At 42.6% G+C, this 115,343-nt stretch carries 117 protein-coding genes (2 of these 117 cut by a window edge); 79 read left to right on the top strand and 38 right to left on the bottom strand.

The annotated features are described in order from the left end of the window. The 9 genes from TV75_RS06625 to TV75_RS06580 form a co-directional block, all read left to right on the top strand. Window positions 1–251: the 3' portion of a YxlC family protein gene (locus TV75_RS06625; RefSeq protein ID WP_044337826.1), read on the top strand. It extends 70 nt beyond the left edge of the window; the window shows 251 of its 321 coding nt (coding positions 71–321); its start codon lies beyond the left edge, outside the window; it ends in the stop codon at window positions 249–251. Continuing rightward, window positions 248–460: a hypothetical protein gene (locus tag TV75_RS06620; protein WP_044337825.1), complete on the top strand. Its 213-nt coding sequence runs from the start codon at window positions 248–250 to the stop codon at window positions 458–460. Before TV75_RS06625 ends, TV75_RS06620 begins: the two co-directional genes overlap by 4 nt. Next, complete coding sequence (locus TV75_RS06615) at window positions 457–771, top strand: YbjQ family protein (RefSeq protein WP_044337824.1); 315 nt, start codon at window positions 457–459, stop codon at window positions 769–771. The genes TV75_RS06620 and TV75_RS06615 overlap by 4 nt, the downstream gene beginning before the upstream one ends. Window positions 772–1,331: 560 nt before the next feature. Further along, a complete protein-coding gene (locus TV75_RS06605) occupies window positions 1,332–3,089 on the top strand; it encodes an ABC transporter ATP-binding protein (protein ID WP_044337822.1) in 1,758 nt (585 codons plus the stop codon). Next, window positions 3,086–5,104 carry an ABC transporter ATP-binding protein gene (locus TV75_RS06600; RefSeq protein WP_044337821.1) on the top strand — a complete coding sequence of 673 codons (2,019 nt, stop codon included), beginning with the start codon at window positions 3,086–3,088 and terminating at the stop codon, window positions 5,102–5,104. The genes TV75_RS06605 and TV75_RS06600 overlap by 4 nt, the downstream gene beginning before the upstream one ends. Before the next feature lie 125 nt (window positions 5,105–5,229). Next, complete coding sequence (locus TV75_RS06595; RefSeq protein ID WP_172655627.1) at window positions 5,230–6,132, top strand: ABC transporter permease subunit; 903 nt, start codon at window positions 5,230–5,232, stop codon at window positions 6,130–6,132. Continuing rightward, the gene (locus TV75_RS06590) at window positions 6,125–7,150 is read left to right on the top strand and encodes an ABC transporter permease subunit (protein ID WP_044337819.1); all 1,026 of its coding nucleotides are present in this window, start codon (window positions 6,125–6,127) and stop codon (window positions 7,148–7,150) included. Before TV75_RS06595 ends, TV75_RS06590 begins: the two co-directional genes overlap by 8 nt. Before the next feature lie 326 nt (window positions 7,151–7,476). Next, window positions 7,477–7,857: a hypothetical protein gene (locus TV75_RS06585; RefSeq protein WP_253275474.1), complete on the top strand. Its 381-nt coding sequence runs from the start codon at window positions 7,477–7,479 to the stop codon at window positions 7,855–7,857. Further along, window positions 7,854–8,348 (top strand): endolytic transglycosylase MltG, encoded by a 495-nt coding sequence (locus TV75_RS06580; RefSeq protein WP_253275473.1) that lies wholly within the window; start codon window positions 7,854–7,856, stop codon window positions 8,346–8,348. Before TV75_RS06585 ends, TV75_RS06580 begins: the two co-directional genes overlap by 4 nt. 56 nt (window positions 8,349–8,404) lie before the next feature. Here the strand turns inward: TV75_RS06580 and TV75_RS06575 are convergent, their stop codons facing one another. Further along, window positions 8,405–9,013 carry an NAD(P)-dependent oxidoreductase gene (locus TV75_RS06575; protein WP_044337817.1) on the bottom strand — a complete coding sequence of 203 codons (609 nt, stop codon included), beginning with the start codon at window positions 9,011–9,013 and terminating at the stop codon, window positions 8,405–8,407. A 201-nt stretch (window positions 9,014–9,214) separates the two neighbouring features. Here TV75_RS06575 and TV75_RS06570 point away from each other — a divergent pair, with 201 nt between their 5' ends. The 4 genes from TV75_RS06570 to fumC all read left to right on the top strand — a co-directional run bounded on the left by TV75_RS06570 (window position 9,215) and on the right by fumC (window position 13,054). After that, window positions 9,215–10,039 carry an amino acid ABC transporter substrate-binding protein gene (locus TV75_RS06570; protein WP_044338049.1) on the top strand — a complete coding sequence of 275 codons (825 nt, stop codon included), beginning with the start codon at window positions 9,215–9,217 and terminating at the stop codon, window positions 10,037–10,039. After that, on the top strand, window positions 10,023–10,718 hold the full coding sequence (locus TV75_RS06565; RefSeq protein WP_044337816.1) for an amino acid ABC transporter permease: 696 nt from the start codon (window positions 10,023–10,025) through the stop codon (window positions 10,716–10,718). Before TV75_RS06570 ends, TV75_RS06565 begins: the two co-directional genes overlap by 17 nt. 33 nt (window positions 10,719–10,751) lie before the next feature. Then, a complete protein-coding gene (locus TV75_RS06560) occupies window positions 10,752–11,486 on the top strand; it encodes an amino acid ABC transporter ATP-binding protein (RefSeq protein WP_044337815.1) in 735 nt (244 codons plus the stop codon). A 182-nt stretch (window positions 11,487–11,668) separates the two neighbouring features. After that, window positions 11,669–13,054, top strand: a complete 1,386-nt coding sequence (gene fumC, locus TV75_RS06555) for a class II fumarate hydratase (RefSeq protein WP_044337814.1) — start codon at window positions 11,669–11,671, stop codon at window positions 13,052–13,054. 107 nt (window positions 13,055–13,161) lie between these two features. On the opposite strand, the gene TV75_RS06550 is transcribed toward fumC, so the two are convergent. From TV75_RS06550 to TV75_RS06535, 3 genes are all read right to left on the bottom strand, one after another. Continuing rightward, on the bottom strand, window positions 13,162–13,380 hold the full coding sequence (locus TV75_RS06550) for an alpha/beta-type small acid-soluble spore protein (RefSeq protein WP_034763234.1): 219 nt from the start codon (window positions 13,378–13,380) through the stop codon (window positions 13,162–13,164). Window positions 13,381–13,972: 592 nt separating this feature from the next. Further along, window positions 13,973–15,070: an ABC transporter ATP-binding protein gene (locus TV75_RS06540; RefSeq protein WP_044337812.1), complete on the bottom strand. Its 1,098-nt coding sequence runs from the start codon at window positions 15,068–15,070 to the stop codon at window positions 13,973–13,975. 96 nt (window positions 15,071–15,166) lie between these two features. Next, window positions 15,167–16,084 carry a PucR family transcriptional regulator gene (locus TV75_RS06535; protein WP_044337811.1) on the bottom strand — a complete coding sequence of 306 codons (918 nt, stop codon included), beginning with the start codon at window positions 16,082–16,084 and terminating at the stop codon, window positions 15,167–15,169. A 148-nt stretch (window positions 16,085–16,232) separates the two neighbouring features. On the opposite strand from TV75_RS06535, the gene TV75_RS06530 reads away from it, so the two are divergent. Further along, window positions 16,233–16,493: a metal-sensitive transcriptional regulator gene (locus TV75_RS06530; protein ID WP_044337810.1), complete on the top strand. Its 261-nt coding sequence runs from the start codon at window positions 16,233–16,235 to the stop codon at window positions 16,491–16,493. Between the two features lie 298 nt (window positions 16,494–16,791). Here TV75_RS06530 and TV75_RS06525 read toward each other — a convergent pair whose 3' ends face one another. Next, window positions 16,792–16,980, bottom strand: a complete 189-nt coding sequence (locus TV75_RS06525; RefSeq protein WP_044337809.1) for a hypothetical protein — start codon at window positions 16,978–16,980, stop codon at window positions 16,792–16,794. Window positions 16,981–17,077: 97 nt separating this feature from the next. After that, window positions 17,078–17,287: a YheE family protein gene (locus TV75_RS06520; RefSeq protein WP_044337808.1), complete on the bottom strand. Its 210-nt coding sequence runs from the start codon at window positions 17,285–17,287 to the stop codon at window positions 17,078–17,080. Between the two features lie 126 nt (window positions 17,288–17,413). Between TV75_RS06520 and TV75_RS06515 the strand changes: the two genes are divergently transcribed. Continuing rightward, window positions 17,414–17,812 (top strand): ferritin-like domain-containing protein, encoded by a 399-nt coding sequence (locus TV75_RS06515; RefSeq protein WP_044337807.1) that lies wholly within the window; start codon window positions 17,414–17,416, stop codon window positions 17,810–17,812. 39 nt (window positions 17,813–17,851) lie between these two features. On the opposite strand, the gene TV75_RS06510 is transcribed toward TV75_RS06515, so the two are convergent. From TV75_RS06510 to TV75_RS21100, 4 genes are read right to left on the bottom strand one after another with little or no spacing between them, the layout of a single operon-like run. After that, window positions 17,852–19,039: a YheC/YheD family endospore coat-associated protein gene (locus tag TV75_RS06510; protein ID WP_044337806.1), complete on the bottom strand. Its 1,188-nt coding sequence runs from the start codon at window positions 19,037–19,039 to the stop codon at window positions 17,852–17,854. Beyond that, window positions 19,036–20,409 carry a YheC/YheD family endospore coat-associated protein gene (locus TV75_RS06505; protein ID WP_044337805.1) on the bottom strand — a complete coding sequence of 458 codons (1,374 nt, stop codon included), beginning with the start codon at window positions 20,407–20,409 and terminating at the stop codon, window positions 19,036–19,038. The genes TV75_RS06510 and TV75_RS06505 overlap by 4 nt, the downstream gene beginning before the upstream one ends. Then, the gene (locus TV75_RS06500; protein WP_044337804.1) at window positions 20,409–21,497 is read right to left on the bottom strand and encodes a YheC/YheD family endospore coat-associated protein; all 1,089 of its coding nucleotides are present in this window, start codon (window positions 21,495–21,497) and stop codon (window positions 20,409–20,411) included. Before TV75_RS06500 ends, TV75_RS06505 begins: the two co-directional genes overlap by 1 nt. Before the next feature lie 4 nt (window positions 21,498–21,501). Beyond that, on the bottom strand, window positions 21,502–22,839 hold the full coding sequence (locus tag TV75_RS21100) for a YheC/YheD family endospore coat-associated protein (protein ID WP_082051159.1): 1,338 nt from the start codon (window positions 22,837–22,839) through the stop codon (window positions 21,502–21,504). Between the two features lie 131 nt (window positions 22,840–22,970). On the opposite strand from TV75_RS21100, the gene TV75_RS06490 reads away from it, so the two are divergent. From TV75_RS06490 to TV75_RS06465, 6 genes are all read left to right on the top strand, one after another. Beyond that, the gene (locus tag TV75_RS06490; protein WP_052504438.1) at window positions 22,971–24,110 is read left to right on the top strand and encodes a DUF445 domain-containing protein; all 1,140 of its coding nucleotides are present in this window, start codon (window positions 22,971–22,973) and stop codon (window positions 24,108–24,110) included. A gap of 95 nt (window positions 24,111–24,205) precedes the next feature. Further along, window positions 24,206–24,559: a YlbF family regulator gene (locus tag TV75_RS06485; RefSeq protein ID WP_044337803.1), complete on the top strand. Its 354-nt coding sequence runs from the start codon at window positions 24,206–24,208 to the stop codon at window positions 24,557–24,559. A gap of 190 nt (window positions 24,560–24,749) precedes the next feature. Continuing rightward, window positions 24,750–25,622 (top strand): HAD-IIB family hydrolase, encoded by an 873-nt coding sequence (locus tag TV75_RS06480; RefSeq protein WP_367379300.1) that lies wholly within the window; start codon window positions 24,750–24,752, stop codon window positions 25,620–25,622. Window positions 25,623–25,761: 139 nt separating this feature from the next. Next, window positions 25,762–27,258: a coproporphyrinogen III oxidase gene (locus TV75_RS06475; RefSeq protein WP_044337802.1), complete on the top strand. Its 1,497-nt coding sequence runs from the start codon at window positions 25,762–25,764 to the stop codon at window positions 27,256–27,258. Between the two features lie 256 nt (window positions 27,259–27,514). Then, window positions 27,515–29,128, top strand: coding sequence for a long-chain fatty acid--CoA ligase (locus TV75_RS06470; RefSeq protein ID WP_044337801.1), 1,614 nt, complete (start codon window positions 27,515–27,517; stop codon window positions 29,126–29,128). Between the two features lie 118 nt (window positions 29,129–29,246). Further along, a complete protein-coding gene (locus TV75_RS06465; RefSeq protein WP_044338045.1) occupies window positions 29,247–30,041 on the top strand; it encodes an enoyl-CoA hydratase in 795 nt (264 codons plus the stop codon). A gap of 118 nt (window positions 30,042–30,159) precedes the next feature. On the opposite strand, the gene TV75_RS06460 is transcribed toward TV75_RS06465, so the two are convergent. After that, entirely contained in the window at window positions 30,160–30,345 is a 186-nt protein-coding gene (locus TV75_RS06460; protein ID WP_044337800.1) for a YhzD family protein, read from the bottom strand. Window positions 30,346–30,531: 186 nt separating this feature from the next. Between TV75_RS06460 and TV75_RS06455 the strand changes: the two genes are divergently transcribed. From TV75_RS06455 to TV75_RS06425, 7 genes are all read left to right on the top strand, one after another. Then, window positions 30,532–31,431 (top strand): ABC transporter ATP-binding protein, encoded by a 900-nt coding sequence (locus TV75_RS06455; protein WP_044337799.1) that lies wholly within the window; start codon window positions 30,532–30,534, stop codon window positions 31,429–31,431. Then, window positions 31,424–32,674: an ABC transporter permease gene (locus tag TV75_RS06450; RefSeq protein ID WP_044337798.1), complete on the top strand. Its 1,251-nt coding sequence runs from the start codon at window positions 31,424–31,426 to the stop codon at window positions 32,672–32,674. Before TV75_RS06455 ends, TV75_RS06450 begins: the two co-directional genes overlap by 8 nt. Before the next feature lie 146 nt (window positions 32,675–32,820). Then, window positions 32,821–34,029 carry a metallophosphoesterase family protein gene (locus TV75_RS06445; protein WP_044337797.1) on the top strand — a complete coding sequence of 403 codons (1,209 nt, stop codon included), beginning with the start codon at window positions 32,821–32,823 and terminating at the stop codon, window positions 34,027–34,029. Window positions 34,030–34,046: 17 nt separating this feature from the next. After that, on the top strand, window positions 34,047–37,022 hold the full coding sequence (locus tag TV75_RS06440; RefSeq protein ID WP_172655626.1) for an ATP-binding protein: 2,976 nt from the start codon (window positions 34,047–34,049) through the stop codon (window positions 37,020–37,022). Window positions 37,023–37,162: 140 nt separating this feature from the next. Next, window positions 37,163–38,368, top strand: coding sequence for a tetracycline resistance MFS efflux pump (locus TV75_RS06435; protein ID WP_044337795.1), 1,206 nt, complete (start codon window positions 37,163–37,165; stop codon window positions 38,366–38,368). Between the two features lie 216 nt (window positions 38,369–38,584). Next, window positions 38,585–39,526, top strand: coding sequence for a 3'-5' exoribonuclease YhaM (gene yhaM, locus TV75_RS06430; protein WP_044337794.1), 942 nt, complete (start codon window positions 38,585–38,587; stop codon window positions 39,524–39,526). A gap of 123 nt (window positions 39,527–39,649) precedes the next feature. After that, on the top strand, window positions 39,650–39,829 hold the full coding sequence (locus TV75_RS06425; RefSeq protein WP_044337793.1) for a sporulation YhaL family protein: 180 nt from the start codon (window positions 39,650–39,652) through the stop codon (window positions 39,827–39,829). A gap of 59 nt (window positions 39,830–39,888) precedes the next feature. Here the strand turns inward: TV75_RS06425 and TV75_RS06420 are convergent, their stop codons facing one another. Beyond that, window positions 39,889–40,845 (bottom strand): peptidylprolyl isomerase, encoded by a 957-nt coding sequence (locus tag TV75_RS06420; RefSeq protein WP_044337792.1) that lies wholly within the window; start codon window positions 40,843–40,845, stop codon window positions 39,889–39,891. Window positions 40,846–41,032: 187 nt separating this feature from the next. On the opposite strand from TV75_RS06420, the gene TV75_RS21410 reads away from it, so the two are divergent. The 3 genes from TV75_RS21410 to TV75_RS21400 all read left to right on the top strand — a co-directional run bounded on the left by TV75_RS21410 (window position 41,033) and on the right by TV75_RS21400 (window position 41,503). Beyond that, window positions 41,033–41,119: a YjcZ family sporulation protein gene (locus tag TV75_RS21410; protein ID WP_044337791.1), complete on the top strand. Its 87-nt coding sequence runs from the start codon at window positions 41,033–41,035 to the stop codon at window positions 41,117–41,119. 87 nt (window positions 41,120–41,206) lie between these two features. After that, window positions 41,207–41,290 carry a YjcZ family sporulation protein gene (locus TV75_RS21405; RefSeq protein WP_060670486.1) on the top strand — a complete coding sequence of 28 codons (84 nt, stop codon included), beginning with the start codon at window positions 41,207–41,209 and terminating at the stop codon, window positions 41,288–41,290. A 126-nt stretch (window positions 41,291–41,416) separates the two neighbouring features. Further along, window positions 41,417–41,503, top strand: coding sequence for a YjcZ family sporulation protein (locus TV75_RS21400; protein ID WP_082051156.1), 87 nt, complete (start codon window positions 41,417–41,419; stop codon window positions 41,501–41,503). 67 nt (window positions 41,504–41,570) lie between these two features. Here TV75_RS21400 and TV75_RS22275 read toward each other — a convergent pair whose 3' ends face one another. After that, window positions 41,571–41,750, bottom strand: a complete 180-nt coding sequence (locus TV75_RS22275) for a hypothetical protein (RefSeq protein ID WP_034763303.1) — start codon at window positions 41,748–41,750, stop codon at window positions 41,571–41,573. Window positions 41,751–41,991: 241 nt separating this feature from the next. Beyond that, the gene (locus TV75_RS06405; RefSeq protein WP_044337790.1) at window positions 41,992–42,528 is read right to left on the bottom strand and encodes a DUF3267 domain-containing protein; all 537 of its coding nucleotides are present in this window, start codon (window positions 42,526–42,528) and stop codon (window positions 41,992–41,994) included. Window positions 42,529–42,721: 193 nt separating this feature from the next. Here TV75_RS06405 and TV75_RS06400 point away from each other — a divergent pair, with 193 nt between their 5' ends. Next, entirely contained in the window at window positions 42,722–43,051 is a 330-nt protein-coding gene (locus TV75_RS06400) for a DUF1878 family protein (protein WP_044337789.1), read from the top strand. A 1-nt stretch (window position 43,052) separates the two neighbouring features. On the opposite strand, the gene TV75_RS06395 is transcribed toward TV75_RS06400, so the two are convergent. Both TV75_RS06395 and TV75_RS06390 read right to left on the bottom strand, forming a co-directional pair. Then, window positions 43,053–43,628, bottom strand: coding sequence for an HTH-type transcriptional regulator Hpr (locus tag TV75_RS06395; protein WP_044337788.1), 576 nt, complete (start codon window positions 43,626–43,628; stop codon window positions 43,053–43,055). A gap of 392 nt (window positions 43,629–44,020) precedes the next feature. Further along, window positions 44,021–44,392 carry a YtxH domain-containing protein gene (locus TV75_RS06390; RefSeq protein WP_044337787.1) on the bottom strand — a complete coding sequence of 124 codons (372 nt, stop codon included), beginning with the start codon at window positions 44,390–44,392 and terminating at the stop codon, window positions 44,021–44,023. A gap of 164 nt (window positions 44,393–44,556) precedes the next feature. Here TV75_RS06390 and TV75_RS06385 point away from each other — a divergent pair, with 164 nt between their 5' ends. Then, on the top strand, window positions 44,557–44,751 hold the full coding sequence (locus tag TV75_RS06385; protein WP_044337786.1) for a hypothetical protein: 195 nt from the start codon (window positions 44,557–44,559) through the stop codon (window positions 44,749–44,751). A gap of 59 nt (window positions 44,752–44,810) precedes the next feature. Here the strand turns inward: TV75_RS06385 and TV75_RS06380 are convergent, their stop codons facing one another. Together TV75_RS06380 and TV75_RS06375 are read right to left on the bottom strand one after the other, a co-directional pair. Then, complete coding sequence (locus tag TV75_RS06380) at window positions 44,811–45,347, bottom strand: tryptophan transporter (RefSeq protein ID WP_044337785.1); 537 nt, start codon at window positions 45,345–45,347, stop codon at window positions 44,811–44,813. A 169-nt stretch (window positions 45,348–45,516) separates the two neighbouring features. After that, window positions 45,517–45,939, bottom strand: coding sequence for an HIT family protein (locus TV75_RS06375; RefSeq protein WP_044337784.1), 423 nt, complete (start codon window positions 45,937–45,939; stop codon window positions 45,517–45,519). A 709-nt stretch (window positions 45,940–46,648) separates the two neighbouring features. Between TV75_RS06375 and TV75_RS06370 the strand changes: the two genes are divergently transcribed. The 4 genes from TV75_RS06370 (at window position 46,649) to TV75_RS06355 (ending at window position 49,933) form a co-directional block, all read left to right on the top strand. Then, window positions 46,649–47,392, top strand: a complete 744-nt coding sequence (locus tag TV75_RS06370; RefSeq protein ID WP_044338044.1) for an ABC transporter ATP-binding protein — start codon at window positions 46,649–46,651, stop codon at window positions 47,390–47,392. Further along, the gene (locus TV75_RS06365) at window positions 47,382–48,611 is read left to right on the top strand and encodes an ABC transporter permease (protein WP_253275472.1); all 1,230 of its coding nucleotides are present in this window, start codon (window positions 47,382–47,384) and stop codon (window positions 48,609–48,611) included. The genes TV75_RS06370 and TV75_RS06365 overlap by 11 nt, the downstream gene beginning before the upstream one ends. Window positions 48,612–48,677: 66 nt before the next feature. Further along, complete coding sequence (locus TV75_RS06360) at window positions 48,678–49,382, top strand: EcsC family protein (protein ID WP_044337783.1); 705 nt, start codon at window positions 48,678–48,680, stop codon at window positions 49,380–49,382. 143 nt (window positions 49,383–49,525) lie between these two features. Continuing rightward, entirely contained in the window at window positions 49,526–49,933 is a 408-nt protein-coding gene (locus tag TV75_RS06355; RefSeq protein WP_044337782.1) for a DoxX family protein, read from the top strand. A gap of 44 nt (window positions 49,934–49,977) precedes the next feature. Here the strand turns inward: TV75_RS06355 and TV75_RS06350 are convergent, their stop codons facing one another. After that, a complete protein-coding gene (locus tag TV75_RS06350; RefSeq protein WP_044337781.1) occupies window positions 49,978–51,183 on the bottom strand; it encodes a M20 family metallopeptidase in 1,206 nt (401 codons plus the stop codon). 99 nt (window positions 51,184–51,282) lie between these two features. On the opposite strand from TV75_RS06350, the gene TV75_RS06345 reads away from it, so the two are divergent. Next, entirely contained in the window at window positions 51,283–51,882 is a 600-nt protein-coding gene (locus TV75_RS06345; protein ID WP_052504437.1) for a phosphatase PAP2 family protein, read from the top strand. Between the two features lie 38 nt (window positions 51,883–51,920). On the opposite strand, the gene TV75_RS06340 is transcribed toward TV75_RS06345, so the two are convergent. Beyond that, a complete protein-coding gene (locus TV75_RS06340; protein WP_044337780.1) occupies window positions 51,921–53,318 on the bottom strand; it encodes a hypothetical protein in 1,398 nt (465 codons plus the stop codon). A gap of 241 nt (window positions 53,319–53,559) precedes the next feature. On the opposite strand from TV75_RS06340, the gene liaF reads away from it, so the two are divergent. The 3 genes from liaF to TV75_RS06325 are packed head-to-tail and all read left to right on the top strand — an operon-like array spanning window position 53,560 to window position 56,112. Next, a complete protein-coding gene (liaF, locus tag TV75_RS06335) occupies window positions 53,560–54,375 on the top strand; it encodes a cell wall-active antibiotics response protein LiaF (protein WP_044337779.1) in 816 nt (271 codons plus the stop codon). A gap of 37 nt (window positions 54,376–54,412) precedes the next feature. Next, entirely contained in the window at window positions 54,413–55,441 is a 1,029-nt protein-coding gene (locus TV75_RS06330; protein ID WP_052504436.1) for a sensor histidine kinase, read from the top strand. Window positions 55,442–55,458: 17 nt separating this feature from the next. After that, window positions 55,459–56,112, top strand: coding sequence for a response regulator transcription factor (locus tag TV75_RS06325; RefSeq protein WP_301280417.1), 654 nt, complete (start codon window positions 55,459–55,461; stop codon window positions 56,110–56,112). Window positions 56,113–56,220: 108 nt separating this feature from the next. Here TV75_RS06325 and TV75_RS06320 read toward each other — a convergent pair whose 3' ends face one another. Together TV75_RS06320 and TV75_RS06315 are read right to left on the bottom strand one after the other, a co-directional pair. Next, window positions 56,221–56,796: a cysteine hydrolase family protein gene (locus tag TV75_RS06320; RefSeq protein WP_044337778.1), complete on the bottom strand. Its 576-nt coding sequence runs from the start codon at window positions 56,794–56,796 to the stop codon at window positions 56,221–56,223. A gap of 188 nt (window positions 56,797–56,984) precedes the next feature. Continuing rightward, window positions 56,985–57,491 (bottom strand): antibiotic biosynthesis monooxygenase family protein, encoded by a 507-nt coding sequence (locus tag TV75_RS06315; protein WP_044337777.1) that lies wholly within the window; start codon window positions 57,489–57,491, stop codon window positions 56,985–56,987. Between the two features lie 276 nt (window positions 57,492–57,767). Here TV75_RS06315 and hemE point away from each other — a divergent pair, with 276 nt between their 5' ends. The 3 genes from hemE to hemY all read left to right on the top strand — a co-directional run bounded on the left by hemE (window position 57,768) and on the right by hemY (window position 61,329). Continuing rightward, the gene (hemE, locus tag TV75_RS06310) at window positions 57,768–58,799 is read left to right on the top strand and encodes a uroporphyrinogen decarboxylase (RefSeq protein ID WP_044337776.1); all 1,032 of its coding nucleotides are present in this window, start codon (window positions 57,768–57,770) and stop codon (window positions 58,797–58,799) included. Window positions 58,800–58,889: 90 nt separating this feature from the next. Continuing rightward, on the top strand, window positions 58,890–59,819 hold the full coding sequence (hemH, locus tag TV75_RS06305) for a ferrochelatase (protein WP_044337775.1): 930 nt from the start codon (window positions 58,890–58,892) through the stop codon (window positions 59,817–59,819). A gap of 112 nt (window positions 59,820–59,931) precedes the next feature. Next, window positions 59,932–61,329 carry a protoporphyrinogen oxidase gene (gene hemY, locus TV75_RS06300; RefSeq protein WP_156142328.1) on the top strand — a complete coding sequence of 466 codons (1,398 nt, stop codon included), beginning with the start codon at window positions 59,932–59,934 and terminating at the stop codon, window positions 61,327–61,329. A 119-nt stretch (window positions 61,330–61,448) separates the two neighbouring features. On the opposite strand, the gene TV75_RS06295 is transcribed toward hemY, so the two are convergent. Then, window positions 61,449–62,855, bottom strand: a complete 1,407-nt coding sequence (locus TV75_RS06295; protein WP_044337773.1) for a LysM peptidoglycan-binding domain-containing protein — start codon at window positions 62,853–62,855, stop codon at window positions 61,449–61,451. A gap of 186 nt (window positions 62,856–63,041) precedes the next feature. Here TV75_RS06295 and TV75_RS06290 point away from each other — a divergent pair, with 186 nt between their 5' ends. The 3 genes from TV75_RS06290 (at window position 63,042) to TV75_RS06280 (ending at window position 66,849) form a co-directional block, all read left to right on the top strand. Further along, a complete protein-coding gene (locus TV75_RS06290) occupies window positions 63,042–63,617 on the top strand; it encodes a TetR/AcrR family transcriptional regulator (RefSeq protein WP_044337772.1) in 576 nt (191 codons plus the stop codon). A gap of 123 nt (window positions 63,618–63,740) precedes the next feature. Continuing rightward, window positions 63,741–65,948 carry a YhgE/Pip family protein gene (locus tag TV75_RS06285; protein ID WP_044337771.1) on the top strand — a complete coding sequence of 736 codons (2,208 nt, stop codon included), beginning with the start codon at window positions 63,741–63,743 and terminating at the stop codon, window positions 65,946–65,948. Between the two features lie 148 nt (window positions 65,949–66,096). Then, a complete protein-coding gene (locus TV75_RS06280) occupies window positions 66,097–66,849 on the top strand; it encodes a FixH family protein (RefSeq protein ID WP_044337770.1) in 753 nt (250 codons plus the stop codon). A 64-nt stretch (window positions 66,850–66,913) separates the two neighbouring features. On the opposite strand, the gene yhfH is transcribed toward TV75_RS06280, so the two are convergent. Continuing rightward, the gene (yhfH, locus tag TV75_RS21395) at window positions 66,914–67,048 is read right to left on the bottom strand and encodes a protein YhfH (protein ID WP_079533738.1); all 135 of its coding nucleotides are present in this window, start codon (window positions 67,046–67,048) and stop codon (window positions 66,914–66,916) included. A 195-nt stretch (window positions 67,049–67,243) separates the two neighbouring features. On the opposite strand from yhfH, the gene TV75_RS06275 reads away from it, so the two are divergent. The 4 genes from TV75_RS06275 (at window position 67,244) to TV75_RS06260 (ending at window position 73,236) form a co-directional block, all read left to right on the top strand. Then, the gene (locus tag TV75_RS06275; protein ID WP_044337769.1) at window positions 67,244–67,978 is read left to right on the top strand and encodes an MBL fold metallo-hydrolase; all 735 of its coding nucleotides are present in this window, start codon (window positions 67,244–67,246) and stop codon (window positions 67,976–67,978) included. Between the two features lie 11 nt (window positions 67,979–67,989). Next, entirely contained in the window at window positions 67,990–68,976 is a 987-nt protein-coding gene (locus TV75_RS06270; protein ID WP_044337768.1) for a lipoate--protein ligase, read from the top strand. A 152-nt stretch (window positions 68,977–69,128) separates the two neighbouring features. Then, window positions 69,129–71,531 carry a M14 family zinc carboxypeptidase gene (locus tag TV75_RS06265; protein ID WP_044337767.1) on the top strand — a complete coding sequence of 801 codons (2,403 nt, stop codon included), beginning with the start codon at window positions 69,129–69,131 and terminating at the stop codon, window positions 71,529–71,531. A 148-nt stretch (window positions 71,532–71,679) separates the two neighbouring features. Next, the gene (locus TV75_RS06260) at window positions 71,680–73,236 is read left to right on the top strand and encodes a fatty acid--CoA ligase family protein (RefSeq protein WP_044337766.1); all 1,557 of its coding nucleotides are present in this window, start codon (window positions 71,680–71,682) and stop codon (window positions 73,234–73,236) included. Window positions 73,237–73,277: 41 nt separating this feature from the next. Here TV75_RS06260 and TV75_RS22175 read toward each other — a convergent pair whose 3' ends face one another. Then, window positions 73,278–73,610: a hypothetical protein gene (locus TV75_RS22175; RefSeq protein WP_052504435.1), complete on the bottom strand. Its 333-nt coding sequence runs from the start codon at window positions 73,608–73,610 to the stop codon at window positions 73,278–73,280. A 152-nt stretch (window positions 73,611–73,762) separates the two neighbouring features. Between TV75_RS22175 and TV75_RS06250 the strand changes: the two genes are divergently transcribed. The 8 genes from TV75_RS06250 (at window position 73,763) to TV75_RS06215 (ending at window position 83,715) form a co-directional block, all read left to right on the top strand. Then, window positions 73,763–74,539 carry an enoyl-CoA hydratase-related protein gene (locus TV75_RS06250; protein ID WP_044337765.1) on the top strand — a complete coding sequence of 259 codons (777 nt, stop codon included), beginning with the start codon at window positions 73,763–73,765 and terminating at the stop codon, window positions 74,537–74,539. Between the two features lie 232 nt (window positions 74,540–74,771). Further along, complete coding sequence (locus tag TV75_RS06245; protein WP_052504434.1) at window positions 74,772–76,208, top strand: serine hydrolase domain-containing protein; 1,437 nt, start codon at window positions 74,772–74,774, stop codon at window positions 76,206–76,208. Window positions 76,209–76,378: 170 nt separating this feature from the next. Continuing rightward, the gene (gene dcuS / locus TV75_RS06240) at window positions 76,379–77,977 is read left to right on the top strand and encodes a DcuS/MalK family sensor histidine kinase (RefSeq protein WP_044337764.1); all 1,599 of its coding nucleotides are present in this window, start codon (window positions 76,379–76,381) and stop codon (window positions 77,975–77,977) included. Then, on the top strand, window positions 77,970–78,677 hold the full coding sequence (locus TV75_RS06235; protein ID WP_044337763.1) for a response regulator: 708 nt from the start codon (window positions 77,970–77,972) through the stop codon (window positions 78,675–78,677). Before dcuS ends, TV75_RS06235 begins: the two co-directional genes overlap by 8 nt. Window positions 78,678–78,800: 123 nt before the next feature. Next, window positions 78,801–79,991 carry an NAD(P)-dependent malic enzyme gene (locus tag TV75_RS06230; protein WP_044337762.1) on the top strand — a complete coding sequence of 397 codons (1,191 nt, stop codon included), beginning with the start codon at window positions 78,801–78,803 and terminating at the stop codon, window positions 79,989–79,991. 29 nt (window positions 79,992–80,020) lie between these two features. After that, entirely contained in the window at window positions 80,021–81,343 is a 1,323-nt protein-coding gene (locus TV75_RS06225; protein ID WP_044337761.1) for a 2-hydroxycarboxylate transporter family protein, read from the top strand. Between the two features lie 70 nt (window positions 81,344–81,413). Further along, a complete protein-coding gene (locus tag TV75_RS06220) occupies window positions 81,414–82,319 on the top strand; it encodes an AEC family transporter (RefSeq protein ID WP_044337760.1) in 906 nt (301 codons plus the stop codon). A gap of 145 nt (window positions 82,320–82,464) precedes the next feature. Then, a complete protein-coding gene (locus tag TV75_RS06215) occupies window positions 82,465–83,715 on the top strand; it encodes a YeeE/YedE family protein (protein WP_044337759.1) in 1,251 nt (416 codons plus the stop codon). 52 nt (window positions 83,716–83,767) lie between these two features. On the opposite strand, the gene TV75_RS06210 is transcribed toward TV75_RS06215, so the two are convergent. Then, the gene (locus tag TV75_RS06210; RefSeq protein WP_044337758.1) at window positions 83,768–84,325 is read right to left on the bottom strand and encodes a helix-turn-helix domain-containing protein; all 558 of its coding nucleotides are present in this window, start codon (window positions 84,323–84,325) and stop codon (window positions 83,768–83,770) included. Between the two features lie 102 nt (window positions 84,326–84,427). Here TV75_RS06210 and TV75_RS06205 point away from each other — a divergent pair, with 102 nt between their 5' ends. The 3 genes from TV75_RS06205 to TV75_RS06195 all read left to right on the top strand — a co-directional run bounded on the left by TV75_RS06205 (window position 84,428) and on the right by TV75_RS06195 (window position 86,856). Next, a complete protein-coding gene (locus tag TV75_RS06205) occupies window positions 84,428–85,150 on the top strand; it encodes an AzlC family ABC transporter permease (protein WP_044337757.1) in 723 nt (240 codons plus the stop codon). Further along, the gene (locus tag TV75_RS06200; RefSeq protein ID WP_044337756.1) at window positions 85,143–85,454 is read left to right on the top strand and encodes an AzlD domain-containing protein; all 312 of its coding nucleotides are present in this window, start codon (window positions 85,143–85,145) and stop codon (window positions 85,452–85,454) included. The genes TV75_RS06205 and TV75_RS06200 overlap by 8 nt, the downstream gene beginning before the upstream one ends. A 130-nt stretch (window positions 85,455–85,584) precedes the next feature. Then, window positions 85,585–86,856, top strand: coding sequence for a M48 family metallopeptidase (locus TV75_RS06195; RefSeq protein WP_044337755.1), 1,272 nt, complete (start codon window positions 85,585–85,587; stop codon window positions 86,854–86,856). 24 nt (window positions 86,857–86,880) lie between these two features. Here TV75_RS06195 and TV75_RS06190 read toward each other — a convergent pair whose 3' ends face one another. Further along, window positions 86,881–87,546, bottom strand: coding sequence for a DUF421 domain-containing protein (locus TV75_RS06190; protein ID WP_044337754.1), 666 nt, complete (start codon window positions 87,544–87,546; stop codon window positions 86,881–86,883). 135 nt (window positions 87,547–87,681) lie between these two features. Further along, window positions 87,682–87,918 (bottom strand): IDEAL domain-containing protein, encoded by a 237-nt coding sequence (locus tag TV75_RS06185; protein ID WP_044337753.1) that lies wholly within the window; start codon window positions 87,916–87,918, stop codon window positions 87,682–87,684. A 197-nt stretch (window positions 87,919–88,115) separates the two neighbouring features. Between TV75_RS06185 and TV75_RS06180 the strand changes: the two genes are divergently transcribed. Beyond that, window positions 88,116–88,685 (top strand): competence protein ComK, encoded by a 570-nt coding sequence (locus TV75_RS06180; protein ID WP_044337752.1) that lies wholly within the window; start codon window positions 88,116–88,118, stop codon window positions 88,683–88,685. Between the two features lie 6 nt (window positions 88,686–88,691). Here the strand turns inward: TV75_RS06180 and TV75_RS06175 are convergent, their stop codons facing one another. Continuing rightward, the gene (locus tag TV75_RS06175; protein WP_044337751.1) at window positions 88,692–89,081 is read right to left on the bottom strand and encodes a hypothetical protein; all 390 of its coding nucleotides are present in this window, start codon (window positions 89,079–89,081) and stop codon (window positions 88,692–88,694) included. 204 nt (window positions 89,082–89,285) lie between these two features. On the opposite strand from TV75_RS06175, the gene TV75_RS06170 reads away from it, so the two are divergent. From TV75_RS06170 to lepB, 3 genes are all read left to right on the top strand, one after another. Further along, complete coding sequence (locus TV75_RS06170) at window positions 89,286–91,253, top strand: S9 family peptidase (RefSeq protein ID WP_044337750.1); 1,968 nt, start codon at window positions 89,286–89,288, stop codon at window positions 91,251–91,253. A 637-nt stretch (window positions 91,254–91,890) separates the two neighbouring features. Further along, a complete protein-coding gene (locus TV75_RS06165) occupies window positions 91,891–92,532 on the top strand; it encodes a TVP38/TMEM64 family protein (RefSeq protein ID WP_044337749.1) in 642 nt (213 codons plus the stop codon). Then, window positions 92,529–93,089, top strand: coding sequence for a signal peptidase I (lepB, locus tag TV75_RS06160; RefSeq protein WP_044337748.1), 561 nt, complete (start codon window positions 92,529–92,531; stop codon window positions 93,087–93,089). The genes TV75_RS06165 and lepB overlap by 4 nt, the downstream gene beginning before the upstream one ends. 103 nt (window positions 93,090–93,192) lie before the next feature. On the opposite strand, the gene TV75_RS06155 is transcribed toward lepB, so the two are convergent. Next, window positions 93,193–94,716, bottom strand: coding sequence for an HD-GYP domain-containing protein (locus TV75_RS06155; RefSeq protein WP_156142326.1), 1,524 nt, complete (start codon window positions 94,714–94,716; stop codon window positions 93,193–93,195). Between the two features lie 239 nt (window positions 94,717–94,955). Between TV75_RS06155 and TV75_RS06150 the strand changes: the two genes are divergently transcribed. The 6 genes from TV75_RS06150 to TV75_RS06125 all read left to right on the top strand — a co-directional run bounded on the left by TV75_RS06150 (window position 94,956) and on the right by TV75_RS06125 (window position 100,314). Beyond that, window positions 94,956–95,171 carry an alpha/beta fold hydrolase gene (locus tag TV75_RS06150; protein WP_044337746.1) on the top strand — a complete coding sequence of 72 codons (216 nt, stop codon included), beginning with the start codon at window positions 94,956–94,958 and terminating at the stop codon, window positions 95,169–95,171. Continuing rightward, entirely contained in the window at window positions 95,168–95,911 is a 744-nt protein-coding gene (gene fabG, locus TV75_RS06145; RefSeq protein WP_044337745.1) for a 3-oxoacyl-ACP reductase FabG, read from the top strand. Before TV75_RS06150 ends, fabG begins: the two co-directional genes overlap by 4 nt. Window positions 95,912–95,935: 24 nt before the next feature. Next, entirely contained in the window at window positions 95,936–97,114 is a 1,179-nt protein-coding gene (locus tag TV75_RS06140) for a thiolase family protein (protein WP_044337744.1), read from the top strand. Between the two features lie 722 nt (window positions 97,115–97,836). Continuing rightward, window positions 97,837–98,931, top strand: coding sequence for an endonuclease (locus TV75_RS06135; protein WP_437176701.1), 1,095 nt, complete (start codon window positions 97,837–97,839; stop codon window positions 98,929–98,931). 138 nt (window positions 98,932–99,069) lie between these two features. Then, on the top strand, window positions 99,070–99,618 hold the full coding sequence (locus tag TV75_RS06130) for a GNAT family N-acetyltransferase (protein ID WP_044337742.1): 549 nt from the start codon (window positions 99,070–99,072) through the stop codon (window positions 99,616–99,618). A 309-nt stretch (window positions 99,619–99,927) separates the two neighbouring features. Continuing rightward, window positions 99,928–100,314, top strand: coding sequence for a VOC family protein (locus tag TV75_RS06125; RefSeq protein ID WP_044337741.1), 387 nt, complete (start codon window positions 99,928–99,930; stop codon window positions 100,312–100,314). Here the strand turns inward: TV75_RS06125 and TV75_RS06120 are convergent. Beyond that, on the bottom strand, window positions 100,311–101,471 hold the full coding sequence (locus TV75_RS06120) for an MFS transporter (protein WP_044337740.1): 1,161 nt from the start codon (window positions 101,469–101,471) through the stop codon (window positions 100,311–100,313). The two genes, TV75_RS06125 and TV75_RS06120, sit on opposite strands and share 4 nt — an antisense overlap. A 159-nt stretch (window positions 101,472–101,630) precedes the next feature. Between TV75_RS06120 and addB the strand changes: the two genes are divergently transcribed. The 3 genes from addB (at window position 101,631) to TV75_RS06105 (ending at window position 109,266) form a co-directional block, all read left to right on the top strand. Continuing rightward, window positions 101,631–105,116: a helicase-exonuclease AddAB subunit AddB gene (gene addB, locus TV75_RS06115; RefSeq protein ID WP_044337739.1), complete on the top strand. Its 3,486-nt coding sequence runs from the start codon at window positions 101,631–101,633 to the stop codon at window positions 105,114–105,116. Next, on the top strand, window positions 105,109–108,870 hold the full coding sequence (gene addA / locus TV75_RS06110) for a helicase-exonuclease AddAB subunit AddA (RefSeq protein ID WP_044337738.1): 3,762 nt from the start codon (window positions 105,109–105,111) through the stop codon (window positions 108,868–108,870). The genes addB and addA overlap by 8 nt, the downstream gene beginning before the upstream one ends. A 93-nt stretch (window positions 108,871–108,963) precedes the next feature. Then, complete coding sequence (locus tag TV75_RS06105) at window positions 108,964–109,266, top strand: hypothetical protein (protein ID WP_044337737.1); 303 nt, start codon at window positions 108,964–108,966, stop codon at window positions 109,264–109,266. A gap of 43 nt (window positions 109,267–109,309) precedes the next feature. On the opposite strand, the gene TV75_RS06100 is transcribed toward TV75_RS06105, so the two are convergent. The 6 genes from TV75_RS06100 to TV75_RS06075 all read right to left on the bottom strand — a co-directional run bounded on the left by TV75_RS06100 (window position 109,310) and on the right by TV75_RS06075 (window position 111,271). Continuing rightward, complete coding sequence (locus TV75_RS06100) at window positions 109,310–109,528, bottom strand: spore germination protein (RefSeq protein WP_044337736.1); 219 nt, start codon at window positions 109,526–109,528, stop codon at window positions 109,310–109,312. 67 nt (window positions 109,529–109,595) lie between these two features. After that, complete coding sequence (locus tag TV75_RS06095) at window positions 109,596–109,997, bottom strand: spore germination protein GerPE (protein WP_044337735.1); 402 nt, start codon at window positions 109,995–109,997, stop codon at window positions 109,596–109,598. Beyond that, window positions 109,997–110,173: a hypothetical protein gene (locus TV75_RS06090; protein WP_044337734.1), complete on the bottom strand. Its 177-nt coding sequence runs from the start codon at window positions 110,171–110,173 to the stop codon at window positions 109,997–109,999. The genes TV75_RS06095 and TV75_RS06090 overlap by 1 nt, the downstream gene beginning before the upstream one ends. Beyond that, window positions 110,148–110,777 (bottom strand): spore germination protein GerPC, encoded by a 630-nt coding sequence (gerPC, locus tag TV75_RS06085; protein ID WP_044337733.1) that lies wholly within the window; start codon window positions 110,775–110,777, stop codon window positions 110,148–110,150. Before gerPC ends, TV75_RS06090 begins: the two co-directional genes overlap by 26 nt. Before the next feature lie 32 nt (window positions 110,778–110,809). Then, window positions 110,810–111,037, bottom strand: a complete 228-nt coding sequence (locus tag TV75_RS06080; protein ID WP_044337732.1) for a spore germination protein GerPB — start codon at window positions 111,035–111,037, stop codon at window positions 110,810–110,812. A 12-nt stretch (window positions 111,038–111,049) separates the two neighbouring features. Continuing rightward, window positions 111,050–111,271, bottom strand: a complete 222-nt coding sequence (locus tag TV75_RS06075; RefSeq protein ID WP_044337731.1) for a spore germination protein — start codon at window positions 111,269–111,271, stop codon at window positions 111,050–111,052. Window positions 111,272–111,402: 131 nt separating this feature from the next. On the opposite strand from TV75_RS06075, the gene TV75_RS06070 reads away from it, so the two are divergent. The 3 genes from TV75_RS06070 to TV75_RS06060 all read left to right on the top strand — a co-directional run bounded on the left by TV75_RS06070 (window position 111,403) and on the right by TV75_RS06060 (window position 113,937). Continuing rightward, the gene (locus TV75_RS06070; protein WP_044337730.1) at window positions 111,403–112,590 is read left to right on the top strand and encodes a DUF418 domain-containing protein; all 1,188 of its coding nucleotides are present in this window, start codon (window positions 111,403–111,405) and stop codon (window positions 112,588–112,590) included. Between the two features lie 33 nt (window positions 112,591–112,623). Next, entirely contained in the window at window positions 112,624–113,493 is an 870-nt protein-coding gene (locus TV75_RS06065) for a fumarylacetoacetate hydrolase family protein (RefSeq protein ID WP_044337729.1), read from the top strand. A gap of 72 nt (window positions 113,494–113,565) precedes the next feature. Then, window positions 113,566–113,937 (top strand): YisL family protein, encoded by a 372-nt coding sequence (locus TV75_RS06060; RefSeq protein ID WP_044337728.1) that lies wholly within the window; start codon window positions 113,566–113,568, stop codon window positions 113,935–113,937. A gap of 78 nt (window positions 113,938–114,015) precedes the next feature. On the opposite strand, the gene TV75_RS06055 is transcribed toward TV75_RS06060, so the two are convergent. Next, window positions 114,016–114,579, bottom strand: a complete 564-nt coding sequence (locus tag TV75_RS06055; RefSeq protein WP_044337727.1) for a DUF2777 family protein — start codon at window positions 114,577–114,579, stop codon at window positions 114,016–114,018. 148 nt (window positions 114,580–114,727) lie between these two features. Between TV75_RS06055 and asnB the strand changes: the two genes are divergently transcribed. Further along, window positions 114,728–115,343: the 5' end (the start) of an asparagine synthase (glutamine-hydrolyzing) gene (gene asnB / locus TV75_RS06050; protein WP_172655624.1), read on the top strand. It continues 1,241 nt past the right edge of the window; 616 of the gene's 1,857 nt are visible here — the first part of the coding sequence; it begins with the start codon at window positions 114,728–114,730; its stop codon lies off the right edge, out of view.

Below are 115,343 nucleotides of genomic sequence, written 5' to 3'. Positions count from 1 at the left end.
AAGACATAAATGAAAGCACCCCATCCCTGCAGTGGTTTGAGCAATTAGTAGAGGATCAGCAAGCACAGCTGAAAGCCAGGTTTAAACGAGATCTCATCATCTTTCTTCTTCTGGCCTGTTGTATCTTGACTGTGTTTTCCTTTACGTTATTTCAAATGCCCATTCTATTTCTTCTCCTTCAAGTGGCCATCTTTTTGGGAGCATCGATTTTTATCGGCATAACGCATACGAAAAAGGTGAAAAGGATATGACAAAAGAAGAACTCTATATTTTACCCCTTGTCATCCCGATCCTTTTGACTCAAAGTATTTACCTGTTTATCGATGCCCGGAAGAACGGGCATAACTATTGGTTCTGGGGAATCTGGGGATTGATACAGTGCCCATTTCCACTTATCTTTTATTTCATATTTGCAAAGAAGATGTTGAGAAAATTCAAGGCAGGGGAGAGAGAATCATGATTATAGTGACAACCGATTTTGTACCAGGTAAAGAAGTAAAAGAATTACGAGGATTTGTAAGGGGAAGTACCGTACAAGCCAAGCATATTGGTAAAGACATTATTGCCGGTCTTAAAACCATTATTGGTGGAGAGATAAGCGAGTACAGTGAGTTGATGGAGGAAGCAAGAAAACAAGCGATTGATCGTATGATGGAAGAAGCTTCACGAAAAGGTGCAAATGCCGTTATTGCCGTTCGTTTAGAAACCTCCGCCGTCATGCAGAACGCTTCAGAGATTATTGCTTACGGAACGGCTGTCGTCGTTGAATAAATGACAAAAGCATGGAACAACGTTGGTTAACTAATGTAGTGTTATCACATATAGTATATAGAAAATTAATAATAAAAATAATATTGACACAATTTCAAGCATATAGTATGGTTATTAATGGAATAAATAATAAAAATGAATGGAGGGTTTGTGATGATGAAAGTGTATACAATTCATGGAGTACCGGCAGTCTTCAATACCAATTTCATATCATCACATAACCAGTTACATTAACCATTCTGAATTACGAATATTAATGGCACAGGTTATGCATATAATCTGTGCTTTTCTATGTCCTAAAATAAAGACGGACGTTTTTAAGGCGCAACAGATTGGTAGGTATTTAATGGAATCCCTATCAGATCTGGTGTTAAAAGCCTTAGGCGTCGGTCTTTTTTTTTCGTTTAGGTGTACCCAAGGACCATCCTTGATCACATATAAGAACCTAATTTCAGAAGGAGGAAAAGATTATGTCAATTGTTCAAATGAAGAAGATGATGTCTGCTGTGGAGACAGAAGGCGGATAGTTGGGAAAGTTCAACAAGAGGAGGTAATGTGGAATGTTTAGTATTTTTAAGAAATTATCGTGGTTTTTTATTGAAAATTGGAAGAGATATACGGTGGCGATCGTTCTATTGACGATTGTCGGAATCCTAGATGTGATTCCCCCTAAGCTTGTAGGAAATGCCATTGATGACATTCACCTGGGTGCGATGACGTGGGATGTCGTAGGGGAATATCTGTGGCTGATCGCCGGGATCGCTTTCATTTCGTACGCAATGACGTATGTATGGATGTATCAATTATTTGGGGGGGCTTTTCTGGTTGAACGGAAGCTCCGCAGTAAATTTATGGGACATTTGTTAAAGATGACACCGACGTTTTTTGAGAAAAATCGTACGGGAGATTTAATGGCAAGGGCAACGAATGACCTGAAGGCCATCTCGGTCACAGCCGGTTTCGGAGTATTGACCCTAATCGATTCCAGTGTCTTTATGTTAACGATCCTTTTTACAATGGGGTTCCTTATCAGTTGGAAACTGACCATAGCGGCTATACTGCCTTTGCCGATCATGGCCATGTTGATGAAGGTTTACGGTGCGAGAATTCATAAGCGATTCACGGAAGCTCAGGATTCGTTCGGTGACTTGAATGATAAAGTGCTCGAGTCGATTGCAGGTGTACGTGTCATTCGTGCGTATGTACAGGAAAGAGCGGATGAGAAGCGTTTCGCTGATATGACTGAAGACGTCTATAACAAGAATATCGGTGTGGCAAAGATCGATTCCCTCTTTGAACCAACAATCAAAGTCCTTGTAGGGTTGAGCTATTTAATCGGACTTGGTTATGGAGCATATCTTGTGTTCCACCAATCGATCACATTGGGAGAGCTTGTTTCCTTTAATGTGTATCTCGGGATGCTGATTTGGCCGATGTTTGCGATTGGGGAGTTGATCAATATCATGCAGCGCGGGAATGCCTCACTTGACCGGGTTCAGGAGACTCTCGATTATGTACAGGACGTCCAGGATTCTGATAACCCTCGATGGATAGATTCTCCTGATCGTATAGGATTTAAGGAAGTTGACTTTCAATATCCCTCCTCACAGGTGTTGAATCTGTCCAATATCAACGTGAATATCCATCAAGGAGGAACTCTTGGAATCGTCGGGAAGACCGGAAGTGGGAAAACAACCTTTATCAAGCAGCTCCTCCGTGAATACCCTTCCGGAAAAGGAGATTTGTCCTTGGGAGGGGTCCCAATCAGTGAATTGACTATCCAGCAAGTTAGGGATTGGATCGGTTACGTGCCCCAGGATCATGTCCTTTTTTCAAGGACCGTTAGAGAAAATATTCTGTTCGGCAGACATGATGCGACCGAGCAAGATCTTGAAAAAGCCATTGAACTTGCTGATTTTAAAAAAGACCTTGAAATGCTTCCAGATGGATTGACCACTCTTGTAGGCGAAAAAGGTGTGGCCCTTTCAGGCGGTCAGAAGCAGCGGATTTCGATTGCCAGGGCACTGATCAAGAATCCCGAAATCTTGATCCTGGATGATTCGTTGTCGGCAGTGGATGCGAAAACAGAAGCGAAGATCATTGACAATATAAGAAAAGAACGTGAAGGAAAAACAACGATTATTACGACTCATCGTCTTTCGGCGGTCCAGCATGCAGATTGGATCATCGTATTTGAAGATGGAAAAGTGGTAGAAGAAGGGGTACATGAACGACTCCTTGAAAACGGTGGTTGGTATAAAGAACAATTCGACCGTCAACAAGTTGAAGATTCCTCACTGGAGGAGGTGGGCGCATGAACGTCGGAAGAAAACTAGTCGATTATGCCCTTGTTTACAAAAAAATCATTATTGCTGCCCTCCTGATGCTTAGTGTGTCAGTAGCGGCGGAACTTGCAGGACCTTTCATTGCAAAAAAACTGATCGATGATCATATTCTTGGAATAGAATCAACCTGGTATGAAACAGTGGAGGGAAAAGAAGCTGTTTCCTATGAGGGCAAATGGTATAAGCGTGATCAGTATTTCTCTGGCGGGGAGACCAAAGGGGAAGACATCCGTATTCTCCAAGTGGGAAGAGCATTTTATTTCGTTCCTTCTGCCGTCTCCTTTGATGGAGAACGATCTGTCACTGCAGGGGAAATGACCATTACAAAAGGGGATGAGTCAGCAACCTATCCCGCCCAAAAACTGACGGGGAACGAGCTGCTGCGTTTTTATAATCCGGAAATCCCGAAGATTATCAAATTGATTGCTTTTTATTTCGGTTTATTGGTGATCGCCGCCTTTTTCCAATACGGTCAGCGATTCTACCTTCAGAAGGCTGCTAACCGTGTGATTCAGAAAATGCGTAATGATGTGTTTCAGCATATCCAGAAGCTGCCGATCCGTTATTTTGACAATCTGCCGGCAGGGAAGGTCGTAGCGAGGATCACAAACGACACAGAAGCGATCAGAGACCTGTATGTAACAGTTCTATCTACTTTCTTCTCCAGTACGATTTACATTATTGGAATTTACATCGCACTCTTTATACTGGATGCAAAACTGGCGGCCATCTGCTTGATCCTGATCCCGATTCTGGTTGTGTGGACGTACCTGTATCGTATTTATGCGTCTAAATACAATCACATCATCAGATCGAAAGTGAGCGATATCAATGCCATGATCAATGAATCGATACAGGGCATGAACATCATTCAGGCTTTCAGCAGAGAGAAGAAAACAAACGAAGAATTCGAAGACTTGAACGAAACACACTTCAAGTATCAAAACAAACTTTTAAGTTTGAATTCTATGACCTCCCATAACCTTGTAGGGGTGTTAAGAAATATCACCTTCGTGGCATTCATATGGTATTTCGGAGGTGCATCCATCGGGGTGGGATCGGTGGTGACATTGGGCGTACTCTATGCCTTTGTCGATTACATCAACCGTTTGTTCCAGCCGGTGACGGGAATCGTGAATCAGCTTGCAAACCTTGAACAGGCACTAGTGGCAGGTGAGCGGGTTTTCCGACTGTTAGAGGAGACGGGAACTCCTGTTGAAGATGAGAAAATGAACCGATATGACGGGAATGTCAGCTTTGAGAATGTATTCTTTGGATACAAGGAAAATGAATATGTGCTGAAGGATATCACGTTTACCGCAAACAAAGGCGAAACGGTTGCCCTGGTAGGACATACAGGTTCGGGGAAAAGCTCCATCATGAATCTATTATTCCGTTTCTACGATACCAATGAAGGGAAAATCCTGATTGACGGAAAAGACATTGTGGATATTCCCTATCAAACGATTCGCGAGCATATGGGAATAGTCTTACAGGATCCTTATTTGTTTACAGGAACAATCGCATCCAACGTAAGTCTTGATGACCCAAGGATTTCAAGGGAACAGGTGGAAGAGGCACTCAAAGCCGTTGGTGCGGAAAAGGTGTTCAAAAACCTTGAGAAAGGCTATGACGAACCCGTGATCGAGAAAGGAAGCACTCTTTCTTCAGGGCAGCGTCAATTGATTTCCTTTGCAAGGGCCCTTGCCTTTAATCCGGCCATTCTGATTTTGGATGAAGCGACGTCGAGTATTGATACAGAGACGGAAGCCATCATTCAGGAAGCGATGGAAGTGCTGAAGAAGGGAAGAACGACCTTCATCATCGCTCATCGGCTTTCTACGATTAAGAATGCCGATCAAATACTTGTTTTAGATCGAGGGCAAATCGTCGAACGGGGCAATCATGACGAATTGATGAAGCGGATGGGACGGTATTATCAAATGTACCAGCTTCAGCAGGGGGCAAAAGGTGATATGGCAGGATAAGAGGGAGGCATCTGACGATCGCAGTCGGATGCCTTTTCTTTTTGGGTTTTTTTATCCAGAAAAAGGATTTTTGTCGTCCTGACAAGAAGAGTTAGTAGATGCTCAGATATAAAAAGGAGGAAATCATGAAAGCAATTCGTCAATTACTGCTGATTATTATAGGTTTTATCCTGATTAGCGTGCTGCCCGTTTTATTTTATGGAGGAGGAAACGCTGAATTATATTATTTGATGATGAATGATGAGGGGAATTCATTTGGCTTTTATCCGAAAGAGTATTTCCTAGGAATTTATTACATAATCACACAGATCTTCCAACAAGATCAGTGGATGTTGTTTGTATTAGGTAAAGAGTATCCACTTCAGGATATTCTGGCGGAACGTTATTTCTACTCCATGAAGGTATTCTTATTTTCACTGGGGTTGTCGGTGGTCATCTCATTTTTTGTAAGTCTATTCATCTCTCTTTCTTCTAAATGGGTGCAACGTGCATTCTTAAGTCTGGTGAATATCCTCGAATCGCTTCCCGATGTATTCATCATCATAGGAATACAACTGGCTGTAGTGATGTATTTTCGTCATACCGGTGTGTTAATAGGGGATATCGCCATGACGGATGAAGAATTATACCTGTTGCCGGTGACCTGTTTAACGATTGTGCCGACCGTATTTTTAATTAAAACCATCGTCCTCCTTTTGAAAGAGGAAGACCAGAAACCGTACATAGAGCTCGCCAGGGGAAAAGGTCTCAATGCGTTTCAAGTGTCAGTGACCCACGGTTTCAGAAACGTAGTCTACAGCTTATTCTACCGATCCAAAATCATTTTCTCCTTTATGTTATCCAATCTGTTTATTTTAGAAAGATTGTTCAATATGAGGGGAATCATGGATTTATTGATTTGGTCGAGTGGATTTACATTCGTGATTATTTCCACGGTCATATTCCTGCCCTTCTTTTTGGTCTTTACTCTGATTGAGATGCGAATGAAGAAGAGCATCGGATTAAAGGAGGACGGGACCTATGCTTAAAGATCTCTGGAAGCAGCCACAGTTTCTGATTGGATTTCTTTTCATTACTGGACTGCTGGCTCTGAGTTTTTTATACGAACCATTTATAGAAGAAAAGGTGAAGATGTATAGTTTCTTTAAGCATAACGGCGAAACAGTAGGACCTCCGTTCACGCCGGCTGAGCTGCCACCGTTCGGTTCCGATCGATTAGGGCTTCCCTTGTGGTCATATGTGATTCAGGGGGCCAAGTTTACCATTGTCATTGGATTGATCATCAGCCTTCTTCAAGTGATACTGGCTTTCTCATTATCGGTGCTTTTTATAAACTTCTTTAAAAAAGTCCAGAGGGTATTTGAAGAGTTGGTAGAGTCCATGGTCTATATCCCCATGGCTGTCATCGCCTTCATGCTCCTTTCACCAATCAGTTTCGTCATCGATGAACCGGAAAAGGCATTTGTGGAAGTGTTAAGTATTCAGATCTTTATCCTGACGCTGATCGGCATTCCGCCATTGATTGTAGTCCTATCCAAAGAGATCAAGAAAGTGCTCCAGGAAGAGTTTGTCCTGAGTGCCAGAACGCTTGGAGCAAGTGGCTTATCCTTGTATCGGAGGCATGTTCTAAGAAATTTATTCCCTCGTCTGATCCTGTTGTTTTTTCAGCGAAATGTGGCGGTACTGATATTATTCGCTCATCTTGGCTTTCTTGAGATTTTTCTGGGAGGTGCGGTAGAGAGGGAAATCATGATGGGAGTAACACGATTGTTTTCTCTTTCCAATGAATGGGCCGGTAATATCGGAAAAGCCTACTTTGAACTGATGGTGGCCCCGTGGATCCTGTTTGTGCCCCTTATTGCACTCTCCTTCACTGTGCTTTCCTATAATCTCATGGCAACCTCGCTTCAACGGGTATTGTTGGGAGACAAAACGAGATTGAAGAGAAACAGGAAAGGGGATGGGGAGCAGAAGATATCGGTATCCGTGGAAGGTGTGAAGAGTGAAATGTTTGTGATGGAGTCTGAGGAGTCATATAAGGGTTAGGAAGTGCGTTTTGAAAATAAAATCCCAAAATTGAAAATAAACTTCTCAAAGTTGAAAATATCCTGTTGATATGAGGTTGCAGATCCCCGGAGATAGATGAAAATCCTACTGAAGACAAATAAATTATGTGTTTATGAATAAAAACGGACTCTTATTGGTAGAAAAACGAAAAAATGATCACCAATTAGACCCTGTCATTCAAGGGAAAATACTATTTCCTGTTAAGAAAACAGGACTTTCGTGGGATTTTGTCGTTTTAAATCGAATTTCTCCCTTTATCAATGTATAATTTAATTGATAAAAAAGTTTCATAAAGGGAGGATCCTATGATGGGATGGGCAATCGCCATTTTATTTGGGACAGCAGTTGTGCTGCTCATTTTATCGTTTATTAAAACGACACAAACCAACTCGCAGCTTGAGCAACAGATAGAGCATGTATCGATTTCTGTATTGAATGAGGTTCATGAACTGGAGAAGCAGTTACGAAATATTCAATTAGATGCAGAAATTACAGCCCAGCAGGCGGGGGTTGCACCTGCGGCATCTGAGGAACGCACCCTGCTGCGTGAGATGCTTGATTTGTATAAAAGGGGCTATTCTATTGAGAGCATAGCAGGAAAAACAAAGCTCAACCCTAATGAAGTAGAACATCTGCTTGCGCCATTTATGTCCCAAAAAGCTGAAAGGGGCTTAGTAGCACAATGAGAGTGACACCTAATTCATTGCGCAGTTTTGCTGCAGGTCTATTAATTGCAACCACAGTAATTGGGTCTGTTTATATGTTTGGTCCTTCTGAAGCCGAAAGCACAGGGAAAGTGGAAGCCGTTAAAACGGAGAAACTTACTGAAGAAGAAATGGTAAAACAACTTACATCCAACGGCTTTGTTATACATACTGAAGATGAATGGAACAAGCAGCTTGAAGCCATGAACGAGAAGCAGGAAGAGAAAGAGGCAGACAAACAAGACGAAAACACCGACGGTAAGGTTATATTCAAAACGATGCTCACCGTTTCTTCGGGTATGACAAGTATCGACGTCGGAAATGCCCTGGAGAAAGCCAACATCATCAAAAGTGGTTTGGACTTCTACAAAGAAGTGGAAAATCGTGGTCTTGAGAACGATTTACGCCCAGGTACCTTTGAAGTCGAAAGTGGGATGACCACCGACGAAATTATTTCTACCATCTTTAAATAAATGGGACATCGGGACAGATTACTGTCCCTTTTTTTCTCCATTTAAGTCCCACGAACTCAATAACATAATCCGACCCGGCTTCTTATATAGGAGTCGTCTTCAAGCTGTTGGAATATAAAATCCCCGGTGTCATACATGGAAATGCTTTTTCCACCTTCGGGAAGAACATCTCTCTCAGTCCTGTAATTCCCCAACCTTTCTCCATCGGGCAAATAAGTCGGACAAACGACGGTCCAATCCATTTCCGATGCCTGAAGCATTAAAAAGGCCCGTAGATGGTCTTCTGCAGCTGTCGTGCTCCTGCGTTTCGATTCATTTGACTGAAAGCGGTAGAGGCTTGAATCCTTCCGTGCCTGGAGGATGCCTGCCGTACCACAGATGATGATCCGTTTCACTCCATGACATCTCATGGCTTTTAACAGAATCGGCATACTTCTTGAGAGGACGTCATCTTTATCTGTATTCAGGCAGCTAATCACTGCATCAGAGCCCTCGATGGTCTTCATCACGTCTTCTTCGTTCAATACATCACCTACAATTTCCGTGCCTAAAGGGTCTATTTCACTTCCCCTGCGCACTAAACGATTTACTTCATATTTTGACATAGCTTGTTGAAAGACGACGGACCCCACCCGACCCGTACTACCGAATATAGCTATTTTCATCATTATTACCTCCCGTTTCCTTAAAAAATAGTGTATCTCATAATCGGGAATTTTTACATGATTGTGTATTCAGGGATACATACTAGAAGGGGAGAAGAAAAATCTCGAAATGAAAACTTTTATGTTGACTTATTTCCTGGAACGTTTTATGATGACAATCGTAACGAATTTAAATCCGATAAGAATAGTGGGGGTTTTACGATGAAAAAGTGGAAATTATCCATCATCATGCTAATCGCCTTATCCATGGTATTAGCTGCGTGTGGTCAATCTAAAGATAAAGAAGGTTCAAGTGGTGATTCTAAAGAAGACTCTAAAACATCACTTTATGATCAAGTCATGGAAGAAGGCGAATTACTTGTTGGTACGGAAGGTACATATCCTCCTTTCACATTCCATGACGAATCCGGGGAACTGACTGGATTTGATGTAGAGATTGCCCGTGAAGTAGCAAAGCGCCTTGGCGTTGAAGCGAAATTCCAGGAAACACAATGGGACGCGATGTTTGAAGGGTTGAACTCCAAACGTTTTGATATGATCGCAAACCAAGTGGGAATCCGTGAAGATCGCCAGGAGAAATATGATTTCTCAACACCATATATTGAATCGAGTGCAGTAGTGGTTGTATCCAAAGACAATAACGATGTGAAGACATTTGAAGATATTAAAGGATTGACTTCTGCTCAATCTCTGACAAGTAACTATAGAGATATCGCTGAAAAAAATGGAGCGGAAATTCAACCTGTTGAAGGTTTGGCACAATCTATCCAACTGCTTGAACAAGGCAGAGTAGATGTAACTGTAAACGATAAAATTTCAATTCTTGACTATTTAAAGAAACAGCCGAAAGCGAATGTCAAAATTGCCGCTGAAGCTGAAGATGCAGGACAAAGCGGTCTTATGTTCCGTAAAGGAAACGACAAGTTAGTAGAAGAAGTAAACAAAGCGTTAGAGGAAATGAAGGAAGACGGTACGTACAAAGAGATTTCTGAGAAATGGTTCGGAGAAGATGTATCTCCTAAGTAGTATCTACCAGGACCCTGAAGCAATGATTGATATTTTACAAAGCTCCCTGCTTCCAATGCTAGAGGGGGCTTTGTATTATTCTATCCCTCTGACGCTGATTTCTTTTGCTTTAGGAATGATCCTGGCCGTCCTTACTGCCCTTGCCCGATTGTCCAATGTAAAGATTTTAAGGGGTATTGCCCGATTTTATGTATCTGCCATTAGGGGAACACCATTACTTGTTCAATTGTTCATTATTTTCTACGGATTACCGACACTTGGAATAAAGTTTGATCCGTTCCCGTCTGCCATCATTGCTTTCTCATTAAATAAAGGTGCCTACTCCTCTGAAATCGTCCGTGCAGCGATTCAATCCATTCCCAAGGGCCAATGGGAAGCAGGCTATTCCATCGGTATGACGTATTCACAGGCTTTAAAGAGAATCATCCTGCCTCAGGCTACCCGGGTTTCCATCCCGCCGTTATCGAATTCATTCATCAGCCTGGTGAAGGACACGTCGCTGGCTTCATTGATTCTTGTAACAGAAATGTTCAGAAAAGCACAGGAGATTGCTGCGACCAACTATGAGTTCCTGCTTATGTATATGGAAGCCGCACTCTTGTACTGGATCATTTGCTTTATCTTATCCATCATTCAAGGCCGTATCGAGACACGACTGGATCGATATATTGCCAAGTGATTATATGCCGCAACAAATTAAAGGGGATTGAATATGATTTCCATCAAAGGATTAACGAAACGATTTGATCAATTAGAAGTGTTAAAGGGAATGAATGTAGAGGTGAATAAAGGACAGGTAATCGTCCTGATAGGCCCTTCAGGTTCAGGGAAAACAACCTTCCTGCGTTGTTTGAATGCCCTCGAAATACCTAATGACGGAACCGTTTCAATAGGCGGAACCTCCGTTGATTTCAATAAAAAAGTATCCAAGCAAGCGCTTATTAAACTAAGAAGAAAGACAGGGATGGTGTTCCAAAACTACAATCTGTTCCCTCATATGACAGCCCTGGAAAACGTCATGGAAGGACCGACTATTGTACAGAGGCGCAATAAGTCTGAAACAAGGGAAAAAGCCATCAGACTGCTTGAAAAAGTAGGATTGGGTGACAAAGTTGACTACTACCCATTCCAGCTTTCAGGTGGACAGCAGCAAAGGGTAGGAATCGCCAGAGCACTTGCTATCGAACCTGAAGTCATGCTTTTCGATGAACCCACCTCAGCACTCGATCCTGAACTGGTTGGAGAAGTTCTGAAGGTCATGAAGGATCTTGCCGAAGAAGGGATGACCATGGTTGTCGTTACTCACGAAATGAGATTCGCGAAAGAAGCGGCCGATAAGGTCATTTTCATGGATGGAGGATATATCGTAGAAGAGGGAACGCCATATGAAGTCTTTGAAAACCCTACGAACGAACGTACGAAACAATTCCTTAATTTAATACAATAGAGTAAAAAAGATGAATGAGAAAACTGCTCATTCATCTTTTTTATGTTCATGAAAAAACACCTTAACGTTACGATTTAAAGAATAAATTGATGAGTCTTTAATAAACTTCTCAGAAAAAGGTTAGTTCACGGGGATTAGTGGAAATATGGTAATAATAAGAATAAAACAAGGGAGGAACCAGAATGGAATATCGTATTGAGCGTGACACAATCGGAGAAATGAAGGTGCCAAAAGAGAAATATTGGGGTGCCCAGACTCAGCGGAGTAAAGAAAACTTTCAGATCGGTACAGAGAAGATGCCCATTGAGGTTACATATGCCTTTGCACACCTGAAGAAGGCGGCTGCGGTTGTTAACCATTCACTTGGAAAGCTTTCAGAAGCGAAGCGGCAAGCAATCAGTACAGCATGTGATGAAATACTGGAAGGAACATGGGATGATCATTTCCCCCTTGTCGTATGGCAGACAGGTAGCGGTACTCAATCCAATATGAATGTAAATGAAGTAATTGCCTATCGTGCGAATGAAATCCTTGGAGAAAATGGTGTGGATGAACAAGTCCACCCCAACGATGATGTGAACATGTCACAAAGTTCCAATGATACATTCCCGACAGCTATGCACATCGCAGCATATCAGGAAATCGAAACAAAGCTTTTTCCGATCCTTCAGGAATTCACTTTGACATTGAAAGAAAAAGAAAAGCAATTTCAAAACATCATCAAAATAGGTCGCACCCATCTTCAAGATGCAACGCCATTGACGCTGGGACAGGAAATCAGCGGATGGAGGGCAATGATGGAAAGGTCTTATAGTATGTTAAGAGAAAGCGTTCATCGATTAGTCAATCTGGCTATCGGGGGAACGGCGGTAGGGACAGGTATCAACGCGCATCCCGAATTCGGTGACAGTGTGGCAAGACAATTAGAAAATCAAACAGGAATCAAGTTTCTCTCATCGGATAATAAGTTTCATGCCCTAACGTCCCATGATGAAATCGTGTACGTACATGGTGCTGTAAAAGCCCTGGCTGCGGATCTTATGAAAATAGCGAATGATGTAAGGTGGTTAGCAAGCGGTCCCCGGAGCGGTATCGGTGAAATCACTATACCTGCCAATGAACCGGGCAGCTCCATCATGCCGGGGAAGGTCAATCCGACACAAAGTGAGGCCGTTACGATGGTCGCGACCCAAGTCTTTGGAAACGACGCAGCCATTGGATTTGCCGCCAGTCAAGGAAACTTCGAACTGAATGTATTTAAACCTGTCATCATCTATAACATGCTGCAATCCGTACGATTGCTGGCAGATGGAATAAAGTCTTTCAACGACAAATGTGTGAAGGGACTAGAAGCGAACCTAGAGGTAATAGAAGACTTTGTTCAACGGTCTCTTATGCTTGTAACCGCATTAAATCCTCATATCGGGTATGAAAAAGCTGCTGAAATTGCCAAGAACGCTCATAATGATGGCTCTACACTAAAAGAAGCAGCCATAAAATCAGGCTACTTAACAGAAGAGCAATATGACGAGTGGATTGATCCCGCGAACATGGTCCATAATAAGTGACAGGAAGAACTGGCTCTGGGCCAGTTCTTCTTTATAGTGCCTGACTGACATATTTAAAACCCCCGGCCAAAAACCGGGGGCTTGATCCATTCATATGAAATTGCTAATTATTTTTGGTACCCGCCACCGATTTGTTGTTCAGCCATTTGAACTAGGCGTTTTGTGATTTCTCCACCTACAGAACCGTTAGCACGAGCTGTTGCATCTGGCCCTAATTGTACACCAAATTCAGAAGCGATTTCGTACTTCATTTGGTCGATTGCTTGTTGAGCTCCTGGAGCTACTAATTGGTTAGATGAATTGCTGCGAGATTGTTGCTGTTGCATAATCTGTCATCTCCTTAAAATGTATAAGTTTTTTTGGTTGGGTTAGCTGGACTTGCACCAGCCCGCTATTCCATGAGCGACCATCTTTAGTATGGTGTAACCCATCGAGTTGGGTGTAAGAAGGCTTGTTGCTGCCTTGTTACTAGGTATTATGGTTTTTCCGGGGAATTATATTCAACGTAGGGACAGGGAATTTATTCCTGTTAGTTACCTATAAGTTTTCTACATAAATCATCATGAATGTAAAAAGGATAACACTATACAATGATTAGATTGAAAGTATGGTGACACAGCATGAAAGCTTGCGCATTATGTAATGGAATCGTTGAATATAGGGGGCTTTGCAAAAAATGTGGGGACTCTACAACGGATCAGGGAAGATATTATGATTTTTACGATGAGTATAGTGCGTACATGGATATACAGCATGTACAATTAGCCGATGGCATTCCGAATAGCAGCTGCTCGGAAACTTGTCTGCATCTGTTTATTTGTGTACGATGTGGTGAAGAAGAGGGCAAAAGCATAGATTTGACGGAGTTTTAATAAAAATGGCGCGCCCTCGGTAAGGGTGCGCCATTTTCTTTTATTTTTATCGAATTCTGGACTCGGATTCTGAATCAAAGAAATGAGCTTTGTTCATATCAAATGCCAGTTCAATCGTTTGACCAGCCGCAATATCTGTGCGGGAGTCAACGCGTGCTACAAACTCTTGTCCTTCTAATTGAGAGTAAAGCATTGTTTCAGCACCCGTTAATTCAGATACTTCAATTTTCGCCATGATTTTGGCACCTTCAGCAGTATCTAAGAACAGGGGTTCATCATGAATATCTTCAGGACGCACTCCGAGAATAATGCTCTTGCCTACATGCCCTTGTTCGCGAAGCACTTTCATTTTTCCTTCTGGTACTGATACCTTAGCATTACCGATAACGAATTTCCCCTCTTCAAGGGATCCGTGGAAGAAGTTCATGGCAGGTGATCCAATGAATCCGCCTACGAAAACATTTTCAGGCTTATCGTACACTTCTTTTGGAGAACCAACCTGTTGGATGACCCCATCCTTCATGACAACGATACGTGTTGCCATTGTCATTGCTTCTGTCTGATCATGTGTTACGTAGATTGTTGTAGTTTGTAAACGTTGGTGAAGCTTGGCGATTTCAGCACGCATTTGCACACGAAGCTTAGCATCAAGATTGGATAATGGCTCATCCATTAAGAACACTTTCGCATCACGGACGATGGCACGGCCAAGTGCTACACGCTGACGCTGACCGCCTGATAATGCTTTCGGTTTACGATCAAGCAGTGCTTCAAGGCCAAGGATCTTAGCCGCCTCTTGAACACGACGGTCAATTTCCTGTTTATCGAACTTACGTAATTTAAGACCAAATGCCATATTATCATATACGCTCATATGTGGATAAAGTGCATAGTTCTGGAAAACCATGGCGATGTCACGGTCTTTTGGCGCTACATCGTTCACGCGTTTCCCGTCAATGGAGAAATCTCCTTTTGAAATTTCTTCAAGTCCTGCAATCATTCGCAGAGTAGTTGATTTTCCGCAGCCCGATGGTCCAACAAATACGATAAATTCTTTATCTTGAATGTGAAGGTTAAAGTCATTTACTGCCGTTACCTTCCCATCATAAATTTTGTGGATGTGATCTAATTTTAATTCAGCCATCTTCTTTCTCCTCCTTGAAATGCAATCGTTTTCATCTATAGATTCATTGTAGAGAAAGCGGATTCAAAACGATATGGTCAACCTGCACAAAGTTCCTTAATCCTTTTTAGGCAGGTTGTCAGATTGAAAGTTCAAGCAGGCGAAATAAGCCAATATACCGCCTTGAAACGTTTTAATATCAATATTGGTCTTTTCAATAAACTTATCAATTCGATACTGGACGCTGTTTCGGTGCATGAATAATTTCTTGGCTGTTTGACTGATATTTGATTGATTCTCGAGAAAAGCTTTTACGGTATAAATCAGTTCAGCATCCTCCCTGAAGATTTCGGCAACCTTCGAGAATAACTGTGTTCTCCACTCCTGAGGTAAATGATGCAGGGTGAATGCAGGCAGCACCGTCACTACGGTTTGAATAAATGACTGCTTCTGAACCGTCCTGGAAAATGAAAACAACTCCTGCTCATATTTAAAAGTGAGAGGGAAATATGAATCAATTACTTGAAATTGACCTATGAAAAATGAAAGACTGACAAAGAAGTCCGACTCAATCACATGTGAAATCGACAGCAATTGCTCTTCATCCATATTCCATTCATTTTTCTCTTCTATGAGTAACCCCATATTGTCATCTAGTAATACCAGAGTCGTGTTGAGAGGTAAAAGATGTTGAAACGCCTCTTTTAATAGAAGCTGGTCCAAGCTTTCCTTCATGGAGAATTGAATGATACGGAATTCTCCTGCTATATTTGAAGGGAATGGCCCGTTCTTAAATAAAAAGGAGAACCATTCCATAGATTGGGGAGAATCATTGCCGGGGCCAGATGGGTTCTTAATCTCTTTGAACAAGCAATGCAATAACTCCATTTCCCCTTGAGTGATCTCGCTTTTATCAATCCCTATGTATTCATCAGCCGCATCATTTGTAAACCAAATCTTTGTCGCTTCGAGGTTGATTGGATAATGATCTTGAATAATTGCAGCAGGATATTTTTTACGTAAAGGTGTAAACATGTCATCCCTCTTTGTTCATTATTATAGTAAAAAAGGTTATAATGATATTGTACTGAAATAGTTCGAGTAATCAAAGGGTGCATGATTGCAAAAATTCACTAATTTTAATACTATTGTAGAATGAATAAATCATTATGAGGTGTCCAAAATGGAATATAATAAAGAAGTTACGAATCGAATGAAGCGTCTTGAAGGACAAGTCCGCGGCGTTTTGAAAATGATGGAAGAGGAAAAACATTGCAAAGATGTTGTGACTCAGTTATCTGCCGTACGTACTGCCGTAGACCGTACAATCGGCCTCATTGTAGCCAAAAACCTGGAAGCTTGCATACGCGAATCAGAAGAAGAAGGCATCAATGCAGAAGATGCCATTCAAGAAGCGGTCAATATGCTTGTCAGAAGTCGATAAATAGTAAAAAGCTGCCGAAGGATCAAGATCCTTTTTGGCAGCTTTTTTTATTGTCCAGCTCCGGTGGCTAGAGGCTCGAGGTCATAAGCCAAGAATGCCAAAAAGGCAAAGAGCGCCTTTCCGGCATTCTCGTCTTATGCTTGTCGCCTCTGGGCAAGCCCCCTCCGCTTTTCTATTTGTCCAGCTCCAGCGCCTAGCCCCTCGAGGTCATAAGTCAGTCTTGCTAAAAAGGCAAAGAGCGCCTTTCCAGCAAGCCCGCCTTATGCTTGTCGGGGCTGAACGAGGCGCTTCCGCTTTTCTATTTTGGCGGCTCTTCATAGTCCGTGATTTCTACCGCTTCTTCGATGTTGGTGGTGTTTTCCCTCATGTGGACGGAACCTCCGGACATTCCTTCGTTGATGAAGCGGTCAACATCGAGAAATGCTTTTTCTTTTCCTTCATAATTCGTATCAGGAAGGAATTGATCGTCTTTATTATCCTTTTTCATGCTCATCAGCCTCCTTTCTTTAGTTTTGGAAAGGGGGCTGAAGTTATTCATGATGAACAAAATAATTTATTATTTCATGTGCATTATGTGAATTTTATCAATCATAAACATGGAAGAGCATTAGTTCATGCACTTGCTTTATAAGGATTTCTTCCTTCTCCACTGGTGGAGTGGGACCGGTCCATTCAACCCTGCCGTCTTTATGGTAATTCCCTTGGTATTTCAACCCGCTGAAATAAAAGGAAAAGGTCCAGCCGGGCAGCTGTTTATTTTCGAACATATTTTTATATTGAAAATGTTGGATCATTGTTCATCACCTCCATCATTATTGTAAACGTTTTAAACCAAGGTGTGTAGGATTGGTCGTTAAATGTATCATAAATGGAATTCTCCTCTAATAGAATTTACTGAAGAGATAGGGGAGGGACGAAGAATGAATTCGTTTATTCGTGATTTGCAAAAGGCGATCAGCGATGAATGGACAGCCTATTATTTTTATAAAGAATTAAAAGGACGGACGAATAATCCATTATATGTAGAGTTTATCGATCATGCCCAGAAGGATGAAAAAGAGCATTATGAAATGTTTCAATACCTCCATTATTTATTAACGGGAGAGTATTACGAGCATAAGAAAGAGAAGGTGGGGTTTACTACTTTTAAAGAAGGAGTCCTGCGGGCACTGAAGGATGAACTTGAGGCAGCAGAATTCTACCGGGACATGCTGATGGAGATTCCGAATCAACAAGCATATAAGCCCCTGTTTATTGCCATGACAGATGAAATGGAACATGCTACGCGGTTTTCTACCATCTATAATTCATTGCGATAGATAAAAAATGAAAAAGGTTGAACCAGCCCGGATTCAACCTTAGTTATTTTTTGCGCTGAGTGTGAGAAATGTGCGGACTAGCTGTTGTCGCCGTTTGCTTTCAATTTCTTCTTCATCAAAGCTCATGGGCTTTGAGTTGATTTCAAATAATACAAATCCCCCTTGTTCCCTGGGAGCTAAGTCGATAGAAAATTCTCCTACGTACCCAAAGGATTTAGCCAGCTCCTCTCCACATGCTTGAACGATCAGTGAGATCTCCTTTTTTGTTTGAGCGTCTGCCACTTCTTTGAGTGAAATGATCTTTCCTCCTGTAGGTACATGAGTTGTGACTTCCTGCCGTTGGGACATGCGGACTCCGATACCTATTAAACGAAAATCTTCTCCCGTGTGAAGAACTAAAATCCGGAAGTCATAGCGGTGATCATGCAATGTTTTACAGGAAACTGCTTCCTGCATGATCCATTGATTACTCTTAAACCATTCGCTATAGGATTGAAGTAGACGGGATACGTTCATAAACCTCTCCATTTTTTTGATGCTTTTGCAAAGAATACGTCCGTTGGAATCCATCTCAATGAGTCTGATTCCTTTTCCTTGAGAGGCAAGTGAGTGTTTCACATACACTTTTTTATGAGTTCTTAGGAAGCGGATAAAGGACTCTTCATTTGCTACAAGTTCAGTTTGAGGCAGGTAAGGCGCGAGTTCAAAGCTTCTGGAAAGAAGCTCGTGAATTTTCCATTTATTAAAGAAATGAGGGTTGAAAAAGGGGATCTTGTGTTTATTGATGAAATGAATCAGCTTTTCATATGCTTGATTTTCCTCGGCATGCCTCGAGGGTACCCGATTGTAAATGACATTTGGAACAGGGAACATACATTTTACCCATTTGTTCAAAGGCTGATTGTACATAATCCCCGAAATGGTCTCTCCGAATACATCCTGGGGGGAAAAGACGAAGCAAATCCCCCCAGCCTGTTCTACGTCTTGCTGGATTGCCCTGAATAATTCAAAGTTCCCTTTGTATTTATTGCTTTCTTCCTTACTTGCGACAATCCCGATCAACGGGATCGCCGGGATGTTCTTTTGCTTGGAGATGATTGGAAATTGATAGCAGTCCTTTGAATCTTTAGAAGAAAGAAGAAATGAATTCTTAGCAAATCCAAATGTTGTAATGGATTTTTCTTCATGAAAAAAGGTTTTCTTTACCCGATCATACAGGATATTCATGGAATCATTTCCTCGGGATGATTCAAGCTTTGCTGAGTAAGGAAGATCCCGAATGATAAGGCGAGTTTTCTTGTTAATAAGTCAAAGCTTTTAAGGTGTGGGTGAGAAAAGATCGATCTTCCCGGTTTAGAGTTTGCTTCGAACATCCAAATACGGTGATTTTCGTCCACTCCGAAGTCAAAGCCGATTTCTCCAATATATCCTTCCAGATTTCGTTCGATGGCAAGAGAAAGTTTTAAAGCAGCATCCTTAAGTGCATCTTCAATACATTGTCGATCCGCTTCATCTGTAAACAGCTCGGATAGAATCTTTACTTCTCCTCCGTTATTGGCATGGGTTGTCACACTCCCGGATCCGGCAACTTTTCCAGCCATAGCGCTTACCTGCCAGGCACCTTCTTCATCTTTGTTCGTATGCACCCGGAAGTCGATTGGACGATTGTTTTCCTGCAATAAGGAAATCCCTTGTTGAACGATAAAGGTGTCAAGGTTTCGATGTTTAAACACCGTATTGACAAGCTGCTCCAGGGTTTTGAATTTCAGTAAGCGGTTTTTGTGATCTTGATCTCTGAACCTGCAATAATACTCCTGGGTTGAGCGGCTATACGTAATCTTGTGAATGCCGTTACCCAGGCTGCCATTTCTGGGTTTTAAGTAAATATGCTGGTAGTTGGCAAGCATGCGTTCAATCTCATCGAATGATTGAAAAGGATGTGTTTCTGGGAGGAAATGCTGGACAGAAGAATCGTTTTCCAGTCGTTCAAACAAATCAAGCTTATTAAAGAACCCTGGATTGTACCAGGGAATACCGTACTCCCTCTGCAGCCTCTCTTTGAGACTCTGATACGTTTTCCTTTTTTCGCTGCGGCGGTTTGGCAGTCTGTCATAAATGACATTGGGAAAAGGGATCTCCTCGATTTCCCATCCTTCTCCAAAGTGAAAATAACCCTTTACGAGTCCGTTCTCCCAATCAATATGCCGCTCCCCGAACACAAAGGGAATGACTCCCAGGGATGATTGGACAGATAAGAGCTTTTTGAAAAAATGGGAACGCTCACCTATGGGACTTAAGCGAAAGCTTGTGAATCCAGAGGTGAATATTCCTATGAGCACTCCTGCATATAGACAATCTTCTTTACACAAGAGTGAAAGGGACTTTACTTTAGAAGGAAGATGTATCTTCGCAGCTAAACCCGAGCTAATGCCTATCACGTTACGTCCGTTCGGATGACGCTTACATTCGGCGGCTTGCCTTGCTGTTCCAAGGATCACTGTATGAGGGAGCGTTTTTCCCTCCAGCTTGAAACCAGAGGGAAGATAGAGAATGCTTTCTTCACCATGAAATTGTTCTATTTTGTACGTTTTAAGCATTAGAAATCACCTCGTTTTAGTGATGAGAGACATTGGGAAGCCATGAAATCACAGTAATCTAAAGGAGCTCGAAATAACGAAGAAAGCTTCTCAGGGCCTAATACATCGACTACCTTATGTCCCGGCTTTGAGTTCATATCCAGTATCCACAGTGATCCATCTTCTGCAATAATGAGATCCACGCCAATTTCAAATAGAGATGAAAACTGTTCTTCCAGTATTAAAGGCATTTCTTCGAGGATGTCAGTGAGTTCTTCTTCAATATAGTCCCATGAAGAATCCTGTATAGCCTTCCAATCACTATATGATCTATAGGAAGCCCCCCGGCTGATATTGGTCAGAATTCCTTTCTCTTCCCCTACTCGGATCGCCCGCTGAAATTCTCTCCATTCTCCATAAGCGTCTTTATTCAGAAGAATGCGAAGATCAAAAGGAGCATCGTCTTTCGTCAGGTTGAGAAGGCGCTTTTGACAAATGAATGTGTGCTTCTGAAGAATTCGGTTCAGCCACTTAAGAAAAATCTCTTTGTTAGGAAAGGATTGTTCCATGATCCCTTGCTTTTTTGTTGTTCGAACGACTATGTCCTGTTTGCTTATCACGAGATGGTAAACGGCATATCCATGGGCCCCATCGACTGGTTTGATTATTATATCTTTATGTTCGGTAAGAAGATTTAATAAATGAATTCCATCGGTCACAAGGTGCGTTTCAGGTATATAAGGGGAGAGAGAAGTCTTTTTAAGTTTTTCGTATAGATGCCATTTGTTTGGTAGTCCATAGCCGAGAAATCGAATTTGCTTCTGGTTTTTTAGCCACTGAACAACGGCCTTTGCTTGACGGGACTGCATATCCTTCTGGTAATACGTACGGTCATAGATATATACGGGGATTTCAAAGGCTTCATTTTCCCATGTTTGTGACTCCTTATTGAAATAGTATCCGTCCACCGTTTCGTGTAAAGGAGATATTCCTTGGGGAGAGAACAGATACAGGTCAATAGGATAAGAAAGGGATTGCTTCGCAATTTCAGTAAAGTAGCTGTTCGTTACTTGTGGAGTCAGGGTCATAATGCCCATTGAATGGTTCATCGTTTTAATCCTCCTTGTTCATCCATTTTGTGAAGCTATATTCATAGAGTGCTTTAACCGACGGACGGGTCCGGTCATTTTCCAGATACGTTCGTTTAGAAGGTTTGGAATTGACTTCGATGAGCCAAGGCTTCCCGCTTTCATCGATGCCGACATCAATGCCAAGCTCCGCGTAGTGGCCATCAACAGTCTCAGAAAGGAGCATGGCTGAAGTCGTACATAATTCCTTCATGGCAGTTAGAATCTCAACGCTTTTCTTATGTGGAAAAACAGTGTGCAAGATGGAAAGAGGTCTTTCAATGCTTCCCCCCTGATCGACGTTTGCCACGAATTGATCCTGTGATGCAACACGTGCAACAGAAGAGACGATCTCCCAGCTTTCTGTCCCATTGAGATGACATAGAAACCGAAAGTCCAATGGCTGACCTTTCACAGTAAGGAAAGGAATGGTTTCCTGAATGATATAAGAGGAAGGTCTACACCAGGACCTAATTTGTTTATAGAGAGCTGAGTAAGTTGGGAAAGTAAGTGGACTCTGAGAGGAGAATGAATTTTGGTACATGATAAATCCTTTATCTCTTTTTTGAATACGCATGATGTAACGTCCCTTGCTCCCGTTTATCCCTTTAACGAACACATCGTTATTCAAGGAAAGCATTTTCTCCAATGAATCGATTCCGTGCATTGTTTGGGGCAAGTGATGTGCTAGGGACGGGTTGTCTTTCAATGCATTGTAAACATCGTTTTTCGATAGAAAACCAGAATTGAAAACATGGATTTGGCGATCTTCAGAGCGGGTAAGGGCTTTTTTGTAGGAAGGGGTTCTTTCTACCTTCCGGGAATGACAACGATTGTAAATGACGTGAGGAGCAGGAAGCGTTGTGGACTGCCATTCTTGATCGAGATATGCGATCCCTTCAGGGAGGTCTCCAACAAAGGTTGAGAGTGGAAGCAGGTAAAAAAGTCCACCTTTTCGTTGAAACCAGCTCTGACACTCTGTAAAATATTCTTTTAAAGAGTGTGAATGTAATTCATTCAAAGAAAATTGGTTGATTAATAGGGCCACAACCGGTCCCATGTGAATGATGGCATTCCTTGAATCGATGAATATCCATATGTTTTCCAGATTTGGTATAGAAGAGAATAATGAATCGCTAGTATCTAACATAATCTGTAAAGAATCAGTCGAAGCCTCCTTACATGTAACAGTAAGAAGGGAGTTCCCACATTTCAACGTCATGCTCCGTTGAAAAGGGTATCGATTCATCATCTGCTTAGGGATGTATAAGTGATGATGATCATGAATATTTTTATGCGAACTAAATGAACATTTTATCTTCATCCGGCATTCCCCGTTTGCATAACCCGTAAGAATGATTCTATAATTATTTATTGGGCTAATGTTGATATAGCATTCTATGTAAACCCGGGCAAAATGTTCAAACTGGAGAAGTAGAAAAGGAAGGTGCAATCATGATGGATGCTTTCATCCTAATACTGTTCATGGTTTTGATTGGAGCCCTCATTGGAGGAGTCACCAATTCATTAGCCATTAAAATGTTATTCAGACCTTATAGGGCTTACTATATCGGGAAATTTAAAGTACCATTCACACCGGGGTTGATCCCAAAACGCCGGGGAGAATTGGCAGAACAACTTGGGAAAATGGTGGTCGAGCACTTAATCACTCCTGAAAGCCTTCAGAAAAAAGTGATGAACGAACATTTTCAAAAGGATGTAACCCATTGGCTGTCAGAAGAAATACAGCCTGTCTTCACATCGGACAAAACCGTGAATGAATGGCTGGACATCCTGCAAATCCCTGTCTCCTCAGAGCGAATTAATGGATGGCTTGAGGAGTGGGTAGCTGTAAAGGTGAAAGATACGAAGGCGTCCTACACATCTAAAAATCTTGAAGAGGCTCTTCCTGAAAAATGGCAGGAAAAAGTAGAAGAAAGTATTCCTAAGCTTGTTGACTTTATCGCAAACCGGGCGGAAGCCTATTTCACAAGCCCTGAAGGAAAGCTGAAAGTGAAAATAATGATTGACGATTTTCTGAAAGAACGGGGTATGCTTGGAAACATGCTGGGAATGTTCCTGGGTAACACATCGGTTGCTGACAAAGTACAACCTGAAATCGTAAAGTTCATCAAGCATGAGGGGACACAGGAAATCCTATTCAATCTGCTGACAAAAGAATGGTCCAAACTGAAACAAATGAAGCTGGGAGAATTTCTCGATCGATTACCGGAAGATGATCTGATTCAGACCTTCCAGGCATCCCTGATCAAACTCGTCAACATCGAAGGCCACCTATGTAAGCCGTTAAGACACTTTATTGAGCCACATAAGGATTCCTTCTTCAACCTCCAGCTCCCAAGATGGGTGGACAGAGGGACGGACCTCTTATCGAAGAAGATTCCGAACCTCATGGAGAAGATGCACCTGCAGCATATTGTGCAGGAGCAGGTTGAATCTTTTTCAGTTGGAAGATTGGAAGAATTGGTTCTCGGCATTTCCCGTCGTGAATTCAAGATGATCACCTACTTAGGGGCATTACTTGGAGGAGTGATCGGAATCGTTCAAGGGGTCATAGCCCTCTTTATCTCTTAATTCAGCATGGCCTAAGGGTCCTTCCTAGAATTTCACTCTATAGTTTGTTATAGTGGTGTAGGAAACATAGAGTGAAATTATAGGAGGTACGTATTTTGGCTATTAACTTATACGATCAAGCGAACGAATTGGAAAGTGCTTTGCGTCAAAGCGATGAATTTCTACAACTGAAAAAAATGTATGACGAAGTAAACAATGACGAATCTGCTAACAAGATGTTTGAAAACTTCAGAAACATTCAAATGAATCTTCAACAAAAACAAATGAGCGGTGAAGAAATCTCTCAAGAAGAAGTAGAGCAAGCTCAAAAGACAGCTCAACTTGTTCAACAACACGAAAAAATCGCAAAGCTTATGGAAGCTGAGCAACGCATGAGCATGGTCATCAATGACTTGAACAAAGTCATCATGAAGCCGCTTGAAGAACTTTACGGTTCAATGCAGAAATAATAGTGATGGACCGACTTCCTGATGGGGAGTCGGTCTTTTTTAAAGGTATAAAGATGCATAAAAGGTGGAATCGGGCACCGCTCCTCCGTGAATTCATAATTTCCGAATTACCTGACCCCCTTGTCATATTTGTCTCCCTTCATTCATAAAAGTAAAGAAAGGGAGTAGACAACATATAGGGGGGACACCAATGATGATCTATAGAATGTTAGCGTTAAATATTGATGGTACAATTGTAAATGAAAACGGAAAAATTGCGAAGGAAACAAAGGATGCAATTGAGTACGTCCAAGATAAAGGGGTACCGGTCACATTGGTTACAAGCAGGAGCTTTGCTTCAGCAAAAAAAGTAGCCAAAGCCCTAAAGCTCAAAACCCCGCTCGTCACACATAGTGGGGCCTATATCGCTGGTGAGCTCGAAAAACCGATGTATGTAAAGAAGATTGCCGAAGACATTACGTATGAAATTGCTCAATTCCTCGAAGGGTTCTCTAGTCAGGTACACCTTTCCCATGAGAAGCGCTCCATCGTTGGCAAAGCCAATTCCCAGGCAAGGGATATGGCGAAAATCTCTTGGCAAAGAGAGTCCAAATTACTGTATAGTAAGCAATTTGTGGACCGTGTGAGTGATTATCTCTTAGAGAATCCAATGTCGGTTCCGAAGATATCGGTGGTCATGGAGCACCGGGAAGATGTGTGGGACGTTGTCGCATCTTTAAAAGGGATGTATGAAGAGGTGGACGCCATTCCGACATCTGACTATAAGCTGGATATCGTACCAAGGGGCGTATCGAAGCTACGGGGGCTGATGTATCTGTCTGAGCGCCTTGGAGTGAAGAAGGATCAAATCGTGATGGTCGGATCGGGGCTGGATGACATCGATTCCTTGGAATGCTGCGGTCTTGGTGTTGCTATGGGAGACGCCCCAAGACAGGTAAGAGAAGCAGCGAACTGGATTACACGCAGCCAAAGCGAAAAAGGCATCCCGTACTTTGTAACAGAACTATTCCGGAAGCAGCACCCCATCCCATTCCTGAAAAAAATGAACATCATTAAATCCTGAAAAGCAACACCCCGCACTTCCATGAGGAAATGCGGGGTGTTGTTTTTATATGAGTTGAGCCCGCCGGCCATTGACCATTCCCCCCCCCTTTCTGTACACTTATAAAAGCTTATTAGATTTTGGAAAAGGTGATTAGAACGTGAATGTTTTGATAAAAGGGATCGAGGATGAGCGTTTCGAGCGCCCTCTGAGATTGATTGCGAATTTATTTTTTGAAGAATCCGTGATTCACTTTGGTGTTTGTGAAGGCGCTGATCTTCAAGTCCATATAGAGCTTTCGATAGAAGAAAAGATTAGAGCAGAAGCGTTATTAACAAAACCGTTCTCTGAACAATCATACACTGCCAAGTATGAACATGATTGGGCAACGTATGAAAATGAGAAAGAACGATTCAAACAGTTGAAAACTGCCGTATCCCATGTGTATTTAAATGTACTTCAAGACTTGACGGGAATCAGGCAAAAGTGGGGGATTTTAACGGGAATCCGACCAACCAAGCTCCTGCATAAGCAGACGCAGTTGGGAGTGCCCCAGGAAGAAATTCATTCGAAATTGAAGGAAGAATACCTCATTACCGATGAAAAAATTCAGCTGATGCAAAATATAGTAGACCGACAGTTATCTGTTGTACCAGACCTCTATGATCTGCAGCATGAAGTAAGCATTTATATCGGAATCCCATTTTGTCCGACCAAATGCGCCTATTGCACTTTCCCGGCATATGCCATTCTTGGCAAACAAGGACGGGTCGATTCCTTCCTGGCCGGACTTCACTACGAAATCCAGGAAATGGGACGCTGGCTGAAGAAGAACAACGTCAAGATTACGACTATTTATTACGGTGGCGGTACACCGACGTCCATCACCGCAGAAGAAATGGATGCCTTATACGAAGAAATGTATCGCTCCTTCCCCGATGTGGACAAGGTAAGGGAAGTGACAGTGGAAGCGGGGAGACCCGATACGATCTCCACTGATAAACTTGAGGTACTCAATAAATGGAATATCGATCGCATTTCCATCAACCCTCAGTCGTACACTCAGGAAACACTAAAAGCGATCGGCCGTCATCATACAGTGGCAGAGACAATTGATAAATTTCACTTATCCCGCGACATGGGAATGAACAACATCAATATGGATCTGATTATCGGCCTTCCCGGTGAAGAACTTCCGGAGCTTCAGCATTCTTTGGATGAAACCGAGAAACTCATGCCGGAATCGTTGACTGTCCACACTCTTTCCTTTAAACGTGCTTCTGAAATGACGAAGAACAAAGACAAGTACAAGGTGGCAGACCGGTTCGAAATCGATAAGATGATGAATCGAGCTGAAGAGTGGACAAAGGAGCATGGTTACGAGCCATACTATTTGTACCGTCAGAAGAACATTCTCGGGAACCTGGAAAATGTCGGTTACGCCCTGCCCGGACAGGATAGCATTTATAACATCATGATCATGGAAGAAGTACAGACGATAATCGGAATAGGATGTGGAGCGGCAAGTAAATTTATCGATCCGAAGACAGGAAAGATCACTCACTTTGCCAATCCGAAAGAGCCTAACGCCTATAACCTTGGCTTTAAAGAGTATACAGAAAAGAAGATAAAGATTCTTGATGATTTGTTTTCATAAAAAAACACGCTGTTCGGGAGAAGATCCTGCACAGCGTGTTTTTTGTCTGATCATGTGCAACCACAAGAATTTGTACATTACATAAGTCACCATATCATCAACTCATAGCTGGTTGTAACAAAAGATAAAACGTCAATTATCGGAATTTTTCAACATTACATAAAGGATTAATCGTAAAAAGGTAGAATTACTTAAAATAGACATAAATATCAGACATTTTTGTAAACGCTTACCGAATTGAGGGGAGAGATCGAATATGATGCAAACACCTCTGCTTCTGACACAAATGATTGAACGAGCTGAAAAGTATTTTCCTAAGAAAGAAATTGTTTCACGTACGGAGTCCGGAATTAACCGCTTTACCTATAAACAGTGGGGGGAAAGGACACGCAGACTTGCAAGCTCCCTTTCTAAACTTGGGGTAGAAGAAGGGGATAAGGTCGGTACACTGGCTTGGAATCATCACCGGCATCTTGAAGCGTACTTTGCCATTCCATGTAGTGGTGCCGTACTACATACGATCAATATCCGCTTATCACCTCAGCACATCGTATATATAATCAATCACGCCAAGGACCAGGTATTGCTCATCGACTCAGACATCGTACCGCTCATTGAAAAAATCCAAGACCAGATACCGACCGTCAAAGCGTTCATTGTAATGACGGATGGAGACTTGCCGGAAACCACTTTGGAACCAGTTTATCATTATGAAAGGTTGCTTGAGGAAGGCGACCCTTCTTTCCAATTCAGGACTGACATCGATGAAAATGCTCCTGCCGGGATGTGTTACACCTCAGCCACGACCGGAAATCCTAAAGGGGTCATTTATTCTCATCGTGGAATCGTCCTGCATGCCATGGCGCTGGGGCTTGCTGATACGACTGGTGTCTGTGAAAGAGACGTGGCCCTCCCCGTCGTACCGATGTTCCATGTAAATGCATGGGGACTTCCGTTCGCATCGGTTTGGTTTGGAACGAAGCAGGTACTTCCTGGACCATACTTCACTCCTGGATTGCTGGCTAAGTTAATGCAGGATGAGGAGGTAACCATCTCTGCTGGTGTACCGACGATTTGGCTTGGGCTGCTCAATGAACTGGAGAAAAATGATTATGATCTTTCAAGCCTTCGTTCCGTTTTATGTGGGGGATCAGCTGCTCCTAAAGGAATGATCAGGACCTTTGAAGAAAAATTCGGGATTCCGTTCATGCATGCATATGGAATGACAGAAACAAGTCCACTTGCTGTGATTGCAGCATCGAAAAGCTATCATGATGCCCTATCTGCTGAAGAAAAGCTTGATTTGAAAGCAAAGCAAGGGATCCTCGTCCCTGGATTAGACATGAAAATCGTCGGGAAAGACGGGGAAGTGGCTTGGGATGGAAAGGAAATGGGAGAGCTTGCCCTAAGAGGACCATGGATTGCTTCTGAATACTATGAGGATGAAAGAACAGAGGAAGCATTCCGTGATGGCTGGCTGTATACAGGTGATGTCGTCACCATCGATGAAGAGGGCTACATTAAAATCGTTGACCGCACAAAGGACTTGATCAAATCAGGTGGAGAATGGATTTCTTCTGTAGACATTGAAAATGCTCTCATGGCACATGAACATATATTCGAAGCAGCGGTAGTTGCAGTTCCCCATGAAGAATGGCAGGAACGCCCGATCGCTTGTGTGGTGTTAAAGGACTCGGGAAAAGGAAATGTGTCCAAAGAAGAAATCATGGACTTTCTGAAACCTCAGTTTGCCAAATGGTGGCTGCCGGATGAAATCCTGTTCCTTGATGAGATTCCCAAAACGTCTGTAGGGAAATTTTTGAAGAGAGCCTTGAGGGATCAAGTGCAGGATAAAATGAAACAAATATAACTCGTAAGAGAGAGGTCGATCCGAAGTCGATCTCTCCTTTGAATTATTGTACTATTCAAAATAATAATTCCTAAAAATAGGATATTACGCTATGCTAGAAGAAAGGGGAGGGATTTTTTTGACAGTGTCAAATCAATACGAAACAGTAAAATTACATAAGAAAGGTAAGGTGGCAAGGCTACAGCTGAACCGTCCTCAATCACTGAATGCGTTGGATGCAGGGCTTATGGGAGAGCTCCTGGCTGCATTAAAAGAAGTGAAAAATGACCCATCTATTTCTTTATTGGTCCTGACAGGGGAAGGAAAGGGGTTTTCTTCTGGAGGAGATATCAAATCCATGCTTTCATTAAGCGGAGAAGAACAGTTCTCAAGTATTATGGATACCATCAGTGAACTGGTGATGACGCTATACACCATGCCTAAAATAGTTTTGACAGGTATACATGGTGCTGCTGCAGGTCTTGGGTTCAGCCTGGCGCTTTGCTCTGATTATATTTTGTGTGAAGAAGACAGCAAGCTCGCCATGAACTTTATCGGCATCGCACTGATTCCGGATGGAGGAAGTCACTTTCTTCTTCAGGAACGCCTGGGAACGCACAAAGCAAAACGAATGATATGGAACGGTAAAGTATTTGAAGGACAAGAAGCCCTTATGAAAGGACTTGTCGATGAAGCGATACCTTCGGGTAAACTGGAGGAGGGCATCGAGCGCTACACGAAGCAAGTATTAAGTGCACCGACAAAAGCGATGCTGAAAACGAAAGAAGTGTATGTCACATTAAACAAAGACAGGCTTCAACGTGCGCTTGATCTTGAAAAAGAGGGTCAATGGCTCATGCGTCAAACCTCCGATCACCAGGAAGGCATTCGTGCATTTGTGGAAAAAAGAAGACCTGAATTCAAGGGGGAATAGTGGTTAACGAGAACTGACCTGATGGAGGTTGGTTCTTTTTTGTTCAATGAATCTCCCCCATATAACAAAAGATGCATCACAAGCCACTCGAGGTGACCCGTAATGCAGGATGTAAGTCTTACACATGGAACAACAATAGTTTCCCCAGAGGAGAAGTACAGCGGTGAGTATGATCGGCATACCCCTTTTCCTCTAACATGGATTCTCCCATTTTCTTTGCATCGCTATCGGATGAAGCTTCGAAGGATTCATCCAGAATCTTTTTTCCGTCTTTTTCAAAGACTGTCAGTTTGTAGACCTTCATCGTATTTTACCCCTTTGTATAGAATTCATTTACTCTTTTATTTTTTCATATTATCATTTTTTTGGAAAGTCTAAATAATTTGATAATGAAAAAGAATTGGGAAATGAAACCTTTTGTGGATGAAATCGTAGAGTACTAGAGAGAAAAAAAGATGCTTGTTTACGGGTATAGGAGGGGAATGCTGAAATGAGTTTGAATATACAACAGGTAACCAAAAGGTTTGGACAATTTACAGCAGTTGATCAGCTGTCACTGGACATCCCATCAGGTGAAATGTTTGGGTTCCTGGGCGCGAATGGGGCCGGGAAGACGACGACATTTCGAATGGTGTTAGGGTTGATAGATGCTTCGGAAGGGCAGATTACGTGGAAAGGGAAAAAGATCGATTATTCCACAAGTCCGGAAATTGGATATTTGCCTGAAGAGAGAGGGCTTTATCCTAAAATGAAGGTAAGTGATCAAATCGTCTATCTGGCACGTCTTCGTGGGATGGAGAAAAAGACTATCATGGAAGAACTGAATTACTGGCTGGATCGATTCAATGTTCCTCAAAACGTCAACAAGAAAGTTGAAGAACTTTCAAAAGGAAATCAGCAAAAGATTCAGTTTATCGCATCGGTCATTCATAAGCCCAGTTTACTGATTCTTGACGAACCTTTCAGCGGTCTGGATCCGGTTAATGTTGAATTATTAAAGGATGCGGTCAGGGAAATCAAGAATAATGGAACCACAATCGTTTTCTCCAGCCACCGCATGGAGCATGTAGAGGAGCTCTGTGAAAGCCTGTGCATCATGCATAAAGGACGTCCCGTGGTGCATGGTGGCTTGAAGGAGATCAAGCGTTCCTTTGGGAAGAAGAATGTAGTGATTCACTCCGATTTTGATCTTCTATATCTAAAGGATATGAAAGGCGTGACAAAGCTGAAAGAAACAACAGAAGGAGTTCTTCTTCAGGTCGAGTCTGAGGATGCTGCTCAAAGTGTATTTCATGACGTTGTTCAAAAGGGATTCCTTCGTAAGTTCGAATTAGAAGAACCGTCCCTGAACGATATCTTCATAGAAAAGGTGGGGACTTCTTATGAATAATTTCTTCTTGATTCTTAGTCACTCTTATTTATCAAAGCTTAAGGCAAAATCTTTTATCATATCCACCGTCATTATAGCAGCTGTCCTCGTATTACTGGCCAATTTTGATAGTATCATCTCGAACTTCAGTAATGATGACACGAGTATAATAGCGGTTCAGGACGAGTCGGGCAACCTGTATGACCCCCTTGTGCAGCAGATGAAGATCACAAATAGCGAGATCGAGCTGGAACCTGCCACTCAATCGATGGGAGAAATCGAAAAGAAAATAGAATCTGAAGAATTAAAAGGATTACTCATTTTAAGTGAAAGCCCTGAAGGTCTTCCGCAAGCTCTGTATAAATCCAATTCATTATCAGAGTCCAATGTGAGCGGGGAATTACAAGTCGCCCTGCAAAATGTGAAGTCTTCACTGGCTGCAAGTAAACTGGAGCTTTCAGGTGATGAACTGGTCCTGTTAAGCGGTCCTGTTCCCTTTGAAAAGGAAGCCCTTGTCGAAGGAGCCAAGTCTGAAGAAGAACTGAGCCAGGCGAGGGGCATTGTCTATGTCCTATTGTTCTTTATTTATTTCTCTGTCATTGCTTACGCTAACATGACGGCCATGGAGGTCGCGACGGAAAAAAGCTCCAGAGTGATGGAAATCCTTATATCAAGTGTGTCTCCAGTAAAACAAATGTTTGCCAAGATCATTGGAATCGGTCTCGCCGGCTTGACTCAATTAGCGGTTATCCTGGCAGTAGGCTATTTTACTATGATTCGAAAGAAGGATGAACTAGTAGGTGGATTTTTTGAAGGGTTCGGATTTGAATCTCTGTCCGCGAGTGTCGTTATTTACGCGATCATCTTCTTCTTATTAGGATATTTCCTGTATGCGACCCTTGCAGCATTACTGGGATCCCTTGTCAGTAGAATTGAAGATGTGCAGCAGATGATCATGCCGATGACCTTCCTGATCATGATCGGATTCTTTATTTCCATGTTCGGTCTTGGAAATCCGGAAGCGGGCTTTGTCACGATTACTTCTTATATCCCGTTTTTTACTCCAATGGTGATGTTCCTGCGCGTAGGGATGCTGAATCTTCCGGTGTATGAACCGGTCATCGGCATTGTGGTCCTTCTTGCTACGATCATTATTCTCGGGGTATTTGGGGCACGTGTGTATCGTGGAGGAGTGCTTCTTTATGGAAAGTCCAATTCCTATAAAGATATTAAGAAAGCAATAGATTTAACATCCAAAAAATAATCTGAAACGAAAGGCTGTCTCCGTGCCCGGGGCAGCCTTTTTCTGTTAATCGTGCAAATTGTGAATACATACTGAAATTATCCCCCGTTTTAGGATATAATGAAAGAATATCAGAACGTATATTCGTAGTGCGGGGAGGGAACTTCATGGATAAAATCCGTTTTTTTCATGTGGCAGATCTACATCTGGATAGTCCATTTATTGGACTTAAACATTTACCGAAAGAAGTGTTTGAACGTATTCATAATAGTACCTTTGCTTCTTTTGAAAGAGTGGTAAAGGAAGCGATTCATAGACAAATTGACTTTATGATCATAAGCGGGGATCTATTTGACGAAGAAGATAGAAGTATTCGGGCGCAAGCTAAATTATTGAAGCAATATAATCTGTTGCACTCAAATAATATCCCCGTATATGTCGTGCATGGCAATCATGATCATCTGGGAAGCTATCGATTAGAGCTCGATATGCCGGAGAATATACATATTTTTAACGAGGATACCGAAGTGAAGCAAGTTACCACGCAAAGTGGAGAACCCGTAGATATTGTGGGATTTAGCTATGGTACCAGACATATTAGAAATCGAAGAATAGAAGGCTTTCCTAAACGATCCGAAGACCGCTATACAATCGGTATCCTTCACGGGAGCGAGGGAAGTGTCCACTCTTCTCATGAAACATACGCCCCTTTTACTGTCAGTGAACTCTTGGAGAAGAATTACCACTACTGGGCCCTGGGGCATATTCATGAGCGACGGATCCTACATGAAAATCCTTTTATCGTCTATCCAGGAAACATCCAGGGAAGGCACAGGAAAGAAACCGGGATGAAGGGATGTTATGAAGTTGAGCTTGATCAGCACCATACGAAATTAACGTTCATTCCGACTCACGACATGTTGTGGAAGACTTGTACAGTATCCCTCAAAGGCGTCAATCGCTTTGGAGAAGTGTTTCAACGTATCCAGCAAGCCCTGGAACCCTTGAACGAGGGGGATATGTTAATAGAGATCCTCCTGACCGATGATGATTCGCTTCCCCGGGACATGGCAGGGAAAATAGAAAATGGTGATCTGTTGGAAGCATTGCAGTCAGATTATGAACGTCAACAGGGGGTGAAGTGGGTTCATTCAATAAGGTGGGATCGAACACAAGCGAGTCGGGGCATTGAACGGGATCCGTTTACACAGGAAGTCATGGCGACGTTAAATGGCATGAATGAAGAAGAGTGGGAGGATGCTCTGTCAGAGCTGTATGAGCACCCTTCTATTTACCGCTTCCTGGATCCCCTAGGGGAAGATGAGAAGAAATCTTTAATAGGAGAAACAGAGCACTTGTTACAAAATAAAGGCTGAACGTGGAGGTGGATGAGGTGAAACTACTCGAACTTCATATATACGGATACGGAAAAATAGAAAATAAGCGTTATTCACTTAGAGACCTTCAATTGTTTTTTGGGGAAAATGAAGCTGGTAAATCGACGATAATGTCTTTCATTCATAGCATTTTATTCGGTTTTCCGACTAAGCACCAATCACTCCTGAGGTATGAACCGAAATCATCTGCAGAGTATGGCGGGAAAATCCTTTGCCAATTGGAAGGTCATGGAATCGTTAGTATCGAGCGCATCAGGGGCAAGGCAGCAGGCAACGTAACCGTCCAATTCGAAGATGGAAGAATGGAAGGAGAAGAAACCCTTCAACAATTGCTGGGGAATATGGAGAGAGCCACCTACCAAAACATATTCTCATTCAACCTGGAAGGACTCCAAAACATCCAGCGCCTCAAGAAAGAAGACCTGAACCGCTACCTGTTCTCTGCAGGCTCGACAGGGACGGACCTCCTTTTAAAGCTGGATCAGAACTGGCAAAAAGAAAGAGAGCAGTTGTTTAAGAAATCAGGTAGGAAACCACAGATCAATGCGGTGCTGACTCATTTAAAATCCCTTGAAAACCAAGTAAGGGAAGGAAAAGAAAAAAATGAACAATACCTTCCTCTTATAGCAAGGAGGCAATCGTTGGAAGCCTGCGTTACATCCATGGAGGCAGAGAAGGCGGATCTTACTGAAAAGAAACAGTACCTGGTTTCGGTCAATGAAAACTGGGATTCACTCACTGGCTTCAAAAGAGTGAAAGAGCGGCTTTCTCAGCTGGAAGTAATCGATTTTCCTGCAAAAGGATTAGAGCGCTTAAACGAGCTTAAAACCGAGGAAAGACAGGTATCAGCGCACCTTGAATCCCTGATGGTGAAACAAGAGAAACTCCGACATAGATTAGAATCTGAAGAAATTGATACTTCCTTAAATGAAGACATTCCATATATGGAAAAGATAATCTCTCAACAATCCTTTTATCTGAAATGGAAAGAAGAAAGTAGTGAACGGAGCAGAGAACTGAGAACGGTTCGTAGTAAAATCAATGACACGATCCGGGAATTGGGATTGACAGTAGAGATGGAAGAAATCCGTTCACTGGATACAAGCTTAATGATGTCTGACCGTATTCACAATGCGCTGGATCAGCAATCAAAGCTCCTTCATGAACGTGATAGCTTGCAGAAGCATTACGAAGAGGAAAAAGAAGAGCTCCGCCTCATTGAAACCAAATGTGATGATTTAGAAGATAGGCTGATGGAAGAAGATGAGTATCAAGAATTACAAAGGACTGTGAAAAACCAATCTTCCCGGCAAGCTTCACGGGACCAGGCACATTGGATGAACTTACAAGTGAAAGAAGCAGAGGAACGATTCACCAGAAAGAAGGCATCCTTTTCTCAACAGCTCCTATTAATTGGTGCATCACTCCTCCTTTTATTTGGGTTTGGTGCGTGGTCTATCGTAACCGGGAATTGGCTGGTTACAGGGATCAGCCTGCTTCTCCTCATTGTGGTCGGAGCAATGGGAATGCAGGCCAGGGGGAATCTGCAGGAAGAATCAAAAAGCCTTCAAAAAGCTAAAGCAAGAGCTAAAGAGCTCCAGCCTGAAGGGAAGATGGAATTTAATTCTCCCGAAAGAACCGAGCAAAACTTAAAGCAGCAAATGGAATTGAGGAACGAGTGGAAGCAGCGTATTCTTTCATTAGAAGAGCAGCAAGCAAAACTTCAGAAGCTCCGTGAGAAACAGAAGGGGATAGAGAACGAAATTGTTCAGGGAGAAAAAAGATTATCCCACTTGAAATCAGAGCTTTGTTTACCTTCTGATTTTCACTGGGAGTGGCTGCGTGATGCGTTTGTCAAAATGAAAGAAGCGGTCGCTGATTATGAGGCTTATATCCACTTGAAAGAAGAACAAGCCTATGTGGTCCACAAAATGAATGAGTATAAGGAAGGCTGCCAGGAATGGTTCCACCGACATTCTTTCACGTTTACGACAGTCGAGGAGGCTTTGATTAAACTGAAGGGGATCATGCAGGATATTGAAAAAAGAAAGCTTACAATCAATAGTATCCAATCAGAGCTTGAGCCTCTTTCTCTTGAGATAGAGAAGCTTTCCATTGAAGTGAGAAAAGTCAGGGATGAAAGCCAAACCCTTATTGAGTCTGCTGGCTGCCTGGTGGAAGCTGAATTTCGCGAAAAAGCACTTCGCGTCGAAGAAAGAAACGAACTAACTGCTCAGTATAGTGGAATGAAAACACGGATGACGAAACGGACCTTCGATACATTTCTTCGGTTCGATTCCCAGGAAGAAAGCAGAAAAGAATTAACAAGCTTGTCACAAAGAATCGACGAGCTTGCGGCAGAGCTGTCCGCTCATCAAAAAGAGCTCGCTTCCATTTCGTATGAAATAAAAGTGTTAGAAGAAGGAAAGAGTTACTCAAGCATCCTCCAGGAGTTTCAAGGTAAGAAAGCGGAGCTTCAGGAGCTTGCGTATGAATGGTCAAAATATACGTTAGCACAAGTGTCCTTAAGCAAAACAATGGATCTCTATCAGAAAACCAAGATGCCTAAGGTGATGAAGCTTGCAGAACAAAATTTCAGGGAGCTCACAGAAGATCACTATCTTCACATTTTCTTGCAGGAAGGGGAGATGATCAAGGTAGAGAGGAAGGATGGTGCAGTCTTTCACGCAGTGGAGCTCAGTCAAGGAACGAAAGAGCAGCTTTACATCGCCATCCGATTCGCCCTTATACAATCTTTCCGAGACAAGTACCCATTGCCGATATTGATCGATGATGGGGTAGTCAACTTTGATAGAGAGAGAACGAACGCATTTTTAAAGCTGTTGAGGAAAATGGCTAAGAAGCATCAAATTCTGTTCTTTACCTGTCATCCTCATATTAAAAATACGTTCTCCTGTGAGGAAATGATTGTGTTAAAACGGTTGGAAAAGGAATCGATCCGCACAACCTGATTTTTTGTCCAATAGAATTAGCAAAAAACTCCTGGATTCGTTACAATACTACAAGGACTTGTTTAAACATTCATGACGGCTGATTATGAAAAGAAGTCTCATGGTGAAGAAATGATTGCTGGAAAGAAGGAACACATAGTATGACAAAAACAAAAGGGTGGAAACGAAATAGGGGGCCATTGGCACTGCTCAGCTTTAATTTATTTATCGTCATGGTTGGAATCGGTCTGGTCATCCCCATTCTTCCTTTCTACGTAGAAAAATTCGGCGCCAATGCCCAAACGCTTGGAGCGTTGGTGGCTGTATTTGCATTTATGCAGTTTTTATTTGCTCCCATTTGGGGACGGTTATCCGATCGAATCGGGAGGAAACCATTAATCACAATCGGCCTGATAGGCTTTGCCATAGCTGAATTCATTTTCGCCTTCGCTGTAGGATTATGGATGCTATTCCTGTCCAGAATCCTGGCAGGTGTTTTCGGTTCTGCATTAATGCCAACGGCAATGGCCTATGTATCAGATGTAACGGATGAGGATAATCGGGGTCAAGGGATGGGGATCCTGGGTGCAGCCATGGGTCTAGGTATCGTCATAGGGCCTGGAATCGGAGGGTGGCTGGCAGAAATCGATCTCTCCTATCCATTTATTTTTGCAGGGATCGCAGCCTCCATTGCAGCGATCGTCTCGGTCATCATATTACCTGAATCCTATCCTAAGGAAAAAAGAACGTTCGATCCGAACGAGAGACGTGAAAACCGCTTTGTGGTCATGAAGAATGCTGTCTTGAGTCCTGTCGGATTTCTATTGATTCTTGTGTTCATCATGAGCTTTGGATTGGCTAACTTCCAATCCATATTCAGCTACTATGCACTTGAACGTTATGGATATGGTCCGCAGGAAGTCGGTATCATCATTTTGATTATCGGTATCATCGGTACCGTTGTTCAAGGAGCGGGTGTGGGAAGGGCGACGAAGAGGTTCGGAGAAGAAAAAGTCGTAACGGGCTCTTTACTCCTCAGTGCACTGGGATTTGTCATCATGACATTTGCCACCAGCTTTATAGGGGTCTTGATCACAACCGCCGTTTTCTTTGTCGGAAACTCCATGCTCCGTCCATCGTTGAATTCCCTTATTTCAAAACTGGCAGGTGAAAGACAAGGGACCGTAATGGGTCTGAACAACTCGTTTCTCAGTCTTGGTAACGTCGCTGGGCCATTACTTGCAGGGACACTTTTTGAGTGGAATATACATATTCCATACTTCTTCGGAGCATTCATTATGCTCGTAGGGCTGGTAGCGACGAAGGTTTGGATTAGTAAGAAAGAGAAGAAAGCGTTAGTGAATTAGAATGGAACCGTCTCCCATGGGGCGGTTTTTTATTGTGGGAGGAGAGGGAAGGACCTTTAAAGTGTGTTCACGATTTTGAATGATTTGAAATCTGGCAAACGATTTGCAGAAAGGCGGCACAACAGCATCTAAATTCACCCCAGCCCTTTCCACCCATGTACTTTGACGAAATATGATATACTTAAACTACTAATATAGTTGGACGGAGGAGAAGAGATGTCTGGGATTACACATTTTAATGTAGGAGAAACCATCGATTTACCACTTTTAATTAAACAAATGACCAAAGGTACGACAAATACAGGAAAGCCGTTTTTAACGCTGATTCTGCAAGATAAGAGTGGAGATATGGAAGCTAAGCTTTGGGATGCTTCTGAGCAGGATGAGAAGGCATATCAGCCTGAAACAATCGTTAAGGTTGTTGGGGATATACATAGTTACCGTGGAAAGAGTCAGCTCAAGATCAAACAGATTCGCCCGGCTTCCCCCGCAGATGGTTATGCCATTTCCGACTTTCTTGAAACGGCGCCGGTGAGCATTGATGAAATGACGAGTAAGATCACTCAGTATATATTTGAAATGAGAAATCCAAATATCCAACGCATCACAAGACACTTGATTAAAAAATATCAGAAGCCTTTCCTGGAATATCCGGCGGCTACTAAGAACCATCACGAATTTGTATCAGGGCTTGCGTATCACGTTGTCTCGATGCTGGATCTTTCGAAAGCCATTGCTGGACTTTATCCTTCCCTGGATTCGGATCTTCTCTATGCCGGGGTGATCCTGCATGACTTAGGGAAGGTCATCGAGCTGTCAGGTCCTACCTCTACAACGTATACAATTGAAGGGAATCTGATCGGCCATATCTCTATTATGGTCAATGAGATTGGTAAAGCTGCCGACGAACTTGGAATTGAAGGGGAAGAAGTGATGATCCTTCAACATCTGGTACTGAGTCATCATGGAAAAGCGGAGTGGGGAAGTCCTAAACCGCCACTCATTCGTGAAGCTGAAATCCTTCATTACATCGATAATGTAGATGCAAAGATGAATATGCTGGACCGCGCTTTGGAGCGAGTCAAACCAGGAGAATATACAGAAAGAGTATTCGCCCTGGATAATCGATCATTCTATAAACCGACTTTTCATAAATAGGTAAACAAAAGCCCCCCGGTCCATGGATTGGGGGCTTTTTCAGTAGAATAAGTGTACTGTTTTATCTATTCACTACATATAGTGTTAATAAAAGAGGACAAACCTATAAAGGAGATGAAGCAGATGACACTGCCTATTTGGATGTACTTGGTTGTAGCAGGGATTTTCGGGAGTGCCTTTATGACGATTAAATCAGCTAAGGAAGAAAAGAATATGGAAGATGAATGGATCGAGAAGGAAGGGGAAGTCTACATCCATCGTATGGAAGAGGAGAAGCAGAGAAGACGTCAATTATCTTCTTGATTATCATACACATACATTAAAAAAGGACTGACGGAATGGATCCGTCAGTCCTTTTTGGTCTATTCCTCCGCAGGTGCAGGAGCTTCTTCTCCTTCAGGTGCAGCGGGAGCTTCTCCGCCTTCAGGTGCAGCTGGAGGATTTAGCACTTGATCAAACGCCTTTTTTAAATCTTTATCTTTAATGTTTAAATCAGCTTTTTCGATTTCAGCTTTCATGGCTTCCTGGATTTTTTGAGGATCCACTTTCGAAAGCTTCAATTCTTTTTCGATTTCCTTCTTCATCTCATCAAAGGATTTCTTTTCTTTTTTATCTGTCACTTCAATGATGTGGTAGCCATATTCTGTCTTGATCGGCTCACTCACTTTGCCTTTTTCAAGAGTGTCCAGTGCTTTAGAGAATTCAGGTACGAAGTTTTGACGACCTGCATTGTCTACCCAGCCCAAGCTTCCGCCATTTTCAGCAGAACCGGGATCTTTAGAGTATTCCTTTGCAAGATCTTCAAACTTTCCACCATCAGCTAATTTTTGTTTTACTTCTTTGGCGGTTTTTTCATCATCCACAAGAATGTGACGAACTTGAATATCAGGCTTCCATGTCTCGTAGTATTCTTTTACTTCTTCTTCTGTCACTTTCACGTCGGAAATCGCCGCTTTTTCTTGAAGTAATTGAAGCTTTAAGTATTCTTTAAACGATTTTTCATCAAGATTATATTGTTGTAAGAACATTTCAAATTGAGGTCCCAATTGATCTTTGGCTTCATTCAGCTTTTCATCAACTTCCTCTTTTGACACGTCATACTTTTCTTCAAGTACTTTCGTGTAAACCAGTTCTTGAAGGGCTTGTTCCATTTGTGGAGTGAATTTTTGCTTCATTGATTTGTAAAGTTCATCTTTTGTTACGTCGCCAGCTTTTGTCGTTGCAACAACGTCACTGTTTCCTTCAGCACCGTCTCCACTGCATCCTGCAAGTCCAGCGACTCCGGCAGCCAATGATACTGAAATGATCCATTTTTTCATGGTGACCAACTCCTACACTAAATTCGTTTAATGGCTTGTCAAATTTCTACAAAACATACTATAACACACTTTTTCCATGAAAAAAAATATTTTCCAACTTAATCTTCAGAAAAATGGGCATTTTACACACCCATTTCCTAGGTACTTTCATATGATAAGAGCGAAGAGAGAAAAGGAGGTAATAAATATGAGCTGTGGATACAATTCCGGATTCGCGTTAATCGTAGTGCTGTTCATCTTATTAATCATCGTTGGTGCCGCATATATTTGCTAAAAAAACTTAAATTTATGACATTAGCCTAAAACAAATGGCAGCTAACTTGAATAAGATAAATTAGCGCTTCAAAGGAGGTGGGAAGTTATGGGTCACGCATACGGCGGAGGTTTCGCGTTAATCGTAGTACTGTTCATCCTGTTAATCATTGTAGGTGCAGCATGGCTATAATTTAGCCTCAGGGTTTAGGTTTACCGGATAAAGACTGTAAGAGGGGGCAATACCTTTGAAAGGCTGGCCCCTTTTGCTTTATTCCTATTTAGGTGGCTTTTTCATACATGAAAGGAGGAAGCGCAGATGTCAGGTGCTTACGGCGGAGGATTTGCGTTAATCGTTGTTCTATTCATTTTGTTAATCATCATTGGTGCAGCATACGTTTGCTAATTTGAATAGTTAAACAAAGCCGATCCGAAAAAATCCGGATCGGCTTTGTTTTGTCCATTTTCATGTTCTATGTAAAGAGTATTTCTATATAAGAAGAGACCAGTAGTATGGTGATTAGGATATTGATGGTTCTAAACACCTTAGGTTGGCGTTCTTCAGGTATTTCTTTTTGTAAACATAATGCATTTGTCATTTTATTTATATAAAATAAGATGAAAACTGCAAAAACTAAAAACATGGAGATCATCCAAACCCCTCCCCGTTATCTCCTATAAGCTATACATTACCAAATTATTTCTCTAATTGGTAGCGAGAGTATTGCCGAAATCGTGCAAAAAAGACTTTTTCACATTCTTTGTTACATTAAACCCAGTGCAGGTAGGTATTTATGAGCACGTAATCGAAGAATCTCAGCAAAGAGACCTTTGATAAAAATAGAAGGATGATATATTCCATCGAGTGTATGTTTCAATGGCCATCCATCATCCTTACTGATAAATCAATATTTCGTATCCATCATCATTCTCTTCAATTAATGCATCCTTTGGCGAATCCATTAGTTGTCTCGCATAAATAAAGTCAATGGCGCAGATTCCGGAATGGAATGCAAGCAGCATTGAAAAGTAATGAGAGTAGTGTGGGAAATAGATGCATCCGTATATCAAAATGCCGTTTAGTATGAAGAAGGGTGCCAACAGTGCAAGCATATAACGGAACTTTGAGATAGGCTGATCCACCCGCAATGAAACGATCGGTAATAGATATAATTTTCGATTGCATCTGCACTTGATTTTTTTAACAAAGGGCAGAATGGGTACAACGTGAAAAAACTTGTGCAATGGATATATACTTAACAGTCCTATTAAGAATCCAAGGAAATGGTTATCATAGAACGCGCTTGGGAATAGTAAGTTAATTGGTACGTATATTAATGAGAATACCATCATCATGATGATGGTTGAAAGTAAAAAGACTCGGTAAAACCCGAATTGTTTTTCCAGATTGATTGTTTTCCAGCAATGCATAAAAAAATCGCCTCCATTAGACGAATAGGTTTTAGATAAGTGCTTTACATACTTTATTACGATTGCCGGAAAAAATCAATACATTTTGCCATGATTTTTTCTTATTTTTTAGGCGAAGTTTTTGGGACAGGTATGTTATAGTTTTGTACAATGAGAGTATGAGAATTTGTGCAATGAATGGAGGGTGATTAATATGAATGAATTAGTGAAACGTTTAGAGAAACTTGAGTATTATCAACGATTGATGGTTGATATGATTCCCGAAAATGGTTTTCCATTTCATCGATTAATTATTCGTAATGGTTTGTCGGAGAGAGAAGTGAAGGAGTTCTTTATTACATGTGATAGATTGAGCATGAAACTTGAAAAGCAAAAAGCGGAAGGATTTGTGTACAATACTCCGCTTTTCAAAGAGTTTGAAGAAGAGCTTCATTCAAAGCTGAAGGTTCAGGAAGTGGTGGATGGCTGTTTAGCTCAAAACCTCTATCCAGCTTTGATGAAACTTTTAAAGAAGAGCTTGTAGGTCAAGCCAGTTCTTCTTCATCCTGAAATAGTTCTCCCAGTTTTCCGTTATCATCAGAAAAATCATTTTCAATGTTATGAAACGATTTTTCAAATATCTCCATAAAATCATTCCCATATATATTTCGTACGACGGTCATCATCTCGATCATTTCAGGGAACTTTCCATATAATTCTCTTAATGGAGAAACTCCTTGGAAGATTGAGTGACTTTCAGGCTTATAATTCTTCATTAGTTCGAGAAGGATTTTTTCCCCTTTGTCCGTCAATTGAATATAGGTGTTTCGTTTATCGTTCTCCCGTTTAGAAAACTGCAGTAATTCCCGTTCTTCTAATTTCTTGGAGAAGTTAAATGCAGTCGAAACATGCATAACACCAAACTTGGCCACATCTGAAATAGAAGCACCCTTTAAATGATACGCAATCCAGAGAATATGATGTTCGTTAATATTTAAGTCGTATGGCTTTATCCATTGCTGCCAGTCCTTTTCTATGGCCTTCCACAGAGCCTTACTAAGCTGGGCCATTCTTTGACTGAAGAGCATAGCCTCTTTCAAAGTAAATTCTCTTTCCTTCATCTCATTCACCCACTTTGCTAGAAAATCTTTTTTGAATTTAAGTAGTACGAAAATGACTCACCAAAACAACTATCATAAAAAAGAAAGCGCTTATATTTTATTATGCCAATAAAATAATAATTAATAAAGGTTAAATTGACAAAATTTTTCGAAGTATATAATTTTTGGCTGATATATTCATAGGAAAACAGCAGTTGGTGAGTAGATGAATACTGTGATGACGGGATTTGTACGTGTAATCATTATATTGAAAGAAAAGAAAGGAGTATATTTAATTTTTTAAATGTTTCTAAATGTTTCTGCAGAAACGTTACAATCCCCCCTATCCAAACAAACTAAAAAAAGTCCCGCAGCCTTCCATCATTAGTGAATGGAGGGATGCGGGGTTTTGGTTATTGATTCGTAGTGTTTGCTGAGTTAATCGATTTTTCCAAGTCTTCGATGGTTCTTTGGATGGATTGGATTTCTTCTTGAAGTCGTCGATTATTTGGTTCTGTCGAAGCCTGCCATTGCTTGAATGAAGCTTGAAGATCCTTTGATAGCTGAAGGACCGTTTCTTTTCCTTCTTGAGACAGGGTGCCGATGGATTCTTTCAATTCACCAATATGAACCTTCATCTCATCGATTATTTCTGACCAATCGTCCTTCTTGTCTTTAATTTGTGCCCGGATTTCTTTCCCTGATGAAGGAGACGTCAGAAGGGATGCTACTCCTCCAACCACTCCACCAATTAAAAGCCCGTAAGCAAGAGATTTTTTATTCACTATGATCACCTCGTTCTTCTATTTCTATAATACTCTATTTCTACAATCAACATGTATTCTCCTTTTCCCTTTTAGAACAGATTAAAACAAGTGAATTCATAACCTGCTTATTTTCAGCATAAAAATAAAGGTAAGAGGTGGAGTAAAGGAGGGGGTTCTAAGTAATGGACGGGATAATCTTTGGGTTCTTTGCTCTCTGTGGCGTATTATTTCTAAGTATGGTGTATAACTTCATTACCATTCAAAGGCCGGGAATGTATCCTCCTAAGAATATATTGAAAAAGCGTGCTGCCATATTGGGATCCGGTGGGGTGATCACTTTTTTAATCGGGGTACTCTTGTGGGTTGCAGTCAAGTAAGAAAGCCCTCCATTTAATGCCGGTAGCATATTAAATGGAGGGCTTTACTATGATCTAATTTAGGATAGCTGTTCTGTTGTAACAGCTTCTCGAATGGTTGAACGTTTTAAAATCCCGTTAATGATTGGATATACCACAAACATTGCTCCAGCGTTAACTAGTGTAGCCGGAAGTACGACTGCTGCAAATAAAGCAAAAAATGCTCCAGGCAGACCGACAATCACATAAGCAGAAAGTAAGAAGACACTTCCTGATACGAGTGTACCAATAGCTGTCAGAACAGAAGCTCCTACAAGTGAACGAGTGATTTTTTTAGTGGCCAGGAAAAGTCCGTAAAAAACGAATGCCGTGATCGGCTTATCGATCAGGTTAGGTAAGAATCCACCAGGGAACTGAGTTGTTAGTCCTGAAATAACCCCTGTTAATAAACCTAATAACAATACGTTCTTCTTGGCTGGAAATAATATAATGCCAAGAAACATCATCGTCAGCATCATGTCCGGCTTCATTCCTAAGAAAATTCCCGGGATCACAGTGTGCAGGACGGCTCCGATCCCTACTAATAATGACAGGGATACAAGTGTTTTTGTATTCATTTCTCATCTCTCCTCAACTAAACTATACTATACTATTTGCTTCACCTAATGTGCACTGTTGCCATTAGCGAAAAGATAGGTACATTATAACATACCGAGTATCGTTGTCAAAGATTAATTATTCTGAAAAAAGCCTGATCCCTTTAACTTCCGGGATCAGGCTCAATTATTAGGAAAGATGCTGTGCAATGGATTCAGCTATTCCTTTCAGGTCTTCTGAATTGTAGTCATCATTATGTGTCTTCCAGACGGCTCCAAAGCCATCTCCCTGGCCATAGCGGGGAATGAAATGCATGTGGAAATGGAAGACGGATTGTCCTGCTTCTTCACCTGCATTGCTTAACAGGTTCATTCCGACTGGGTTAAACTCGGCCTTGATACTGTCAGCAATCTTAGGTGCAACAGAGAAAAGGTGGCTTGCAATATCAGGAGTCAGTTCATAGATATTTTCTTTATGTACTTTAGGAATAAGTAATGTATGCCCTTTCGTCACCTGGCTAATATCAAGGAAAGCAAGGACATGCTCATCCTCGTACACTTTCATAGCAGGAATTTCACCGTCGATAATCTTGCAAAAAATACAGTCACTCAATGCTTTCTCCACCTTTCATTAATGGCATTTTTATGTATTTTATCATGAAAGAGAAAATAAATGAAGAAGAGACAGGAACGATTTTCCTGCCTCTCTTCTTGAAGGGGTAATACTATAAAGGTTTATATGTCAGGCTTCATTCTCTTTGATAAACACCTCATTCGCTAGTAGCTTCGAAATGTGTACCATTCTGGGTTAGAATGAAAATTGTTCAATGCGACCATCCCCTTATCTTTTCGCTATTTAAGCAATTCAGACAATAGAAACTGTTAGCCGTCTTGGACAAACACCTCATTTGCTATAAGGATGATATGTGTAAACCATTAGAAACATGAATGACTTTGTGCAATGTGACCATCCCCTTATCTCCTAAGCTTAATAAGCTAATAAAGTAAGTTGATTCAGTCAAAGTGTGCTTTAACAAACACCTCATTTATCAATTTTTTGAACAAATGAATATGGTGAGTGTGTCATTCACTATAGAAGACGACAATCCTTACAGTCGCAAACAATAGTGAAATCGGTTAGCTGGTCTTTAACAACCATCCCCTTTTTCTTATTGCTGGCCCCTTCAAATATTATGATGTGCAAATCGGGTAGAGTTATGAATGTTAAAATGTGGAATGAGAAACTGGATTAACAATGCCTTTACCATGAAATTTTGATAAAATAGAGAAAACCATGTAGAAGAGAAAGGACGTTGCTGCTCGTGTCATTATTAGAAATCAAACACCTGGTTGGCGGATATACCCGAAAACCGGTATTAAAGGATATATCATTTTCCATACATTCAAATGAAATTGTCGGATTAATCGGCCTGAACGGGGCAGGGAAAAGTACGACTATCAAGCATATAATCGGTCTCATGGAACCCAAGCAAGGAGAAGTGTCCATAAATGGTCATACCTTGAAGAGTGATGCCGATCAGTATCGAAAACAGTTTTCATACATACCGGAAACGCCGATTCTTTATGATGAGCTTACCCTTGAAGATCACTTAAAACTCACAGCCATGGCTTATGGATTATCAGAGTCTGAATATAAAGGTAGAATTGATAAATTATTGAAGGCCTTTCGTATGGAGAAAAAAATGAGCTGGTTTCCTGCCCACTTCTCAAAAGGGATGAAGCAAAAGGTGATGATCATGTGCGCTTTTCTCATTCAGCCCAGTCTTTATATCATCGACGAACCTTTTGTTGGATTAGACCCACTTGGGATTCAGTCGCTGCTGGATTGGATGCAGGAAATGAAGCAAAGTGGAGCTGGAATACTGATGTCTACGCATATTTTAGCAACGGCAGAAAGATATTGTGACTCATTCATCATCCTTCATGAAGGGAAAATTTGCGCAAAAGGTACGCTTCTGGAACTTCGTTCGGAATTCTCCATGCCGGATGCGACTTTAGATGATATTTATATCCAGCTGACAAAGGAAGAATCCCATGATGAATAAGGTGGAAAGTATTTGGAAGAAACGAATCGTAGAGTATAATCAAGAGCTTCAAAAGTACTTGAAATACATGTTTAACGATCATTTATTATTTGTCCTGATTTTTGCATTGGGAGGAGCAGCGTATACGTATAACCAGTGGGTGAAAACCCTGGATCCGGCTTTTCCGGCACCACTCATCATGGCGGTGATCCTGGGTCTCTTACTGGCATGGAGTCCCGTTTATACGTTTCTTAGGGAAGCGGATGCCGTGTTTCTTTTGCCATTGGAAATGCGCCTATCCCGTTATTTCACCAAATGCATCTGGATCAGTTTCATGTTTCAATCGTATATTCAGCTGCTCGTATTGGCTGCACTGATGCCAATGTATGTAGCTGTATCCGGCAGCAGCTTTGGAAGCTTCTTTCCGTTACTTGGCTTTATTTTAGCATTAAAGGTCTGGAACCTGTATGTACGCTGGTTTATGCTGCGATTTCAGGAAAAGGAAGCTCATTGGATCGACAGCTTTATGCGCTTTTTATTAAGCGGTGCTCTCGTCTTTTTAGTGTTATCTGGCGCTGCTATCGTGATGGTCGTGGTCGTTGCCACCATCATGATCGGATATGCGCTCTACTTTTATCAGTCAACAAAAGGAAAAAATCTTAAATGGGATTTGTTAATCGACCTGGAGCAGCAGCGGATGCTGATTTTCTACCGAATCGCCAATATGTTCACAGATGTACCTAAGCTGAAAGGGAAGGTGCACAGGAGAAAATGGCTTGATGGAATGGTGAAAACATCATTCTCCCAGGCATCTACTTATCGCTATTTGTATCTTCGCTCCTTGGTGAGGACAAGTGAATATTCAGGTCTTTATCTTCGATTGACCCTGATCGGCGTTTTGCTGATTTATTCAAATTCGTCCTTTATTTTCAGCATTCTGACGGCTTTGGTGTTTCTGTATTTAACTGCTTTTCAGCTCATACCATTGTTTAAACGGTTCGATTATAAAATTTGGGTGCTCATTTATCCCGTATCAAAGGAATTAAAGAAATCATCCTTCCAAAAAATCATGAATCAGGCGATGATGATCCAATCGGTTATATTTTCCCTTCCTTTATTCATTAAGGGGGCTTGGATGGAAGGATTGATCACCCTCCTGGCTGGGCTGTCATTCTCTATTTTGTTCAGCCAATTTTACTTAGTACAGCGATTGAAAAAGATGGAAGAAACATTGTTTTAGTGAAACTATCCAGTGGGAAAGAACGTATAGAATGAATAAGCCGATAAAAAAGGACGGTGGTTCAGTGTGAACCATGAAAGAGAGGAACTCGATTCCTGGAAACGTAAGTTCAGTAGAAAATCGTCTATCTTTCAACGGGTTTCTAAGCAAGCTCAAACAAAAGTGAATCAATTGATTCCTGAGAAAGCGCACAGATTGATAACGGAAAGCATTAAGAGGATGGTAGAAGTTACGTTAAAGGGCAGCGAGTGGGTACCTCTTCATCAGATATCATTGAAGGCTTCATTAGAGGAAAGAGAAGAGCTAATGAAGGAACGGATGGAATTTTACCGAAAAGCTGCGACGATTGAAGGAGCAGGTACAGGTGCAGGAGGAATCTTTCTCGGCCTCGCGGATTTCCCCTTGCTCTTATCAATCAAAATGAAATTTCTGAGCGAATGCTCTGCCATTCATGGGTATGATGTAAAACAATATGAAGAACGACTGTTTCTTCTGTATGTCTTTCAGCTGGCATTCTCCAGTGATTCCCATAAAAAACATGTCCTTTCCATCATCGAAAACTGGGATGAGGAAAAAGAAAAGCTGATGGAATTGGATTGGCGAACCTTTCAACAGGAGTATCGGGATTACATTGATTTCGTAAAATTGTTTCAACTCATTCCGGGGGTAGGGGCAGTCGTTGGAGCTTATGCAAACTATCAGCTTCTTGATCAACTCGGGGAAGTGGCAAAATTTGCTTATCGGATTCGGTACTTTAATGATTTAGAATAGTAGTGAGGGAAGGTCGATCATGATGGTCGATCTTTTTTTGTGATGTGGGCTTTACGGGAAACGGACGCATTTTTTTATTTCCTCTGAATATTCAGGTATAGTTAGGTAGTACTGTTACATTGATTTAGAGAGGTGTTTACTTGATGAACAAACGTAAAAAGGGATTGAAGCTGTTAGGACTTATTCTATTCTCATTCTTCTTCTTTTTAGCAGGAATGTTTCACTTTATTGAAGCGCAAGGATTTGCCCGAATGATTCCTGAATTCATACCCCTGAGAGAAGAAATCATTTATATTACGGGAATGATTGAATTTATATTAGCTGTGCTGCTGCTCATTCCAAAGACACGTGAAAAAACCGGAATCATCACAGCGATTTATTTAGTTCTCATCTTTCCTGCCAATATCTATGCGGCCATTAAAGGAATTCCAGCTCCAGGGAATGAAGAAGCGAATGTAGTGCTGCTTTGGGTGAGGTTATTGTTTCAACCCCTCCTGATCTGGTGGGTATTGGTGGTAAGTAAGATCGAGAAAAATCATCGCTTTTATTAAGAGTAAAGGATCAGGCCTTATGGTACCTGATCCTTTTTTATGAGTCAATTTGTCAGCGTCGTTTCTGTGGCAGAATGCCTTTGTTGATATTCGATGGTAGCAGACGCCAGTGATTTAGCGGCTATCAGAAGAGCCTTTTCATTAATGTCAAACTTGGGGTGATGGTGGGGGAAGGCAACTTCAACATTTTCGGGCTTGGCTCCTGTAAAAAAGAAGGTACCCTTTACATGTTCTAAGTAATGAGAGAAATCTTCCCCGCCCATTTGCATTTCAATTTCTTCCACTCTATGAACTTCATCGACTTTATCCACACTTTGAATCAACAGATCCGTTTCTTCTGCGTGATTAACGACAGCAGGATATCCCCGTTCATACACATATTTATACTCGCAACGTGCTGAAAGACATGCACCCTTCAGGATTTGTTCGATCTCTTCTTCAATAAAGTCTCTGACCTCAGGATTGAATGTACGGACGGTTCCAATGAGTTTAGCGGAATCGGCAATCACATTGAATGCGTTATCTGCCATGAAGGAACCGATTGTGACGACGGCCGGGTCGATCGGATTCACTCTTCTGCTGACAATTTGTTGTAGTTCGGAAACAACCTGAGCCCCGATCACGATGGAATCCTTTGTTTTATGAGGTTGTGCCCCGTGCCCCCCGGACCCCTTGATGACGATTTCAAATCTATCAGCAGCAGCCATGATGGGACCTGTTCGATATAGAACCTTTCCAAGGGGTTCACTTGACCATAAATGAGTTCCGAAAATAACATCCACTCCATCGAGGCAGCCCGCTTCAATCATGGGTTTCGCTCCTCCTGGTGCATATTCTTCCGCATGCTGATGAATAAGAACCACTGTACCAGAAAGTGTACTGCGCATTTCATGCAGGGTTTTACCCAATACTAACAGGGTTGCTGTATGACCGTCATGTCCGCATGCATGCATGACCCCTGGAACGGTGGAGCGATATTCCACATCCTTTTCATCTTGAATGGGAAGGGCATCAAAGTCGGCACGAAGGGCAACCGTTTTACCGGGGAGAGCTCCTTCGATTCTTGCGACTACCCCATTGCCGCCGACATGTTCCTTAACTGTAACGCCGATGCTTTTGTAGTATTCAGCTATGTATGCAGCTGTATTTTTCTCTTGGAAGGATAATTCAGGATGTCGATGAAGAAATCTTCTGATCTCAACCATTTCTATCCAACGTTCTTCTAATTTCTGATATAATTCATTCAGCAAGTGCACAACCTCCTAATATTTGATGAATATTACGAATATTATAACACTAAATATTGAGTGGGAAGTGGGTAAATAGAGTGAAATTCAAGGAGGATCAAGATGATGAAGTTTCAATACATAACGGCCATCATTTCATTTGTACTGTTTATGACCATCGCGCATTTTGTTTTTTATGAGATGGAGATTGTAGGTGATGAGTATTTCTTGTCCAGCATGAGCAACCTGCACTTAATAGAATTGTTTTCCGTAATCGGCACTGAATTAGTGATCGGGATCACATCCATCGCCCTTATTTTATATCTTTGGTGGGCCAAGAAGGACTTTGTGGGAATCATCACAGTTGTTGTCCTGGTAGCCGGGAGTAACGTGCTGAATAAAACAATCAAAGGTTTGATGGAAAGAGAGAGACCTCCGTTTTCACATGGAGAGGAAGGGTTCAGCTTTCCAAGCGGCCATGCCATGGTGGGACTGGTCTTCCTACTCGTCATTGCTTATTTCATCAGTAAAGAGATTTCTTCCACAGGAGTGAAAATAACGCTCTACACAGTAGCCATCATTCTTTCCATACTGACAGGACTCAGCAGAATAGTGGAACAGGCTCACTACCCATCAGATGTCGCAGCCGGATACCTGCTCGGATACTCCTTTTTCGTACTGTGCATCTTTCTCTATGAGAAGAGGCCGAAACATGAAAAATAGAGGGACGGACCTAAAACAAGGTCCGTCCCTCACTATATTCAAATCAAAAATATCGCTACAATCGTGGTTGCTACTAATCCGATGACGACTGGAAGCATGTTCCGCCTTGCGAGTTCGAATGGATCGACTCCACAGATGGCGGCAGCCGGGATGAGGGCCCATGGGACGAGTGTTCCACCGCCGACCCAGATGGCTGCGACTTGCCCGAGGGCGGTGAGGGTTGCGACCCCTGAGCCGATGCTGTCTGCGAATAGATTGGCTACAGAACCTGCTAGGGAAATACCGGAAAAACCGGATCCGTCGAGGCCCGTGATCGCTCCAACTGTCGTAAGGGTGATTGCCCCGACTGCTGTAGAGAGGGGAACGACGGCAGCAAGGGATGCCCCGAGGTCATTGACGATTCCTTGAGATGTTGAAGGAAGGAAGTCGCCGATAATCGTTTGAAACCCTGAATCCCCCAAGTAGAAGAAAGCAGCGATTGGGATCACGGGACCAAACACTTTAAATCCAAACTGAAAGCCGTCAATCATGAAACTCGTCGTTTTCTCCAATCCCTTTCCTTTATAGGCTGCCAATGAAATCAAGAGAAGTATACCGATGGATGTTCCACCGATCAGTGCGGTTGCATCTCCTCCTTGAAGATCAAATAGAACCATGGCGGTAATATCCAGGGCAAATAAAATAGGGATAAGAATGGCAATTGTTCGTTTCCACCCTGAAGATAACAGGTTGGGTGACTCCTCCTGGACCTGGTTGATGGACGCCAGGGAGCTCGAATCCACCGAAAGGATTCCTCTCTGCATATCTCTTTTAAGGAAAAGGAAAGCAGTAACGGTTGTGACGACACCCATCACGATAATTAGGGGGATACTTGCAGAAATAACATCTAATACAGGTATGCCGGCTGCGTCGGCTGTTAACTTCGGGGCTGCCTGGATGACAAAGTCTCCCGAAAGGGCGATACCGTGTCCGAATAAATTCATGGCCATGGCAATGCCAAGTGCGGGTAATCCGACTCTAAGGGCGACTGGCACTAACACGGCACCTAGGAGGGCTACAGCAGGCGAAGGCCAGAAGAACCATGATATAAACATCATGACTAGGCCGATTGTCCAGTAAGCAAGGGCCGGAGTGCGGATGAACTTCGTAAACGGCCGAATCATCACATCATTAATCCCCGTAGATGTCAGTACCTTACTCATCGCTACGATAATGGAAATCACGAGAATGGTAGAAAGCAGTTCGGTGATGGCGAATATAAAGCTATTAAATATACTACTAATCGATCCGCTTAATGATCCTGTTGCCACCAGGGCAATACTGAAGATTCCCAGAATACATACGATCGTCGTGTCTTTCCGAAAAATCATGAATAGGATGATGAATCCTATGAAAGCTAAATAAATCCAATGAAGAGCCGTTAAATCAATCTCCATTTGGAACCCCCCCTCTAAATCATTGCTAAACTTTGGGCATCTGCCCTGATCTGTACTATAGATTATGAAAATAGTGAAAAAGGTGTGATGCACGACAGAAACATTTTTTCCGTCTCGAGACTGAGGAAGAATCATGCCGATGTTCCTCAAAGACGTTGAGAAACCAATCTATAATGAAAGTCATAACAGGAATTCATGCATATTTAGCGAAACTAATAGTAGATGCGAAGGTGGTGTTGGTATGAGGTATAAGGGAAGGAAACAATGGTTTTTCTCGTTTATGTTGATGGCGGTAGGGTTGTTGTTATTATTATTGAATATCGGTGTCATTTCCTTGGAAATAACGCAGATATTTGTCAATATTATTCCTATTTTGTTGTTGCTCCTTGGCTTGAAGTGTACGATAGACAGTTTTTTGAAGGGAAGCTTTGGGAAATTGCTGTTCGGATTATTCAGTATGGTGTTAGGGGGGCTCATTATACTCGATGGGTATGATGTAGTGGATTTCGACTATGGAAGCTGGTGGAAACTATGGCCTCTCTTCATAATTGCCATTGCCATTAATAGAGTGGGAAGAAATAAGCCCATCAAGATTAGCATAAGCAATGAATCACCAAATAAAGAGGAGGCATCTCAAATAGGTTTCGAAACCCAGCCGATGGGGGAGAAAATCCTTCAAAAGAAAAATAAAATGAACAAAGGGTTTATTGTGGGGGATATACGTTTCTCTGAGCCAAACTGGCCGCTGGAGTCTATGAATCTTTACAATGCCATTGGAGATTACTATTTTGATTTTAGTAAGGCCTTTATACCTGAAGGGGAAACTCCCATTGATATTAAGGGCTGGATAGGTGATGTAAAGATGATCATTCCAGAAAACGTTCCCGTGGAGATCACCTTGAAAGTGCAGGTGGGGGATATTAAATTATTCGACCAAAAGTCTGCTGATATTCGTTCGGAGCTTTATTACCGTTCCCCTGAATACGAGCTTGCAAGCAAAAAGATCAAACTGAACGTTAATGTAAAAATAGGATCGATTCGAATCAGCCGAGTGTGATTTGAACCGGATATATCAGGTGAAAGGAGGGGAGAAAGTGGAAAAGTCATCAAATATTCGCAGCTGGATTTTTAAAAGCTTTTTCATGATGTCCATCATGACTGTCCTGCTTTTCTTTATTTCCTTGCAAGTCTATCTGTACTTAGCTGACAACCCAAGCTTTTCTCTTCAGGTTTCCCTTTATATAACCATTTGGCTTGCAAGCATTCTTCTATTATTAAGCATATATTTCGGATTTCGCACAGGGTATACATTTAAAGGGAGAATTGATGATATTTCCACCTTTGTAACGCTGTTAAGAAGCGGGAAGTTTTCTGCCAGGGTGGACCGATTTGAACACGATGAGCTTGGGATCTTATCGGATGAGTTAAATCAACTTGCTGTGTTTATTCAAGAACAGGTGAAATCACTCCAGAGGTTAGCTGATGAAAAATCCGAGCTTGCCGACCAGGCTCACCAGGCAGCCGTGATGGAAGAACGGCAAAGGCTGGCGAGAGATCTTCATGATTCAGTCAGTCAGCAATTATTCGCATTAAATATGCTATCTTCTGCCGCGCAAAAAAGTATCGGGAAAGACTCGAAGAAGGTTGAAATGATCGTTAAACAAGTAGCGGACATTGCGGGAAAAGCGCAAGGGGAGATGAGGGCTCTTCTCCTCCATTTACGACCGATCGATTTGAAAGGTGAAAGTCTTTGTGAAGCATTAACCATTTTAATTAGAGAATTAAAGGAAAAAACACAAATCGAGATCGAAGCAAGTCTTAATGGGATCGAGAATCTTTCAAAGGGAACCGAAACCCACATGTTCAGAATTATTCAGGAAAGCCTATCCAATATCCTGCGTCATTCTGAGGCCACGAAAGTAAAGATTGTGACGGAGAAAAAGGGTGGATATGTCACACTGTACATTAGTGATAATGGAAGAGGTTTTAACCTGAAAGAAAACAAGATGACATCTTACGGACTGCAGACGATGAGAGAACGGGCCGAGGAAATCGGAGGATTGTTTCAAATTCGTTCTAAAGAGAAAGAAGGAACGTATATTGACCTGCGGATTCCAATTTAATCGAAGGGGGAAAACAGGTGGATAAGGTAAAGGTGATGATTGTTGATGATCACGAAATGGTTCGATTAGGAATGAAAACCTATTTGCTGACAGAGGATCGGATCGAATTTCTTGGGGAAGCAAAAAGTGGAAAAGAAGCCGCTCAGCTTGCGAAGCTGTATATGCCTGATGTGATTTTGATGGATTTATTAATGGAGAACGGGAACGGAATAGACGCAACCAAGAAAATCCTGACCTTTCATCCACACTGTAAAATCATCATTCTCACAAGCTATTATGATGATGAAAAAGTGTTTCCCGCCATCGAAGCAGGAGCACATAGTTATTTGTTGAAAACGGCAAGTGCGGAAGAAGTGACATCTGCTATTTATAAAGCGGTGAAAGGGGAGTCCGTCATTGCCTCCAAAGTGGCGGATAAAATGATGAACCGTTTCCGCACTAGGGAAGCGTTGCCTCATGAGGAGCTGACCTCTAGGGAAATGGATGTATTGAAATGCCTGGGAGAAGGAATGACGAACCAGGAAGTTTCAGAAGAGCTATTTATTGGGGTTAAGACTGTCAAAACTCATGTAAGTAATATCCTGAGCAAGCTTGGAGTGGCCGATCGTACGCAGGCAGCGATTTATGCGAATCGAAATGGAATCTTGTATAAAGCTGGTAGTAAAGAGTAGAAAAGCTTTTGCGAGAAGAGTTTATATTGAAAAAACGCAAAGGGGCTTAGTCAAAAGGGATGAGTTCATCCCCTTTGACTAAGCCCCTTTGCGAAAACAAAACATTTTTTAGAATGTAACAGGTTTACTTAATTTTAATCGTGAAGAAAGAATGGATTCTGTTGAAGCGATGGTGGCGAATTCATGATGAAGATTAGCAAGTGACAGTCCGTGTACAATTTCTGCAGAAAATAATGAACCGTCATAGGAATTTGTTTCAAAGCATGCTGTAGCATCAAAAGGTACCGTCACATCATACCCTAAATTCGCAGCCATCCGAACCGTACTGGACACACAGTGATTCGTCGTTAAGCCCATGACGACAAGGGAGGTGAACTTTTCCCGTTTCAGATATAAATCCAGGTCTGTATCGATAAAGGCGCTGTTGACGTGCTTGATGATTTGCTTTTCGTTTCGTAGTGGAAGGAATTCTTCTATAAAATCGAAACCTGCTGAACTGGAATGCAGCGGTGATTCCATATCATTAGAAGAGTGCTGTACGTGAACGACCGGCCATGCTTTTTCTCTCCAGGCGTGAAGAAGCTGATAGGCGTTTTCTTCCATACCCGGATTATTACGCTTTCCCCATGAAGGATGACTAAATGCCTTTTGGAAGTCAATCAGAAGCAAACACGTTTGACTCATCGGTACTCCACTCCTTTCATATACGTTGTGTAGTGTTAACCAGCAAAGTAAATATCTATGACCAATACGATAAAGTATACTGTTAATAATTTGTAATTATGTATGTACACCTTAAGTGTAATGATTAAGATTGAAGGTATAAATATCAGGATAATAAATAAGCTGCCAGGAATATGGCAGCTTATGTTTTACTCTTCACCGGTTACATGGTATTCACTCACATAGGAAGCGCGGGGAAAGATATCCTTTTTATTGTCAATACCTTCTTCCGTCCCTCGCTTTTCATGTGCTTTTTTGTATTGCTCTGACTCCTGCCAGGCAGTGAAGTTTCTCTCGTCTTCCCAGAGTGTCATAATCACATATGTATCCGTGTCTAATGGACGAAGGACCCGGATAGCCGTAAAGCCTGGAACTTCTTCGATCAATCCTGCACGATTTTTGAACCGGTATTCAAATAGTGGGCGACCTTCATCTGTAACAGGGATGTTATTGAAAACCACATACCCTTTATTCTTTAGCTCACCTGATTGATCGACAATTTCATATTTGCGGGGGGATTCAAAGACACTCTCTCCATTTGTCTCATGAAGCAGCATTGCATCTTTCCCCTGCATTAAGATCATGTTTTCACCTGTATGCCGATCCATTAATTTTTTTAGAAATTCATGGGTTCCCGTTGTTATATACACCTTCATCCAAATCACCTCAATTAATTAGTAATCTCTATTATACTCTTCCCTAATCATTTGCTCTTGTAACATGATTTCTGGATATTTTTTCATCACCCTTGAAAATCGGCAAATTTATGACATTTTCCCTTGATAACTATACAATTCTCTTTAAAACGTCTATAGTTTAAAAGGGTTACAATCCGTACGGTTCATATTAAAAATAGGACAATTTCAGAATCTAAACAAATTAGTATACAATGGGAATAATGGAGTTACATAGAAAGGTGGACGAACAAAGGTATGAAACAAATGAATGATACTTTTTTACGAGCAGCAAGGGGAGAGAAGACGGACTATACTCCGGTTTGGTATATGAGACAAGCCGGGCGTTCACAACCTGAATACCGTAAAATCAAAGAGAAGTATTCTCTGTTTGAAATTACACACCAACCTGAGCTTTGTGCATATGTGACAAGGCTGCCGGTGGAACAATATGATGTGGATGCAGCGATCCTTTATAAAGACATTATGTCACCACTTCCTTCTATAGGAGTGGATGTAGAAATCAAATCAGGGATCGGTCCGGTGATCGATAACCCGATTCGTACGACAGCGGATGTAGAGAAGCTGGGGGAAATCGACCCCGAAAATGATGTTCCTTACGTATTAAATACCATTAAATTATTGACCCAGGAGCAACTGTCCGTGCCATTGATCGGATTTGCCGGTGCACCATTTACAATGGCAAGCTACATGATTGAAGGCGGTCCTTCGAAAAACTATAATAAAACAAAAGCGTTTATGTATGCAGAACCTCAAGCCTGGTTTGCATTAATGGATAAACTTGCAAACATGACAGTGACGTATGCGAAAGCTCAAATTAAAGCAGGAGCGTCTGCTTTCCAAATTTTCGACTCATGGGTCGGTGCATTGAATATACAAGATTATCGTACATTCATTAAGCCGGTCATGGAGAAGATCTTTACAGAATTGAAGGAAGAGAACGTACCATTGATCATGTTTGGTGTTGGAGCAAGTCACTTGGCAAATGAATGGCATGACCTTCCTCTTGATGTAGTTGGTTTGGACTGGCGCCTGCCGATTAAAGAAGCAAGAGAAAGAGGCATCTCCAAAACAGTTATGGGAAATCTGGATCCTGCGATTCTGTTAGCTCCTTGGGAAGTGATCGAAGATAGAGCAAAAGAGATCCTTGATCAAGGAATGGAGCTTCCTGGCCACATCTTTAACTTGGGACACGGGGTATTTCCGCAAGTTAATCCGGATACATTAAAGCGTCTTGCAAGTTTCGTACATGAATACAGTGCCAGGTAGAGCACATTCATATGTGTGTATCCATGGATTCATCTGAAGAAACATGGCACAATAATGGAATGTATGATACTGATAATGAGGTGAAATGGTATGACAAAGAAAAAAATGGGTCTATTGGTGATGGCCTATGGAACTCCATATAAAGAAGAAGATTTGGAACGTTACTATACTCATATCCGACATGGAAGAGCTCCCTCGGCTGAATTGCTGGAAGATCTACGTGGCCGTTATGAAGCGATCGGTGGGATTTCCCCACTGGCTAAGATCACCCTGGATCAGGCGAAGAGCCTTGAAGAACATTTAAACAGCATTCAGGATGGCATTGAGTTTAAAATGTATCTTGGTCTGAAGCATATCGAACCTTTCGTGGAAGATGCTGTTGAACAAATGCATAAAGATGGCATTGAAGAAGCCGTTTCGATTGTACTTGCCCCTCATTTCTCCACGTTCAGTGTTAAATCCTACAATGGACGTGCGAAGGAAACGGCAGAAAAGCTGGGTGGACCACACATCACATCCGTTGAGAGCTGGTATGATGAACCTAAATTCATTCAGTATTGGGTGGATAGAGTGAAAGAAACCTATGCAAGCATGTCAGATGAGGAAAAGAGTCATGCTGTCCTGATCGTATCCGCCCACAGTTTACCGGAACGTATCCTGCAGTCAGGCGATCCATATCCAATGCAATTAGAGGAAACAGCGAAGATGATCGCAGAGGGCGCAGGCGTGAAGGAATATGCAGTAGGCTGGCAAAGTGAAGGGAACACTCCTGACCCCTGGTTAGGTCCTGACGTTCAGGACTTAACCCGTGATCTTTATAAAGAAAAAGGATACAAGACATTCGTCTACACACCGGTAGGTTTCGTATCAGATCATCTAGAAGTGCTATATGACAATGATTATGAATGTAAAGTGGTAACAGATGATATTGGAGCTTCGTACTATCGTCCTGAAATGCCGAATGCCAAACCTGAATTCATCGATGCAATGGCAGAAGTCGTGTTAAAACACCTTAAATAATTTCTCGTTTTTGGCTGAAACAAATGAAGGACTGAGGCAAATGAGTTTACACTCACCGCTTTAGTCCTTCTCTATTGTTCAATAAGATATATTGTTAAAGAAGGCGATGAACGTGTTGGAACAAAATAAAAGGGTCGTAATCATAGGTGGAGGGATCACCGGATTAACGACGGCGTACTACCTGCAACAGGAAATAAAAGAAAAAAACCTTCCCATAGAAGTAAAGCTGGTGGAAGCAACCCATCGACTCGGTGGAAAAGTGCAAACCTTGAAAAGAGACGGGTATGTGATCGAAAAGGGACCGGACTCATGTTTAGCCAGCAAACCGGAAGTCTCCCGCTTAGCGGAACGACTGGGAATCGAGGATACGCTCATCCGTAATCGTAAAGGCACGTCCTATGTGATAGCGGGTGGTGAGCTGTACCCCATACCCGGTGGATCCATCGTAGGTATTCCAACCCAAATCGCCCCTTTCATTACGACCAGTCTGTTTTCATTGACAGGAAAGATGAGGGCTGCGGCAGATTTCGTGCTTCCCCGCTCACAGGAAACAGAAGATCAGTCCCTGGGGAAATTCTTTAGAAGAAGAATGGGGGATGAAGTTGTTGACCATTTGATTGAACCACTCCTAACAGGAATCTTTGCCGGAGATATCGATCAATTAAGCTTAATGTCAACTTTCCCGCAACTCTACGAATTGGAACAGAAACATCGCAGTTTAATAGCAGGTATCAAAAAGAGCGGCCAATCAGCCAACACGGATGAAAAAGGTAACTTCCTTACATTCACAGGAGGGCTTCAGTCCTTGATCGACGCCATGGAGGAAGGTCTGGAGCCGAACACGGTATACAAAAGCATGAAAGTAACCAACATAGAAAAAGAAGACGGCAATGATTATACGATTACCTTCACAAACGGGGAGCAATTAGAAGCCGATAGCGTAATCGTCACTACACCTCATCATGTAGTACATTCCATGTTTCCCACCTACCCATTCTTAGCCTTTTTGAAAGAAATGCCAGCTACCTCGGTGGCAACCGTTGCAATGGGATTTTCACAGGATGCCATAAAAAAAGACATCGCCGGTACGGAATTCCTCGTGTCAAGAAACAGTGACTATTCCTTGACGGCAGGTACCTGGACCCATAAAAAATGGCCCCACACCGCCCCGGAAGGAAAGGCACTATTGCGATGCTACCTGGGGAAATCGGGTGACGAAACCATCGTCGATTTATCTGATGATGAAATTCAGCAGATTGTCCTTGAAGACCTGAGCAAGGTCATGGTTATAGAGGGTGCTCCTGAGTTTACGATCGTGTCCCGTTATAAGAACTCCATGCCGCAATATACAGTGGGCCACAGGGAACGGATCCTGGACATGTATGAACAGGCTGAAGCGAGCCTGCCTGGACTATTTATCGCCGGGAGTTCTTATGAAGGAGTAAGTATCCCGGACTGTATCGAGCAGGGAGAAAAGACCGTATCGAAAGTATTGGAGTACCTGCAATAGGATTATGGAGGCCGCCATGGTGGCGGTCTTTTTTTTGGATCTATTAGGAAAGCATTTACGCCAATCTTCAAGATAATCAACAGAAAAATACCTCCTGCAGACAACAGGAGGTGCACCACTCACTTCACAACCCGATACCTTGAATGCTGCAGCATCCAATTCTGTGGAAAGGCAGATCCCAAAACCCAGTAACTTAAACCCCTGAGTCCATACTCATCCACCGTTTTCTGTTTGGCCAGCATGCTTCGTGCGTCTTCAAACCAGACTTCATGCTTTTGGCCGGTTTCATCCCAATAAGTGAAATAAGGGGATTGATAAACGTCGTTGTATTGAATCCTTACACCATACTTGCTTGCGAGATCAAGTGCTCCTTGAGGCGAGACCGTTTTAGCAAAGGTTCCGTCTGCCCATGGAACATTCCAGTTGCGTCCATAGAGGGGAGCGCCCATCATGATTTTGTTTCTCGGTATTACGGTTACGGCGTAATCAAGTACTTTTTTCACTTCATTAATGGGGGCAATCGCCCATGGTTTTCCGCCTGCCCATCCCCATTCGTATGTCATGAGGACAACGAAATCGACAATATCTCCGTGAGCTTTATAGTCATGGGCTTCATACAAGAGTCCTTTTTGGTCAGCTCTAATTTTAGGTGCGAGGGCCGTCGATACAGAGTACCCTTTAGGTTTTAAGGCTGCAACGGTTCTTCTTAAAAAAGTATTATAATTTTCCCGGTCCTCGGGATATACATATTCGAAATCAAAATTTAAACCTTTATAGCCCTTCAGCTCCATTTTCTTTAAGATGGATGAGATTAAGGTGTTTTGCAGAGTTTCACTTCTTAGAATGGTGGCAACAAGATCAGAGTCGAATTTTCCACCTGTAAAATTTGTGAGAACCAGTAAAGGGTCGACGTTTTGGTTGTATGAGGCTGAAATAAGAGCACTATCATTTAACTCAGTGACCGAACCGTCTCTTGTAATGGAATACGTAAAGGGAGTCAGGTAAGTGAAATAGCTTCCCAAACCGTTCACTTCGGCTACTCCTTCACTGTCTGTCCGGGTAATATAGGCATTTACTTCTGTCGTTAGTTTGGTGTTTGGAATCCTGATTTGCTGGTTTGGATAAATGAGAGAAGGATTTGAAATAGAATTGGCCTTTAAAATGTCCTGAAGCGGGACTTTATAGTTATAGGAAATGACATAAAGTGACTCACCCGATTTTACTCTATGGATAAAGGAAGGCATAACGATCAATTGACCAACGAATAGCATTGATGGATCAGAAATTTGATTGAAATCGATCAGTTCATTTAGACTTATATTATATTTTTGGCTGATGCTATACAATGTATCTCCTGGTTGTACGATGTATTCTTTTAGAGGTTCCGGAATAAGAAGACTTTGTCCAATCACGAGAATATTGGGGTTTTTCAATTGGTTTCCGTATGAAATTTGATTCATGCCTACACCATATCGTTGAGCGATCGACCAAAGAGAATCCCCGCTTTTAACAACGTAAATATTCATAAGACACCCCCAAACAAACTTTATCCTTATAGCCTATTCACGAAGGCTTAATCTATATGAGGGATGAATGGTATACTATAAGAAAAAAACACTTGTGGATCGGCAGGAAATGTGATAAATTAGTCAATGTTAACAAAATGACTGAATTACAAATTTGGTCAAATGGTCATATTAAGGGGTGTGTTCATGGCGATCGATCGAAAAAAACAGGTTCTGGAGGCAGCGACGAATTCGTTCTCACTGTTCGGTTATAAAGCAACGACAATGGATCAAGTGGCAAAATTGGCTAATGTGGGAAAAGGGACGATTTATACTTTTTTTAGAAATAAGGAAGAATTGTTTGATGAAATTGTATCATCGTTAATCAACGAAATGAAACGGGAAGCGGAAGAAGTCATCGATCCCAAGGAATCCTTTTCTGAAAATGTTCATCGTGCATTGTTCCGCATGCTTGAATTCAGGAAAGAGCATAAGCTGACCATCAAGCTTTATCAAGAAGCACGGGAGATGGGAACTCCTGCTGTATCGGAAGTCATTGATCGCATGGAGAAAGTGGTCATTGAGTTCGTGAGTAAACGAATTGAAAAAGCGATCGCCTCAGAAGCGATTAAGCCATGTAATCCTGAAATGACCGCCTTTGTTATGTTGAAGATGTACGTTTCACTTATTTTCGATTGGGAACGAGCACATGGTCCCCTTGATAAAGATGAAATTGCCAACCTCTTTGAACTATATTTAATTAAAGGGTTATCGAATCGATAGTCCTTCATTTTTGGTAAAAAATGACCAAATGAATAAAATAGTCATTTATTTATTTTTTTTGTATAAAATGACTATTTGGACTAAATGGTCAATTATTCAAATTCAGGAAAATTGGAGGAAAACATGATGAATTCATTTATTGGTTCAGAGTTTAAAGCGATATTCAAAAATAAGAAACTTCTCATTCCGATTCTAGCCGTCCTTTTCATCCCTGTTCTGTACAGTGGTATGTTCTTGTGGGCATTTTGGGATCCATATGAACAGTTATCAGACTTACCTGTGGCTGTAGTAAACAGCGACCAGGGAGCTGAGTTTGACGGAAAGGAATTGCATATCGGGGATGAACTTGTTGATAAACTGAAGGATAGCGAGCAATTCGACTTTCACTTTGTCGATAAGGAGGAAGCATACAAAAATTTAGAGAAACAGGATTATTACATGCTTGTTGAGATTCCGGAGGATTTCTCTGAAAATGGAACAACATTACTAGAAGATCATCCTAAAAAGCTTTCTCTGAAATATGTTCCGAATGAAAGCTTTAACTTCCTGTCCGCCCAAATCGGTGATACAGCGATGAAAGAGATCAAGGCGAGCCTTTCGAAGTCTGTCTCTGAAACCTATGCAGAGACCATGTTTGATAAAATCAAGCAAATGGGAGACGGCTACCGGACGGCCAGTGACAAAGCTTCCGAAATCAATAATGGGGCGATCGATTTATCTCAAGGTGCCAATAAGTTGAAGGATAATTTAGCCGTTTTAGCAGAAAAGAATGTTGAGATGAATGACGGTGTGGCGAAAACGCGGGCAGGTGCCGAGAAACTCGCAAAGGGTTCTAAGGAACTATCGGACGGTGTTGGGGTCATGACGGATAAATCACAACAACTATATAAAGGAACACAGGATGTCCAATCCGGAATCAATGCCCTTGCAGCAGGGATTGATAAAAGCAAGGCTGGTTTAGAGCAGGTGGATGCCGGATTAGCCAGTGCAGTTGCCAATACTTCAAGAGATTCGGAACTATACGGTGGTACTAAGAAACTGGCTGCCGGGCTTGAAGAATTGAAAGGGTATGCGAATAGTGCAGGGACAGGTGCTCAGCAAATAAATTCCGGGGCAAATGAATTGGAAAAACAATTGGCTCCATTGATGGGAAGTCTTCCTGACGAGCAACGTGCTGGATTAGAAGCAGCCATTGCACAAATAAAAAATGGGGCTTCGGATCTTCAAACAGGTACAGGTGCATTAAGTAAGGGAGCAGGGGACCTTAAAAATGGTGCAGATGGTCTTACAGCCGGTATTGAGAAACTGAATAAGGGCCAAATGGAGCTTCATGCCGGAGTCGGACAATTAGTGGACGGCTCAGCCCAACTGGATGAAGGATCCAATCAGCTTCAAGCAGGTCAGGGTGAAGTTGTGAAAAACTTTGGCTTATTAAATGATAAGCTCGGTGAAGTATACCAAGGAACAGTAAGTGTCGCTTCAGGAGCAAGCGAACTAAGTTCAGGTCTCAATAAAGTATACAATGGTTCCACTCAACTAACAGATGGTTCAAAGAAACTTGCCGATGGTTCAACAGAATTAGCAGAAGGTTCAACGAAACTATCAGATGGAACAACAGAATATGAAACTAAATTAAAAGACGCATCAAAAGAAGCAAACAGTGTCAAATCGGATGACGATACGTATGACATGATGGCTGGTCCAGTCGATGTGAAAAATGAGAAAATCAATCATGTTCCAAACTACGGAACTGGTTTTGCTCCTTATTTCTTATCTCTAGGGTTATTTGTCGGAGCACTATTGATTTCGATTGTGTATCCATTGAGAGAACCGGCAAATCGTCCTTCAAGCGGGATGAGTTGGTTCCTTGGTAAATTCACTGTCCTTACAGTGGTAGGGATCATTCAATCCCTGGTTGCAGCCGGTATTTTACTACTTGGATTGGGCCTTGAAGTGGAAAGTGTACCATTATTCTTACTTTCTACGATCATTACGAGTCTTACATTCCTGGCCCTCATCCAAATGCTTGTAACGATTTTAGGAGATCCGGGACGCTTTGTAGCGATTATTATATTGATCCTGCAATTAACTACGAGTGCAGGGACATTCCCATTAGAATTAATCCCGAGTGCTCTGCAGCCAATCAGTGCATTGTTACCGATGACTTACTCGGTATCAGCGTTCAAAGCGGTCATCTCAAGCGGGGACTTTGCCTTCATGTGGCAGAACATCTTCATCCTGCTGGGATACTTCAGTGTGTTCAGCGCATTGACAGTTGTATTCTTCATAGGGTTATTCAAGAAACAATATACGAAAACAGTAGAAGCATAAGGAAAAAAACGGGAGATGCCACACAAATCTCCCGTTTTTTCTTCATGAAATGGACAAACCATCCGTATGCATGACAGTGTATACTAATTGGTGAGAAGTACATAATGGTGAGACACTAAAAAGAGAATGTCCAAAGGAGAATGTAGACATGAAGAAAATAAGCTTATTTATGCTGGTGGGTTTCCTGGCATTGTTTATCGCTGCATGTGGTAATTCAAATGAAGATAACGGAGCAAAAGAAGACGAGAAACTGGAAGCGATTGAAGCAAAGTTAGACGTCCCTGAAAAAGGGGAAAAGGGAGAAACCGTTTCTCTTTCGACTAAAGTCACTCAAGGTGATGAGAACGTCGAGGACGCTGGTGAAGTGAAATACGAGATTTGGAAAAATGGTCATAAAGAACAAAGTGAAATGATTGAAGCGAAGCATGATAAAGACGGTGTATATAAAGCCGAAAAGACCTTTGAAGAAGACGGCATGTATACTGTGCAGGTCCATGTAACGGCCCGTGATATGCACACCATGCCGACAGCTGTAATTGGAATTGGAGAAGTAGAGGCAGAGGAACATGGAGAGGAAAGCGAAGACGATCACCACGGTCATCACGAAAGTTCAGTTTCCATCCATCTTATGAAGCCTGATACGATTAAGATGAACGAAGAAGCAGAAATGAACGTTCATGTGGAAAATGAAGATAAAGCACTGGGAAAAGCAGAAGTGCGTCTGGAAATTTATAAAGAGGGTCAAGAGAAGCATGAGTGGGTCGACTTAACAGAAGGTGAAGCCGGTAAGTATAATGGGTCGTATGCTTTCCCGGAAGAAGGTACATACAATGTACAGGTTCATGTGACCAAAGGTGAGGAAATTCACGAACACACAATGCAAATAGTAGAAGTACAATAAACATAAAAAGGATGCTCTTCTCTTTGAAGAGCATCCTTTTTATTACCCCTTTGATTTTTAATACTTAATACTCGTAATCAGTCGTACATTTCTCGCAATAAATGCCGTAGCATTCATGCTGTTCTTCAATTGTATCTCCACACTGTGCACAAGACTTAGGCGGCAAATTTCGAAAGAACTCCACAATATTTTTTACCATGTTAATCACCCTCCGTAAATTTGTTTTCACCCATCAATTGTTCGTGTTATATAACTGATGTGTTAATTTATTTTATTGTATTATAACAGTATGAACTTCGTCAACAATTAATTCAAAAATAGGCGAAAAAAATGAAAAAATAGGCACAATGAAGTATAGTAAGGGTACAAACTAAAGTGAAGGGCGAGGTTCAAATTGAAGCTAACCGTTATTGGCCAATGGGGCGGCTATCCGAAGGCAGGAGAAGCGAGCACCGGGTATTTACTTGAACATAATGGCTTTAAACTGCTTATTGACTGTGGCAGTGGTGTACTATCCCATCTGCAACATCACGTAGAGGCGACAGATTTAGATGCGGTCCTTCTGTCCCACTATCATCCAGATCATGTAGCTGATATAGGTGTACTACAACACGCATTATTGATTCAATACTTCCTGGGGAAAAATAAAGGTACATTACCTGTATATGCCCATAGAGAGGATCAACGGGGTTACGATACGATTACATATAAAGATTTAATGAAAGCTCACGAATATAAGGAAGATACATCATTATCGATTGGTCCTTTTACGGTAACATTTGTGAAGGCCAAGCATCCCGTGCCATGCTATGGAATGAGAATCGAAGCAGACGGCAAATCGCTGTTCTATACAGCAGACTCGGCTTTTAAACAGTCATTTGTTCCATTTGGGAAAGATGCAGATGTACTGCTCTGTGAATGTAATTTTTATGGAGGGATGGATGCCTCGAATGCTGGTCACATGACGAGTCTCGACGCAGGGAATCTTGCTCAGAAAACCAATGCCGGAATGCTCATTCTCACACATTTACCTCACTTCGGCGAACTGGAGCAATTGGTAACAGAAGCGAAAACCATGTATAACGGCGAGGTATTATTAGCGAAGAAAGATATGGAAATAGATATTTAGGAGGAAGAAAGATGTTATTTATCGATAATAAAGGGATTACGGATCCAAGGATCAATCTTGCTATTGAAGAATATGCACTGAAGAACTTAGATATTAATGAGAGTTATTTATTATTTTATATTAATGAACCTTCCATCATTATCGGGAAGAACCAAAATACGATCGAAGAGATTAATACAGACTACGTGGAGAAGCAAGGTCTCCATGTCGTTCGCCGCCTTTCCGGCGGGGGAGCGGTCTATCACGATTTAGGAAACCTGAATTTCAGCTTCATCACGAAAGATGACGGAGAGAGCTTCCACAACTTCAAAAAATTCACTGAACCCGTTGTAACCGCCCTACATAGGCTGGGGGTGAAGGCGGAGCTTAGCGGACGGAACGATATTATCGCAGAAGGCAGAAAGATTTCCGGTAACGCCCAGTTCTCCACTAAAGGCCGGATGTTCAGCCACGGAACGCTCCTGTTCGATTCCGAAATGGAAAACGTCGTGTCGGCTCTACGGGTGAAAAAGGACAAGATTGAATCAAAAGGGATCAAATCGATCCGAAGCCGTGTGGCCAACATTTCTGAATTCCTGTCAGAAAAAATGACCATCGAACAATTCCGTTCAACCCTTCTGGATTATATTTTTGACGGCAGCGACGTAGAAGAATATGTCCTGACGGAAGAAGATTGGAAGAACATCCATGAGCTTTCTAAGGAACGCTATCAGAACTGGGATTGGAACTACGGAAAATCACCGAAATTCAATCTTCAGCATTCTCACCGCTTCCCGGTCGGATCCATTGACGTTCGTCTAGAAGTGAACAAAGGGAAAATTGATAACTGTAAAATTTTTGGTGATTTCTTCGGAGTCGGGAATGTAGAAGACATCGAAGAAAAGCTGATAGGCACCCGCTACGAACGAAAAGACATTGCTGGATCACTGGAAGGTGTTGACATTCAACACTATTTCGGAAATGTGACGAAGGATGAATTTGTGGATTTGGTGTATTAATATAAAAGAGAGAGCTTCCTGGTTTAGGAAAGCTCTCTCTTTTCGTCTCGACTAGGAAAATCCTCCCAATCAAAATATAGGACTAAATATTTATGTACCGTTATGAATATTTATTCTATCATTATACTATTACATAATTTGGAGGTACATATATGAAGCAGAAGATTATTGCAGGAATTGCCAGTTTTACTCTACTATCCACCACACCATTCAACGTTTTAGCAGAATCTCCTCAAACGACGATTCAAAGTACTCAACTCGATGAGAAAGATAAAAGCTTATTTAATAGTGAGCACTATGACTTTGTGAAGTACTCTGAGATTGAAGGGAAGCTTGATGCGATCGCACAGGAAAGCAATCGTGTGACGGTCGAGAAGAGCGAAACAAAATCGGCAGCAGGTCATGACATGTATGTAGTGACCGTCTCGGATGCGAAAGCGAAAGGGAAGTATGGTTACTATAAAGGTCTGCGTAAAAAAATGATCCAGTCCCCTGAAAAAGCACAGGACTTTATCGATAAGCACCCAGATCTGAAGGTCCCTGTCATGATCAATGCATCCATCCATGGAACAGAATTTGTTGGAACCGATGCAGCTCTTCAATTAATCGAGCGCTTCGCCACAGAAAATGACGAACAAACGATGGGGATCCTTGAGGATAATATCCTGATCTTCAATGTTGTGGCGAACCCGGATGGGCGGATTGATGCTACACGTTTCAACGGGAATGGCATTGACTTGAACCGTGACTTTATCACGCAATCTCAACCTGAAACAGAGCATATGGTTGACCTGATCACGGAATGGAACCCGATGGTGTTTCTTGACCTGCATGGTTATGTGAGAGGATACGGCGGACCGACGAAACCAGGTCTTATTGAGCCTTGTACGCCTCCTCATAATCCAAACTATGAATATGATCTGTATTCGAAGTGGGCATTGAATCAAGCAGAGGCGATGGAATCCAGTATCGTGTCGAATAAAGAAAACTATGAAAATACTCATACGGATTCGTCAAAAGTAGATTATCAGAATATGGAAGGGACTTATATCCCGCAACGTGATGATTCAGCAGGCTGGGATGATTATCCGCCGATCTTCACTCCAATGTATGCCATGTACCACGGGGCATATGGGTATACACTTGAAGCACCGACCAATGATTGGGACGGGGTTCAATGGACATATGATGCCGTGATGGGTGCACTGGGCTATGCGAGCGAAAACAAAGTGGATATGGTTAAAGATCAGATCGAAGTCTTTAAACGCGGTGTACAGTTCGACCACCCGTTTCATAAGGAAGGCCATTTCCCATCTGCCTATATTCTGCCAAATGATGAGCAGGATCAAACGGCTACTGTGAAGGCCGTTCAGCATCTTCAAGATAATGATATTGTCGTAGAAGAGGCTCAGAAGAATTTCACCTTTGATGGCGTGACGTATCCGAAAGGAACGTATATCGTACCGATGGATCAAGCGAAAGCCGGCCTTGCGAACACGATGCTTTGGGACGGTGAAGACATCACTGAAGATACACCGAGTATGTATGATATCTCTGCATGGAATCTTCCTGAATTATGGGGCTTCGATGCAGTGGAAGTAAGCAGTGACACTGAACTGAATGTTAAATCGAAACAAGTAAGAGCACTTAATGAGAGTGGAGACGTCATTGGGGACGGACCATATGCGATCCCGAATACCTCCGTGGAATCGATAGCGATTGCCAATCAATTATTAAATAGCGGACACACTCTTCACAGAGGTGAAGATGGAACAATGTATGCAGGAGCAGACGCAAAAGCAAAACTTTCCGACCTGGTGAAAAATACTGCTGTCACGGTTTCTTCCCAATCTGTGCCTGCTGGAGCGAAAGAAATTACGTCCCAGCATGTGACGCTCTTAAAAGATGGGGGAATGAACAAAGCTCAATCCCACTCTGGAACGAAGCTGGCACTTGAACGTCTTGGCTTCACGGTGGAAGAAAAGACTCCCGGACAGGTAGCAGAAGAGGGTCTGGGTTCAACGGATGTGTTTATTTATAACGGGCGATCAAACCTCATTTCCTATCAAAATAGTGTGGCCAATTCGGAATTCGGATTGAAGGATGCAGCACAATACGAAGCATTCAAAGCGAATGTGGAAGGTTTTGTAGCGGATGGCGGACAATATCTTGCCGTGGGTGCAGGTGCATCCCAAGCTACGACAAAGCTTGGATTAAGTGATGTGAAAGTGGAAACAGGCAGCTCCAACAGCAACGGAATCGTCCAATTATCCCACACGGATTCTACTTACACAGCCGGTTACGAGACAGAAGACCTTGGATTTGTTTATCAACCGACATGGTACTCAAACACAGGAAGTGCAGACATTCTATCAAGCTATCAAAACAGCAGTGAATTCTTCCTGGCCGGACATTGGAAAAGCAGTGAAGCGGCTCAAGGTAAGCCCGTTATCGTGAAGGATGAAAATGTATTATTGATCGGACTCGAGCCAACATTCCGGGATCATACGGATTATCTGTTCAGACTCGTTTCAAATGCAATTTTTGCACAATAAGAAAATGGAAGAGCCGTCCAATTTGGGCGGCTTTTTTCTATAAGATACTTGTATTAATACTATTCTTTATATAGAATATATTTTGAATACTTTTAATAGTTTGATGAATGACCATTCATTCAGTTTATCTAAAAGGGGAGGGATACAATTGAATATCGCAACACGGTTAGACCAAATCGCTCAAGAGAAAGCAGATAAAACAGCCTATCATTTCTTAAATACCTCAAGTACATACGGGCAATTAAATGCAGCTGTATCGAAATTTGCAAGCGGCTTAGAGCAATTGGGTCTGAAAAAAGGGGATCACATCGCGCTTGTATTAGGAAATTCACCACATTTCGTCATTGGATTATACGGGGCATTACGAATGGGGTTAAAGGTAATACCAATCAATCCGATCTACACACCGGATGAAATTGGCTACATCCTGAAAAATGGTGACGTGAAAGCTATCGTCACACTTGATCTGCTTGTACCATTAATCGAAAAGATGCAGCATCTTATATCTGATGTGGAGCACTTCATCCTATGTGAATCAGGGGATGAAAGAGCTAGTGATATCGACTTAGAAAAGATTTCTCTCGCTTATCCAAAAATGAAATCGTTTACAGCTGTTCTTGGTAAGGGAGACCCTGCGTTTAAGGGGGGGGAAGTGGATGAAAATGAGGTAGCCATCATCCTTTACACTTCCGGGACGACAGGAAAACCAAAAGGCGCCATGCTGACGCATAAAAATATTTATTCCAATGCAACCGATGTCGGCAGCTATTTACGAATGAATGAAGACGATCGCGTCATCACAGCACTGCCAATGTTCCATGTATTCTGTTTGACAGTGGTACTGAATGCGCCATTGATGACAGGTGCGACACTTTTAATCGTTCCACGCTTCAGTCCAAAAGACATTTTTGAACTGTCCAAAGCCTATCAGCCAACCGTATTTGCCGGTGTACCAACCATGTACAACTTCCTGTACCAGTATCCAGAAGGAAATCCAGAAGATCTATCAACTCTCCGTCTCTGTATTTCAGGCGGCGCTTCCCTGCCGGTGGCCTTACTAAAGAACTTTGAAAAGAAATTCAACGTCATGATTTCTGAAGGCTATGGCCTATCCGAAGCATCACCTGTGACATGTTTCAATCCATTAGACCGTCCGAGGAAACCGGGCTCCATCGGAACTTCGATTATGAACCTGGAGAATAAAGTCGTCGATGAACTGGGAGAAGAAGTACCAGTCGGACAAGTCGGCGAATTGATCGTCAAAGGTCCTAATGTCATGAAGGGTTATTACAAAATGGAAGAAGAAACAGCCGCGACGATCCGTGATGGCTGGTTATACACCGGAGATCTTGCCCGCGTAGATGAAGAAGGCTACTTCTATATTGTCGATCGAAAAAAAGAGCTGATTATTGTTGGAGGATACAACGTCTATCCACGTGAAGTAGAGGAAGTGCTATACAATCATCCTGGAATCGTTGAAGCAGCGGTCATCGGTGTACCACATCCCGAACTGGGTGAAGCCGTCAGCAGCTATGTTGTGAAAAGCGAGCCATCCTTAACCGAACAGGAAGTGCTGGATTACTGTAAAGAGCATCTGGCGAAATACAAACTTCCAACTTCCATCGAGTTCATTGATGAGCTTCCGAAAAATACAACTGGGAAAATTTTAAGAAGAGCGCTGAAAGAACAAGTGCTTCAATCATAAAAAAAGAAGATGTTCAGTGGATACTGAGCATCTTTTTTACGTTATTTCATCGCCTTGCTAGCCTGTAAAAGCTTTGATTCACCTTTCTCCCACGTTTCTACCTGCTCGATCGCCTGTTCGGGTGTGAATCCCTGCCCTACCAGTACACCTGACAAAATGAACTCCTGGAAGAGATGGGTAAGGTTGATGCCTTCTTCCACTTCAGACAGGGCACGGGTGACCAGAGGCTGAATATACTCAACCCATTGATCGGGAAGACTTTTGGTTTCGCGGTAGTAGTTGTGCAGCCAGGCAATTTCATTTGCATATTGGTTCGAATAGGAATTCACCTGTTGATGCTGAAGGTAAGGGTTTTGATTTGAAGGATCATACAAAAGAAATACAGCTCCTTTATGGGTAGATGTCACATTTAGTCTATGCATTCAACCGTGAAGTGTTCAGCTCCATTAAAAAAATGAAAGGGTTTTCTCGGTTTGTGTCGAATGATACATAGGGAGGAAACACTTAAACAAAGGGGAGAACTAACATGGAATCCATCTTACTAGAACAAAAAGGCAATGTCGCCACTGTAACCATCAACCGATCTGAGGCAATGAACGCCTTTAATTACGATACCCTGAACGAACTCCAGCAGGTAGTCGAAGCACTCCGCATCAACCCGGACGTCAGAGTCGTCATCTTCACGGGAAGCGGGGAGAAAGCCTTCTCGGTTGGAGCCGATCTAAAAGAACGCAAAACCCTTACCGAACAACAAGTCATCCGCAATGTTTACAAAATCGGCGAAGTCTTCCAATCCGTCGCCACCCTTCCACAACCGACCATCGCCGCGATGAACGGCTACGCATTCGGCGGAGGAATGGAGCTGGCACTGGCATGCGATTTCAGAATCGCAGTAGCAGGCACCACAATGGGACTGACCGAAACGAGCCTGGCCATCATCCCGGGAGCAGGCGGAACCCAGCGCCTTCCACGATTAGTAGGGGAATCCAAAGCACTTGAACTTATTCTGACGGCTAAGCGATTAACTTCAGAAGAAGCCTTGGACATCGGACTCGTTACAAGAGTAGTAGAAAAAGAGAATTTCCTGGGGGAAGTCCATGCATTTGTGGAACCGATGCTGGTAAATGGCCCGATTGCCCTGCAGCAGGCTAAATTTGCCGTGAAGAATGGTATGAATGTAGACCTCCAAACCGGATTGCAGATTGAGAGAAAAGCATATGAGATTACCATTCCTACGGAAGACCGGGTGGAGGCTTTATTGGCGTTCAGTCAAAAGCGGAAGCCGGAGTTTAAGGGGAAGTAAGTGGGTTAGTCCATAATCGGGGCCAGTTCCAAAATTCCAAAGATCAAATTTCTCAAGTATATCACAGAGAAATTTGATCTTTTTATATTCAAAAGTTCTTAGATAAACGATTACACCTCAAGTCTTACCTTAAGGTAGTCCCTAAGCCGTTAGAGAGAATAATCATTTAATGGTAATTTTATGTAAATGGTATATGAAATTCGATGACGGATTAAGTGAGGGGATCTAGGGTTTGAGAAAAGTACTGATAGCTATATGCTTGTTTTGCCTCGTTTTTTTTTCTTTTCAGTTCCCTGCAAGGGCAGAGAATGATAGTCAAATAGAACTCTTAGAAAGATTTATGAATGAATCCATGGAGAAGTATGGAATTCCCGGGGCTTCTTTAGCGATTATTCAAAATGGAGAGCTCATGTTTCAAGAAAGTTGGGGGGAACAAAGGAAAGGGACTCCTGTCACAAAGGATACCCTGTTTACGATTGGTTCTATCAGCAAGCCTTTAACCAGCCTTGCTATCATGAGGTTAGTTGATGATAAGATGATTGAACTTGATCAGGAGATTGATCGGTATTTGCCTGCCTTTCATTACGATAGAAATGGTTTTGATAAGAAAATCACCATTAGGCACCTATTAACACATACAAGTGGAATCAGTTCATATGACGGGTTGGATGTTGCAGATCGTAATCTGCGAGGGGAAAATGCAATAAATGTTGCGGTTCAAAATCTGAATAATGTTCATTTGAATTATGAACCAGGGGAAGTGCATCAATACAGTGCTGCGAATTATTTGCTTTTAGGAAGAATCATAGAGAATGTCACAAACCAAACATTTTCGGAATTTATGGATGATGAGATATTCAGCGAGATTGGGATGAGTCGGACTGTATCGGATTTTGAATCTGCGAAAGAGTTAGGATATCAGCCTGGCTATCAATCTTGGTTTGGAAAGCCCGTGAAAAGCAGAGGTATTTTTGATGATAGTGGGGCCCCATATGGTTACATGGTCTCAACAACGGGTGATATGTCAAAGTTCATTAAAATTCTGCTCGATGGTGATAAGATCTTATCTAAGGATTCATTCAATACTTATACTTCACCTCATTATCATAGAAAAGAAGATATGTATTATGGACTGGGCTGGAGAATCTCTACAGAGGTTGATAATTCTTATTATTTTCACGGCGGAGAAACACCTGATTCCCGGGCTGAATTATTCATTAATCCCCAACAAGACTATGGATTTATCCTACTCACAAACAAAAATAACTTCTCTGAAGTCCTTTCCACCGTTAGGATGAGGGAAGGAATCAAAATGATTGTGGAAGAGGGAAAGTCCCCGAAAGTTCAGCAGTTGAACCATCACATGCAATGGAGCACTTTTATAGTAACTCTTTTTCTTCTGCTATTGTCATCCTGGAACTTATATCGACTAATAAAGAAAACCAAAATTAAGTCGAAGGTATGGATATTCATTGGAGTGCTATCTATACTGTTATCAATTATTATGATTCCACTTATAATCTATCTGTTCAACTCTCCTTGGAATACAATCAATCTATATGCACCTGCTATTGCTATCCTCATCAAGGTTTTAGTTGGTATACTGGCAACGAATGGAGTTCTATTGTTATTTGTTGTTTATTTCAAAAAAAGTTCAGTTGGTGATTGAAGGATAATACCTGTAAGCAGAATGTATTACTCAGCTAGAAGAAACGATTTAACAAATATATTTTAACCAAGAGGTTCCAACTCGGAGCCTCTTTTTCATATGGCCCTTTTTAAACACCAGAAATCATGTAAAATAAAGAATCATACTAAAAAAACACTGGAGTGACTCCTGTGAAAAAGAAACAGCTTAAACTAAGTACCATCATCATTCTCTTCGTGTGCATCGTTGTCCTGGTGTCCCTTGTGATGACCGACTTGCTTATCTCCAGGACAATCAATGACAACATTGAGTCCAATATTGAAGAAAAGGCGAAAATCGTTTCCCGGACGGTCTCTCATTCCACGATTGTGAAGAGCGGTTTAGAAGGGAAAGGTGAAGATCGAATTCAAGAATACACCCAAGATATCCAGAAATCAGCAGAGGTTCTGTTTGTAGTGGTCATGGATATGGAAGGGATACGTAAATCTCACCCTGATCCCGACCGTATCGGAAAGCATTTTGTCGGCGGGGATGAGAAAGATGTGCTTCAAGGGAAGGAAACATTGTCTATTTCAGAGGGGACTTTGGGCAAATCCGTCAGGGCGTTTTCTCCTGTCTTTAACGATGAAAATCAACAGATTGGGGCTGTTGCAGTTGGGATTTCCCTGGGTAGTGTGGAGGAAGCATTGACCATGAGTCACCGGAATATATTAGTGGGATCCATGATCGGGATTATTGTTGGAGTCATTGGGGCGGTTATTATAGCCAGATACATAAAGAAAACTTTATTTGGGTTGGAGCCGATTACGATAGCGAAAATATTGGAAGAGCGGAATACGATGCTCCAGTCGGTACATGAGGGAGTGGTGGCCGTCAATAAAGATACGACCATCTCATTAGTGAATAAATCTGCCCTGAAAATATTTAATAAAGCGGGCCTAAGCTCGGATCCGATTGGAATGCCCATTAAAGAATACATGTCACACACCCGGTTGGAAAGAGTCATCGCTACGGGGAAACCGGAGCTTGACGAGGAGCAGACGATCAATGGGGTATCTATCCTGGTAAACCGTGTCCCGTTAATCGTCAATGATGAAGTAGTCGGGGCAATCTCCACCTTCAGGGACAAAACGGAAGTGAATCAATTAGCTGAGCAGTTAACGGGTGTGAAATCGTATGCGGAAGCGCTCCGTGCCCAATCGCATGAATTTATGAATAAGATGCATGTGATTCTTGGGTTGGTGAAGATGAAGGATTATAATCATTTAAATCGTTACGTGAAAGAGCTTGTTTCCTTACGTGTCGATGAAGTGAGCACGGTGACGTCGAAAGTGAAGGATCCTGCCTTGGCTGGTTTTATAATGGGAAAACTGAGCTATGCAAGGGAAAAGAACGTTGCATTGACCATTGAATGTCACGACTTTATCCCGGAACCCAAAGATCCTTCTGTTACACATGAACTGATTACAGTGATTGGAAACCTATTGGATAATAGTGTTGAAGCAACGACAAATAGTCATGAAAAGGAAGTGCTGATGGAGCTATACTATCAGGACGAGCGATTTGAAATGGTCGTGACGGATACAGGAGAAGGAATACCGAATGAAATGATAGAGGAGATCTTCACCAAAGGATACTCTTCTAAGGGGGAAGGAAGAGGATACGGACTCTTCTTAGTGAAAGATAGTCTCGGTAAACTGAATGGGACGCTTCACATTGAATCAAAGGTAGGCTCGGGGACGACGATGATTGTTCAAGCTTCATATAAGGGGGGGAAGAAGGGTGATTAATGTATTGATCGTGGAAGATGATCCGATGGTGGCCCGGTTTAATCAAAGGTATCTGGAAGAGATCAAAGGGTTTCAATTAATCGGAATTTCGAATTCGATTGAAGATGCCTTGGGGAAAGTAAATGAGTATAAGATTGACCTGATTTTATTGGATGTTTATATGCCTGGGAAACGAAACGGGATGGATTTATTAGGGCAGATACGCAAGGAACAGCTGGAGACAGATGTCATCCTCATCACTGCGGCATCGGAAGTCGATAACATCCAGAGCGCCCTTCGCATGGGGGTAGTGGACTACTTGATCAAGCCTTTTGAATTTGACCGGTTTAAAAAAGCATTGACGACTTATCGGGAGAGTAATCGTATGCTTCAAAAGCAATCTACCATCGACCAGAGTGAATTGGATTTACTTTTACTTAGGGATGTACAAGCCGGGGAGAAGGCACCCCTTCCAAAAGGGTTGACGAGCAGTACATTATCATCTATCTACGATGAGATTATGAGTTTTGAAGGAGAGTCGTTTTCAACAGATGATATCGCAGACGTGACGTCCATTTCACGGGTGTCGATCAGAAAGTACCTCAGGTTTTTGAAAGATATCGGCGTCGTGGATGAAACTCTGATCTATGGTATTGGACGGCCCGTCTATCAATATACAAGGAACAAACTGAATAGTTCACGCATTCAAAGTTATTTGTAAGCAGCCCACCCGGCTGCTTTTTTTAATTTCAAAAGTCAACCAATAGTTTCATAATCTATGAAAAGGTAAAGCGTTTTCATATGATAGGTACACATTGTAAGCGATTACGTTAGGAGCGATTGGATGACTCGAAAGAATTTAAAGGAAGAAGCATTATCCATACATGAATCCCATGCAGGGAAAATTGAAGTGGTGAGTAAGATTGATATTTCATCTGAAGAAGATCTTAGTCTTGTCTATACACCGGGGGTCGCGGATGTATGTAAGACGATAGCCGAGGATCCCAGGCAGGCCAATACGCTGACATCGAAAGGAAACATGGTGGCCATCGTTACAGACGGTACAGCTGTATTGGGTCTTGGTGATATCGGTCCGGAAGCCGCGATCCCGGTCATGGAAGGGAAAAGCATGTTGTTTAAGAAGTTCGGTGGCATAGATGCATTCCCCCTTAGTTTGGATACGAAGGATGTAGATGAAATCGTCACGATCATTAAAGCCTTGTCGCCTTCTTTTGGAGGGATCAATCTGGAGGATATTTCAGCGCCTCGCTGCTTTGAAATTGAAAACCGGTTAAAGAAAGAGTTGGATATTCCGGTTTTCCATGATGACCAGCATGGTACAGCCATTGTCGTTCTAGGCGCATTAGTCAATGCGCTGAAGGTCGTAAACAAATCATATAAGAAAGTGAAAATTGTCATCAATGGTGCAGGGGCAGCTGGAATCGCGATTGCGGAACTCCTTTTATTCGCAGGTTATGAAGATATTACTCTCGTAAGTTTGGAAGGTGTCCTGTGCAGTGGTGAGAAATGGATGAATACTACCCAGGAGGATATCTCCTCACGCACCAACCTGTTAGGGGTGCGGGGTGAATTATCCGATGCGATAAAAGGGGCTGATGTATTTATCGGTGTATCCGGACCTGGAGCCCTCAAGAAAGAGTATATTAAAACGATGAATGAGCAGCCGATTGTGTTTGCCATGGCTAATCCCATTCCAGAAATTTATCCGGAGGAAGCACTGGAAGCAGGCGCAGCGGTAGTGGGGACAGGGAGATCGGATTATCCGAATCAGGTCAATAATCTTCTTGCTTTTCCAGGGATTTTCAGGGGGGCTCTAGATGCGAATGCAAAGGACATCACAATGGAAATGAAAGTGGCCGCTTCCTATGCCATAGCCGATGTGGTCAGCTCTTCTGAATTGAATCCTCAATATATTATTCCGAAGGCGCTTGATCCCCGTGTGGCAGAAAAAGTAGGGGAGTCCGTTCGGAAGATTGCATCCAAGACAAGCAAAACAAACAGTTCAGTTTCATAATGATTAATATTACAAAGGGGATGAACAATATGGGACAAGCAGCATCAACACTTCCATATAAAAATGAAAAAACAAAAGAGAATGTGACGCTTACGAAAGATCGATCGCTTCAGATTTTCAATATGCCGATCCTTTGGTTCCTGGTCTTTACGGGCATCACGCTTGCAAGCTTGTATACGGGGAACCTTCCAGGGGGTATGATCGGAAGTCTTCTCGTCATGATGGTCCTCGGTGAATTATTTGGATGGATAGGAGATCGTACGCCGATCGTGAAAACGTTCCTCGGCGGGGGAGCGATCATTGCGATCTTTGGATCTGCTTTTATGGTTTATGCAGGATTACTTCCAAAAGCCACCGTCACGTCCATGACGGACTTCATGAAATCAGGCGGATTTTTAAATTTCTATATTGCTGCATTAATCACGGGAAGTATTTTAGGAATGAATTCAAAGGTTTTGGTTAAAGTGGGACTGCGCTATTTCCTGCCGATTTTCGGAGCGGTAGCCGGTGCTGTGATTGTAGCAGGAATCTTTGGGTCTCTTGTCGGGTTTACCCTTCAAGAAGCCATCCTCGTCATTACCATGCCCATCATGGGTGGTGGAATGGGAGCGGGAGCCGTTCCCATGAGTCAAATCTATTCCGAGATGATGGGGAATGAGCCGAGCTATTATATTTCCATGCTCGTGCCGGCACTGGCATTAGGGAATGTATTTGCCATCATTTTAGCATCGGTTCTTGATATTATCGGAAAAAAAGTACCTTCCCTAAGCGGAAACGGTCAGCTTATGAAAGGCTTTACCTACGAAAAAACAAAGCAGAAGTATAACATAGAGAAGATGGGGGTGGGCTTACTCGCTGCCCTGACATTCTTCACGGTTGGAACATTGCTGGGATCCGTCCTTCCCCTTCATCCATATGCCATCATGATCATTCTTGTGGCTGCGGCAAAGATCTCTAACATGATACCTCAAAATGTCGTAGAGGGAGCCAGTCAGTGGTATCAATTTGTAGCAAGCAACTGGACGTTCGCTTTATTATTCGGGATCGGTGTCGCGTACACAGACTTAGATACCGTTCTTGCTGCGTTGACTCTGCAATATATCTTGACCGTATTCGGAGTTGTATTGGGGGCGATCATCGGAGCGGCTATCCTTGGGAAAGTCGTTGGATTTTACCCGATTGAAGCAGCGATCACCGCGGGACTTTGCATGGCCAATATGGGAGGAACAGGAGATGTTGCCGTGTTGTCAGCATCGAAACGAATGGAACTCATGCCTTTCGCTCAAATCTCTTCCCGATTAGGCGGCGCATTGATCCTGTTGTTGGCCGGATTAATCATCCCGCTCTTGTAAATATGGTACACTTAGGCTTGACTCTTGTAGTCAAGCCTATCTTTCATTTTAATAGATTGTGGTGACGTAAATGGACGTAATATTGATTGTACTGCCTGCATTACTCGTCTTTGCCGTTGGATATATCGGCCAAAAGAAACTTGGTTTCGAGATCAATTCAATTTCGAAGATGGCCATATACTTAATGTATCCGTTTCTTGCATTCAAGACCTTTTACGAGAATGCACTGAATATGGACTATCTTTATATTTTTCTATTTTGTATCGTGCTTTGTGTAATTTTGATTGTTTCTATTAAAATAGTGGCGAAGGTTAGGAACTATTCAAAACCGAAAGTGTCGGCCATGATTCTATCCGGGGTATTCATGAACAGCGGTAACTATGGAGTACCGATCATCCTATTCGCTTTCGGTGAGCTCGGTTTTCGCTATGCGGTCATTATGATGGTGGTACAGTCATTTCTGATGAATACCATCGGCCTCTATTATGCTGTCAGTGGCAGTGATAAAAAGAGGGAAACGAGGGAAATTTGGATGAAGATCGTCAAGATGCCGATTCTGCATGGTGCATTTCTTGGATTGGGCTTTCAATTGTTGCATCTTGATGTGCCGGTATTCATGAGTCAGACCATTGATCTGGTTTCCCAGGCAACGATTCCTACGATTATGGTGGTGTTAGGGATGCAATTAGCGACATTGGGAGGGAAGAAGGTTGAAAGAGGCGCCCTTTCCTTTATTGTGATCATGAGAATGGTAGCTTCACCCATCATAGCTCTCGTCGTCGTTTCTCTCCTGCCTATTTCTACCATGTTGGGATCGATCCTCATCATTTTGGCAAGTATGCCGACTGCTGCGAATACGACGATGTTTTCTCTGCAGTTCAATACAGAGCCTGATTTAGTGTCTACAAGTACCCTTGTCACTACACTTATGAGCATTGTGACGATTCCGATTATGCTGGCTCTTGTATCCTTATAGAACCGAAGCTGCTTGAGATTTCTCAAGCAGCTTTTTTTAATAGAAGAAAATAAGTGGAAGTCTGTCTTTTTGACAACAGCCTTCTAATCTATTACTATTGTAAAATAAATTCCAACCAATTCAATCAGATTAAGGAGGATTATTCATGGCTGGCTATGTTCAACCGATTAATGAACAAAAGGGCCCAGAGAAAGCGAGTAAGGAATTGAACCCGCCACAGACATCTTTAGTGGCCGGCGGTTTAATCGTTTCAGCGATTCTTGGCCTATATCTACTCTTTACACAAGAAATGGCCCAAATCGTGTTATTGGTGCTGGGGCTTCTGTTAGGATATACATTATTTCATGCACGATTCGGATTCACTTCTGCTTTCCGCAGAGTGATGTCTGTAGGGAACGGGCAGGCACTGCGGGCACATATGGTGATGCTTGCCGTTGCCGTTACGCTATTTGCTCCGATCCTTGCGACAGGCTTTACATTCTTTGGCGGAGAAGCGGCAGGTTATGTATCACCCGTCGGGGTAAGTTTACTGGTAGGTGCCTTCCTGTTCGGGATTGGCATGCAGCTTGGAGGAGGCTGTGCTTCAGGTACCCTTTACGCAATCGGCGGCGGCCGCTCCGTTATGTTTATCACATTGCTATTCTTTATTGTCGGTGCCACAGTCGGAGCCTATCACCTTCCATTTTGGACAGAGGAAATGCCGTCCTTTAAACCTATTTCATTAGCAACCTCTACCGGTTTAGGGTATTTCGGGGCATGGGCCGTTTCGATTTTATTCTTTGGGTTCATCGCGTGGATAACACTGCGGGTCGAAAAGAAGAAAAACCCGCCCCGTATGGCGACACTTCCAACATCTAAGGGATGGAAACGAATTTTACGGGGATCCTGGCCACTTATGGCAGCAGCGATTGTTTTGGCTGTGTTAAATGCCCTCACTCTCATGACACGGGGGAATCCTTGGGGAATCACTTCTGCCTTTGCTCTATGGGGATCAAAGGTTGCCGGAATGTTCGGGGTCGACGTGGCAGGCTGGGGCTACTGGACAGGAGCCAATGCTGAAGCTCTTCAAGCATCGATCTTTGCTGATTCCACAACGGTATTAAACTTCGGTGTCATCCTTGGAGCATTTGTTGCATCTGCTGCAGGAGGCCTGTTCCGATTTAATAAAATCACTGGGAAAAATGCCATGGCGTCCGTCATTGGTGGACTGCTGATGGGGTACGGTGCCCGTTTGGCATTCGGATGTAACATTGGTGCTTACTTCGGAGGGATTGCTTCCTTCAGCCTTCACGGTTATATTTGGGGGATCCTCGCCCTTGGAGGTACGTTCCTGGCACTGTATCTTCGTCCGCTATTCGGATTGTCGGTGCCGAAACCGAAGGATACATTTTGCTAGCCGGATAGTTTAAAAGATCCTGCATGTCATCTCATATGCAGGATCTTTTTGTTTATTCACCGCCATAATAAATAACCATCTGGCATACAGCTGTTTCTCCAGAATCATTTACATATTCATGCCCGGAGTCAGCGGCAAAACGAATCGAACTTCCTTCTGTCAGCTCATAGGTTTCATCTCCGATTTTAAGGTCGACCTTCCCAGACAGCACCGTGATGTATTCCTCTACACCCTTCGTATGGCCTTCATTTTGATACGAGCAGCCCGGCTTCATTTCAACCCGGTAGCTTTCCCATTTTTTTAGGGGATCGAAAGGGAAGATGGGATAAACGATGTAATTGCCGTTATCTTCAAGAACAGGCTGGACGTCTTGATAGTGAATGATGGATACTTGATTGTTTGGCTTTTCAATCAGCGTAGAGAAGGAAACCTTTAAACCATTGGCAATCTTCCATAGAATCGCGACCGTCGGATTCGAATCACCACGTTCAATCTGACCGATCATCGCCTTGCTTACACCGGTGCGCTCTGCCATCTGCTCAAGACTGAAGCCACGCTCCCTTCGGATTTTTCGTATATTATCACCAATTTGAATCGGGAAATTTTCCATGCTAAAACTCCTCTTGTATACTATAGCGTCTATATGTATAATATAATAAATTATCAAAAAATTAAAATAGTAAATTACTTCTATTATAAAGGATGTGAGAGGATGGAGGCACTGCTTTCCACGAAAAAAGTGAGTGATTTTCGTCTGGGTCTGCAGGGAGGACTCAGCATTGCCATCGGATATATGCCTGTCGCGTTAACCTTTGGGTTGTTGGCACGGACAACCGGCCTCACGGTGACGGAAACGGTACTGATGAGCATGCTCGTGTTTGCAGGGGCTGCTCAATACATATCACTGAGTCTGATTGCGGTTGGTACAGGTATCTTTGAAATCATTCTTACAACGTTCATCGTAAACATCCGTCACTTCCTCATGTCGGCTTCTTTAAGTGAAAAACTCGAGGAAGACCGTTTGTTTAAAAAGCTTTTTTATGCGTTTGGTATTACGGATGAAACCTTCACGGTCATCAGTGTCAAAGATGGCAAAGTAAGAACGGGTTTTGCCGTCGGGGTGATGCTCATTTCATACGGGAGCTGGGTCGTGAACTCTGGTGTAGGTTACTTCATTGGGGAAATCCTTCCTGACTTTCTACAAGCGAGCATGATGGTCGCTCTTTATGCCATGTTTGTGGGACTCCTCGTTCCTTCCATGAAAAAAAGTGTGAAGGTCACGTTTTTAGCTGTCGTGGCGGGTGCGTTAAATAGCATCCTTCTTTTCACGACGAACCTTTCAAACGGCTGGTCGATTGTCCTGGCTACCCTCGTTTCAGCCGTGATTGTGGAATTGGTGGTTATGATGAAGGGAGGAGGGAGAACGAATGAATAGCACGGTTGTTTTGATGATCATCGGTATGGCGGTTGTCACGTATATTCCCAGAATGCTTCCTTTCCTCGTATTCAAAGGGAAAGAACTGCCTCCATTTCTTCAAGGGGTATTAAAGAATGTCCCCTTCGCTGTATTAGGCGCTTTAATTTTTCCTAGCATCTTGTTGATTCAAGAGGGGAATCTTATGTTTGGAGCCGTCGGGACGGCAGCCGCATTTGTCATTGCCTTTCTGGGTGCCAACGTCATCCTTGTGGTGATTGGGGCGATTTCTGTTCTGTCTTTGTATTCGGTATTCTTGATGTAAGCCGCGATTCGGATCGTGGTTTTTTTTTATTGGAAGGAGATGTCGCGATTTCTGCCGTAATGTGTTTAGGTTCTAAATCTTTGGACAGGGTATTACATATAGTAATGAAGACGAGAAGGGAGGAAATATGTTGGCTAAAAAATGGGCATTTCGTTCGATATCGGCTTATTTGCTATTAGGCATGCTTCTATATGGGTATTTATTTTTCGTGGCGGATTCTACTTTGCCTGACATGTACAAAGGAAGCAGTGCTGATCCAGCCACCTTTATGAATGATAAAGAAATCACGCTGAGTGAGGATTTCTCGAAAATCAAGAATCTCCTGTTTTTCTTATCCACTCCTTATGAATGGTTGTTTTATTTTCTGATCCTGATTCTAGGGGTCTCTCGTGTGTTTGAGAAGTGGGCAAGGGGAACGGTGAAAAATGGTTTCCTGCAAACGGCCATTTATTTGTTTTGGTTATCGATTGCTTCTTTCGTAGCGATTTTTCCTCTTCAGTATATTTCCTATAAAATTTCGAAGAGCTACAATATTTCCACTCAAACCTTTTCCATGTGGATGAAGGATGAGGTAACGGATTTCTGGGTGAATTACCTCCTCATGTTCATCATTGTATCGGTGTTATATGGATTGATGAAACGATTCAGGCAGCGCTGGTGGTTAGCGGCCTGGGCATTGTCGGTACCCTTTACGATTTTCATGATGTTCGTGCAGCCGGTTTTGATTGACCCGCTATATAATGACTTCTATCCACTGAAGGATAAAGCGTTGGAGGAACAAATCCTGACTCTCGCCGACAAGGCAAACATTCCAACGGACCACGTATTCGAAGTCGACATGTCGGAGAAAACGAATTCACTCAATGCTTATGTAACCGGAGTCGGATCCAATTCCCGGATCGTTCTTTGGGATACGACACTTGAAAAATTAACAGACAGGGAAATCCTGTTTGTGATGGCCCATGAAATGGCTCACTATGTGGAGAAGCACATCTATATCGGCATTGCCATATACCTGTTTCTATCCTTTTTCGGGTTATTCCTGACGGCCAAGCTGATGAGAGGCATCGTCGCCAATCATAAGGAGGACATGAAAGTATCGAGCGTGTCTAGCTTGAGCTCGTTACCTCTGTTCTTAATGATCACTTCCATGCTTCTGTTCACTGTCAGTCCCCTTAGCAACTGGATCTCCCGCTACCAGGAAACGAGGGCTGACCGATATGCAATAGAAATGACCGGTGACCAAGAGGCCGCCATCTCATCTTTCCAAAAGTTATCGAAGGTGGGATTGTCACAAGTGAACCCGCCTCTCTTGGTGAAAATCTTCCGTTACGGACATCCGACGATGCTTGAACGACTTTCTATGTTGGAACAGTACGAAGCGGAGAAAAAAGAAGAATAAAGAAAAAAGCCTGATCCCTCGGGATCAGGCTTTTTCTCTTTTACTGATAATCAGGCTCTTCGCTTTCTCTGTCATATAAGCGAAAATCACATCTTTATGATGAAGTCCGGAGTTGGTCAGTTCAGTTTCCAGCCATTCTTTTGATTTCCCAAGGAGCACCAGGTTCCGAGTTTGGATTTTGCCATCCACAATCACTGAAATCGGTAATCCCTCGTCATCTATTTTGAGGTTGAGATGCTGGACGGTCACAGGGGTGTTTTCCACCTTTGGAATGATGCTCACTTCACCGATGGGCTCGAGCATGGCATAGTCCACATCTGAAATCTTAGGGTAACCTTGTGAGCGTAGAATGGAGGTCAACTGAATCAGCGATATCTTGGATTTTTCCAAGTTATCCTCTAAAATCTCACCATTTTTAATCAGCAAGGTCGGTTCTCCAAGAAAGAAACGGTTTCCCCATTGACTCAAGGTCAGGAATGAAAAAAGTACATGCAGTCCTACTAAAATTGAGAGAGCCGCAATCGTCGGCCAGAATTCTGTGGAGATTAAGGGCTCAGAAGCAATGGTCCCGACTATGATGATGGCCACAAGATCATAAGGGGTCATTTGTACAATTGTGGATTTTCCCATCAGTCGCATAGCGGCTATGGTAATTAAGTAGAGGACAAGAACTTTTATAAGCAGCATCATCATATTCGCTCCAGATTTGTTTAGGTTAGCTATAGGATTTGCTATTAGAGTAGAAGTCATGCATGAAAAGGGGTACCAATGGCCCGTCCATTAAAAAAGGAATAGCTGACTCTGTGGAGAGTCAGCTATTATTTATCATCCGTAGCTTAGGTTCAGTTCGTTTAATTCTTTTGTTAATTTCATGAACAAAGGTTTATTTTTCTTATCCAGGGCGGCGTCAATGTCTGTCAGGAGTTTTGTCTTGCGCGTCATCAGAATGCTTTCATGCAGCACCATGTCAATATAGATCTCCATTACGCTTCTCTCAGCGGCTTTCTTCCGGGTCATGGCAGAAGCTTTCATCATTTCGGTATAGGACTTTTTGTTTTCCATATACGGTCACCCCTGAATTCTTTTTATTAGTATATGGGGTAAGTAGTAAAAATTCAACCAAAAAATTAAATATTCTGATAATTTTTTACTCATAAACGGGTGGCGTGCAGTAAATTTCAGAATTTTTAAAAATATGCGAGACAACCCTCGAAATTTATGGTATTATTTTGGTGAAAAATGTAAATGGAGGCGATGAAATGAGAGAAAAATCTCGAATTATAGAAGAATATGAAGTGAATCCCCATACGATGATTCTGCAGCCAATTGAGTACGGTGCCAGGACATTCACCAAAATCATAGAGGTAGATGACGTGCTGATCTCCCCATTCAAACCGTTTGATATCTTGAAGAAAAGCTGTGAATTCTTTGGTTCCTCCTATGAAGGACGAAAAGAAGGCACCAAGAGACTTACGGGTATAATCTACAAAGCTCCCATCATGGTGAATCCCCAGATGTCCATTTATCTCTTTCCAACATCATCTCCCGTCAAGCAAGAATGTGCCTGGGTTTCCCACACCCATGTTCGTGGGTATGAACGATCGACAAATGGATCAACGAAGGTATATCTTCAAAACAATGAGTCCTGCACGGTTCCGATCTCATACAGTTCCTTTGAAAATCAAATGCTCCGTACCTCTGATTTGCGTATCGCATATACACAGCGGGTTGCAGAAATGGAGAGTAAATATAATTCGAAGGTTCACACTGAAACGAGTAATATAAAAACGTTTTATCTTAATCCAAATATCAAAAAAGCCGATGCGTGAGATCGATCACGCTTCTTTTGTTGTGTCTGTTTTCGTTTCCAGGAATCGGCGAAACAAATAATGCCTCATTAAATCCTCCACCCGGTTGCGAAGGCGCGGATTAAAGTAATTATGATGTTCTTCATAACCTTTATAAAGGAACATATACATCGTAAAAGCATCATCTGATTGAATTCGCTCAACCTTCATCTTATTGGTCCTCATGTACTTTTTCACATGAGCGAGTTCTCCTTGGATGACCTTCATCGTCTCCTCTATCATTTCCAGATACGGTCGTTTTAATTTAAATGGACTGCTGTCGACGATTTGCAGGTCACGATTCAAAATCGTCAGTACCATCGGTAAATAAATCGCCTGTTCTAATATATTCCTGTCGTTCTCCGGGATTCTTGTCATATGAAAAGACTCCTTTTCATTTTGGTATAGAACAAATGTTCGTATTTTTATTTTACGTGGAATCCGATTTACTTTCAATAGGGAAAGTTGTAGAATTTGAATTTGTTTCTATTATGAAGGGCAGGTCGTATTTTTATCCATAAAGGGAAAAGTATTTCTAACGTCGAAATAATAATGGAACAGAAGAAAGGAAGGTGCAAGACCATGAATAAAGGAATTGAAATACAGGACCTCTACGAGTTAAAGGCCGTATCCGATCCAAGACTGTCTCCAAGCGGAGAAGAAGCCGTATTTGTCCAAACCATCATGTGTGAAGAAAAAAATGAGTATTTTTCAACCTTACATAGCATTCATCTGCAAGATCAAACCACTCGCCAATGGACTTTTGGGGAAGAAAGGATTTCATCTCCTAGATGGTCACCTGATGGGGGGACCATTGCTTTTGTCTCAAATCGTTCCGGAGTGAATCAGCTCTACGTCATCCATCGTGATGGAGGGGAAGCCGAGCAGCTGACGGATTATCAAAAAGGCGTTTCGAATCCTGTTTGGTCTCCTTGTAGTCAAAAGATCGCTTTCTCGATGCGGTTGGAGAAGGGGGAGTCTTTTGAAAAAAAGGAAGGCGAAGAAGAGAAATTAAAGCCATTCGTTACGACAAGCATGAAATATAAAAGTGATGACCGGGGTTTCAATGACAACTGCCACTCACAGATAGTAGTGCTGGAAGTGGCGTCGAAGAAATTAAGAAGAGTCACGGATGATGTCCATGATCACACTCTTCACTCCTGGTCTCCCGATGGAAAGCACATTGCGTTTTCAGTGGACAGAACAGAAGATAAAGATTTCTCCTTCCAGTCTAATTTATTTATTTTTCACCTTGAAACGAAGGAATATAAAAAGATTAATGGAGAATCGGGGTACTACGGAGAAGCAAGCTGGTCTCCCGATGGAAAGCATCTCGCCTACTTAGGGCATGGACGGAAATATGAGAATGCGACACAAGATAAGGTGTGGCTGCATCACCTTGAAACCGGCCACTCCATATGCCTGACAGAAAGCATGGATGTTCCTGTAGGAGACTATCTCAATAGCGACAGCATCCAAGGCTCATCTCAAGCTGGAATCCTGTGGTCACGGGACAATGAAAGCTTCTATTTCCTGGCATCTGATTCAGGAAATACGGTCCTTTACTACGCTCATATCGAAGGGGCCATCTACCCAGCATTGCTGCAGGAGGAGCAGCATGTATACGGATTCGACTTCGATTCCGATCGACAAGTAATGCTCGTCGCCATGAGTAAACCGACAGAACCCGGTGAATTGTATACTCTTCATGTCCCTACCGGAGAGTTGAAGAAAATGACCAACCTCAACGGGGACCTGGCGGGTCGTGAATTATCATCTCCTCAACCGTTTATGTACAATGGTGCGAAAGACTGGCCGGTACAAGGCTGGATCATGAAGCCGGCCGGTTATGAGGAAGGAAAGAAATATCCACTGATCGTTGAAATCCACGGAGGCCCCCACACCATGTATGGGAACACTTTCTTTCATGAGTTCCAAGTGCTTGCAAGCAAAGGGTATGCTGTTTTATATGTGAATCCAAGAGGAAGCCATGGCTACGGGCAAGAGTTCGTAGATGCCGTAAGAGGAGATTACGGCGGTGGGGATTACGAGGATATCATGGCAGCAGTCGAGTACGCCCTGGAGGAATTTTCGTTTATTGATGAAACTCGCTTAGGTGTGACCGGTGGGAGCTACGGAGGATTCATGACCAACTGGATCATCGGCCACAGCGATAAATTTAAAGCAGCCGCCACCCAGCGGTCCATCAGCAATTGGATCAGCTTTTACGGAGTGAGTGATATCGGCTATTACTTCTCAGAGTGGCAAATCCAAAGCGACCTCGGCGACATCGAAACCCTTTGGAAGCATTCACCCCTTGCTTATGTGAAGAATATGAACACACCCCTATTAATACTTCACAGCGAAAAGGACTACCGTTGTCCGATCGAGCAGGCGGAACAGCTATTCATCGCATTGAAACGTGAGAAGAAAGATGTGAGATTTGTGCGTTTCCCTGAATCCAATCATAATTTGTCCCGGACTGGAAAGCCTTCTTTGAGGGAAGCGAGGTTACAGGAGATTGTGGATTGGTTCGGTAAGCATTTATAGAGGGGAGAGCTGTCATTCCTGGATGGGGATGGCAGTTTTTTTTAGGGAGAAACGGGGAAGGAAGAATAAAAATATTGGACGAGCGTGGAGAGACTATTCTGAAAGTCGATAATAAAATGGGAAAGTCGATAATATATGGGGCGAAGTCGATAATAAAATGGGAAAGTCGATAATATATGAAGCAAAGTCGATAATAAATTGTAAAACTCGATAATATATGACGTGATGTCGATAATATCGACCGTACGGAGCCGAGGAATCCTTGTCTGGATTGTTTAGAGAAGCAATTTATCAACCGTTTGCCGATTTATCACCTTGAGAAATACTTTTATCTGCCATATTCTCATTTTACCTGCCAAAAATTAAATATATCTGCCATTGTGCGTAATTCGACAAGTTTCACAAAAAACCTACGAACGAACGAACCCAAATCCAAATAATATTCCAGAACCCGTCCCAAAAAATAACCCCCCACAAAACGTTTACATCCCCCCTTATTAGGCAAGGTTATAATAATAAAACCAACAATAGACAACAATGTGGAAATCCTGATCCGGTGTGATATGATGAAAATATAAGTAACGATATAACGAAATGAGTTTATTTGTTCATGGTCGTTTAAGGGGAAACATATAATATGGATATAAATAAGATAAAAGACTGGTTTACGCTTGAGAATATGATGGACTTGATTCAGCAGTATCGTTCCTTTGGACCGATTCCTGGGATCCTGCTGCCGCTGTTGGAAGCATTTCTTCCATTCCTGCCCCTTGTCGTGTTTGTGACAGCCAATGCAAATGCATTTGGGTTATGGTGGGGGTTTCTGTTTTCGTGGATCGGGGCTACGCTTGGTGCGCTCATTGTGTTTCTGTTAGTACGAAGGTATGGGGAAACCCGATTTTTTCGTTTCCTGAGAAGGAACCGCCAAGTGAAACGATTGACCAAATGGGTAGACAAGCATGGGTTTGGCCCGTTGTTCATTCTCTTATGCTTTCCCTTTACACCCTCTGCGGTGGTGAATGTGGTGGCGGGATTGTCGTCGATCAGCATCGCTCAATATATGCTTGCGGTGGTTACGGGGAAAATGGTGATGATTTTTACCATAAGTTTTATCGGATATGATATTATATCATTAGTAAGACAACCAATGCGTACTGTGATCGTTGCAGCCATTATCTTTGTGCTATGGTTTGTAGGGAAACGAATTGAGATACATCTGAATAAGAAGATGGAAATAGACCAACGAATTGAACGGAAAAAGCAGGAGGAATCAAATTGAGAGAAGAGGTAAAAAGAGAAGGACTCGAATGGATAAAAGCCTTAGGAATTGGACTGATCATCTTTGTCATCATCCGAACCTTTCTCTTCTCCAACTATGTAGTCGAAGGTGAATCGATGATGCCGACACTACAGGATGGAAATAAGCTTGTTGTGAACAAAATCGGTTATCATATTGGAGACTTGGATCGCTTTGATGTTGTCGTCTTTCATGCGAATGAGAACGAGGATTATGTGAAACGAATCATCGGACTGCCCGGCGATAAGGTCGTTTATAAGGACGATAAGCTTTATATTAACGGGGAGTACTATCCTGAACCCTATTTAGAGAAATTCAAGCAGGAGTATATCGGAAATAAGCTGACGGGTGACTTTACGCTTGAAGAAATCACAGATGAGCAAACGGTTCCCGAAGGAAAAGTATTTGTTCTTGGAGATAACCGCCGGGGAAGCATGGATAGCCGTTACTTCGGGTTCATAGACCGGGAACAGATCGTCGGGAAAGTGGATCTTCGTTATTGGCCTATCAACGAATGGGATATACAATTCAGAAACTAAAGATATGGCAATGCTGTTCAATACATGAACAGCATTCTTTTTTTAAAAGATTTTTCGCGTTTGCGGACTGTGGAAAGGATGCTAACTCGAAAAGTGATTATTTCTATATTGCAGCATTAGATAAGATCTGGGATGTCCCTGTCACTTTAATCCCACTCATAAACGCTTTAACAAACTCCTCATCCCACTGTGTCCCTGTGCCTTCTTCCAAAATGGAGAGGGCTTTTTCGATAGGCATTCCTTTTCGATAAGGGCGATCAGAGGTCATGGCGTCAAAGGCATCGGCAACAGCAATTAATCGGCCGAACACGGGAATCTCGTCTCCTTTTAATCGATCCGGGTATCCGCAGCCATCCAAGCGCTCATGGTGATGCTTGATCCCGGGTAAGATGGGGAGGAGATCTTCGGTTAATTGAACGCCTTTGACAATTTCCTCGCCAATGACAGGGTGGCGCTTGATTTGCTCAAACTCTTCATTGGTCAATTTACCTTCCTTTAAAAGCACATCATCCCGGATTCCTATTTTTCCAATGTCGTGAAGGAGGGCCGATTTATTGAGTAAGTCGATGTCTTTTTGAGACCAGTTGCATTGTTTGGCAATTATAACAGAAAACTCCGCAACGCGTTTAGAATGTCCGGCCGTATATGGGTCCCGTGCATCCAATGTACCTGCTACCACTGCAAAAAATTGATCGAGCAGCTGCTGGTTTTTCTGATCTCTCAGGTTGATGGCTCCTACCATGTGGTTAAAGCCGGAAAATAAATGAGAAAACTCATCGGTGTATGTATTCACTACGGGTGAAACATGCCCCTCTTCTACTTTTTCAAAACGGGCTACAAGCTCTTTTACGGGTGCTTCGATACTTTTGAAAATAAGGAGGGCTCCATAGAAAGCTAGAATTGTAATGATGAAAATCAGAGTCCCTGCCCATTTCCAGTAGTCTACTAAAAGAGTGGAGTCCGCAATCGATAAGCGAATCTGTGAAGCTAATGAAAAAAGCAGGATTGGAAACAGGGCAAGAAACAGGGCAGCCGCTAAGATTTTTCTTTTTAAACTGATAAATAGGGTGGACTGACTCGACGGATCGACTCCGTATGTTTCAACTGTTTTTCGAATAAGGTCCACTTGGAGGGAATGACAAGCTCTAAAGGTTAAGAAAAATTCAATCAAAGCATGAAGAATCGCCACTAAAAAGGCGCCGCACCAGGCATAAAAAATGTAGGTGTACGGAATTGACAACCATTCTGCGTTGATGCTGATAACCGTCAAGAAAGTAGACGGAAGGGCAAGCCCCAGAAAGTGGGGAAGCATGATTCGTTTAACTGTTAAAAGTGGGAACCTTTCCACTTGTTGATAGGCAGTTGAGAAAAGGTCCAGACTTAGTGTTGATGTCTTCTTTTTATAGACGAGCTTTATCGGACGAATATGCTTCTGATACACCAAAAATTCACAGCTGAACATCGTGACGATTGAAAGGGTGATAATGCCCCCCATTGTTAATAGTTCTCTTTCATTAAGGGCAAGGGTTTGGAAAATGAATACAGATCCAACACCAAAGACAGCTATAAAACTCCCGATTAGATAATTGTTAATGATTGTACGTTGAAACTGCTGAAATACATTCAAGGATGAATCCTCCAATTTCACTAACATTTAGTAGATTCATTATATAGGAAATTTGGAGGGTGGGACATACAGTTATAGAAGTTTGTTCTATTTTAAAGAAAGTCGGTGATGTCATTACTCTATTCATACTTCCGAATCTATAAACTTAAACCCACGTGTAACTCATTTTTAACTCCCCTCACCTGATATATCACACACCTGATATAGGAAATCGTCTTCGTACAATTGAAGAAGTGATGATGGACAGGGAGAAAACATTACCGGTTCTTGTTTTAAGAGGGGATCGGGATTATGTGATCACAAAAGAAATGACAGAGGAAATCGTCGAAGATATAGGAGAAAACGCTACATTTGTTGAATTAAAGAATAGTGGGCATTCACCGCTCATCGATAATGTAGATCAAATGCTTCCGGCAATGACATCATTTTTGCAGATGAAGGAGGAACTGGCATGAGACTGGAAGGGAAAGTAGCCCTCATAACGGGTGCAGCGAACGGAATCGGTTATGCCGCAGCAGAAATTTTTGTGAAGGAAGGGTGCTGCGTTGCCCTCGTTGATTTCAATCAGGAGCTGGGCGAGGAAAAAGCCCGACAGCTGAATGAACTGGGAACGGGGAAAGCAGCCTTTTTTCAAGGGGATGTAGCTGATCGCTCTTCTGTTGATTCTTTTGTAAAAGAGGTAAAAGAGCAATTTGGGAAAATCGATATTTTAATTAACAATGCTGGAATCACAAGGGACGGAATGATTCATAAGTTATCACCGGAAGATTTTCAAAAAGTGTTGGATGTGAATTTGACAGGTGTGTTTAATTGTACCCAAGCGGTTCTCCCCCATTTGATTGAAAATGGAAAAGGGAAAATCATAAACACATCTTCAGTAAGCGGGGTTTACGGAAATGTCGGTCAAACCAACTATGCTGCAACAAAAGCTGCGGTTGTGGGGATGACGAAAACATGGGCGAAGGAATTAGGCCGCAAAGGGATCAACGTGAACGCAGTCGCGCCTGGATTCACCGAAACGAGCATGGTGGAAGGCGTTCCGGAAAAGGTCATCGAGCAAATGAAAGCGATGATTCCCCTTGGAAGATTAGGGAAACCGGATGATATCGCGAAAGCATATTTGTATCTGGCATCTGATGACAGTGACTATGTGAATGGAACCGTCCTCCATGTAGATGGCGGCATCATGATGTAACTGATAGGAAAGGGAAGTGACAAGATGAGAAATGTAGTGATTACATCGGCTCTACGTACGCCGGTCGGTGCATTTGGTGGAGCTTTCAAGGATCTGCTCCCGACGGATCTGATTGTACCTGTTATGAAAGAAGCGGCTAAAGCAAGCGGATTGTCGGCAAGTGATATTGATGAAGTGATCCTCGGGCATTGTATTCAAAGGACAGATCAGCCTAACACGGCAAGAACGGCAGCGTTACTTGCAGGGTTTGACGACACGACGACCGGCTTTACGATTCAACGCCAATGTGCCAGTGGAATGCAGGCGATCATTTCAGCAGCCATGCAAATCCAAACAGGCTTATCTGATATTGTCCTGGCAGGCGGGGTGGAAGCGATGAGCTCCAGTCCGTATATTTTGAAGCAGCACCGATTTGGTCAAAGATTGCAACATGGAGAAATTCGTGATTCGGTTTGGGAGGTCCTAGAAGACCCCATCCACGGCATCATGATGGGCGAAACAGCGGAGAACCTGGCGGAAATTCACTCGATTACCCGTGAAGAGCAGGATGAGTATGCAGTGTTAAGCCATGAGCGGGCAGCAGCCGCGATGGAGAATGGATATTTCGATTCTCAGATCGTTCCACTCACCGTGAAGGAACGAAGAGGAGAAAAGGTCATTGATAAAGATGAAAGCCCACGAGCTGGATTGATGGTAGAAAAACTGCAGAAATTAAAGCCTGCATTCCGGGAAGGCGGCACGGTGACTGCGGGGAACTCTTCAAGCCTGAATGATGGAGGGGCGGCACTGATTCTTATGAGTGAGGAAGAAGCCCGGCGAAGAGGACTTCAGCCTCTTGGAAGAATCGTTGGCTACTCAGTAGCAGGTGTGGATCCGAAAGTGATGGGAATCGGTCCCGTACCCGCCATTCAAAAAGGACTACATACAGCGGAAAATTGGTCATTGGATGATATTGAATTATTTGAAATTAATGAAGCATTCGCAGCTCAATATTTAGCCGTCGAAAAAGAGCTTGGTCTGGACCGTGAGAAAGTGAATGTCAATGGCAGCGGGATCAGTATCGGTCACCCAGTCGGCTGCACAGGTGCACGACTTGTCGTTTCTTTACTGCATGAATTGAAGCGTCGTGAATTAAAAAAGGGAATTGCGTCATTATGTGTAGGCGGTGGCATGGGCGCTTCGGTATTGGTTGAAGGGATGTAAGAAGAGAAAGTGCTGGCTCCGAATGGGCCAGTGCTTTTTTTATGGGATCTTTAGTGTGAAAATACGCTGGAAGAGTGAGAAATAGGCAAGCGGGATTGACTTCTAAAGAAAAAACGGTTTTGGAATGGGCATGTAATCAGCATTTATTTTCAAATTTGGATGTTTTGTTTTCAATAATTGAATTTTATTTTCAATTTTCATCGTTTTATTTTCAAATGTGCAATTTTATTTTCAAATTAAGAATTTGATAGTTTCCAAGAGATGAATTTTGACACTCAAGAGATGATGATAAACCTGATATTATCGACATTCCCGGTTATATTATCAACAATTCGGATTTATTATCGACTTCCGACACTTTATTATCGACTTTTCAAATTTATTATCGACATTCCCGCATTTATTATCGACTTTTCAAAAAAGCTCATTATTCAAACAGGACCGGCAACACGATCCATCCCCTCCCGAAAACCCGTCCGCACCTATTATGGAATGAACGCATCCCCTCCTGCCATACACATCACAAACCCTATGATAATAGACTCATTTTCTGGGATTTACACAAAATTTACCCTATTTTGACAATATGTAATGTACGCTAAATGTATAGTCATATTAAGAGGAGGCGAAGCAATTTGAAGATTGTAAACAAAAAGCTCATCAGCATTTTTTCTATTTTAATTATTTTTATGATTGCTTGTGGTCAAGTATCTCCAAGTCAAATGAGTGCAGCTGGAAATGGGACGTGGAGTTCGCCATTTACGGTTGATCAGGCATTATCCAATCAGAATGGCTCCACTCAGTCAGTGGAAGGGTATGTGGTCGGGCAGCCAACCTCTACGTCATCCGTTGTCACAAGTAATTTTCCAAATGATTACGCACTTGCCTTGGCGGATTCACCGTCTGAATCCAACACGGATGAGATGGTCTATGTTCAAATTCCATCCTCTTACCGTTCAAACTTTGGATTGCAAAGTAACCCTGGACTGATGGGTGAAAAAATCAAAGTGACCGGCAGTTTAACGGCCTATTTCTCTCATCCCGGGGTGAAGTCTGCGTCAGCATTTGAATCAGTGGAAGATGGCGGCACTGATCCTACCGATCCTCCAACCGAACCAACAGACCCGCCAGCCTATGAAGAATACTACAACACAGCTGAAGGAAAAACGGGATCTTCTTTAAAAACAGCACTACATAACATCATCGATGATCATCAAACCCTTTCCTACAGTGATGTATGGGGAGCATTGCGTAACACAGATGAAGATCCGAACAATCCAAACAATGTGATACTCCTATACTCAGGCCGTTCCCAATCGAAAACGACAAACGGCGGTGGAGTCGACGACTGGAACCGTGAGCACGTGTGGGCGAAATCCCACGGTGACTTCGGAACGGCGCAAGGACCAGGGACGGACCTTCATCACTTGAGACCGACAGATGTAACGGTCAATTCCACAAGGGGAAATCTTGACTTTGATAATGGTGGAACTCAGCATAGCGAAGCGCCAGGCAACTATTATGACGGGGATTCCTGGGAGCCTCGTGATGAAGTGAAAGGTGACGTTGCCCGCATGATTTTCTACATGGCCGTCCGCTATGAAGGAGACAGCGGAGAGTTGGATTTAGAAATCAATAACAACGTCAACAATGGAAGTGCCCCTTACCACGGGAAAATGTCCGTTCTTCTTCAATGGAATGAACAGGACCCTGTCGATGAAAGGGAAATCAGACGCAACGATATCATCTTCGAACAATATCAAGGAAACCGTAACCCATTCATTGACCACCCCGAGTGGGCGGAAATGATTTGGTAAGTTTAAAAGAGCCTGGAATTTTTCCGGGCTCTTTTTTTGAACGAATGGCGGTGGATGGACATGGTACGAAACTTTTTCAAGGGCATTAAAGGAATCGGAAAGGAACTCCTCGAAATACATACGTCGAGGTGAAAAAACATGAAACGGCTATTGACGGGTACAAGGATTTATCTTTCCGGATTTCAGGAAGAAGATGTTACGGCCATAAGGGAATGGAATCAAAATGAAGAAGTTCAGAGGTTACTGGATGCTCTTCCCCATAAGCCGAAAGCAGAGGAAGACATAAAAAAATGGATGGGGGATCCCGGGGAAAACGCCTTTCGTTTTGCCATTCGTTTAAAGGAGGATGGCAGGATCATAGGCTATGTCGAATTGGACGGTATTCTGTGGACCCATCGTGTGGGCTGGGTAGCCATTTCCATCGGTGACGAGCAGACATGGGGAAGTGGATACGGCAAGGAAGCCATGGAGTGTCTCTTGGCATATGCCTTTCATGAGTTGAATTTACACCGTCTTCAATTAACGGTATTTTCGTATAATGAGAGAGCGATCCGTTTATACGAATCACTCGGATTCACGAAAGAAGGAAGCTATCGGCAATTCCTGCAAAGAGACGGGAATCGTTTTGACATGCTTTTATATGGACTATTAGTGGATGAATGGGAAGATAATGTGAAAGAAGGGTGATGATGTCCTTCTTTTTTTGGGTGTGTGATAGGGAGGTGGGATCGAGCGCTCAGTCATCTTCCTTTATTTGTTAAATGACGCAATACCCATCCGGAATGACGCAAAATCAATAAAAGACGCAATTCCCTTCCGAAAAGACGCAATAAAATTCAAAACGACGCAATTAACCAAAAAAAGACGCAATCGCCTTCCCAAAAGGCGCAATTAACTACCCACTGGATAGGTAAGTGGGTATAAAGGCACTACAAAGCTCCTCGATTTATCCAGCTGACACAATAAACGGACAACCAAACGAAAGGAGGACAATATGTGAACATAACCGGCTTTAATCATCTGACAATCAACGTTAGTAATTTAGAAGAATCGCTGACTTTTTATATGGAAACCCTGCAGGCAATACTTGTCCATAAAGGGAGAAGGGATGCTTATCTGGAATGGGGTCCGATTTGGATCTGTCTCCAGGAAAAAGACAGCCTCGGAGCGTCCAGGGGATATGGGGTCGATCACATCGCCTTTTCCATCAGTGAAGAAGGTTTTTTTGAGGCTGTTCAACGTTTGAAGGAGAAGGAAGCGTGTATTGTAAGGGGACCTTTAAGAAGAGGGAAAGGATGGAGTGTCAATTTTCTTGCCACGGACAATGTCCAATTCGAGCTCCACACCTCAAATCTTCAGGAAAGAATGGAGGACTGGCACTAACCCCCCATCCCCCATCTCCTCCGACCCACATACAGCAATCCTCCCATCCAGGCATGAAACAAAAAGCATCCCAGTAACAGAAACAACGATTGAACGTAAGTCAGCTGCATGATTACTAAAGGAGCTAAGCTGGTCCCCCCTAATAAAAGAAATGAGTAAAGACTGAGAGCCTGGCTTCGGTCTTCGCCACTCATATCTCCAATAAGGGTAATCACCGTTGGGATCAACAATGAGATGCCGGAAACAAATAGGACAGAAGAAAGAACGATGATAAAGGGGTCACTCAAATGCACATAAATGAAAGCAATGGACACACTCGTAATAGAGATGGTTACACCAATAAAAAGTGTCTTATAGACTCCAATGGCTTCAAGGAGTCGGCCGGTAAAGAGCGATAATCCGACGCCGATCAATCCGACTGCCCTGATGAGAAAGAGTAGATCGGGACTTCCGGACAAGTACCTGGTCAAGCTGTCATAATAAGCAATAAAAGAGGCGAGAAGTGTGAGAACAATACCGTAGCAGAATAAGAGCTCTTTTCTCATAAGGAGTTTATAGATCGTGACGATTTGGTGTGTGACGGAAACGGATCGAGTGGAGGTTGTAGGCAGCGTTTGTTTTCCTATAAAAAACAAGGAGACGTACACCAATGAGAAAAAGAAGAACACAATCGTCCAATGGCTGAAGCGTGTGATTCCCTCACTTAGTATTTGCCCAAGGATGCCCGAAAAGAGAAATCCGGAATTGATAAATGCCAGAAGCAAGGTTCTCTTTTTTCCTGAAAACAAATCATACGTATAGGCAAAGGCGACGGGTGCAAAGCTACCCAGACAAAATCCTTGAATTCCCCGTGTGATAAATAAACTCCAGAAATCATCGGCAAGGCCTACCAGGCCTGTTGAAATCCCGGAAGCAAACATTCCCCAGACGAGAATCTCTTTTTTTCCAAACCGATCGGCGCTATTGGCAAAAGTCAGAAGTCCACAGGCGTAGAAAAAGATAAATGAGCTACCTGCAATAACGACTTCACTTTGTGGGATGGAAAGGGAGGAAGCGATATTCCCGTATATGGGAAGGAACGTATAGATATTGCATGCTACCATAACCGCCATTACCACAAGAACAAAAGCGATTCTGTTAAAATATTGATTTATCATGCCATCACCTCCCTCTTTTTACTGTATGCGGATGTTCCAAATTTTTTCAATAAAGATTGAGGCGGGAAAGATTTGTTCCTGTGTACTATAATGAACCTATACAAAAATTCAACCTGCCTCTTGGTTACAATAGATTAGTATAAGAAAAGGAGTGAGAGGATGGCTGTACGTTTTATTCTCGGACGCTCTGGTACGGGGAAAACCCATCGCATATTAGATGAGATGAAACAGAGCTTATTGGTAGCGCCGAATGGGGATCCCATCATTTACATCGTACCGGATCAGATGTCCTTTATATCGGAATACGAGCTTGTCAACACACCAGGATTAAACGGGATGATTCGCGGACAAGTGTTCAGTTTCACCCGACTCGCGTGGAAAATCCTACAGGAAACCGGTGGGATGAGCCGCTATCACCTATCCGATGTCGGTTTAAATATGATGATTCGAAAGATTATAGATGAAAACAAAGATCGTCTCCATATTTTCTCGAAGGCCGCGGATAAGCCGGGTTTCATTCACCATGTAGAATCTATGTTGACGGAATTTAAGCGCTATTGCATTTCGCCTCGGGATCTCCAGTCACTTGATGGAGAAGATGAGCGGGAGTCGAAGGTGCTGAAGGATAAGCTTCACGATCTTGAATTGATTTATGGGAAATTCGAGGAGAAGCTCGAGGGCAAATACATTGATTCAGAAGATTACTTTCAATTGTTGGCTGATAATGTGAAAAACTCTGAACTTCTCAGGCGGGCAGAGATCTACATAGATGGCTTTCATAGTTTCACTCCACAGGAATATCTCATTATCGATCAGCTTATCCGGCATAGCAAGAAGGTGACGGTTGCCCTCACCACGGATCCGGAACAGCAATTGGACGCTATGAACGAATTGAGCTTGTATCGAATGACGAACGAATCCTACCATACTCTTAAGGATATTTGCTATGGAGCAGGGAAATCCGTAGAGGAAGATGTGTTAGTGAAGCCGATTCGCTATCATAATGACACGATGTTGCATCTCGAACGTCATTTTGAGGACCGGCCAACTGTTCCATGCGAAGAATCAAAAGGATCCATTGAGTTTCTGGAAGCCTCTAATCGCCGGGCAGAGGTCGAAGGGGTCGCAAGGGAAATACGGAAGCTTGCCCGGGAAAAGGGATATCGCTACAAGGATATTGCAGTGCTGGTTCGAAACAGCCAGGACTACCGTGATAAGGTCGAAACGATTTTTCAAGATTATAGTATTCCGTTTTTCCTTGATCAGAAGCGGACAATGTTGAATCACCCTCTGATCGAGCTGATCCGTTCGACTATGGAAATCATGAACACGAACTGGAGATATGAGCCTGTATTCCGGGCGGTGAAAACAGACCTTTTGTTCCCTTATCAAAAAAATCCAACCGATCTGCGTGAAAAAATGGACCGTTTGGAGAACTATGTGTTGGCTTACGGTATCAAAGGAGATCGCTGGACGAAGAAAGACCGCTGGAAATACCGCCGCTTCCGTGGTCTTGAGCATGTGGATGCACCACAAACCGACCGTGAAAGGGAACTTGAGCATGAAATCAATGAGCTGCGTTTATTTATTTCTGCGCCGATCATCCGTCTTGGAAAACGGTTGAAAAAGCAATCTACAGGACGTGAATTCTGTGAAACTCTCTATCTTTATCTGGAAGAGTTGGATATTCCGGCTAAACTTGAACGTATGCGTATGGAAGCAGAAGATAAAGGCGACTTGATTGCGGCAAGGGAGCACGATCAAGCGTGGTCAGCCGTAATGGACTTACTTGATCAATATGTAGAAATGCTCGGCAATGAGGAAACGACGATGAAGAAATTCTCGTCCATTTTGGATGCAGGAATCGAAACGATGCAGTTCTCGTTAGTTCCCCCTGCCATCGATCAGGTCATTATTGCAGATCTTGAGAAATCAAGGCTCGGAGATATTAAAGCAGCCTTCATCATCGGAGCGAATGATGGTGTGCTGCCGGCGAAAATGAATGAAGACGGAGTCCTGTCGGATGAAGATCGCGAATCGTTGATCAATAGGGGCTTCAAGATAGCACCCAGCAACAGGACGAAGCTGCTGGACGAGGAGTTTGTAGCATATAAAGCCTTTACGACTCCGAGTGAACGATTATTCGTCAGCTATCCGATTGCCAATGAAGAAGGAAAAGCGTTATTAGCATCCTCTTTCATCAAAAGGCTGAATGAAATGTTTCCGGATGCAAATACGAAGCTTCTATTCAATGAACCGTCCGAGCTTTCCGAGGAAGAGCAGCTTCATTATGTATGTCATCCCAATGTGACGATTTCTCATTTAACGTCGCAATTACAAATGAAGAAACGTGAATATCCGATCTATGATTTCTGGTGGGATGTGTATAACTTCTATGCAACGTCAAATGATTGGAAATGGCATTCACAGCATATTTTATCCAGTCTCTTCTACCAGAATCGGGCGAATCAGCTTTCAGAGGATACGAGCAGGGATCTGTATGGTGACCACATTTTAGCGAGTGTATCCCGAATGGAGCTGTTCCATAGCTGTCCGTTTTCTCATTTTGCGAGTCATGGGTTGAAGCTTAGAGAGCGGGATTTCTTTAAACTGGAGGCACCCGATATCGGGGAAATGTTCCACTCCGCTCTTAAATGGATATCAGAAGAAGTGGAGCGTCATGGTCTCACCTGGGCATCCTTATCAAAAGCCCAGTGTCTCAAGCTTGCTAAAGAAGCCGTATTGATGCTGGCACCGAAGCTTCAGCATCAGATTCTATTAAGCTCTAACCGCCATTATTACATCGCTCAGAAGCTTGAGCAAATCATCAGCCGTGCGAGCCTAATTCTTAGTGAGCATGCAAAGGCGAGTGGGTTTGTTCCTGTTGGGGTGGAGCTTGGATTTGGTCCACAAGCGACCCTGCCTCCGTTCCAGTTCCAGCTGAGAAATGGAACGAAAATGGAGCTACAGGGAAGGATCGACCGGGTAGACAAAGCAGAGGATGCAAGTGGAGTTTACCTCAGGATTGTTGATTACAAATCGAGTGCGAGAGATTTGGATATGACGGAAGTGTACTACGGATTAGCTCTTCAAATGCTGACATATTTAGATATTGTGCTGACGAATTCCAAGCAATTTGTCGGGAAGGAAGCGAAGCCTGCAGGCGTGCTCTATTTCCACGTTCACAACCCTATGATCAATAGCAAGAAAATCTTGACGATGGATCAGATTGAAAAGGAAATATTTAAGAGTTTTAAGATGAAGGGACTTGTTCTTGGGGATTCCAATATCGTTCGTTTGATGGATCAAACATTGGATACGGGAAGCTCTGACATCATCTCGGCTGGAATCAAGAAGGATGGATCACTATCCTCCCGTTCGAAAGCAGCTTCACAGGAAGACTTTCACTATATGCAGAAGCATGTGAGAAAGCTCTATGAAGCGTCAGGGAACCGGATCGTTTCAGGGGAGACCAATATTACTCCTTACAAGCTGAAGGACCGTACACCATGTCAGTTCTGTTCTTTCCGTTCCGTTTGTCAATTCGACCAGTCCCTGGAGGAAAACGAGTACAGAGTGCTGCCAACGGCAAAACCGGAAGATCTATTAAAGAAAGTAAGAGAGGAGGTAGAGTCCAATGAGTAATGGTACGATTCCGGCGAAGCCTGATCATGTTACATGGACAGACGATCAGTGGAAAGCGATTTGGGCAAAAGGCCAGGACATTCTCGTAGCAGCTGCTGCAGGATCAGGGAAGACCGCAGTACTTGTAGAGAGGATCATTCAGAAAATCCTCTCTGAAGAAGATAGGATGGATGTGGATGAACTATTGGTTGTAACCTTTACCAATGCATCTGCCGCTGAGATGAGACATCGGATCGGGCAGGCATTGGAAAAAGCAATTGATGAGGATCCCCACTCCCATCATTTACGAAAGCAGCTGAGCTTACTGAACCGGGCTTCCATTTCTACTCTTCACTCTTTTTGCCTGGAAGTGATTCGTAAATATTACTATCTTATCGATATCGACCCGGGTTTTCGGATTGCTGATGAAACAGAAGGGGATCTCCTCCGTGATGAAGTGCTTGATGAGCTGTTTGAAGAGGAATATGGTAAAGAACATAACCATGATTTCTTTAAGCTGGTAGATACGTTTACGAATGATCGAAGTGACGGAGCACTTCAAGAAATGATTCGAAAGCTTTATGATTTTTCCCGCTCTCATCCGAACCCCGATGAGTGGCTAAGAGGGTTAAAAGAAATGTATGAGGTTGAAGAGGGGGTAGAAATTGATCAGCTTTCCTTTATACAACCCCTAATAACCGATATTAAGTTACAGCTACATGGGGCGAAAAGCCTGTTCCAGCGTGCATTGGATCTGGCCCGTGTACCTGGAGGGCCAGGCCCGAGGGCGGAAAACTTCCTAAGCGATATTGAGATCGTCGAGAGTCTAGAGGAAAGCCTCCATATTTCTTGGAACGCTTTATACGAAACCATTCAAACTTTACCCTTCACCAAGCTAAAAGCTTGCCGGGGGGATGATTATAACAAGGATATCGTTGATGAAGCGAAAAAGCTTCGGGACCAAGGAAAGAAAATGTTAGAGAAGCTCCAGGAGGATTTCTTTGCGAGAAGGCCGGAGTCATTCATCGAAGACATGAAAAAGATGAAGGAAGTGATTCACACACTGGCAGAAGTGGTGGTGGAATTCGGCAAACGTTTCCGGCAGGTGAAAGAAGAAAAGGGACTTGTGGACTTTGCTGATTTAGAGCATTTTTGTCTCGACATTTTAAGAGACCCTGCTTCAGATGCTTTACTTCCTTCAGAGGCTGCAAAGCAATATAAAAATAAATTCAAAGAAGTACTGGTCGATGAATATCAGGACACGAATATGGTCCAGGAATCAATTCTTCTTCTTATTACAGAAGAACGTGAAAAAGTGGGGAATCGCTTTATGGTAGGAGATGTGAAGCAGTCCATCTACCGCTTCCGATTGGCAGAGCCCAACTTATTTTTAGGAAAGTATACCCGCTTTCTTCCAGTAAGCGGGGAATCGGGATTAAAGATCGATCTATCTCAAAACTTCAGAAGCAGGAAGGAAGTATTAGAGGGAACCAACTTTTTATTTAAGCAAATTATGGGATCCTCTGTCGGTGAGATGGAATACAACCGGGAAGCAGAGCTTGTGAAAGGTGCCCCTTATCCTGAAGAGAAAGAGTATCCGATCGAAGTAGCAATCATTAATCAGGAATCAGAGGAAGTTTCTGGTGATGACGAAGAATTGTCCATTTTTGACGAGGGTGATATTGAGAAATCGGTACTTGAAGCCCGCTATATGGCAAACAAGGTGAAGGCCATGATTGAAGGGCGTACACCGATCTATGATGCCAAAACAAAAACCGAGCGTCCGATTCAGTACAAGGATATTGTGATTCTGCTCCGTTCCATGCCTTGGGCGGCAGAAATTATGGAAGAATTCAAACAGCAGGGGATCCCGATATATGCGAATCTGTCTACTGGTTATTTTGAAGCAACAGAGATTGCGATTATGCTCTCACTCCTGAAAGTGATTGACAATCCGTATCAGGATATCCCCCTGGCTTCGGTTCTTCGTTCTCCGATTGTTGGACTGGACGAGCAGGGGCTTGCAAGCATTCGGATCCATTCCAGAGCGGGAACGTATTACGAAGCCTTGAAGAAATTTGCAAGTGAAAAACCAAATAACGCACGTGAAGAAGGAACATTTGAAAAGGTCAAAGTGTTTCTGTATCATCTGCAAAACTGGCGGACCAAGGCTAGACAAGGTTCGGTTACGGAGCTGATTTGGCAATTGTACCGGGACACCCGATTCTATGATTATGTCGGAGGGATGGCCGGCGGGAAACAGCGACAGGCAAATCTTCGGGCACTATACGATCGTGCCCGCCAATACGAATCAACGTCCTTCAGAGGGTTATTCCGCTTCCTGCGATTCATTGATCGGATGAGGGAGAGAGGAGATGACCTCGGGGTAGCGCGAGCTCTCAGTGAACAGGAGGATGTGGTCCGCTTAATGACCATTCACTCCAGTAAAGGACTTGAGTTCCCAGTTGTCTTTGTCGCTGGCACATCGAAGCAATTCAATCTTATGGACTTGAACGCTTCCTATTTATTAGATAAAGATCTGGGTTTGGCTGCAAAGTATACAGACCCGGGAAAGCGAATCAGTTATCCATCCCTACCTCAGCTGGCATTTAAGCGAAAGAAGCGCATGGAGGCCATCTCAGAGGAAATGCGGGTGCTCTATGTTGCGTTAACCCGTGCAAAAGAGAAGCTATTCTTAGTGGGAACAGTGAAAAGTCTAGAAAAATCCCGTAAGAAATGGCAGGGAGCTTTAGGACAGACAGAATGGTTGTTATCTGATTTTGACCGGGCCGGAGCCAGTTCCTATCTTGATTGGATAGGTCCGTCCCTCATGCGGCACCCCCATTGTAAAGAGCTTGGGGAAGGTGCAGTTTTAGAAGGAAGTGGGATCAATGAAGAGATTCTAAAACATCCTTCTTGCTTTCATATCACGATGATTCATAAGTCTGAGCTTGGTGCAGTAGATGAAGAGTCAATGAGTGAAGGTGACAATTGGAAAGAGCAGGTGAAGAACGGTGGGGAAGTGGAAATACAGTCCACACACAAAGAAGAGGTATTGCACCGTTTGTCGTGGAAGTATCCACATCTGAGCGCTACAAACCTTCGCTCGAAACAGTCGGTTTCTGAGCTGAAGCGAATGGTGGAAGTAAGGGATGAAGCATCGAGTATCGATATTCTTCGTCGCCATCAAAAGCCTGTGTACAACCGGCCACAATTCATGCAGTCCAAAGAGCTGTCTCCTGCTGAAAGAGGAACAGCCATGCACACTGTCATGCAGCATATTTCTTTTGCAGATGGAGTGCCGACAGAAGAAGATGTCGCGGAGTTATTATTAAATTTGGTACACAAAGAAATCTTGACGGAAGAACAGAAACGAGCAATTTCATTAGAAGACATCGTTGGATTTTTCCAAAGCGACCTCGGTCAGCGTATGGCCAATGCAACGAATATACAAAGGGAAATTCCCTTCAGCATGAGCGTCCCCCTTAGTGAGATTTCAGAAACAGGGGAAGGGGCCCCGGAAGAAACAATCCTTGTTCAGGGGGTCATCGATTGTGTATTCAGGGATGAATTTGGAATCGTACTGCTGGATTACAAAACCGACGGTATTCATGACCGCTTTAAGGATGGTTTTGCAGGGGCGAAGCCCGTTCTTGAAGAACGATATAGAGTGCAAATTGAATTATATACCCGTGCACTGGAATCCATTTGGAAAGAAACAGTTTCTGAAAAGTATCTTTACTTCTTCGATGGTGGGCATGTGTTGGAGCTATAATAGTAAACCACTTTGAGACCTGGTCTTCAAAGTGGTTTTTTAAGGTATAAAAATTAGGGAATACCTATACTAACTATATTCAGGGGGGATTAGATGAGTAAAAAGTCGATTGGGACATGTGAATTATGTTCGCGGCAGAATGTTGAAACCACGATTCATCACCTGACACCCAAAGAGGTTGGTGGAACCTTCCTTCCCACGGCACAGCTTTGTATTCCGTGTCATAAGCAAATTCATTCCCTCTATACAAATGATGAATTGGGCATAAGGTTGAACACCATCGAAGACTTGCGCCGGGATGAAAAGATTCATAAGTTCATTAAGTGGATACGAAAGCAGCCTTCCTCTAAATTGGTGAAAACGAGGAAAAGCAAAGAACGGAGAAAAAAAGGATAAGGGTAAAAAAAACAAAAAGCCACAATGTGGGCTTCTTGTTTTTCTAATTATTTCCGGTGATGGGTTGATCTACGACATTACAATCAAAGGTGGTACTTACACTGAATACATTATAGCTTAACTGAAATGGACCAGTATTGAAGCCGCCGGCACCTCCGAATGTCTTAGAAGCAGACTTAGGTGAGATAATTGCTGTATCCCCAAACTGAACATTTCCTCCACCGACATTAAGAATAGCGACAGGACCTACTAAAGCGGGCATAATCAACATCCTCTTTTTATTTGTTTATAATGTTAGCCTATGTGAACTTCCAGGGAAGGTTCTTCATCTAATTTGGACTTTCAATCGTCTCAAACGTAAGTGGTTCGGTATCTTTTTCCAGCTGACGGATATTTTTCACCCGGCCTTCCATATACACGTTGGAAGTATTTCCGATGTGTATGATGGATGAAAACGACGTTGCCCGTATATACATATTATTTACTTTGATGGGACAAAGGTTTAGCCGGTTTACCTTGATATTCGGATTAATGCGGGGGAGGTCGATTGGCCCGGTAAATACTGGGGAATCAAAGCTTCCTTCACTGGTTAAGAAAAACTCCTTTTCACGCTGCACCGCATATGCCTTAGACACGGCATAAATGTTTTGAGAATCCCCTAATTGATAGAGCGAGCTAAAGGCTAGTGTGATTCCTTCTAAACGATCAACAATCGAGTAACGCTTAAGCATTACTTTGGTGTAAGAGGAACGAATGGACCGATGATCAGTGATTCAGGCGGCGTATCGAATGCTGAGGCTAGCTGTATGACGTCAGCATCACCGACAAGAACGAGAGAGGAACTCGTAACCCCGGCGATCTCAATATTCCCAACCGATAGTTCACGATTGATTACTTGGAGGTTCATTGTTCTTCATTCCTTCCATATTATTTGGGATCTGTGACATGAAGGAGAAGAGGGCCGTTTCGATATCCTTTTTGATTTTGCTGATGATTCTCCGTTCCCATTCTCCTTCTTGTTGTTTTGATTCAATATAGGGTATGTTCTGTAGATAGAAATCGATTCTTTGTGGCATCTGGTTCAATAAATCCTGCTGAATCATCTCGTAATATGATGGATCCAGAGACCGCTGAAAATGCATTTCATTATCCTGAATAAGATTTGGTAATTCAGAATCGATATACGCCTTAATTTCAGCAGTGATTCTTTCTTTATAGGGCTTGATGTCTTTTATTGATTTGACATCCACATTTTGCTCGACGGCAAGATCCTCTATTGTTTCTTTTAAATTATTTGGATTCAATCCAATATTTAAGGTGCCATCAAGGGATTCAACTTTGAGCTGATCAAATTTGTATTCGATTTTTTCAACATTGATTTTCGGTGTATCCCTTAGAGTTATCAACTCTTGTGACAGCTCATTCACTTTTTTTTCCAACGCGACAATTTTCGTGTTCAACATCTCGATATACTGATAAAGTTGTTGTGGGGTCATATAGTAATTGTTCATACTGCCACCTCTTTCTTTTGTCGCGATTTGGGTTACCTAGGCGTTTGCAGGGGAACGAGTGGGGTTATAGAGGGAGGCGGTTTCCCATTACCATTTTTCTCCGCTTCCGGAGCAGGCTCCGTGAAGCCCCCTGTATTATAAAGAAAGTCATTTGTTGTGATTTGTCCGCATGTTCCAATCTGAAAGATGGAGGAATTGGACATTCCCCCGATTTTAATAAATTGAATCTGTATGGATTGTTGAACATAATAATTCGTCATTCGGCATCACACTCATAGGTTAAAGTTTATTCCTTGGTCCATTCCATCATCGTCCACGGTATAGGTCAAAGAACTTTCATTGTAAACTGAAATCCCTTTCCCCGTTATGAACGAACCTGCCCCTGCGAAGGTCTTGGCTGTGGAAACTGGACTGATGTTAAATACATCTCCAATATGGAAGACGGCACTTGAACCGACGCTCACGACTTGAGCAATTCCTACGATTGCGGGCATATCAACTCACACCTTTAAGACAAAGTTAATTATTGTTATTCTATGTGAGAAGAATGAATAGGTGATAATCGCCTATTTTCCCATTTGGAGTTAAAATGGAACTAAGATTATATTTTTCGGAGGAACTGTTAATGAACTCTTTTTCGCCAACTGAACATTCAGAACGTATTGTAATTCTTGATGTGATTAGAGGATTTTCATTACTTGGGATCTTTATCATCAATATGATTTCCTTTCATTCACCATTTCTCTATCTTGACCCCTATTCCTGGTGGAAAACGCCTGAAGATGTCGCCTTGTATCCATGGATAGATATATTGGTCCAGGCAAGCTTCTATCCTCTGTTCGCCATGATGTTTGGTTATGGTTTGGGCATTCAGCAGCAAAGGGCAACTGTCAAGGGAACGTCTTTCTATCTATTTGGAATCAGAAGGCTTCTTATCTTATTAGTGATTGGCTGCATTCATGCTTTCCTGATCTGGTCTGGGGATATCTTGATTAACTATGCCGTATTCGGGTTGCTGCTCCTCGTTTTTATGAGGCTGTCTGGAAAGGGATTATTGTGGTTAGGGGGATTGTTATTTCTGCTGCCTCAATTATTTTTCAGTATTCTGCTAGTATTAATGACATTTACAGATCCCACTGGCGTAACGCAGTTCACTGATATCCAGTCGCTGCAGGATTCTGTTGCCGCTTATGCATCTGGTAGCTTCAGCGGTATTATGGAGCAGCGTTTTCAGGACTGGTATGCTGTGAATTCACCAGGTAATCTCATATTCTTGTTACTTTCTATTTTACCAATGATGATGATTGGAGCAGGTGCTAGTAAACTGCAACTATTGGAAAAAGTAAGAGCTTATAAGAAATCATGGATTGTTATAGGAAGCTGTACTTTAGTGATTGGGATCATCATTAAATCAATGCCATTATTCTTTCAGGCCAATTTTGCATATGCGTATATTCAAGACTTTTTGGGAGGTCCGTTCTTATCAGTATCTTATGCAATAATCCTCTCATTATTATTGTTGAATGAAAAAATCATGAAGTGGACCAAGCCATTAGCCTCAGTAGGGAAGATGTCTCTAACCAACTACCTCATGCAATCGATCATCGGTACCCTGATTTTCTATTCGTATGGATTTGGACTGTATGGGGAAGTGACGTTAACGACGGGGACTTTATTGGCGATTGGCATTTACGCTATCCAAGTGATCCTTTCAGAAATTTGGTTATCCAAGTTTAAATACGGTCCTGTTGAGAAGCTGTGGCGTGTATTAAGCTATGGAAAAAGCAATATTGTAAAAAAGGGAGAATTATAGTTTATTAAGCAAAAACAAAGGGGATGATAAGGGATGAAATTTGTCAGTTTTCAGGTTGGGGATAGACAGGCGTATGGTGTGGAGCGAGATGGAAGAATTATAGAGTTAGCAGGTTTGCACGGCTTGCCTCAGGATTTGCTTGGTGGAATAGAACAGGGGGAAGGCTTTCTTCAAAAGGTGAAATATGTTCTAAAGGACGATTCGGTTGAAGGCCCCTCTTATTCACAGGATGGGATAAAGTGGCTTTCACCGCTTCCGAATGTGAAGAGGAATATTATGTGTGTGGGGAAAAATTATCGTGATCATGCCATCGAAATGGGCAGCGAACAGGATATCCCAAAAGACATCATGATTTTCACTAAAGCCACCAATACCGTAATCGGACATGGAGAAACGGTGCTGCATCATGGTGAAATGACGGAGCAGCTTGATTATGAAGGGGAGCTTGCTGTAGTGATTGGCAAGAGAGGGAAAGGAATTTCCACGGAAGACGCCTTGGAGCACGTATTTGGATATACGATACTTAATGATATAACCGCCAGGGATCTGCAGAAAAAGCATGGCCAATTTTTTATCGGTAAGAGCCTTGATACAACATGCCCGATCGGCCCTTATCTTTTGACTAAGGATGAAGTAATCGATCCTCAGAATCTAACGATAACTACTAGGGTAAATGATGAAATCCGCCAATCTTCGAACACGCGTGAAATGATTTTCACCATCCCCACCATCATTTCAACGCTATCAATGGGGATGACACTTGAACCTGGTGATATTATTGCTACAGGAACACCTGCGGGAGTAGGGAAAGGCTTCAATCCTCCGCGCTTTCTCAAGAAGGGTGACAAAATGGAGATCGAAATTGAATCCCTTGGAATTTTGACAAATCAGTTACAGGCTTAGTTAAAATTTCTGTTGGAGTAAAGACTATGGTAATATTATGAGCGTAAACTATCTACCTGTAGGAGGTTCATTATGTTTGATAATACACACGCCCATATTACAACTTGGGTCATTGCGATTATTCTTTTCTTTGTAGCGGTTGGATTACATAATGCAGGAAAGAAAAAAGGCATGAAAGTTGTACATATGATTTTACGGTTATTCTACCTGCTCATTATATTAACGGGTGCCCTATTATTCTGGAAGCATCAAGGAATAAATCCTGCCCTTTATGGCATAAAGGGATTGGTTGGAATCTGGGTCATCGGGATGTTCGAGATGGTCTTGGTCCGTATGAACAAAGGCAAGAGCACAAAGATGTTTTGGATTCAATTGATCATCGCTTTAATCATTGTTCTTTATTTGGGATTACGTTTGCCCCTGGGCTTGAATTTCCTTGGATAGAGAGGTAATAGAAAAAAAGCAAATGCCTGCCGGTATCCGGCAGGCATTTGCTTTTTTCTATTTGGGTTTATGAATGGATTAAATATTAAAACTTTCAATCACGATTCGTCTACCCGTGCTTAAAGTGAATTCAAAGCGGTCACGCTTTTTTTTGTAATAAGTGAAGTGATGCTGAACGGCACACACTTCAACCCCGTTATCGAAGGTGATGAAGTTCACCCCTTCTTTGATTTTTTGATTTCCGAGAAAAACAAGGTGGTTGTGGCAAAAGATACTATCATAAATAGAATACCCCAGATTGTTTAAGGCTGTTGTAAACTGATGAAAAGCATCATCAGAAATCTCTTCCAATAAATTCTCCAACGAATACAATATAGTCTTCTTTATTTGAATTCGATCGCCATTCTCAATTCTTAACCGCTCATAAGGCGTAACGATAATGCCATCTTCCAACAGAACACCTGTAAGCCAGTCTCCATCTCTATATACTTTCAATTCATGATTGAGGTAAAATTCGAGCTCTGACTCTTCCTCGGCATCGATTTCGAAAAAGTACCACGTATCCTCTTCGAAAAGAGCAGTGCCCTCGGAGTAGGACCTTTTTTGGGATTTTAAAATGTTTGATCGAAATATGTTGCTCAAGTGAATATCCCTCCTTATCTACATTTCTTGTCATAATTATCATATTTCATTCATGTAAAGATTGATTGAGACAATTAACCATTTCAACCTACGGGCATAGAATAATTTATGTGTCCGTGAGCCCAGTTTGTTTGATTAGAAAGTGAGGATGATCACTATGTGCGGAATTACAGGTTGGATCCATTATAAACGAGATTTGTCGGATCAAAAAGAAGTAGTAGAAAAAATGGCTGAAACCCTTTCTAAAAGAGGACCTGATGAAACGAATGTATGGATTGATCAACATGTTGCCTTTGGTCATAAACGATTAATTGTAGTAGATCCTGCAGGTGGAAGACAGCCCATGACCATTCAGCATCATGACCACATTTTTACCATCTGCTACAATGGAGAACTTTACAATACAGAGGATTTAAGAAAGATACTTATATCTAAGGGTTATACATTTAAAGGCCATTCTGATACAGAGGTCCTGTTGACGTCTTATATTGAGTGGCGAGAGGAATGTGTCCATCATTTGAATGGAATATTCGCTTTTGCGGTATGGGACAGCGAAAAGGAGCACGTATTTATAGGAAGGGACCGGATGGGCGTTAAGCCTTTATTTTATTTTGAAAAGGAAGAAGGAATCCTTTTCGGTTCGGAAATTAAAGCATTATTGGCACATCCAGATGTTTTGCCTCAGGTGGATCATCAAGGATTAGCGGAGGTGTTGGGACTCGGACCATCCCGTACGCCAGGGAATGGTGTATTTAAAGGAGTGA

Source organism: Rossellomorea aquimaris, from assembly GCF_000935355.1.
In the GTDB taxonomy this organism is placed as follows: Bacteria; Bacillota; Bacilli; order Bacillales; family Bacillaceae_B; genus Rossellomorea; species Rossellomorea aquimaris_B.
Note: the sequence above shows the minus strand (reverse complement) of the source record. Positions and strands in the feature narration are given on the sequence as shown.

What these genes read in the sequence shown, in the direction of transcription:
- TV75_RS06395 (WP_044337788.1), bottom strand. Translation starts at nt 43,628, where the DNA reads ATGAAGGAAAGAGAATTTACTTTGAAAGAGGCTATGCTCTTCAGTCAA.
- TV75_RS06590 (WP_044337819.1), top strand. Translation starts at nt 6,125, where the DNA reads ATGCTTAAAGATCTCTGGAAGCAGCCACAGTTTCTGATTGGATTTCTT.
- TV75_RS06500 (WP_044337804.1), bottom strand. Translation starts at nt 21,497, where the DNA reads ATGAACCATTCAATGGGCATTATGACCCTGACTCCACAAGTAACGAAC.
- TV75_RS06190 (WP_044337754.1), bottom strand. Translation starts at nt 87,546, where the DNA reads ATGATGCTGCTTATAAAAGTTCTTGTCCTCTACTTAATTACCATAGCC.
- yhfH (WP_079533738.1), bottom strand. Translation starts at nt 67,048, where the DNA reads ATGGTAAAAAATATTGTGGAGTTCTTTCGAAATTTGCCGCCTAAGTCT.
- TV75_RS06530 (WP_044337810.1), top strand. Translation starts at nt 16,233, where the DNA reads ATGGAATATAATAAAGAAGTTACGAATCGAATGAAGCGTCTTGAAGGA.
- TV75_RS06070 (WP_044337730.1), top strand. Translation starts at nt 111,403, where the DNA reads ATGAACTCTTTTTCGCCAACTGAACATTCAGAACGTATTGTAATTCTT.
- TV75_RS06580 (WP_253275473.1), top strand. Translation starts at nt 7,854, where the DNA reads ATGAGAGTGACACCTAATTCATTGCGCAGTTTTGCTGCAGGTCTATTA.
- TV75_RS21100 (WP_082051159.1), bottom strand. Translation starts at nt 22,839, where the DNA reads ATGAAGATAAAATGTTCATTTAGTTCGCATAAAAATATTCATGATCAT.
- TV75_RS21410 (WP_044337791.1), top strand. Translation starts at nt 41,033, where the DNA reads ATGAGCTGTGGATACAATTCCGGATTCGCGTTAATCGTAGTGCTGTTC.
- TV75_RS06585 (WP_253275474.1), top strand. Translation starts at nt 7,477, where the DNA reads ATGATGGGATGGGCAATCGCCATTTTATTTGGGACAGCAGTTGTGCTG.
- TV75_RS06290 (WP_044337772.1), top strand. Translation starts at nt 63,042, where the DNA reads ATGGCGATCGATCGAAAAAAACAGGTTCTGGAGGCAGCGACGAATTCG.
- TV75_RS06435 (WP_044337795.1), top strand. Translation starts at nt 37,163, where the DNA reads ATGACAAAAACAAAAGGGTGGAAACGAAATAGGGGGCCATTGGCACTG.
- TV75_RS06165 (WP_044337749.1), top strand. Translation starts at nt 91,891, where the DNA reads ATGGATATAAATAAGATAAAAGACTGGTTTACGCTTGAGAATATGATG.
- TV75_RS06200 (WP_044337756.1), top strand. Translation starts at nt 85,143, where the DNA reads ATGAATAGCACGGTTGTTTTGATGATCATCGGTATGGCGGTTGTCACG.
- TV75_RS06230 (WP_044337762.1), top strand. Translation starts at nt 78,801, where the DNA reads ATGACTCGAAAGAATTTAAAGGAAGAAGCATTATCCATACATGAATCC.
- hemE (WP_044337776.1), top strand. Translation starts at nt 57,768, where the DNA reads ATGAAACAAATGAATGATACTTTTTTACGAGCAGCAAGGGGAGAGAAG.
- TV75_RS06400 (WP_044337789.1), top strand. Translation starts at nt 42,722, where the DNA reads ATGAATGAATTAGTGAAACGTTTAGAGAAACTTGAGTATTATCAACGA.
- TV75_RS06135 (WP_437176701.1), top strand. Translation starts at nt 97,837, where the DNA reads ATGAGTGCAGCTGGAAATGGGACGTGGAGTTCGCCATTTACGGTTGAT.
- addB (WP_044337739.1), top strand. Translation starts at nt 101,631, where the DNA reads ATGGCTGTACGTTTTATTCTCGGACGCTCTGGTACGGGGAAAACCCAT.
- TV75_RS21405 (WP_060670486.1), top strand. Translation starts at nt 41,207, where the DNA reads ATGGGTCACGCATACGGCGGAGGTTTCGCGTTAATCGTAGTACTGTTC.
- TV75_RS06460 (WP_044337800.1), bottom strand. Translation starts at nt 30,345, where the DNA reads ATGAAGGTCTACAAACTGACAGTCTTTGAAAAAGACGGAAAAAAGATT.
- TV75_RS06180 (WP_044337752.1), top strand. Translation starts at nt 88,116, where the DNA reads ATGAGAGAAAAATCTCGAATTATAGAAGAATATGAAGTGAATCCCCAT.
- TV75_RS06060 (WP_044337728.1), top strand. Translation starts at nt 113,566, where the DNA reads ATGTTTGATAATACACACGCCCATATTACAACTTGGGTCATTGCGATT.
- TV75_RS06600 (WP_044337821.1), top strand. Translation starts at nt 3,086, where the DNA reads ATGAACGTCGGAAGAAAACTAGTCGATTATGCCCTTGTTTACAAAAAA.
- TV75_RS06620 (WP_044337825.1), top strand. Translation starts at nt 248, where the DNA reads ATGACAAAAGAAGAACTCTATATTTTACCCCTTGTCATCCCGATCCTT.
- TV75_RS06105 (WP_044337737.1), top strand. Translation starts at nt 108,964, where the DNA reads ATGAGTAAAAAGTCGATTGGGACATGTGAATTATGTTCGCGGCAGAAT.
- TV75_RS06365 (WP_253275472.1), top strand. Translation starts at nt 47,382, where the DNA reads ATGATGAATAAGGTGGAAAGTATTTGGAAGAAACGAATCGTAGAGTAT.
- hemH (WP_044337775.1), top strand. Translation starts at nt 58,890, where the DNA reads ATGACAAAGAAAAAAATGGGTCTATTGGTGATGGCCTATGGAACTCCA.
- TV75_RS06265 (WP_044337767.1), top strand. Translation starts at nt 69,129, where the DNA reads ATGAAGCAGAAGATTATTGCAGGAATTGCCAGTTTTACTCTACTATCC.
- TV75_RS06220 (WP_044337760.1), top strand. Translation starts at nt 81,414, where the DNA reads ATGGACGTAATATTGATTGTACTGCCTGCATTACTCGTCTTTGCCGTT.
- TV75_RS22275 (WP_034763303.1), bottom strand. Translation starts at nt 41,750, where the DNA reads ATGATCTCCATGTTTTTAGTTTTTGCAGTTTTCATCTTATTTTATATA.
- TV75_RS06570 (WP_044338049.1), top strand. Translation starts at nt 9,215, where the DNA reads ATGAAAAAGTGGAAATTATCCATCATCATGCTAATCGCCTTATCCATG.
- TV75_RS06405 (WP_044337790.1), bottom strand. Translation starts at nt 42,528, where the DNA reads ATGCATTGCTGGAAAACAATCAATCTGGAAAAACAATTCGGGTTTTAC.
- TV75_RS06565 (WP_044337816.1), top strand. Translation starts at nt 10,023, where the DNA reads ATGTATCTCCTAAGTAGTATCTACCAGGACCCTGAAGCAATGATTGAT.
- TV75_RS06595 (WP_172655627.1), top strand. Translation starts at nt 5,230, where the DNA reads ATGAAAGCAATTCGTCAATTACTGCTGATTATTATAGGTTTTATCCTG.
- TV75_RS06270 (WP_044337768.1), top strand. Translation starts at nt 67,990, where the DNA reads ATGTTATTTATCGATAATAAAGGGATTACGGATCCAAGGATCAATCTT.
- TV75_RS06380 (WP_044337785.1), bottom strand. Translation starts at nt 45,347, where the DNA reads ATGAATACAAAAACACTTGTATCCCTGTCATTATTAGTAGGGATCGGA.
- TV75_RS06120 (WP_044337740.1), bottom strand. Translation starts at nt 101,471, where the DNA reads ATGATAAATCAATATTTTAACAGAATCGCTTTTGTTCTTGTGGTAATG.
- TV75_RS06355 (WP_044337782.1), top strand. Translation starts at nt 49,526, where the DNA reads ATGAACAAACGTAAAAAGGGATTGAAGCTGTTAGGACTTATTCTATTC.
- TV75_RS06170 (WP_044337750.1), top strand. Translation starts at nt 89,286, where the DNA reads ATGAATAAAGGAATTGAAATACAGGACCTCTACGAGTTAAAGGCCGTA.
- TV75_RS06525 (WP_044337809.1), bottom strand. Translation starts at nt 16,980, where the DNA reads ATGAAAAAGGATAATAAAGACGATCAATTCCTTCCTGATACGAATTAT.
- TV75_RS06515 (WP_044337807.1), top strand. Translation starts at nt 17,414, where the DNA reads ATGAATTCGTTTATTCGTGATTTGCAAAAGGCGATCAGCGATGAATGG.
- TV75_RS06340 (WP_044337780.1), bottom strand. Translation starts at nt 53,318, where the DNA reads ATGGAGATTGATTTAACGGCTCTTCATTGGATTTATTTAGCTTTCATA.
- TV75_RS06480 (WP_367379300.1), top strand. Translation starts at nt 24,750, where the DNA reads ATGATGATCTATAGAATGTTAGCGTTAAATATTGATGGTACAATTGTA.
- TV75_RS06575 (WP_044337817.1), bottom strand. Translation starts at nt 9,013, where the DNA reads ATGAAAATAGCTATATTCGGTAGTACGGGTCGGGTGGGGTCCGTCGTC.
- TV75_RS06185 (WP_044337753.1), bottom strand. Translation starts at nt 87,918, where the DNA reads ATGGAAAACAAAAAGTCCTATACCGAAATGATGAAAGCTTCTGCCATG.
- TV75_RS06550 (WP_034763234.1), bottom strand. Translation starts at nt 13,380, where the DNA reads ATGCAACAGCAACAATCTCGCAGCAATTCATCTAACCAATTAGTAGCT.
- TV75_RS06615 (WP_044337824.1), top strand. Translation starts at nt 457, where the DNA reads ATGATTATAGTGACAACCGATTTTGTACCAGGTAAAGAAGTAAAAGAA.
- TV75_RS06175 (WP_044337751.1), bottom strand. Translation starts at nt 89,081, where the DNA reads ATGACAAGAATCCCGGAGAACGACAGGAATATATTAGAACAGGCGATT.
- TV75_RS06215 (WP_044337759.1), top strand. Translation starts at nt 82,465, where the DNA reads ATGGCTGGCTATGTTCAACCGATTAATGAACAAAAGGGCCCAGAGAAA.
- yhaM (WP_044337794.1), top strand. Translation starts at nt 38,585, where the DNA reads ATGTCTGGGATTACACATTTTAATGTAGGAGAAACCATCGATTTACCA.
- TV75_RS06445 (WP_044337797.1), top strand. Translation starts at nt 32,821, where the DNA reads ATGGATAAAATCCGTTTTTTTCATGTGGCAGATCTACATCTGGATAGT.
- TV75_RS06205 (WP_044337757.1), top strand. Translation starts at nt 84,428, where the DNA reads ATGGAGGCACTGCTTTCCACGAAAAAAGTGAGTGATTTTCGTCTGGGT.
- addA (WP_044337738.1), top strand. Translation starts at nt 105,109, where the DNA reads ATGAGTAATGGTACGATTCCGGCGAAGCCTGATCATGTTACATGGACA.
- TV75_RS06560 (WP_044337815.1), top strand. Translation starts at nt 10,752, where the DNA reads ATGATTTCCATCAAAGGATTAACGAAACGATTTGATCAATTAGAAGTG.
- gerPC (WP_044337733.1), bottom strand. Translation starts at nt 110,777, where the DNA reads ATGAACAATTACTATATGACCCCACAACAACTTTATCAGTATATCGAG.
- TV75_RS06320 (WP_044337778.1), bottom strand. Translation starts at nt 56,796, where the DNA reads ATGAGTCAAACGTGTTTGCTTCTGATTGACTTCCAAAAGGCATTTAGT.
- TV75_RS06425 (WP_044337793.1), top strand. Translation starts at nt 39,650, where the DNA reads ATGACACTGCCTATTTGGATGTACTTGGTTGTAGCAGGGATTTTCGGG.
- TV75_RS06520 (WP_044337808.1), bottom strand. Translation starts at nt 17,287, where the DNA reads ATGATCCAACATTTTCAATATAAAAATATGTTCGAAAATAAACAGCTG.
- TV75_RS06505 (WP_044337805.1), bottom strand. Translation starts at nt 20,409, where the DNA reads ATGCTTAAAACGTACAAAATAGAACAATTTCATGGTGAAGAAAGCATT.
- TV75_RS21400 (WP_082051156.1), top strand. Translation starts at nt 41,417, where the DNA reads ATGTCAGGTGCTTACGGCGGAGGATTTGCGTTAATCGTTGTTCTATTC.
- TV75_RS06130 (WP_044337742.1), top strand. Translation starts at nt 99,070, where the DNA reads ATGAAACGGCTATTGACGGGTACAAGGATTTATCTTTCCGGATTTCAG.
- TV75_RS06280 (WP_044337770.1), top strand. Translation starts at nt 66,097, where the DNA reads ATGAAGAAAATAAGCTTATTTATGCTGGTGGGTTTCCTGGCATTGTTT.
- fumC (WP_044337814.1), top strand. Translation starts at nt 11,669, where the DNA reads ATGGAATATCGTATTGAGCGTGACACAATCGGAGAAATGAAGGTGCCA.
- TV75_RS06090 (WP_044337734.1), bottom strand. Translation starts at nt 110,173, where the DNA reads ATGAACCTCCAAGTAATCAATCGTGAACTATCGGTTGGGAATATTGAG.
- TV75_RS06210 (WP_044337758.1), bottom strand. Translation starts at nt 84,325, where the DNA reads ATGGAAAATTTCCCGATTCAAATTGGTGATAATATACGAAAAATCCGA.
- TV75_RS06095 (WP_044337735.1), bottom strand. Translation starts at nt 109,997, where the DNA reads ATGCTTAAGCGTTACTCGATTGTTGATCGTTTAGAAGGAATCACACTA.
- TV75_RS06100 (WP_044337736.1), bottom strand. Translation starts at nt 109,528, where the DNA reads ATGCCCGCTTTAGTAGGTCCTGTCGCTATTCTTAATGTCGGTGGAGGA.
- TV75_RS06345 (WP_052504437.1), top strand. Translation starts at nt 51,283, where the DNA reads ATGATGAAGTTTCAATACATAACGGCCATCATTTCATTTGTACTGTTT.
- TV75_RS06065 (WP_044337729.1), top strand. Translation starts at nt 112,624, where the DNA reads ATGAAATTTGTCAGTTTTCAGGTTGGGGATAGACAGGCGTATGGTGTG.
- TV75_RS06420 (WP_044337792.1), bottom strand. Translation starts at nt 40,845, where the DNA reads ATGAAAAAATGGATCATTTCAGTATCATTGGCTGCCGGAGTCGCTGGA.
- TV75_RS06285 (WP_044337771.1), top strand. Translation starts at nt 63,741, where the DNA reads ATGATGAATTCATTTATTGGTTCAGAGTTTAAAGCGATATTCAAAAAT.
- TV75_RS06510 (WP_044337806.1), bottom strand. Translation starts at nt 19,039, where the DNA reads ATGAATATCCTGTATGATCGGGTAAAGAAAACCTTTTTTCATGAAGAA.
- TV75_RS06075 (WP_044337731.1), bottom strand. Translation starts at nt 111,271, where the DNA reads ATGCCCGCAATCGTAGGAATTGCTCAAGTCGTGAGCGTCGGTTCAAGT.
- TV75_RS06455 (WP_044337799.1), top strand. Translation starts at nt 30,532, where the DNA reads ATGAGTTTGAATATACAACAGGTAACCAAAAGGTTTGGACAATTTACA.
- liaF (WP_044337779.1), top strand. Translation starts at nt 53,560, where the DNA reads ATGAGGTATAAGGGAAGGAAACAATGGTTTTTCTCGTTTATGTTGATG.
- TV75_RS06150 (WP_044337746.1), top strand. Translation starts at nt 94,956, where the DNA reads ATGGACAGGGAGAAAACATTACCGGTTCTTGTTTTAAGAGGGGATCGG.
- TV75_RS06385 (WP_044337786.1), top strand. Translation starts at nt 44,557, where the DNA reads ATGGACGGGATAATCTTTGGGTTCTTTGCTCTCTGTGGCGTATTATTT.
- TV75_RS06470 (WP_044337801.1), top strand. Translation starts at nt 27,515, where the DNA reads ATGATGCAAACACCTCTGCTTCTGACACAAATGATTGAACGAGCTGAA.
- TV75_RS06295 (WP_044337773.1), bottom strand. Translation starts at nt 62,855, where the DNA reads ATGAATATTTACGTTGTTAAAAGCGGGGATTCTCTTTGGTCGATCGCT.
- TV75_RS06490 (WP_052504438.1), top strand. Translation starts at nt 22,971, where the DNA reads ATGATGGATGCTTTCATCCTAATACTGTTCATGGTTTTGATTGGAGCC.
- TV75_RS06315 (WP_044337777.1), bottom strand. Translation starts at nt 57,491, where the DNA reads ATGAAGGTGTATATAACAACGGGAACCCATGAATTTCTAAAAAAATTA.
- TV75_RS06535 (WP_044337811.1), bottom strand. Translation starts at nt 16,084, where the DNA reads ATGTTTACACCTTTACGTAAAAAATATCCTGCTGCAATTATTCAAGAT.
- TV75_RS06540 (WP_044337812.1), bottom strand. Translation starts at nt 15,070, where the DNA reads ATGGCTGAATTAAAATTAGATCACATCCACAAAATTTATGATGGGAAG.
- TV75_RS06140 (WP_044337744.1), top strand. Translation starts at nt 95,936, where the DNA reads ATGAGAAATGTAGTGATTACATCGGCTCTACGTACGCCGGTCGGTGCA.
- TV75_RS06225 (WP_044337761.1), top strand. Translation starts at nt 80,021, where the DNA reads ATGGGACAAGCAGCATCAACACTTCCATATAAAAATGAAAAAACAAAA.
- fabG (WP_044337745.1), top strand. Translation starts at nt 95,168, where the DNA reads ATGAGACTGGAAGGGAAAGTAGCCCTCATAACGGGTGCAGCGAACGGA.
- TV75_RS06450 (WP_044337798.1), top strand. Translation starts at nt 31,424, where the DNA reads ATGAATAATTTCTTCTTGATTCTTAGTCACTCTTATTTATCAAAGCTT.
- TV75_RS06250 (WP_044337765.1), top strand. Translation starts at nt 73,763, where the DNA reads ATGGAATCCATCTTACTAGAACAAAAAGGCAATGTCGCCACTGTAACC.
- TV75_RS06080 (WP_044337732.1), bottom strand. Translation starts at nt 111,037, where the DNA reads ATGACGAATTATTATGTTCAACAATCCATACAGATTCAATTTATTAAA.
- TV75_RS06605 (WP_044337822.1), top strand. Translation starts at nt 1,332, where the DNA reads ATGTTTAGTATTTTTAAGAAATTATCGTGGTTTTTTATTGAAAATTGG.